97 protein-coding genes, 4 pseudogenes, 2 riboswitches and 2 other annotated features (2 of these 105 cut by a window edge) are annotated in these 115,343 nt (G+C 35.2%); of the genes and pseudogenes, 81 read left to right on the top strand and 20 right to left on the bottom strand.

Features of this window, described 5'->3' with window-relative positions:
* The 15 genes from THEXY_RS10305 to THEXY_RS10235 form a co-directional block, all read left to right on the top strand.
* Positions 1–339, top strand: the 3' portion of a protein-coding gene (locus THEXY_RS10305; RefSeq protein ID WP_013788778.1) for an ABC transporter substrate-binding protein. The gene continues 984 nt to the left of window position 1, outside the view; only the last 339 of its 1,323 coding nucleotides appear in the window; its start codon lies beyond the left edge, outside the window; it ends in the stop codon at positions 337–339.
* Between the two features lie 64 nt (positions 340–403).
* Complete coding sequence (locus tag THEXY_RS10300) at positions 404–1,339, top strand: carbohydrate ABC transporter permease (RefSeq protein WP_013788777.1); 936 nt, start codon at positions 404–406, stop codon at positions 1,337–1,339.
* The gene (locus THEXY_RS10295; RefSeq protein ID WP_013788776.1) at positions 1,336–2,154 is read left to right on the top strand and encodes a carbohydrate ABC transporter permease; all 819 of its coding nucleotides are present in this window, start codon (positions 1,336–1,338) and stop codon (positions 2,152–2,154) included. The genes THEXY_RS10300 and THEXY_RS10295 overlap by 4 nt, the downstream gene beginning before the upstream one ends.
* A 12-nt stretch (positions 2,155–2,166) precedes the next feature.
* The gene (locus tag THEXY_RS10290) at positions 2,167–4,416 is read left to right on the top strand and encodes a glycoside hydrolase family 2 protein (protein ID WP_013788775.1); all 2,250 of its coding nucleotides are present in this window, start codon (positions 2,167–2,169) and stop codon (positions 4,414–4,416) included.
* A gap of 13 nt (positions 4,417–4,429) precedes the next feature.
* Positions 4,430–6,661, top strand: coding sequence for an alpha-galactosidase (locus tag THEXY_RS10285; protein ID WP_013788774.1), 2,232 nt, complete (start codon positions 4,430–4,432; stop codon positions 6,659–6,661).
* 213 nt (positions 6,662–6,874) lie between these two features.
* Entirely contained in the window at positions 6,875–7,039 is a 165-nt protein-coding gene (locus THEXY_RS12660; protein WP_013788773.1) for a hypothetical protein, read from the top strand.
* A 133-nt stretch (positions 7,040–7,172) separates the two neighbouring features.
* Positions 7,173–7,404: a binding site (T-box leader), on the top strand.
* 56 nt (positions 7,405–7,460) lie between these two features.
* Complete coding sequence (locus THEXY_RS10275; protein ID WP_013788772.1) at positions 7,461–7,988, top strand: tryptophan transporter; 528 nt, start codon at positions 7,461–7,463, stop codon at positions 7,986–7,988.
* 144 nt (positions 7,989–8,132) lie between these two features.
* Positions 8,133–9,140: a substrate-binding domain-containing protein gene (locus THEXY_RS10270; RefSeq protein ID WP_013788771.1), complete on the top strand. Its 1,008-nt coding sequence runs from the start codon at positions 8,133–8,135 to the stop codon at positions 9,138–9,140.
* 11 nt (positions 9,141–9,151) lie between these two features.
* Entirely contained in the window at positions 9,152–10,657 is a 1,506-nt protein-coding gene (locus THEXY_RS10265; RefSeq protein ID WP_013788770.1) for a sensor histidine kinase, read from the top strand.
* Entirely contained in the window at positions 10,654–12,249 is a 1,596-nt protein-coding gene (locus THEXY_RS10260) for a response regulator (RefSeq protein ID WP_013788769.1), read from the top strand. Before THEXY_RS10265 ends, THEXY_RS10260 begins: the two co-directional genes overlap by 4 nt.
* The gene (locus tag THEXY_RS10255; RefSeq protein ID WP_013788768.1) at positions 12,239–13,306 is read left to right on the top strand and encodes a sugar ABC transporter substrate-binding protein; all 1,068 of its coding nucleotides are present in this window, start codon (positions 12,239–12,241) and stop codon (positions 13,304–13,306) included. The genes THEXY_RS10260 and THEXY_RS10255 overlap by 11 nt, the downstream gene beginning before the upstream one ends.
* A gap of 177 nt (positions 13,307–13,483) precedes the next feature.
* The gene (locus tag THEXY_RS10250) at positions 13,484–14,659 is read left to right on the top strand and encodes a substrate-binding domain-containing protein (RefSeq protein ID WP_013788767.1); all 1,176 of its coding nucleotides are present in this window, start codon (positions 13,484–13,486) and stop codon (positions 14,657–14,659) included.
* A gap of 123 nt (positions 14,660–14,782) precedes the next feature.
* Positions 14,783–16,282, top strand: a complete 1,500-nt coding sequence (locus THEXY_RS10245; protein WP_041592256.1) for a sugar ABC transporter ATP-binding protein — start codon at positions 14,783–14,785, stop codon at positions 16,280–16,282.
* A gap of 19 nt (positions 16,283–16,301) precedes the next feature.
* Entirely contained in the window at positions 16,302–17,474 is a 1,173-nt protein-coding gene (locus tag THEXY_RS10240) for a sugar ABC transporter permease (protein WP_013788765.1), read from the top strand.
* Positions 17,475–17,871: 397 nt separating this feature from the next.
* On the top strand, positions 17,872–19,038 hold the full coding sequence (locus THEXY_RS10235; protein WP_013788764.1) for a pyridoxal phosphate-dependent aminotransferase: 1,167 nt from the start codon (positions 17,872–17,874) through the stop codon (positions 19,036–19,038).
* 361 nt (positions 19,039–19,399) lie between these two features.
* Here THEXY_RS10235 and THEXY_RS10230 read toward each other — a convergent pair whose 3' ends face one another.
* Positions 19,400–19,960, bottom strand: coding sequence for a tyrosine-type recombinase/integrase (locus tag THEXY_RS10230; RefSeq protein WP_013788763.1), 561 nt, complete (start codon positions 19,958–19,960; stop codon positions 19,400–19,402).
* 210 nt (positions 19,961–20,170) lie between these two features.
* Positions 20,171–20,256: riboswitch (cyclic di-GMP riboswitch) on the top strand.
* A 260-nt stretch (positions 20,257–20,516) separates the two neighbouring features.
* Positions 20,517–21,750, bottom strand: a pseudogene (locus THEXY_RS10225) (IS110 family RNA-guided transposase).
* Between the two features lie 617 nt (positions 21,751–22,367).
* Between THEXY_RS10225 and THEXY_RS10220 the strand changes: the two are divergent.
* From THEXY_RS10220 to THEXY_RS10185, 8 genes are all read left to right on the top strand, one after another.
* Entirely contained in the window at positions 22,368–23,405 is a 1,038-nt protein-coding gene (locus THEXY_RS10220; protein WP_013788762.1) for an HD-GYP domain-containing protein, read from the top strand.
* A gap of 52 nt (positions 23,406–23,457) precedes the next feature.
* The gene (locus THEXY_RS10215) at positions 23,458–23,892 is read left to right on the top strand and encodes a chemotaxis protein CheW (RefSeq protein ID WP_013788761.1); all 435 of its coding nucleotides are present in this window, start codon (positions 23,458–23,460) and stop codon (positions 23,890–23,892) included.
* Entirely contained in the window at positions 23,879–25,936 is a 2,058-nt protein-coding gene (locus THEXY_RS10210; RefSeq protein ID WP_041592124.1) for a chemotaxis protein CheA, read from the top strand. Before THEXY_RS10215 ends, THEXY_RS10210 begins: the two co-directional genes overlap by 14 nt.
* Positions 25,937–25,985: 49 nt before the next feature.
* Complete coding sequence (locus tag THEXY_RS10205) at positions 25,986–28,397, top strand: methyl-accepting chemotaxis protein (RefSeq protein WP_013788759.1); 2,412 nt, start codon at positions 25,986–25,988, stop codon at positions 28,395–28,397.
* A 67-nt stretch (positions 28,398–28,464) separates the two neighbouring features.
* The gene (locus THEXY_RS10200; RefSeq protein WP_013788758.1) at positions 28,465–29,277 is read left to right on the top strand and encodes a CheR family methyltransferase; all 813 of its coding nucleotides are present in this window, start codon (positions 28,465–28,467) and stop codon (positions 29,275–29,277) included.
* Positions 29,278–29,281: 4 nt separating this feature from the next.
* Entirely contained in the window at positions 29,282–30,337 is a 1,056-nt protein-coding gene (locus THEXY_RS10195) for a protein-glutamate methylesterase/protein-glutamine glutaminase (protein WP_013788757.1), read from the top strand.
* A gap of 128 nt (positions 30,338–30,465) precedes the next feature.
* Entirely contained in the window at positions 30,466–33,039 is a 2,574-nt protein-coding gene (locus THEXY_RS10190) for a transglycosylase domain-containing protein (protein ID WP_013788756.1), read from the top strand.
* Positions 33,040–33,356: 317 nt separating this feature from the next.
* Positions 33,357–34,550 carry a M28 family peptidase gene (locus THEXY_RS10185; protein ID WP_013788755.1) on the top strand — a complete coding sequence of 398 codons (1,194 nt, stop codon included), beginning with the start codon at positions 33,357–33,359 and terminating at the stop codon, positions 34,548–34,550.
* 14 nt (positions 34,551–34,564) lie between these two features.
* On the opposite strand, the gene THEXY_RS10180 is transcribed toward THEXY_RS10185, so the two are convergent.
* Positions 34,565–35,077 (bottom strand): ECF transporter S component, encoded by a 513-nt coding sequence (locus THEXY_RS10180; protein ID WP_013788754.1) that lies wholly within the window; start codon positions 35,075–35,077, stop codon positions 34,565–34,567.
* Between the two features lie 188 nt (positions 35,078–35,265).
* On the opposite strand from THEXY_RS10180, the gene THEXY_RS12235 reads away from it, so the two are divergent.
* A complete protein-coding gene (locus tag THEXY_RS12235; RefSeq protein WP_013788753.1) occupies positions 35,266–35,970 on the top strand; it encodes a YjgB family protein in 705 nt (234 codons plus the stop codon).
* Between the two features lie 55 nt (positions 35,971–36,025).
* Positions 36,026–36,219 (top strand) — a binding site (T-box leader).
* Between the two features lie 47 nt (positions 36,220–36,266).
* A complete protein-coding gene (leuS, locus tag THEXY_RS10170) occupies positions 36,267–38,711 on the top strand; it encodes a leucine--tRNA ligase (RefSeq protein ID WP_013788752.1) in 2,445 nt (814 codons plus the stop codon).
* A 21-nt stretch (positions 38,712–38,732) separates the two neighbouring features.
* Here the strand turns inward: leuS and tlp are convergent, their stop codons facing one another.
* Positions 38,733–39,002, bottom strand: a complete 270-nt coding sequence (gene tlp / locus THEXY_RS10165) for a small acid-soluble spore protein Tlp (protein ID WP_013788751.1) — start codon at positions 39,000–39,002, stop codon at positions 38,733–38,735.
* A gap of 140 nt (positions 39,003–39,142) precedes the next feature.
* Here tlp and THEXY_RS10160 point away from each other — a divergent pair, with 140 nt between their 5' ends.
* From THEXY_RS10160 to THEXY_RS10150, 3 genes are all read left to right on the top strand, one after another.
* Positions 39,143–40,009 (top strand): aldose epimerase family protein, encoded by an 867-nt coding sequence (locus tag THEXY_RS10160; RefSeq protein ID WP_013788750.1) that lies wholly within the window; start codon positions 39,143–39,145, stop codon positions 40,007–40,009.
* A gap of 82 nt (positions 40,010–40,091) precedes the next feature.
* Entirely contained in the window at positions 40,092–41,090 is a 999-nt protein-coding gene (locus THEXY_RS10155) for an inorganic phosphate transporter (RefSeq protein ID WP_013788749.1), read from the top strand.
* A 14-nt stretch (positions 41,091–41,104) separates the two neighbouring features.
* Positions 41,105–41,719: a DUF47 domain-containing protein gene (locus THEXY_RS10150; RefSeq protein ID WP_013788748.1), complete on the top strand. Its 615-nt coding sequence runs from the start codon at positions 41,105–41,107 to the stop codon at positions 41,717–41,719.
* Positions 41,720–41,817: 98 nt separating this feature from the next.
* Here THEXY_RS10150 and THEXY_RS10145 read toward each other — a convergent pair whose 3' ends face one another.
* Complete coding sequence (locus THEXY_RS10145) at positions 41,818–43,206, bottom strand: APC family permease (protein WP_013788747.1); 1,389 nt, start codon at positions 43,204–43,206, stop codon at positions 41,818–41,820.
* 171 nt (positions 43,207–43,377) lie between these two features.
* Between THEXY_RS10145 and THEXY_RS10140 the strand changes: the two genes are divergently transcribed.
* The 12 genes and pseudogenes from THEXY_RS10140 to THEXY_RS10085 all read left to right on the top strand — a co-directional run bounded on the left by THEXY_RS10140 (position 43,378) and on the right by THEXY_RS10085 (position 60,087).
* Positions 43,378–46,080 (top strand): sigma-54-dependent transcriptional regulator, encoded by a 2,703-nt coding sequence (locus THEXY_RS10140; protein WP_013788746.1) that lies wholly within the window; start codon positions 43,378–43,380, stop codon positions 46,078–46,080.
* 166 nt (positions 46,081–46,246) lie between these two features.
* Positions 46,247–46,552 (top strand): PTS sugar transporter subunit IIB, encoded by a 306-nt coding sequence (locus THEXY_RS10135; protein WP_013788745.1) that lies wholly within the window; start codon positions 46,247–46,249, stop codon positions 46,550–46,552.
* Positions 46,553–46,590: 38 nt separating this feature from the next.
* On the top strand, positions 46,591–47,904 hold the full coding sequence (locus THEXY_RS10130) for a PTS sugar transporter subunit IIC (protein WP_013788744.1): 1,314 nt from the start codon (positions 46,591–46,593) through the stop codon (positions 47,902–47,904).
* A 129-nt stretch (positions 47,905–48,033) separates the two neighbouring features.
* Positions 48,034–49,122, top strand: coding sequence for a DUF871 domain-containing protein (locus THEXY_RS10125; RefSeq protein WP_013788743.1), 1,089 nt, complete (start codon positions 48,034–48,036; stop codon positions 49,120–49,122).
* A 25-nt stretch (positions 49,123–49,147) separates the two neighbouring features.
* Entirely contained in the window at positions 49,148–49,471 is a 324-nt protein-coding gene (locus tag THEXY_RS10120; protein WP_013788742.1) for a PTS sugar transporter subunit IIA, read from the top strand.
* 41 nt (positions 49,472–49,512) lie between these two features.
* Positions 49,513–50,823 (top strand): annotated as a pseudogene (locus THEXY_RS10115) (6-phospho-beta-glucosidase).
* 468 nt (positions 50,824–51,291) lie between these two features.
* Positions 51,292–54,918: a 5'-nucleotidase C-terminal domain-containing protein gene (locus THEXY_RS10110; RefSeq protein WP_013788741.1), complete on the top strand. Its 3,627-nt coding sequence runs from the start codon at positions 51,292–51,294 to the stop codon at positions 54,916–54,918.
* Positions 54,919–55,070: 152 nt separating this feature from the next.
* Positions 55,071–56,042: a tRNA dihydrouridine synthase DusB gene (dusB, locus tag THEXY_RS10105; RefSeq protein WP_013788740.1), complete on the top strand. Its 972-nt coding sequence runs from the start codon at positions 55,071–55,073 to the stop codon at positions 56,040–56,042.
* A 31-nt stretch (positions 56,043–56,073) separates the two neighbouring features.
* A complete protein-coding gene (locus THEXY_RS10100; RefSeq protein WP_013788739.1) occupies positions 56,074–56,832 on the top strand; it encodes a TSUP family transporter in 759 nt (252 codons plus the stop codon).
* Positions 56,833–56,933: 101 nt separating this feature from the next.
* Complete coding sequence (locus THEXY_RS10095) at positions 56,934–57,671, top strand: YiiX/YebB-like N1pC/P60 family cysteine hydrolase (RefSeq protein WP_041592251.1); 738 nt, start codon at positions 56,934–56,936, stop codon at positions 57,669–57,671.
* A 202-nt stretch (positions 57,672–57,873) separates the two neighbouring features.
* The gene (locus tag THEXY_RS10090; RefSeq protein ID WP_013788737.1) at positions 57,874–59,307 is read left to right on the top strand and encodes an ATP-binding protein; all 1,434 of its coding nucleotides are present in this window, start codon (positions 57,874–57,876) and stop codon (positions 59,305–59,307) included.
* A gap of 225 nt (positions 59,308–59,532) precedes the next feature.
* Entirely contained in the window at positions 59,533–60,087 is a 555-nt protein-coding gene (locus THEXY_RS10085) for a hypothetical protein (protein ID WP_013788736.1), read from the top strand.
* Between the two features lie 224 nt (positions 60,088–60,311).
* Here THEXY_RS10085 and THEXY_RS10080 read toward each other — a convergent pair whose 3' ends face one another.
* From THEXY_RS10080 to THEXY_RS10065, 4 genes are read right to left on the bottom strand one after another with little or no spacing between them, the layout of a single operon-like run.
* The gene (locus tag THEXY_RS10080) at positions 60,312–61,112 is read right to left on the bottom strand and encodes a metal ABC transporter permease (protein ID WP_013788735.1); all 801 of its coding nucleotides are present in this window, start codon (positions 61,110–61,112) and stop codon (positions 60,312–60,314) included.
* A 14-nt stretch (positions 61,113–61,126) separates the two neighbouring features.
* A complete protein-coding gene (locus tag THEXY_RS10075) occupies positions 61,127–61,900 on the bottom strand; it encodes a metal ABC transporter ATP-binding protein (protein ID WP_013788734.1) in 774 nt (257 codons plus the stop codon).
* A gap of 19 nt (positions 61,901–61,919) precedes the next feature.
* The gene (locus THEXY_RS10070; RefSeq protein ID WP_013788733.1) at positions 61,920–62,801 is read right to left on the bottom strand and encodes a metal ABC transporter substrate-binding protein; all 882 of its coding nucleotides are present in this window, start codon (positions 62,799–62,801) and stop codon (positions 61,920–61,922) included.
* Positions 62,801–63,223, bottom strand: a complete 423-nt coding sequence (locus THEXY_RS10065) for a Fur family transcriptional regulator (RefSeq protein ID WP_013788732.1) — start codon at positions 63,221–63,223, stop codon at positions 62,801–62,803. The genes THEXY_RS10070 and THEXY_RS10065 overlap by 1 nt, the downstream gene beginning before the upstream one ends.
* A gap of 151 nt (positions 63,224–63,374) precedes the next feature.
* Here THEXY_RS10065 and THEXY_RS10060 point away from each other — a divergent pair, with 151 nt between their 5' ends.
* The 4 genes from THEXY_RS10060 to THEXY_RS12420 all read left to right on the top strand — a co-directional run bounded on the left by THEXY_RS10060 (position 63,375) and on the right by THEXY_RS12420 (position 66,255).
* Positions 63,375–63,926 carry an undecaprenyl-diphosphatase gene (locus tag THEXY_RS10060; protein WP_013788731.1) on the top strand — a complete coding sequence of 184 codons (552 nt, stop codon included), beginning with the start codon at positions 63,375–63,377 and terminating at the stop codon, positions 63,924–63,926.
* A 96-nt stretch (positions 63,927–64,022) separates the two neighbouring features.
* The gene (locus THEXY_RS10055) at positions 64,023–64,250 is read left to right on the top strand and encodes a FeoA family protein (protein WP_041592123.1); all 228 of its coding nucleotides are present in this window, start codon (positions 64,023–64,025) and stop codon (positions 64,248–64,250) included.
* A gap of 21 nt (positions 64,251–64,271) precedes the next feature.
* Positions 64,272–66,086, top strand: coding sequence for a ferrous iron transport protein B (feoB, locus tag THEXY_RS10050; RefSeq protein ID WP_013788729.1), 1,815 nt, complete (start codon positions 64,272–64,274; stop codon positions 66,084–66,086).
* A 16-nt stretch (positions 66,087–66,102) separates the two neighbouring features.
* Positions 66,103–66,255 carry a FeoB-associated Cys-rich membrane protein gene (locus THEXY_RS12420; RefSeq protein WP_013788728.1) on the top strand — a complete coding sequence of 51 codons (153 nt, stop codon included), beginning with the start codon at positions 66,103–66,105 and terminating at the stop codon, positions 66,253–66,255.
* A gap of 14 nt (positions 66,256–66,269) precedes the next feature.
* Here the strand turns inward: THEXY_RS12420 and THEXY_RS10045 are convergent, their stop codons facing one another.
* The 3 genes from THEXY_RS10045 to THEXY_RS10035 form a co-directional block, all read right to left on the bottom strand.
* Positions 66,270–67,433, bottom strand: coding sequence for a pyridoxal phosphate-dependent aminotransferase (locus THEXY_RS10045; RefSeq protein ID WP_013788727.1), 1,164 nt, complete (start codon positions 67,431–67,433; stop codon positions 66,270–66,272).
* Entirely contained in the window at positions 67,430–67,918 is a 489-nt protein-coding gene (locus tag THEXY_RS10040) for an Lrp/AsnC family transcriptional regulator (protein WP_013788726.1), read from the bottom strand. Before THEXY_RS10040 ends, THEXY_RS10045 begins: the two co-directional genes overlap by 4 nt.
* A 73-nt stretch (positions 67,919–67,991) precedes the next feature.
* The gene (locus THEXY_RS10035; RefSeq protein ID WP_013788725.1) at positions 67,992–68,855 is read right to left on the bottom strand and encodes a DUF2156 domain-containing protein; all 864 of its coding nucleotides are present in this window, start codon (positions 68,853–68,855) and stop codon (positions 67,992–67,994) included.
* A gap of 155 nt (positions 68,856–69,010) precedes the next feature.
* On the opposite strand from THEXY_RS10035, the gene THEXY_RS10030 reads away from it, so the two are divergent.
* The 3 genes from THEXY_RS10030 to THEXY_RS10020 all read left to right on the top strand — a co-directional run bounded on the left by THEXY_RS10030 (position 69,011) and on the right by THEXY_RS10020 (position 72,546).
* A complete protein-coding gene (locus tag THEXY_RS10030) occupies positions 69,011–69,745 on the top strand; it encodes a class I SAM-dependent DNA methyltransferase (RefSeq protein WP_013788724.1) in 735 nt (244 codons plus the stop codon).
* Positions 69,746–69,801: 56 nt separating this feature from the next.
* A complete protein-coding gene (locus THEXY_RS10025) occupies positions 69,802–70,938 on the top strand; it encodes a THUMP domain-containing class I SAM-dependent RNA methyltransferase (protein ID WP_013788723.1) in 1,137 nt (378 codons plus the stop codon).
* Between the two features lie 159 nt (positions 70,939–71,097).
* Positions 71,098–72,546 carry an amino acid permease gene (locus tag THEXY_RS10020; protein ID WP_013788722.1) on the top strand — a complete coding sequence of 483 codons (1,449 nt, stop codon included), beginning with the start codon at positions 71,098–71,100 and terminating at the stop codon, positions 72,544–72,546.
* Between the two features lie 243 nt (positions 72,547–72,789).
* Here THEXY_RS10020 and THEXY_RS10015 read toward each other — a convergent pair whose 3' ends face one another.
* Both THEXY_RS10015 and THEXY_RS10010 read right to left on the bottom strand, forming a co-directional pair.
* On the bottom strand, positions 72,790–73,542 hold the full coding sequence (locus THEXY_RS10015; protein ID WP_013788721.1) for a DUF4367 domain-containing protein: 753 nt from the start codon (positions 73,540–73,542) through the stop codon (positions 72,790–72,792).
* Positions 73,539–74,096: an RNA polymerase sigma factor gene (locus tag THEXY_RS10010; RefSeq protein WP_041592122.1), complete on the bottom strand. Its 558-nt coding sequence runs from the start codon at positions 74,094–74,096 to the stop codon at positions 73,539–73,541. Before THEXY_RS10010 ends, THEXY_RS10015 begins: the two co-directional genes overlap by 4 nt.
* 198 nt (positions 74,097–74,294) lie before the next feature.
* Between THEXY_RS10010 and THEXY_RS10005 the strand changes: the two are divergent.
* Positions 74,295–75,066, top strand: a pseudogene (locus THEXY_RS10005) (Rpn family recombination-promoting nuclease/putative transposase).
* A 143-nt stretch (positions 75,067–75,209) separates the two neighbouring features.
* The gene (locus tag THEXY_RS12655; protein WP_195890936.1) at positions 75,210–75,356 is read left to right on the top strand and encodes a hypothetical protein; all 147 of its coding nucleotides are present in this window, start codon (positions 75,210–75,212) and stop codon (positions 75,354–75,356) included.
* A 376-nt stretch (positions 75,357–75,732) separates the two neighbouring features.
* Here the strand turns inward: THEXY_RS12655 and THEXY_RS10000 are convergent.
* Positions 75,733–77,087: pseudogene (locus THEXY_RS10000) on the bottom strand (IS1380-like element ISTps2 family transposase).
* Between the two features lie 146 nt (positions 77,088–77,233).
* Between THEXY_RS10000 and THEXY_RS09995 the strand changes: the two are divergent.
* The 19 genes from THEXY_RS09995 (at position 77,234) to THEXY_RS09905 (ending at position 92,758) form a co-directional block, all read left to right on the top strand.
* Entirely contained in the window at positions 77,234–77,731 is a 498-nt protein-coding gene (locus tag THEXY_RS09995) for a hypothetical protein (RefSeq protein WP_013788717.1), read from the top strand.
* A gap of 67 nt (positions 77,732–77,798) precedes the next feature.
* On the top strand, positions 77,799–78,461 hold the full coding sequence (locus THEXY_RS09990) for a hypothetical protein (protein WP_013788716.1): 663 nt from the start codon (positions 77,799–77,801) through the stop codon (positions 78,459–78,461).
* 398 nt (positions 78,462–78,859) lie between these two features.
* Positions 78,860–79,031, top strand: a riboswitch (cobalamin riboswitch).
* A gap of 145 nt (positions 79,032–79,176) precedes the next feature.
* Positions 79,177–80,127, top strand: a complete 951-nt coding sequence (locus THEXY_RS09985) for an ABC transporter substrate-binding protein (RefSeq protein ID WP_013788714.1) — start codon at positions 79,177–79,179, stop codon at positions 80,125–80,127.
* Between the two features lies 1 nt (position 80,128).
* Positions 80,129–81,118 carry a FecCD family ABC transporter permease gene (locus tag THEXY_RS09980; protein WP_013788713.1) on the top strand — a complete coding sequence of 330 codons (990 nt, stop codon included), beginning with the start codon at positions 80,129–80,131 and terminating at the stop codon, positions 81,116–81,118.
* 1 nt (position 81,119) lies between these two features.
* Positions 81,120–81,920 carry an ABC transporter ATP-binding protein gene (locus tag THEXY_RS09975; protein ID WP_013788712.1) on the top strand — a complete coding sequence of 267 codons (801 nt, stop codon included), beginning with the start codon at positions 81,120–81,122 and terminating at the stop codon, positions 81,918–81,920.
* Entirely contained in the window at positions 81,913–83,295 is a 1,383-nt protein-coding gene (locus THEXY_RS09970; protein WP_013788711.1) for a cobyrinic acid a,c-diamide synthase CobB, read from the top strand. Before THEXY_RS09975 ends, THEXY_RS09970 begins: the two co-directional genes overlap by 8 nt.
* The gene (locus THEXY_RS09965) at positions 83,285–84,799 is read left to right on the top strand and encodes a cobyric acid synthase (RefSeq protein WP_013788710.1); all 1,515 of its coding nucleotides are present in this window, start codon (positions 83,285–83,287) and stop codon (positions 84,797–84,799) included. The genes THEXY_RS09970 and THEXY_RS09965 overlap by 11 nt, the downstream gene beginning before the upstream one ends.
* A 1-nt stretch (position 84,800) precedes the next feature.
* Positions 84,801–85,751 carry an adenosylcobinamide-phosphate synthase CbiB gene (gene cbiB / locus THEXY_RS09960; protein ID WP_013788709.1) on the top strand — a complete coding sequence of 317 codons (951 nt, stop codon included), beginning with the start codon at positions 84,801–84,803 and terminating at the stop codon, positions 85,749–85,751.
* Entirely contained in the window at positions 85,752–86,237 is a 486-nt protein-coding gene (locus tag THEXY_RS09955) for an ECF transporter S component (protein WP_013788708.1), read from the top strand. It begins immediately after the preceding gene.
* A gap of 9 nt (positions 86,238–86,246) precedes the next feature.
* Positions 86,247–86,978: an AIR synthase related protein gene (locus tag THEXY_RS09950; protein ID WP_041592121.1), complete on the top strand. Its 732-nt coding sequence runs from the start codon at positions 86,247–86,249 to the stop codon at positions 86,976–86,978.
* A gap of 10 nt (positions 86,979–86,988) precedes the next feature.
* Complete coding sequence (gene cobD, locus THEXY_RS09945) at positions 86,989–88,038, top strand: threonine-phosphate decarboxylase CobD (RefSeq protein WP_013788706.1); 1,050 nt, start codon at positions 86,989–86,991, stop codon at positions 88,036–88,038.
* A 24-nt stretch (positions 88,039–88,062) separates the two neighbouring features.
* A complete protein-coding gene (cobU, locus tag THEXY_RS09940) occupies positions 88,063–88,629 on the top strand; it encodes a bifunctional adenosylcobinamide kinase/adenosylcobinamide-phosphate guanylyltransferase (protein ID WP_013788705.1) in 567 nt (188 codons plus the stop codon).
* Between the two features lie 15 nt (positions 88,630–88,644).
* The gene (cobS, locus tag THEXY_RS09935; protein ID WP_013788704.1) at positions 88,645–89,406 is read left to right on the top strand and encodes an adenosylcobinamide-GDP ribazoletransferase; all 762 of its coding nucleotides are present in this window, start codon (positions 88,645–88,647) and stop codon (positions 89,404–89,406) included.
* 105 nt (positions 89,407–89,511) lie between these two features.
* The gene (locus tag THEXY_RS09930) at positions 89,512–89,727 is read left to right on the top strand and encodes a type II toxin-antitoxin system VapB family antitoxin (RefSeq protein WP_013788703.1); all 216 of its coding nucleotides are present in this window, start codon (positions 89,512–89,514) and stop codon (positions 89,725–89,727) included.
* Positions 89,717–90,112: a type II toxin-antitoxin system VapC family toxin gene (vapC, locus tag THEXY_RS09925; RefSeq protein WP_013788702.1), complete on the top strand. Its 396-nt coding sequence runs from the start codon at positions 89,717–89,719 to the stop codon at positions 90,110–90,112. Before THEXY_RS09930 ends, vapC begins: the two co-directional genes overlap by 11 nt.
* 66 nt (positions 90,113–90,178) lie before the next feature.
* Positions 90,179–90,670: a QueT transporter family protein gene (locus THEXY_RS09920; protein WP_013788701.1), complete on the top strand. Its 492-nt coding sequence runs from the start codon at positions 90,179–90,181 to the stop codon at positions 90,668–90,670.
* A gap of 79 nt (positions 90,671–90,749) precedes the next feature.
* Positions 90,750–91,652, top strand: a complete 903-nt coding sequence (locus THEXY_RS09915) for a DUF5685 family protein (RefSeq protein WP_013788700.1) — start codon at positions 90,750–90,752, stop codon at positions 91,650–91,652.
* A complete protein-coding gene (locus THEXY_RS09910; RefSeq protein WP_013788699.1) occupies positions 91,628–92,239 on the top strand; it encodes a J domain-containing protein in 612 nt (203 codons plus the stop codon). Before THEXY_RS09915 ends, THEXY_RS09910 begins: the two co-directional genes overlap by 25 nt.
* A gap of 12 nt (positions 92,240–92,251) precedes the next feature.
* Positions 92,252–92,758, top strand: a complete 507-nt coding sequence (locus tag THEXY_RS09905) for a hypothetical protein (protein WP_013788698.1) — start codon at positions 92,252–92,254, stop codon at positions 92,756–92,758.
* A 3-nt stretch (positions 92,759–92,761) separates the two neighbouring features.
* Here THEXY_RS09905 and THEXY_RS09900 read toward each other — a convergent pair whose 3' ends face one another.
* Positions 92,762–93,847 carry a VIT1/CCC1 transporter family protein gene (locus tag THEXY_RS09900; protein WP_013788697.1) on the bottom strand — a complete coding sequence of 362 codons (1,086 nt, stop codon included), beginning with the start codon at positions 93,845–93,847 and terminating at the stop codon, positions 92,762–92,764.
* 129 nt (positions 93,848–93,976) lie between these two features.
* Entirely contained in the window at positions 93,977–94,435 is a 459-nt protein-coding gene (locus tag THEXY_RS09895; RefSeq protein WP_013788696.1) for an FMN-binding protein, read from the bottom strand.
* Between the two features lie 216 nt (positions 94,436–94,651).
* On the opposite strand from THEXY_RS09895, the gene THEXY_RS12230 reads away from it, so the two are divergent.
* Positions 94,652–95,209 (top strand): hypothetical protein, encoded by a 558-nt coding sequence (locus tag THEXY_RS12230; RefSeq protein ID WP_013788695.1) that lies wholly within the window; start codon positions 94,652–94,654, stop codon positions 95,207–95,209.
* Positions 95,210–95,232: 23 nt separating this feature from the next.
* Here the strand turns inward: THEXY_RS12230 and THEXY_RS09885 are convergent, their stop codons facing one another.
* The 3 genes from THEXY_RS09885 to nifJ all read right to left on the bottom strand — a co-directional run bounded on the left by THEXY_RS09885 (position 95,233) and on the right by nifJ (position 101,136).
* On the bottom strand, positions 95,233–96,180 hold the full coding sequence (locus tag THEXY_RS09885; RefSeq protein WP_013788694.1) for an AEC family transporter: 948 nt from the start codon (positions 96,178–96,180) through the stop codon (positions 95,233–95,235).
* 71 nt (positions 96,181–96,251) lie between these two features.
* The gene (locus THEXY_RS09880; protein ID WP_013788693.1) at positions 96,252–97,463 is read right to left on the bottom strand and encodes an NADP-dependent isocitrate dehydrogenase; all 1,212 of its coding nucleotides are present in this window, start codon (positions 97,461–97,463) and stop codon (positions 96,252–96,254) included.
* Between the two features lie 145 nt (positions 97,464–97,608).
* Complete coding sequence (gene nifJ / locus THEXY_RS09875) at positions 97,609–101,136, bottom strand: pyruvate:ferredoxin (flavodoxin) oxidoreductase (protein ID WP_013788692.1); 3,528 nt, start codon at positions 101,134–101,136, stop codon at positions 97,609–97,611.
* A 577-nt stretch (positions 101,137–101,713) separates the two neighbouring features.
* Between nifJ and THEXY_RS09870 the strand changes: the two genes are divergently transcribed.
* From THEXY_RS09870 to THEXY_RS09815, 12 genes are all read left to right on the top strand, one after another.
* Positions 101,714–103,582, top strand: a complete 1,869-nt coding sequence (locus THEXY_RS09870; protein ID WP_013788691.1) for a DUF4914 family protein — start codon at positions 101,714–101,716, stop codon at positions 103,580–103,582.
* A 111-nt stretch (positions 103,583–103,693) separates the two neighbouring features.
* Positions 103,694–104,590 carry a glutamate formimidoyltransferase gene (ftcD, locus tag THEXY_RS09865; RefSeq protein ID WP_013788690.1) on the top strand — a complete coding sequence of 299 codons (897 nt, stop codon included), beginning with the start codon at positions 103,694–103,696 and terminating at the stop codon, positions 104,588–104,590.
* Positions 104,591–104,649: 59 nt separating this feature from the next.
* Positions 104,650–105,285 carry a cyclodeaminase/cyclohydrolase family protein gene (locus THEXY_RS09860; RefSeq protein ID WP_013788689.1) on the top strand — a complete coding sequence of 212 codons (636 nt, stop codon included), beginning with the start codon at positions 104,650–104,652 and terminating at the stop codon, positions 105,283–105,285.
* A 206-nt stretch (positions 105,286–105,491) separates the two neighbouring features.
* Complete coding sequence (locus THEXY_RS09855; protein ID WP_013788688.1) at positions 105,492–106,550, top strand: BMP family lipoprotein; 1,059 nt, start codon at positions 105,492–105,494, stop codon at positions 106,548–106,550.
* Between the two features lie 51 nt (positions 106,551–106,601).
* A complete protein-coding gene (locus THEXY_RS09850) occupies positions 106,602–108,128 on the top strand; it encodes an ABC transporter ATP-binding protein (RefSeq protein WP_013788687.1) in 1,527 nt (508 codons plus the stop codon).
* Positions 108,129–108,130: 2 nt separating this feature from the next.
* Positions 108,131–109,186 carry an ABC transporter permease gene (locus tag THEXY_RS09845; RefSeq protein WP_013788686.1) on the top strand — a complete coding sequence of 352 codons (1,056 nt, stop codon included), beginning with the start codon at positions 108,131–108,133 and terminating at the stop codon, positions 109,184–109,186.
* The gene (locus THEXY_RS09840) at positions 109,183–110,106 is read left to right on the top strand and encodes an ABC transporter permease (protein WP_013788685.1); all 924 of its coding nucleotides are present in this window, start codon (positions 109,183–109,185) and stop codon (positions 110,104–110,106) included. Before THEXY_RS09845 ends, THEXY_RS09840 begins: the two co-directional genes overlap by 4 nt.
* Before the next feature lie 8 nt (positions 110,107–110,114).
* Positions 110,115–110,837 carry a GntR family transcriptional regulator gene (locus THEXY_RS09835; protein ID WP_013788684.1) on the top strand — a complete coding sequence of 241 codons (723 nt, stop codon included), beginning with the start codon at positions 110,115–110,117 and terminating at the stop codon, positions 110,835–110,837.
* Between the two features lie 13 nt (positions 110,838–110,850).
* Entirely contained in the window at positions 110,851–111,246 is a 396-nt protein-coding gene (locus tag THEXY_RS09830) for a cytidine deaminase (protein WP_013788683.1), read from the top strand.
* A 57-nt stretch (positions 111,247–111,303) separates the two neighbouring features.
* The gene (locus tag THEXY_RS09825; protein WP_013788682.1) at positions 111,304–112,473 is read left to right on the top strand and encodes a phosphopentomutase; all 1,170 of its coding nucleotides are present in this window, start codon (positions 111,304–111,306) and stop codon (positions 112,471–112,473) included.
* A gap of 15 nt (positions 112,474–112,488) precedes the next feature.
* Positions 112,489–113,784 (top strand): pyrimidine-nucleoside phosphorylase, encoded by a 1,296-nt coding sequence (locus THEXY_RS09820; protein ID WP_013788681.1) that lies wholly within the window; start codon positions 112,489–112,491, stop codon positions 113,782–113,784.
* 98 nt (positions 113,785–113,882) lie between these two features.
* Positions 113,883–115,343, top strand: the 5' portion of a protein-coding gene (locus THEXY_RS09815) for a methyl-accepting chemotaxis protein (RefSeq protein WP_013788680.1). The gene runs 186 nt beyond the window's last position; 1,461 of the gene's 1,647 nt are visible here — the first part of the coding sequence; its start codon is at positions 113,883–113,885; its stop codon lies beyond the right edge, outside the window.

Here is a 115,343-nt window from a genome sequence, read left to right as displayed (position 1 = left end):
AATAAAGATGTTGCAATAGACTTTTTAAAGACTATATATGATGGTAATGTTGATTTTTATCAACAAATATTAGTTAATCAGGGTGCAATGGGAACATATATACCTGCACAGAGTGGTAGTGCTTATTCAAATCCAGATCCATTCTTTGGAGGGCAAAAAGTATTTTCAGACTTGTCAGACTATATGAAAAAGATACCTTCTGTAAATTATGGTATGTATACTTATGAAGCTGATTCTGCAGTGATGGCTACAATGCCTGATGTCTATTCGGGTAAATTATCTGTTGATGAAGCGTTGAAAAAAGCCCAAGATCAATTAATTAATCAAATAGGTAAATAAATATTATAGAAATTATTTATGGAGAAGAGTTTCTACTCTTCTCCATAGAATAAGAGGTGAAATTATGGTTAACGTCAAAAATGTTTCAACAATGAAAAAAAGAAAAAGTTTATTAACAAGACAGCAAAATAAGTATGGATGGATATTTACATCTTTTTCGATAATACTTTTTGCTGCTTTTCTTTTCTATCCTATTGTATATTCGCTTTATTTATCTACAACATCGACAAAAGGTGTGGTTGGTAAATTTGTTGGATTGGGTAATTATTTAAGACTATTTCATGATGATATGTTTTTGATGGCATTAAAAAATACGTTTGAATTTCTTATCTTTCAAGTGCCTATAATGTTATTGTTAGCATTAATACTTGCAGCAATATTAAATGATAAAAAAGTGAAATTTAGAGGAATTTTTAGAACAGGAATATTTTTACCAAGTGTTACTTCGCTTGTTGCCTATGCGACATTATTTAAAATGATGTTCAATACGGATGGCTTTATAAACGATGGATTAATGCATTTAGGAATAATTTCTAAGCCAATACCTTGGCTTATGGATCCATTTTGGGCTAAGGTAATGATAATAATTGCTATGACTTGGCGATGGACTGGTTATAATATGGTATTTTATTTATCGGGGTTACAAAATATTTCAGATGATATTTATGAGGCAGCAGAAATTGATGGAGCAAGTAAGATTAGACAATTTTTTTCAATAACAATACCACTTCTTAAACCAATAATAGTTTTTACAACTATAATGTCGACAATTGGTACTTTACAATTATTTGATGAACCTATGAATTTGTCAGCAGGTGGTGTAACAGCTTCTTCAGTTGGTCCAGGAAATTCTTTGTTGACATTGTCTGTGTATATATATAATTTGGCATTTAAATATATGCCTAATTTTGGATATGCAGCCACTGTTTCATATTCAATTGTAATTATGGCTGGTATATTAACTGTAATTCAATTTAAATTGGCAGGTGATAAAGATTGAAAATTAGTAAATACTTAAGTAAAATTATTGTTTATGTTTTTTTGATAGTTGCATTTATAGCTTCAATATTTCCTTTTTATTGGATGATTGTGGGTATGACTAATACGGCTGCTGATGTAATAAAAGGTAGAATGTTATTTGGCAATCAATTAATTAATAATTTTAAGACACTTTTTACATCGTATAATTTAGGACATGTATTTCTAAATTCTGTAAAAGTATCTACATTAACAGTAATAGGTACATTGATTATATCATCAATGGCTGCATATGGGTTTGAAATATATTATTCTAAAAAACGGGAAATAATTTATAGTTTGATACTTATAACTATGATGATTCCATTTGCGGCACTCATGATACCGCTGTTTAGATTAATTGTTCAACTTGGTTTACTTGATACACATTTTGGTTTAATAATTACTTCAATAGCATCTGCTTTCATTATATTCTTTTTTAGGCAAAGTTTTAAAGCGATATCGAAAGAAACTATTGAAGCGGCAAGAGTCGATGGTGCAGGCGAGTTTACAATCTTCTTTAGAATAATTATTCCAACAATGAAATCTACATATGCAGCAGCTGCTATATATTCGTTTATGACAAGTTGGAATTCATATTTGTGGCCACTTATTATATTACAAACTGATAAACAAAAGACGATGACCTTATTAATATCTAATATGGCATCTGCATATTTTCCGGATTATGGAGCTGTAATGGCGGCTATTGTTGTAGCTACTTTACCCATGATAATTATATTCTTTGCACTTCAGAGATATTTTGTACAAGGTTTAACAGGTGCAGTAAAGCAGTAGAGGAGGATGTTTATGAGAGAAATTATTCACATTAATAATAATTGGTATTTTAAAGCAAAATATGAGGATGGTTACGAAAAAGTAGATGATTTGGAGAAATTTGAAATAGTAAATCTCCCTCATACAAATGTAGAACTGCCCTATAATTATTTTGATGAAAAGATGTATCAGGTTAAATCATGTTACAAGTATCCACTTAATATATCAGACGAGTATCGAGGCAAAGCTATTTATCTTCATTTTGAAGGAGTAATGGCATACGCTCAAGTTTATTTAAATGATTTATATATTGGTGAACACAAAGGTGGATATACACCGTTTGATGTTAGAATTGATGAAGCTTACGACTGGGGTAGGAAAGTAAATATAGTTACGGTCGTTGTTGATTCTACTGAGAGGAATGATATACCGCCCTTTGGAGGCCAGATAGATTATTTGACATATGGGGGGATTTATCGTGAAGTAAGCTTAGGAATATATGACGATGTATTTATTAAAAATACTAAAGTTGAAACACATGGGATATATGATGACGAAAAAAGCTTAAATTTGATTGTGCATTTAGAAAACTTAAATCAGCAAAGTGGAAATGTCAAATTTAAGGTAAAAATAAACGAGAAAAATGGCAAAGAGGTTTCTTATAGAGAATTTAATACATACGTGGATGCGGCAAAAAACGTTTATTCTTTTAATATTGAAAATTTGAGAGATATAAAGTTGTGGGATGTCGATAATCCAAATTTGTATGAGATTAAAGTGGGTATGGAAATAAATAATTTTTCCGATGAATATGTTGATACATTTGGTTTTCGAGAAGCTGTTTTTAAACCGGATGGTTTCTACTTAAATGGTAAAAAATTAAAATTAAGAGGATTAAATAGGCATCAATCTTATCCTTATGTAGGTTATGCTATGCCTAAACGTGTTCAGGAGAAAGACGCTGAAATTCTAAAAAATGATTTACATTTAAATATAGTTCGTACATCACATTATCCTCAATCTAAACATTTTTTAAACAAATGTGATGAGCTTGGATTGCTTGTATTTGAAGAAATTCCTGGTTGGCAGCATATAGGAAATGACGAGTGGAAAAAAGTCGCAGAGGAAAATTTAAGAGAAATGATTAAGAGAGATTGGAACCATCCTTCAATTATTCTTTGGGGTGTTAGGATAAATGAATCTCAGGATGATGATGCTTTTTACAAAAATATGAATAAGATAGCTCATGAGATGGATGCTACAAGACAAACTGGAGGAGTTAGATATATAACAAATAGCAGTTTTCTTGAGGATGTATATACATTTAATGATTTTATACATGATGGAATTAATAAACCATTGAGGAAGCAACAAGAAGTTACAGGTCTTGAATATAATGTACCCTATTTGGTGACAGAATATAATGGTCATATGTATCCAACTAAACGTTTTGATAACGAGGAAAGGCAGATGGAGCATTGTCTACGCCATTTAAGGGTTCAAAATGCTTCTTATTTAGATGATAATATTTCTGGGGCAATTGGTTGGTGTGCATTTGACTATAATACACATAAAGATTTTGGATCTGGAGATCGCATATGTTATCATGGAGTAATGGATATGTTTAGATTGCCCAAGTTTGCGTCATATGTATACAAATCTCAGGTGTCTCCAGATGTAGAACCTGTATTGGAACCTGTGACATTTTGGGCCAGAGGTGAAAGAAGTATCGGTGGTGTTATACCGCTTGTTATATTTACTAATTGTGATTATATAGAGTTACATTATGGCAGTAAGACAAAAATAGATAAGATATATCCTAATAGAGTTGAGTACAAAGGCATACCATATCCGCCAGTGATAGTAGACTATTCAATTATAAAGCCAGAAGAAGTAGGTTCTTGGGGCATGAAATGGGAAGACCTATATTTAAGAGGATTTTATAAAAACAATGTAGTTATTGAAAGAAAATTTTCTACTGAACCTATACCAACACAATTATATGTTATGCCTGATGATGTATTATTGGATGCTTCTCAAAAAGATGCCACGCGAATAGTTGTTAAAATACTTGATCAGTATGGAAATCTTTTGCCCTTTATTGATGAAGTAATTAAAATAGAAATAGAAGGTCCTGCGAAGCTTCAGGGGCCAAATGAAATAGCACTTATAGGTGGTGCAATAGCATTTTGGGTTGAAACTATTAATGAAGGTGGTGTAATTAATATCAAAGTAAAGTCCAAGTCTTTGGGACAAAAGAATGTAATGATAAAAGTCGAATGAGAAGGTGGGTTAAGTGAAAATTTACTATAATGAAACAGAAAAAGAATTTCATCTTCAGAACGATTATATAAGCTATATAATAAAGATAATGAAAAATAATCAGCTTGGACATTTATATTTTGGGAAGAGATTAAATCATAGAGAATCCTTTGGGCATCTTATGAATGTATTGCCAAGAGCATATACCGCGTATGTTTTTAAAGACGATTTTAAGTTTTCTTTAGATTTGTTAAGACAAGAATATCCATCTTATGGCACAACGGATTTTCGAGAGCCTGCATATCAAGTAAAGCAGGAAAATGGGAGTATAATAACAAATTTTGAGTATCAAAATCATAAAATATACAACGGAAAGCCAAAACTTGATGGGCTTCCCTCAACTTATACTGAAAATGATTCTGAAGCGCTAACATTGGAGATATGGCTAAAAGATAATCTAATTGATATGGATTTAGTATTAACATATACCATATTTGAAGAGTATGGAGTAATAACAAGAAGTGCCAGATTTATAAACAATGGTAAGCAGAAGTTAAAATTGATGAGGGCAATGAGCATGAGCATTGATTTACCAGATGCCGATTATGATATGATTCATTTATCAGGTGCATGGGCACGAGAGAGATATATTAAACTTCGCAGACTTCAACCAGGGATACAGTCTGTTTCGAGCATAAGAGGTGCAAGCAGCGCTCAGCAGAATCCTTTTATAGCTCTAAAACGTTCTTGGGCTACTGAAGATGAAGGAGAAGTATTTGGATTTAACTTAATATATAGTGGGAATTTCCTTGCACAGGTAGAAGTTGACTATGATAACGTGACACGCGTTATTATGGGAATACATCCTTTTAATTTTGGCTGGATTCTAGATTCTGGTGAGAGTTTCCAAACGCCTGAAGCTGTTATGGTTTATTCTGACAAAGGACTAAATGGCATGAGTCAAATTTTTCATAAGCTTTATAGGAATAGATTAGTAAGAGGAAAATTTAGAGACGAAATTCGACCAATACTTATTAATAATTGGGAAGCAACTTATTTTAATTTTGATGAAAAGAAAATATTAGAAATCGCAAGGACCGCAAAAGAATTAGGGATTGAACTTTTTGTGTTGGATGATGGATGGTTTGGAAATAGAAATGATGATTCCTCTTCATTAGGAGATTGGTTTGAAAATAGAGAGAAGTTACCTAATGGAATAAAAGGTTTAGCGGAAAAAATAACTGCAATGGGAATGAAATTTGGACTTTGGATTGAGCCGGAAATGGTTAATAAAGATAGTATTCTTTATTCTCAGCATCCTGATTGGATAATTCAAGTACCAGGAAGAAGAGTTTCTCATGGTAGAAATCAGTATGTACTTGATTTTTCTAGGAAAGAAGTTGTAAATCACATATATGAAATGATTTCAAAAATATTGAGGGAAGCACCTATTTCTTATGTAAAATGGGATATGAACAGAAATATTACAGAACCGTATTCTGTTGCACTTCCTCCAGAAAGGCAAGGAGAAGTATTTCATAGATATATATTAGGAGTATATTCTCTTTATGAAAAATTGACGTCTGAATTTCCTGATATATTATTTGAGTCATGTGCTGGTGGTGGAGGCAGATTTGATCCTGGAATGCTTTATTATGCTCCTCAGGCATGGGCAAGTGACAATACAGATGCAGTTGAGCGATTAAAAATACAATATGGCACTTCTATTTGCTATCCAATAAATGCAATTGGTTCACATGTTTCAGCAGTACCGAATCACCAAGTTGGTCGAATTACTCCTATTGAAACAAGAGCTAATGTAGCTTACTTTGGCACATTTGGTTTTGAGCTTGATTTAAGTCAGCTAACATATGAAGAAAAAGACAAAATAAAAGAGCAAATAAAATTTTTCAAAAAATACAGAGAACTAATTCATAAAGGAACTTTTTATCGAATAAATAGTCCTTTTGAAGGTGATGGAAATATAACATCATGGATGGTTGTTTCTGAAGATCTTAAAGAAGCAATTATAGGATATTATCAAGTATTAGCACAACCAAATCAAGGATTAAAAAAAATACGTCTTAAGGGACTTGATACGAAGTATTTATACAGAATTGTAGGTAGTTCAGAAAGTTATTATGGTGACGAATTGATGTATTCTGGATTACCTCTAGACGATTTCTATCTTGAAATATTTAACAGAGACAAGGAAGATAGTGCAGACTTTATGTCAAAGGTTTATGTGATAAAAGCAGAAGAATAACGTTATTAAAGGTTTGATAATTGTTTCAGCAGTTGCTGTAGACATAAGAAAATATTTAGCAAAAAAATAAAATCAAAGAATATGGGAAGCTCTCTTTTGATATTTTCAAAAGAGAGCTTTTTAAATGTATATTTTTGTAATTTTTATTTAAAAATAAACAAGGTTATATTTTTTCTTTTTTTACAAACAATATTGATTGGGGAGGCGCATATTATGAATGGAAGAACTACAAGTTGGGTTGTTACTGGTGTTGGAGCCGCTGTGACGGCTGCAGGACTTATGACAGGTGGAATGCTGGGTGCTGGAATTACTGGCTTTGGATTGGCTCACGTCGTATTAGGAGTTTTAGACATGTTTAGACCGACAGTACAAAGATAGCACAATATCTCCTCAGTTTTTTGCTGAGGAGATTGTTTTTATTGCAATAAAATTTCAAATGCGATTATTGTCCAAAAATTTAAAAAATGATTGACAAATCCATTTTATTGCTGTATAATGATAAAAAATAAAAGATTCTTCGATGATCAGGAATAGTAGCTTGAGCGACTAATACAAGCGAGTCAGGGATGGTGTGAGCCTGATTATTATAGCTTTAGCGAATGGGCCTGTGAGATGTGAGGTGAAGTGTAGTAGCCGAGCCGGTAAACACCGTTATATGTGATGCACATGTTGGTGTGCTTAGAGATAAGACATATTGTCTTAATAAGGGTGGCACCGTGGAAGCATAGCCTTTCGCCCCTACATTTGGGGTGGAAGGCTTTTTAATTTGCTTTTTTTTTTAAGAAGGGGGGTGAAGAGTTTGGATACAAGAAAGACGTTGAGAGAGTTTGTACTTTGTGCACTGCTTATGGCTATTGGTGTAGTGCTGCATTTTATCACACCTGCTTTCATGCTAAATATGAGGCCAGATTTTATGCTTTCAATGCTTTTTATATCACTGATGATCGTTGACGATCTAAAAATCAATTATGTAACAGCGATCATCGCAGGAATATTGACGGCATTGACAGGATCTATGCCTGGGGGACAGATTGCAAATCCAATTGATAAACTTGTCACATCTACAATCATAATTTTGATGCTTAAAGTGTTAAGAAATAGAATAAATGATGGAATTATCGCTGGAGTAGTTGGTATCATAGGGACAATCATTTCAGGTTCTGTTTTTTTAGGCGTTGTATCAATTGTAGCAGGACTGCCGGGTCCATTTTACCTATTGATGTTGACGGTTGTAATACCTACAGCAGTAGTAAATACTATAGTTACAGTCATTGGATACTACATCATAAAAAAAGTCTCCAGGTCCACACTTGCTATAAATAAATAGCACTTTGACATATATTAATCCTCGAAAGAGGATTTTTGTTTTTGTGTAGAATAAAAAATATTGTGTGACATTAACTTAATATGTGGCTATTGAAAAATTTCAATCCCTGTTGTAATATTTAGGGGTAGGGGGCAAGAGATAATTATGAAAACGTTGCATAGCATCTTTAAGTTCTTTAAGAAAAATATAATATTGATATTGTTAACGCTAATTGCAATATCAAGTATTTTTTTATATAAATTTCAGCAGATCGAAGAACCTGTTTTATCAGGTAAACCGTTATATCACTTTTATTTAGTAGCACAAAATTCAGTGGATCCGTTTTGGAAAGAAGTGCAAAAAGGTGCGGAAGATGCTGCAAAATACTACAACGTCGCTGTCGAATTTAATGCTCCAAAGTTTAATAATATTGACGAAGAATTAGAGTTTCTTGATATAGCAGTTTTATCAAAAGTAGATGGTATTATAACACATGTTTCATATGATGGGGACTTCAATACGTTGATAGATGAAGCGTATGCAAACAATATACCTGTTGTTACGATTGAAAATGATTTAAAAGACAGCAAAAGGAAATCTTTTGTAGGTGCCAACAGCTTTATTTTGGGAGAAGAAGCTGGAAAGCTTATGAAACAGTCTACAGGAGGCAAAGCCAATATAGCTGTTATCATGAGCAATGATGTAGGAAATGACACAACAAGCCAGAACTTAAAACTGAATGGATTCTTAAGCATTATAAACAGTGTACCGGGTATGAAAGTTTCAAAAGTATATACGTCACAGTTAGGTGCTTTAAGTGCAGAAGAAATAACTCAATCCATCATAAATAGCAACAATGGTATAAATGCTTTGTACATTACAGATTCTGTGGATACAATTGGTGCCGCACAAGTGGTGGTGGATTTCAGCAAGGTAGGTGAAATATCTATAGTTGGGTATGGTGATACACCTGATATATTAAGGTACGTTGACAAAGGCATAATTTACGGTACAGTTGTGAGCGATCCATATAAGATGGGTTATGAAAGCATTAAAGCCATGATTGAGATCAAAAAAAATAACAATGTTTCTACTTTTATAGACACAGGTGTAAATATAATAACTAAAAGCAATGTAAAAGAGTATGAGGATAAGATAAAACAAAAAGATTAGTAGGTGTTATGGTGAATAAGAGTTTATTTCAGTTTAAAGGAATAAGAAGAAAAATATTTGCACATCTTTTGATAACTACACTTATTATGGGGATTACAAGCATATACTCTTATTATAATGCGAAAATTGTAATAGACAGGTTAAAGTCTATTTTTACTGATTATGTGTACTTAAACAGTCTAAATAACGACATAAATTCTCTGGAGACAGAAGTTGAGAACTATCTTTCCACAAAATCTTCCGATTCGCTTCTAAATTATTATACCATTAGCAACAAGCTAAACAATAGTGCTGAAGACATGATGAGCATATCAGCATATGATAATGACAGCCTCATGCAAAAGGACATTGGCAATATGATAATAAGCCTTCTATCTGAGACAGATAAAGCTGTAAATGCCAAGAGAGGCAGAATAAGCAGCGAATATATAGAGTATTTCACAAGAGCTAATAAAATAAATGATTATATAAAATTGTACATCAATAATTTAATGTACAATAAACTTCAGGAAGGTACAATAAAATACAACAAAATATCTAAGAATATGGTTTTTATAAGCTTTTTAAATATTTTTCTGATAGCTATATCTGTGGTTTTAAATATCGTGTTGGGAATTATATACACTTATAGGATAACAAAGCCGATTTCAGAGTTATCTGACACAGCATTGAGGATTTCAAAAGGGGATTTTGACATAGATCCAATTAAAATAAAGACAGATGATGAAGTTAATATCTTGGCTGATGCTTTTAACAATATGGTTACTAACATTAAAAATTATATAGATGAGATAAAAATGCAGGCTAAAGTAGAAAAGCGTCTTAAAGAACAAGAGATGCAGAACCTTAAGATGAAAAATATCTTGAGAGAATCGGAATTAAAGGCACTTCAGTCCCAGATAAATCCACATTTTTTATTTAATACTTTAAACGCAGCATCACAAATTGCTATGATGGAAGGCGCAGAAAAATCATCTGAATTTATAGAAAAGGTGGCGGATCTTTTCAGGTACAATCTCAGAAAACTTGATAAACCAGTTACGCTGAAAGAAGAAATAGACAATGTGTTTAATTACATGTACATTCTAAAGACAAGATTTGGCGATAAGGTGGAATTTCAGGCGGACATAGATGAGAAACTTTTAGATGTAAAAGTGCCTTGTACAATTGTTCAGCCTGTTGTTGAAAATGCATTCATTCATGGTATAGAAGACATGGAGGGAGATGGCCATATAAAGATAGAGATTAAAAGAGTAGGAGATAGTATTCATATTGATGTCATAGACAACGGTATGGGAATGTCTAAGGAAAGTATTGATAAGATTTTGGCTGCGGATGATCCTGACAACGATGAGAATAAGCATGTCACAGGCATTGGAATGCACAATGTGATAAACCGCTTAAGGCTATACTACAATAAGCCCAATATAAGTGATGTCATAGAGATAGAAAGCCGCATAGGATATGGAACAAGGGTGACTTTAAAGATTCCTGATGGAAGGGGTAGTGCAGCATGATAAAAATACTTATAGCAGATGACGAGCAGATAGTGGTGGATTCTGTAAAATTTGTCATTGATAATAACTGTGATGATGTGGAAGTTGTAGATTTTGCAAAATCGGGAAGAGAAGCCATAGAAAAAGCTAATATGTTAAAACCTGATGTTGTATTCATGGACATAAGAATGCCTGGCATAGATGGCATAGAGGCAATTAAGAGAATTAAGGAAAGCCACAATGATATAGAGTTTGTCATAATCACAGCTTATGATTATTTCAACTATGCAAAAGAGGCAATAAACCTGGATGTAGTAGACTACCTTTTAAAACCGCTAAATAAAAACAAGGTCATAGATACAGTCAAAAAAGTCAAAAGATTGGTAGAAAAAAAGCGCGAAGATATGGCAAAAGAATTAGAAATGAAGGAAAAAATGACAGCGATACTGCCATATATTGAAAATGAAATGATATATTCCTTATCATCGTCTAATTTTAAACAGGAAGATATTGATTTTTATGGAAATATATTTAATATTAAATTGGATATGGGTTTTGCCGTGGTCGTTTTGATTGATAAAGACAGTACAGATTCGGATATCTTTATGGGAAATGTTAAAGTGCACGAAAAGCTGATGCACCTTAAAGAATATATAAAAAGTTTAAGAGATTGCCTTGCAACTATTTTGCTTGACAGGATAATAGTCTATGTTCCTACAGTAGCTTATGATGATCTATATATAATTAAAAATGATTCAATTAGCTTTTGCGAAATGATTTTAAAAGAGATGAGAAACATCGAGATAGGAGTCAGAATAGGCATAGGCAGACCGTATGAGACAGCTTATTTTTCGAAGTCATATGATGAAGCTTTATTTGCCATAAAGACAGGTTCTGACGCTATAACACATTTTGATGACATTAAGTTATCTGAAACAAAAGAACTTGATTTAAATTATGATACGGCTGAGCTTGTAGAAAATATCATATCCAATAGCATTGACGGAGCTTTAATTAATGTCAACAGTATTTTTAAAAAATTGCAACATAATTATGAAGATAGTATAGAAATGATTAAATCGAAGGTATTTAGCCTTCTTATTGAAGTTATGACTAAAATCAACACGTACTGTGATGTTACGTCAGTATTAGAAGAAAATTTGATTATTGATATTTTAAAGGCCGACGAAATAGATAGCCTAAAAGGCATGTTTTCAAAATTTGTATCAAACGTTATAACGAAATTGCACAAAAATAGGGAGAAATACTACACAGGACTTATTGCAAAGGCTATTGATTATATAAATGAAAATTACCATAAAGATATAAAACTTTACGATGTGGCCCAGATGCTAAGCATAAGCTATCACTATTTCAGCAAGATGTTTAAAGAAGAGACAAATTGCAATTTTGTTGATTACATCACTCGAGTAAGAATAGAAAAGGCGAAAGAGTTTTTGCAGGACGAAACCACAAGTGTAAAGGAGGTTTGCTTTAAGGTAGGATACAATGATCCTAACTATTTTAGCAGGATATTTAGAAAGGAGACAGGCATGACTCCTACAGATTACAAAAATAGAGTATCAAAAGGAGGTGTTGCGTTTGAAAGTTAAACTAAGAGATGTGATATTAGTGCTGCTTACGTTGATATTGATAGTTCTTCTGGTGTTATTAGGAAACAGGATATACAAATATTATGAAACTAACAAATATGTCGACGATACAAGTGATAAAAATGTGATAAAGATAGGATTTTCTCTTGGCACTTTAAAAGAAGAAAGATGGGTAAAGGATCGGGATATATTCATGGCAAAAGCGAAAGAGTTGGGAGCAGAAGTTTTTGTGCAAAATGCAAACAATGATGACGAGGATCAGATAAAGCAAGTGAAATATTTGCTGGACAAGAAGATTGATGTACTTGTTATTGTTCCAAACGATCTTAAGAAAGCTTCTGCAGCGGTGGAGATGGCTAAAAAGGCAGGTGTCAAGGTTATTTCCTACGATAGGCTTGTCTTAAATTCAAATGTAGATTTATATATTTCATTTGATAATGTAAAGGTCGGAAAGCTAATGGCAGAATACCTGATTAAAAGGTATCCAAAAGGCAATTATCTCATAATAAATGGTGCTACAAATGACAACAACACAAAGATGCTTAAAGAAGGGTATGACAGCGTATTGCTTCCAAAGGTTAAAAGCGGAGACATACACATATTAGGGGAGGAATGGTGTCCAAACTGGATGTCAGAATACGCATTTCAATCTACTGAAAAATATATACAGGAAAATTATAAGATAGATGCAATAATTGCTGGTGACGACGGATTGGCAAATGGCATAATTGAAGCATTGTCAGAACACAGGTTGGCAGGCAAGGTGGCTGTTGTGGCGCAAGATGCTGACCTTGCCGCATGTCAGAGAATAATAGAGGGTACTCAGCTTATGACTATATACAAGCCAATTGATAAACTTGCTGGAGATGCGGCGAAGTTGGCAGTGAAATTGGCAAAAGGGGAGAAATTAAACGTAGGCAATACGATTTACGATGGGAAGTACAATGTTCCATATTACAAGCTGGAGCCAATAGCGGTTGATAAGACTAACATAGACGATACTGTGATTAAAGATGGCTTCCATAGCCGCGACGATGTTTACAGATATACCAATTGATTTTTTTAAGGCTTAAAGCCTTTATTTTTTTGTCATAAAATAATCCAGATAAAATTTTAAATAAAATTATTTAAAGCAAAAAAATGAATAAAAACAAAAAATGTTTTAGAGGCGAAATAAAGATGTTTGTAGAATATATATAGCGAAAATACAAAAAACAGAAAGGGGATAGTATTTATGAAAACATTTAGGTTATGGCTTGTAGTTGCTTTGATGGTTTTTGCAACTTTCGCATTTGCAGGTTGTGGGAATAGTACAAGCTCAAGCAGCACAGGCTCAAGCAATACAAGTTCAAGTAATACAAGTTCAAGCAATACAAGCTCAAATGCTGCAGGTAAGTATTCAAATGTTGGTATAGTGCTACCAACAAAAGCTGAATCAAGATGGCCAATGGCACAGAAACAATTTGAACAAGCATTGCCAGGTGCGACAATTCTTTATAGTAATGGAGATACCGCTACTGAAAAAACAAACGTTGAAAGTCTTATATCTAAGGGCGCAAAGACGATTGTTATATGCCCACAGGATGCAACTGCAGCAGCGGCTGAAGTAAACGAGGCTCATGATAAAGGTGTTAAAGTTATTTCTTATGACAGACTTATAATGAATACACCAAATGTTGACTACTATGTAACATTTGACAGTGTAGCTGTTGGTGCAGCTCAAGCCCAATATTTGGTTGATAATGCTAAGGGTACAGGCAATCACTTGTATTTATATGCAGGTGCTCCTTCAGATAACAATGCATTCTTATTCTTCCAGGGTGCATGGAGTGTTCTTCAACCAAAGATTGCTGATGGTACATTCGTAATAGAAAATTCAAGTATTGCTGATTCACTGAAAAACACAGCAACACTTAATCACAGTCAATTAGCTCAAATTATAGGTCAGATTACAACAAACTGGGATCCAGCAACTGCTAAGACATTAGCACAAGCTAACTTGGCAAAAGCAAAAGCAGATCAGAAGGGTGTTGTTTATGTTCTTGCTCCAAATGATGATACATCACGTGCTATAACAGATACATTCAGAGCAGACAAAGATGTTACTCAGATTTACTCAACAGGTCAGGACTTTACACAGGCTTCATTGCAGTACATCTTAGATGGTAAGCAGAGCATGACAGTTTGGAAATCAGATGCAAAACTTGTTGCTGACGTTAAAGATATAGTTGATTCTATTAACAATAATGAAAAGCCATCATGTATCGTAACAACCTACAATAATGGTAGTAAAGACGTTCCTGCAACGAAAGCTCCTTTGACTATCGTTACAAAGGATAATGCTGAAAGTATTATTAATTCTTCAGGATTGTATAAAATAGACAACGGTAAAGTTGTTCCAATACAATAATAATAGACTGTTTATTATTACGTTATACAAGTTGGAAGGGTAGGATAAACGCTTGCTTATCATGCCCTTCGACTTTAATTTAGGAGGTGCAAACTCTTGAAAGATGCTGAATATATTCTTGAAATGGATAATATCGGGAAAACATTCCCTGGTGTTAAAGCACTGGATGGTGTAAACTTCAAGGTTAAACGAGGAGAAATTCATTGCTTGGTGGGTGAAAATGGTGCAGGAAAATCAACGTTGATGAAGATTCTATCTGGTGTTTACCCATCAGGTACATTTACCGGAAGAATTATTTTAAATTCTACTGAACAACATTTTAGAAGTATTGAAGATAGTGAAAAAGCAGGAATTGCCATAATACATCAGGAGCTTGCTTTAATACCGGAACTCACAATTTATGAAAACATATTTTTGGGACACGAAATCAAAAAAGGTTCGTTTATAGATTGGAATGAAACGATTATTAAAGCAAAAGAAGTGCTTAAAAGAATTCGCGTAAATATTAATCCTGAAACTAAAATTAAGGATGTCGGTGTTGGAGTTCAACAGCTTGTTGAAATAGGCAAAGCCTTAAGCAAAGATGTTAAACTCTTGATTTTAGATGAGCCGACAGCAGCGCTTAGTGAAGTAGATTGTGATAATTTGCTACAAATTTTAAGAGAATTAAAGCAACAAGGCATAACATGTATAATGATCTCACATAAATTAAAAGAAGTTATTTCTATTGCTGACACAATCACGGTTTTAAGAGATGGAAAGACAATTACGTCGATTGATGCCACTAAACGCAAAGTTGAGGAAAAAGAAATAATTAAGTATATGGTCGGTAGAGAGATAGAAGATATTTATCCAAAGAGGGAAGACGTTAAACATGGAGATGTATGTTTTGAATTGAAAAATTGGACAGCTTATGATCCAAGCAAAGGACGTGAAATTCTTCATAATATTAATTTTAAAGTCCATAAGGGTGAAATTGTTGGAATTGCAGGACTTATGGGTGCAGGGCGTACTGAAATGGCTCTAAGTATTTTTGGCAATACAAAGCATTATAATATAAAAGGTGAATTATATATTAATGGAGTCAAAAAGCATTTAAGTTCTCCAGAGAAAGCTATTAAAGAGAAAATTGTATATGTTACAGAAGATAGAAAAGGGAATGGCCTTGTATTGATTCAAGATATAAAATTTAATATAACCCTTTCCAATCTCAAGCAGTTATTGAGTGGGCTTTTTATTGACCAACATAAAGAAGTAAATGCTGCAAATAAATTCTTTAATGAGTTAAATATTAAAGCACCTTCTATCGAGCAAATTGTTGGGACTTTGTCTGGTGGTAATCAGCAAAAGGTTTCAGTAGCTAAAGGACTTTTTACTTTGCCAGACTTGTTGATATTGGATGAGCCAACGCGAGGAATTGATGTTGGAGCCAAGTTTGAAATATATACAATTATGAATGAACTTGTTAAGAGGGGTATGAGCATCATAATGATTTCCTCTGAGTTACCTGAAATATTAGGTATGAGCGATAGGATATATGTTATGTCTAATGGTACTATGACCGGTGTTATAGATGCTAAGGATGCAACAGAGGAGAAAATTATGGAAATGGCTACGGCCTGATATTTTGAGGAGGGATATTATGAAAGGACTAGGTGTAATTCTTAGAAAAAACATACGTGATTATGGTATGTTTATTGCATTAGCTGTAATTTTCGTTTTATTTACTATTTTAACTAAAGGTACGTTTATTTCTCCATATAATATATCAAGTTTAATAAATCAAACGGGTTATATAGCAGTGTTAGCTACTGGTATGACGCTTGTAATTATTGTTCGGCAAATTGACTTGTCAGTCGGTTTCCTTTCAGGTTTTTTAGGAGCTATAGCTGCAATATTAATGATGAATTATCATGTTCCAGCTATTCTTGCAATCCTTATTGTACTGGCTTTAGGTGCAGTTATTGGTTTGTTCTTTGGTACACTGATTGCAAAGGTTGGTATACCTGCATTTGTCGTAACTTTGGCAGGTATGATATCTTCCCATGGATTATTGTTACTTGCTACTCAGGCAGGCGGTACAATTAACATTACTGATAAATTCTTTAATGAAATAGGCAATGGGTTTATACCAAGTTTTGGAAAAATAGGTGAGTTTACAGTATCAACTCTTGTAATTGGTTTAATTGGTATAGTATTGTTTATTTACTTTCAAGTTAAGGCTCGTAACACAAAGAAAAAATACAATTTTGAAGTTTTACCTATGCCTTTCTTCATAGCTAAAATCGCTTTTGTTGTTGCATTGATTGCAGCATTAATGCTTATTTTAGCAATGAATAATGGTATTTCTTGGACATTTGTTATTGTCTTTGTAGTTGTTTCAATATTTACGGTGATATTAAACAAAACAACATTTGGACGTCATATTTATGCTGTTGGTGGTAATCCTGAAGCAGCTGAACTTTCAGGTATCAATGTGGCAAATGTTTTAATTTACACATTTGTTATTATGGAAACTTTGACTGCACTTTCAGGAATACTTTTTGCATCAAGAATGCAAAGTGCTTCACCAACAGCAGGTACAGGTTTTGAGCTCCTGGCAATTGCCGGTGCATTTATCGGTGGATGTTCTGCAAACGGCGGTGTTGGTAAAGTTACAGGCTCATTAATAGGTGCCTTGGTTATGGCATCATTAACCAATGGCATGGATTTAATGGGACTTGGAAGTTCTATTCAATACGTAATACAAGGTATAATACTTGTTTTAGCTGTTGTATTTGACATCCTTACACGTCGTTCTCAAGCTGTTGGCTGATTAAAGGTGCCTATAAAAGCGCATTCAATTGATCAGGAGCTGAATAAAATTATTTTGTCAGCGTCATCAAAGTGTTTTTTTATAAGGGTCGTATTGAGTATTTGGCTATTGGATATTCTCCAGTAGCCTTTTCTTATATTGCGTATGTCTATGCTTTTTATCTTTTTACTCTTAATTTCGTACTTTTTTAGTATTGATAGTTTGTATTGAAGCTTTTTTACCATTTGAAAGGTACGTTTATGCGATTGGTGGATTGCAGTGTACTTATTGTTCTTGTCATCGAAGTATTGGTAGATATTTCCACAAAAAAGAGAGGATAAAGATTATGATGCTTTAAATTGTTGAAATTGTGTATTATAATTGAATCAAGAGTTTTTATAGAAAGTGGGGGAGCATGGTGGATTTCGAAGATAGAGTTTCAAAGCGTGCAAAATCTATAGAGATATCTACAATAAGATATTTTTTTAATATGGCAAAAGAAGTGTCTGGTGCTATATCGCTGACGATCGGGGAGCCGGATTTTGTCACACCAAGGCACATAATCGATGCAGCGTATGCCTCATTATTAGAAGGTAAAACTGGATATACTGTAAATGCTGGGCTTATAGAATTACGGCAAGAGATATCAAAATATCTTAAAAGAAGTTGTGATGTAGAGTATAAGCCTGATGGTGAGATACTTGTCACAATCGGTGCGACGGAGGCTATTTACATAGCATTGAATACTCTTGTGGAAGATGGAGATGAAGTTTTGATACCTGAGCCGTCATTTGTGGCTTATGATCCGTGTACAAAGTTAGCTGGTGGCAAATCTGTCTTTGTTCCTACATATGAAAAAGATAACTTTGTCTTAAAAGCAGATGTGTTAGAAAAGTATGTTACGGAGAGATCGAAGGTTTTGATTTTGCCGTATCCGAATAATCCAACAGGAGCTGTCATGCCTTATGAGGAAATGGTGAAATTGGTTGAAGTAGTATTAAAGCACGATTTGCTGGTTGTGACGGATGAGATATACTCTGAACTGGTTTACGATGGCTTTAAGCATGTAAGTTTTGCGTCACTGCCTGGAATGTGGGAAAGGACTGTTTTGATAAATGGCTTTTCTAAGTCTTATGCCATGACTGGATGGAGGCTTGGCTATATAGCAGCACCGGAGTATTTTGTAAAGCACATGACAAAGATACATCAGTACGATGTCACATCAGCATCGACCCAATCGCAATATGCAGGATTGGAGGCTTTAAGAAATGGCGATGGCGATGTAAAATTTATGCGGGAGAAATACGATGAAAGAAGGAAATTTTTGTATTCAAGCTTAATTGATATGGGCTTTGAGTGCTTTGAACCTAAAGGAGCATTTTACATTTTCCCATCGATCAAAGAGACTGGACTAACATCGTTAGAATTTGCCAAAAAGCTTTTATATGAGGCGAAAGTTGCAGCAGTGCCAGGAAGCGCATTTGGTGAGCATGGCGAGGGATACATAAGAATGTCTTATGCCACATCGATGGAAAATCTAAAAGAGGCAGTAAAAAGGATAAGGGAGTTTATGAAGAAGTTTTAAGTTTAAAACCCATGGATATAAGTCCCATGGGTTTTAAACTTTTTTTGCGATAGAAAAGAAAACATTTAGATCGATTTAACAATTAATTTACTAAAAGTTGCCGAAATGATATATAGATTAACAAACAGATTGAATGTTTCGTACAGGAGGGATTGAAAGGATACAGGTAAAAAATAAACCATCTACAGATTACACAAATATCCAAGATACCATAGATTTGGTATCTTATTAAATGTAACAATATAATCATTTTGTTACTTATTACAACATATTCTCTTATTCGACAGAAAAATCTAAAATCCTGCATAATATAACAAAATTTTAAAGATTTTATTACAAAAATTTCTATGACATTTTTTGCTTAAAATTGAACCAATGTATATAATTCATCTTTCTGTTCTTGATTTACGCCGATATATCTTAAAGTGATTTTTTGGGAACTATGATTAAAAGTATCCATTATTAAGCCTATATTATAACGCGATGTTTTATAACTCCAATAACCCCAAGTTTTTCTCAAACTATGAGTACCAAAATTTTCGACACCAACAATTTCAGCGGCTTCTTTTAAAATTCTGTAACTTTGAATTCTTCCTATATGTCCGCCTTTATTGCTTGGAAATAAATAATCATCATATTTTAAGCATCTTAATTTTATGTATTTATCAATTTCCTTTTTTAATGATTCATTAATTTTAATTTTTTTCTCTTTTTCAGTTTTTTTCTCTTTAATAGTAAGATATTCACGAAAATTAAAATTGCTTGTATAAATGTCATTGACCTTTATAGGTAAAATATCACTAATCCTTAAGCCAGTATTTAAGCCAAATTTAAAAAGCAAACCGTATTTAGGATCTTTACCTTGTAAATAATAATACATTTGCTTTATTTTAACTTTATCTCGTATAGGTTCAACTGTCATAATTTTTCCTCCTAATTATTAATAATTTAACTATAATGTCAAAATGATTACATAGTTATTATAAAAAAGATACATTGATTTGTATATAGATATATATAAAAACACTAAATTAATTGTTTAAAATGCTTATGTATCAAATATATTATAATCTTATTAAATGTAACAAAATGATTATATTGTTACATTATACTATTTTGAATAACAATATGAACTTGAAAAGAGCAAACTTATCGAAAGATAAGGACGCAAAGCCACGGGTCTAAAGCAGATTCTGCTAAGATGGCCGGGTTGCCAGCTTACTAATTGAAATAGGGCAACCATGTGGTTATCCTATTTTTTTATTTATAAATCGATGAAATTAGAGTAGAAAAGATGATGCAATAAAATTAAATATTATTTATGAGACAAGCGGTGTAATGTCAAGTAGTATTTTTTGGAACCTTGAAAAATAAAGGTCTCAAAAGCTCTAAAAAAGGCAACACTTAATAAACCTACCATAAATTGGATAATAATGGAAGGAACTTAGAGTATATTCAGTTAAAAATACTTATTAAATCTATCCATTACCTCCTGGTTGGTAGATTTGGCCTTTACTCAGCATAGCAAAGACCAGTCTTACAAGCTTACGTGCCGTTAAGACGAGGGCTCTTTTATGCTGGTGTTTTGTAACCTCATTGTACTTCTTGCAGTAGAAATCAGCATATTCTTTTGCGTGTATCCTTACGCAATTAGCTGCTTCTACAAGATAGTACCTTAAATACTGGTTACCGCACTTAGCTAAAGAGGTATCTTCAGCACTAAAGTTGCCAGATTGATATTTATTCCACACGAGGCCTGCAAATTTAGCTACAGCGCATTCATTTTTAAACCGCTTAACATCGCCAATCTCAGCCACAAGGCCTGCGGCTAATACATTACCGAAACCTGGAATAGTAGTCAGAGTTTGGTGAAAGCCATTAAGCTGTTTAGAGATTTCTTTGTCAAGTTTTTTAAGTTGTGACTCAAGAAATCTTATATTTTCAAGAGTCATGGTCAAAGTCATGCTAACAGTATCGCACATGTAAGGATTAAGACGATATGCCCTATTAGCAGCAGACTTAAGTGTCTTAGCAATTTCTTCGGGATTTTTCAATCTATTGTTGCCATGACTCAAGACAAAATCTACAAGTTCCTCCACAGGCATAACAGCGATCTCATCAGGAGTAAAAGAATCAAAAACAGAAGTAGATGCTGAGCCAAAGACGTCGCTAAAAGGACAGTCTTCCTTGTATGAAGAGAACTTGAGATAAAGGAGGTTCAAAGCTCTGCTCTTTTCACTGGATATAGTTTGTACCAGATGGTATCTAAAACGAGTAAGGCGCTGTAGCGCAGCATACCTAAAGTCAGGCATAGGAGTAGGGTTTACCCTACCGAATCTGACACAATCAGCAATGATTCTGGCATCAAAATCGTCAGTTTTAGGCAAATAGGTATAAGCCTTTTTAAAACCCTTGACGACACCTGGATTCATAACAAAGAATTTAGGGTTAAAAGGTGCCAGGTCAGGAGAAGAAGCCAGGTGAAGATGGAGGTGCCATGCATAATGAGAAGTGGCTTCCATACCAATTTTGACACAGGAAGCATTAATAGCGTTAGCATGAGAAATCACCTCAGAGATGATACAAAGCACCTGGGATATCATTAGAAACCGAAAAAGGTTTCTTAATGAGGTTATTGCCATCTTGATCAATAAAGAAAACAGAATTAGATTGACTGCTTACGTCTATACCGACGAATAAAGTACTGGGCACGTAAATTCCTCCTTTCATTAAAAAAATTGAGAACCAGTACCAGGTTAATCCCTGACAGATTACCGAGAAACAGCCTCGCGATATCAGAACTATATCAATACTCATAGGATACACCGTATGGATGCTGAAACATACGGAAGAGTATGATATGGACAGCAAGCGAGTCAGAACTAAACGAGTAATCCCAGGGGTGCAGTCTTAGACGAGAAGTACCCTAAAGTAGGGTCTTCAGGAGGTTTTCAGAGCGACCCTGAAACCAAATTCTAAAAATAGTTTAACAGAGACAACCTGAAGAAGAAAGAGGGAATTCGTGTACCACAAATGCAAAATGCAGTGATCCAGCATACATCGTATAGAAGATTATATGTTTGGCCGATGTATAGTCAAGCCTAAAATAAACTCACTGCGTTCGGGCTTGACAATCCATCATTCCAAACATAGATAGTAGTTATGCGATGTATGCATAAGTATCAAGTGGCACTTGAGAGAGCTAATAATAACGAAATTAAAAAACAATATTCAATTATCAAGGTTCAATTAAATTTTGTAATCTTTTTAAAGATCGATCTTTTTAGTTGATTACAAATCATATTATACGAGGGAGGTGAAAGCATGAAATGGATTCAAAAAATATGGAAATAGATATATATGATCCATTAACGGGCCTTTACACCAGAAAATATGTTGAAGAAAAGCTAAGCGAATTAGATAATTTTAAAAACACTTCAATAGCAGTAGTTATGCTAGATATTAATGGCATTAAAATGATTAATGATACATTTGGGTATAGAGAAGGTGATAAGCTTTTAAGAAGTCTTGCAAATGAGTTGAAACATGGTTTGGGAAATAATGATATTATTGCAAGATGGGGAGAAGATGAATTTTTAGTACTCATGTATGACAGCAACATGGAAAATGCAGCAAAAAAAATTGAAACAATTGTTTCAACTAAAATAAAGTTAATCAAAAAAGATGAACAGTTGAGTGTAGCTGTTGGAATATCTTCAAAGCGTAGTTCTGAGAATTCAATTATTCAAGCAATAAAAGATGCAGAAGAAGAAATGAATAGACAAAAGTTTGTAATGAACACGAGTCATCGAAGTACTGTTGTCAATGCAATTCTTGCCACATTACATTTTAAAAGTTGGGAAACTGAGGAACACGCTAAGAGGCTAAAAGACCATTGTCTTATTATTGGAAAGGAAATGAACCTTTCAATGAAAGAACTTAATGAGTTAGCTCTTTTGGCAATATTACACGATATAGGCAAAATAGGCATAAGCGAAAGTGTTCTTAAAAAGCGTGAACCGTTGACAGATAGTGATTGGACCGAAATAAAGAAACATCCAGAAATAGGATATGAAATTATTTCAAATATACCAGAGTTAAAGACAATAGCAAAATACATATTGTACCATCATGAGAGATGGGATGGAAATGGATATCCTCATGGGTTGAAAGGAGAAAAGATCCCATTGTTTTGCCGTATTTTGTCAGTTGCAGATGCCTTTGATGCTATGACAAATGACCGCATATATAGAAAAGCACTAAAAATTGACCAGGCAATTTTAGAGATAAAAAAGAATGCAGGAACTCAATTTGATCCATACATAGCAGAACTTTTTAGCAAAATTTATAGAGATATTAAAAGTTAGTATGATTTGCTTTCTGAACTTTGCTTAAATATTTTGTTGGAGGGAATTTGGTTTGAATGAATTATTAGATTACCAATATGTTGTATGTGAATTGTGCGGAGAAAAATATGCAATAAAGATAAATGAAGTGTATGAAATTATCCGATTTAAAAAAATCACTTATTTGCATAATAGCAAAGCATATTTAGAAGGTATTATAAATTTGCGTGGAAAAATTGTACCAGTCATTAATGTACATCGAATATTGGGACTTGAAGATTATTCTGATACTAAATCAACACGTATCGTAATATTAAGATTTGATGACGAATTAGTTGGCACAATCGTTGATAGAGTAATTCAGGTCACAAAGTTTTCCGATATTCAACCGACTCCTGAAACAGTAGACGAAATAAGTGGAAATTATTTTGAAGGGTTAGGAATTACACAAGATGGCGAAGTTATAGCAATAATGAAAATCGATAAATTGTTAAATGCGGAGCATTGACAGGCAGGAGGTGTATAAATTGTATGATACTCCGGAATTCATCAGAGCTTTTCTTGACGAAGTTGATGAGCAACTGCAACTTTTTGAAGAAAATATTCTTAAGCTAGAACAAAATGCAAATGACGATGAAATAATAAAAACATTATTTAGGGTAGCACATACACTAAAAGGATCGTCTGCAGCAATGGGATTTGAAAAAATGAAAATTTTGACCCACGAAATGGAAGATGTGTTAGACAAGATACGAAGCGGTAACATTAAAGTAGCAAAGCCAGTGATAGATGTTCTTTTTAGATGTTTAGATGTGTTGAAAAGTCTAAAAGAAGAATTTTCTTCAAATGGAGAAATGAAAACTGATATAACTTTAATATTATCGGAGTTGCACAAATACATGTCAGACGATCAATTATTGAAGGAAAATATGAATTCAGAAACAAATAAAGAATTTAAACTCGATTTAGAACAACAAATTCAAGCACAACAAGCTGCAGCATCTGGTTTAAATGTGTTTGTATGTGAAGTGAAATTAAAAAAAGATTGCGCTATGAAAGCTATACGTGCTTTTTTGATTTTAAATTTTTTAAATCAATTGGGTACTGTTATTAAAAGTGAACCTGATATGACAGATGTGAATGATAATATTGATGTAGAAAATATTTCGTATTTGTTGATTACTGAATTTGATAAAGAAGAATTAAAAGTTAGAGTTTTAGATAGAATGTTGGAGATTGAAAGCTTTAATGTAGATTTGTTTGATTTAAGTTTAATAAATAGCCAATTAGATAATGTCAACAACGTGACAAAATCTAATGTTTATGAAGGACAAACCCCAGATGAGACAAAAAATAAGGCAAATCAAACAGTTAGAGTGGACATAGGCAGATTAGAAAAAATGATGGAGATGGTTGGCGAACTTGTAATTGAGAAATCAAGAATTACTCAAATTGTTAGTTCATTGCATGAACGATACAATTCAGATAATTCTTTTGAGGATTTAGAAGAAATTTCAAATCAGATATCAAGGATAACAAATGAGCTTCAAGAATTAGTATTAAAAGTTCGCATGCTGCCTATTAAACAATTATTTAGCAGAATACCACGTTTAGTAAGAGATTTATCAAATTCTCTTAATAAAGAAATTGAGTTAGTTATAGAAGGTGAAGATACAGAATTAGATAAAACTATAATTGAAGATTTAGCAGATCCATTAGTACATCTAATCAGAAATGCTGCTGATCACGGAATAGAAACACCTGATGAGCGCTTAAAAGCAGGTAAAAGTCCTAAGGGCACTATAAGAGTCAATGCATATCATCAAGAAAATCAGTTTATTCTAACAGTTCAAGATGATGGACGTGGAATTAATTTGAATAAGGTTAAAGAAGTCGCATTAAAAAAGGGAATAATTTCACGTCAGGATGCAGACTTATTAAATGAAAAAGAAATTTTAGAGCTAATTTTTAAACCTGGATTTTCTACATCTCAAAGTGTCAGTGACATTTCTGGGCGTGGAGTAGGGATGGATATTGTTCGCAATAATATTAATAAACTTAATGGAGTTATAGAAGTTGAAACAAAAGAATGGGAAGGTACAAAGTTTATAATAAAACTTCCATTGACGTTGGCTATTTTGAATGGACTTTTAATACGAATAAATAATGAAATATATGCTATTCCAGTAAGCAATGTAATAGAGATTGTACGGTTAAATGAAAAAGAAATAAAAAAAGTTAAAAAGCAAGATGTTGTAATTATTAGAGAAAGAACAATTTCACTAATTTGGCTGCATGATTATTTTAGAGTACCTAGAAAGAGAAAAAATAAAAATATTATCATCGTAATTTTAGGTATTGCCGAAAAAAGATTTGGACTTGTCGTTGATGAACTTATTGGCAATCAAGAAATTGTAGTTAAAAATTTTAGCTCATACATAGGAAAACTTGATATTTTTTCTGGAGCAACTATTTTAGGTGATGGAAATGTAGCATGTATTTTGGATGTTGCTGGAATTGTGAAAACAACTGCGTCCAAAAAAAATCTGTGACAAAGAATTTGTATAAAAATATTAAATAAAAATTTGAGGAGGTACAACAATGAGTTTTAAGGAAAATGTTGCAAAAAAATTGATAAAAGGTACGACATATCATGAAAATTTAAAGAGAGCAGTTTATGCTGTAGATGATATTGACAGCAAATTGGGAAAATTTGTAGATATAACCAATAAGATACTTAGTGGATTAAAAGAGCAGTCAACAACAATAGAATCAACTAAAATAGGTACTGAAGAGTTAGCTGGATTGATTAATGATGTAGAAGAAAGTGTAGGGCAATTAGTTAAGTTTGTCGATAAGGCTAATAATTCTTTGGAAAAGTTATACAGTCTTACTAATCAAGTAGCAGGCAATAGCGAAAGTACAGCAAGTTCAGTAGAGCAGATATCAGCATCGATAGAGCAGATAAGCAAGTCGATAAAAGGAGTAGCAGGGAATGCAGAAAGCTTGTCAGCATCAGCAGAAGAAACATCAGCGGCGATAGAAGAAATGGTAGCATCAATAAATCAAGTAGCAGGCAATAGCGAAAGCACAGCAAGTTCAGTAGAGCAGATATCAGCATCAATAGAGCAGATAAGCAAGTCGATAAAAGGAGTAGCAGGGAACGCAGAAAGTTTGTCAGCATCAGCAGAAGAAACATCGGCAGCGATAGAAGAAATGGTAGCATCAATAAATCAAGTAGCAGGCAATAGCGAAAGTACAGCAAGTTCAGTAGAGCAGATATCAGCATCGATAGAACAGATAAGCAAGTCGATAAAAGGAGTAGCAGGGAACGCAGAAAGTTTGTCAGCATCAGCAGAAGAAACATCGGCAGCGATAGAAGAAATGGTAGCATCAATAAATCAAGTAGCAGGCAATAGCGAAAGCACAGCAAGTTCAGTAGAGCAGATATCAGCATCGATAGAGCAGATAAGCAAGTCGATAAAAGGAGTAGCAGGAAACGCAGAAAGTTTGTCAGCATCAGCAGAAGAAACATCGGCGGCGATAGAAGAAATGGTAGCATCGATCAATCAAGTAGCTAACAGTACTGAAAATATTAAAAGATTAAGCGATTCGCTAAAGACTGAAGCACAAAATGGCAGGAAATCGGTAGAAGAAACATTATCTTCTATTAAAGATATTACTGATGCAATTTATCTTACAGGAAATGTAATAAATAATTTAGGAGAAAGTTCTGAAAAAATAGGAAGTATTACGGAAGTTATTGATGATATTGCAGAACAGACCAATTTGTTAGCTTTAAATGCAGCGATAGAAGCTGCAAGGGCTGGTGAACATGGCAAAGGGTTTGCGGTAGTAGCAGATGAAGTTAGAAAACTTGCTGAAAGAACAGCTACAGCTACAAAAGAGATAGCTGCTCTAATAAAGAATGTTCAAAAAGAGACGGAACAAGCAGTGAAAGCAATTGCAGTAGGGCAAGATAAGGCTAAGCGTGGAACTGAGTTAAGCAATGATATGAGTATAGTAATAGAAAAAATTGTTGAAGGAATAGAAGAAATAAATAATGAGATTAACGAAGTCACATTAGCCGCAGAAGAGCAGAGAAATCAAGGGCAAAACATAGTAATAGCAGTAGAAAATATAACAAACCAGGCAGCGCAGGTAAGGCAAGCGACAAAAGAACAAGCAAAAGGAGTAGAGGAAATAGTACAAGGAGTAAACAATGCAAGAGAGCAAGTAAGACAGATAGCGGTGGCCACAAAAGAGCAGAGAAATCAAGGGCAAAACATAGTAGAAGCAGTAGAAAATATAACAAACCAAGCAGCGCAGGTGAGTCAAGCGACAAAAGAACAAGCAAAAGGAGTAGAGGAAATAGTACAAGGAGTAAACAATGCAAGAGAACAAGTAAGACAGATAGCGACGGCTGCAAAAGAGCAGAGAAATCAAGGGCAAAACATAGTAATAGCAGTAGAAAATATAACAAACCAGGCAGCGCAGGTAAGTCAAGCAACAAAAGAACAAGCAAAAGGAGTAGAAGAAATAGTACAAGGAGTAAACAATGCGAGAGAACAAGTAAGACAGATAGCGGCTGCTACAAAAGAGCAGAGAAATCAAGGGCAAAACATAGTAATAGCAGTAGAAAATATAACAAATCAAGCAGCGCAGGTAAGTCAAGCGACAAAAGAACAAGCAAAAGGAGTAGAAGAAATAGTACAAGGAGTAAACAATGCAAGAGAGCAAGTAAGACAAATAGCGGCGGTTGCAAAAGAAATAAATGCAAATATCGGCGAAGAAATGAACAATTCAAATGTTATAAATAAACAAGCAGAACAAATTGAAGAGTTAATAAAAAAACAAACCTCAGAATTTAAGCAAGTTGCGGCATTTGTAAAAGAATTTAGCACTTTATTAAGTTTAAATGGCAAGGATGTTGAAAAATCTATCGATACTACTGAGGAACTTCTTAGTAATGTGGAACAAATAAAAAATACATTAAGAGGCTTTGAAATATGATATATTTTGTACTATTGAAGAAGTTATATTCTTCAATAGTACAAATTTTGTTTAGGGGTTGATAAATATGATAACAAATGAACAGAATTATTTAGGGGAATTGGCTAATTTTATATACGATTTTTGTGGCATTGATTATAAAAATAATTTAAACAATCTCAAGATAAAAATTGAAACAAGGATTAAAGAATTAGGGCTATCTGTTTGGGAATATTTTGGATATATCAAAATGGAACCAGAAGAATTGGATGTGTTAATAGAATTAATAACTGTGAACGAAACGTATTTTTTTAGAGAAGAAAATTTGTTAGAAGAATTTAAGAACTCAATTTTGCCTGAATATATTAATTCTGCAAACAATAATGTGCGCATATGGTCTGCCGCTTGTTCGACGGGTGAGGAGCCGTACACGATCGGTATGTTAATTGAAGACAGTGGTTTATTAAAAAACCATGAAGTTAAAATTATTGCTACAGACATTAATAAAAAGGTATTGGAAAAAGCTGAAAAAGGTTTTTATAAGAAAAATTCATTATCGTTTAGGAGAACTCCTAATTATGTATACGACAAATTTTTTATAGATCATGGAGAATATTATAGAGTTAAAGATGAAATTGCCAAAATGGTAGAATTTAAAAGAATAAATCTCTTGGATAAGGATCTTGAAGAGAAAATAGGAAAATGTGATATTATATTTTGTAGGAATGTTTTAATATATTTTGATGAACATGCAATTCGAAAAATAATCAACGATTTTTACAAAATTTTAAATCCTGGCGGTTACTTGTTATTAGGTCATGCTGAGTCAATAACTGGTATTCACAGTGGATTTGAAGTAATACATAAGCCTTCTGTTTTCTATTATAAAAGAAAGGGATGATATAGTGGAAAAGTTTGGTGTTTTAGTTGTAGATGATTCGTCTTTTATGAGAAAGTGTATTACTAAAATTATAGAAAAGAACCCTAAACTTTCTGTTGTAGGAATCGCCAGAGACGGATATGAAGCGATAGAAAAAGTTCAAAATCTTAATCCGGATATAATAACTATGGATATTGAAATGCCTAATATGGATGGTATTATGGCTCTTAAAAAGATTAAAGAATTGTATAATATACCTATTGTAATGTTGAGCAATTATACAGAGGAAGGTGCTGAACCTACTATAGAAGCGTTAGAAGCAGGTGCAGAAGATTTTTTTCTGAAAAGCGAGTTAATCAATCAAGATGTTGATGACAAGATTATTGATAATTTTATAAATAAGTTGATAAATGTAATAGAAAGCAAAAAAATACAAAAACAATGTTCAGAAATTAATAAAGACGAAATGGTTAATAAAAGAGAGCTTAGCAATGATAAACCAAAGGCAAAAGTAAATATAATTATCATAGGTACATCTACAGGAGGACCGGTCGCTTTGCAATCTATACTACCTAATTTTCCACCAGATTTGCCTGTTCCTGTACTTGTTCTCCAACACATGCCTCCCGGTTTTACTAAGTCTTTAGCTGAAAGATTTGATACATTCTGCCAACTTCATGTAAAAGAAGCAGAAGAAGGGGAAATTTTACAGGCTGGCAACATTTATATTGCTCCGTCAGGATTTCAAACTACTTTGCATATAAAAAATGATAATGAAGTTGTTTTTAAAATTATAGAAAGCTCAGATGATAATATTTTATACAAACCATCAGTTGATGTTACGCTAAATTCTGCAGCACCGATTTATAAAGAGCATTTATTAGCTGTTATACTTACTGGAATGGGCAATGATGGCCTTGTTGGATGTAAATCAGTAAAAAAATATGGAGGGCATGTCATTATCGAATCTGAAGAGACATGCGTTGTTTATGGAATGCCAAAAGCAGTTTTTGAAGCCAAGCTATATGATGTTCAAGTGCCGCTACAGGATGTTTTAAAGGAAATATTGGCATATGTGTGATAATGGTTTATGTCAGATGTGCTTTTTTAATTATTTTTTAATAATTTCGACATTTGTCTGAAAATAAAATATGATATAATATGATATGGTATAATATTAGTATTAAATATTTTTTGAGGGGATATGTTATGGAGAACAATACACAACTTAGGCGTAGTGATAGAAATAAAAAGAAAAAAAGCAAAAAAAGCGCCTTTAAGAAAGTATTCAATGTTGTGCTGTGGGGTGTCATTATACTGCTTTTAGCAGGCATTGGTGTTGTTGGCGGTAAAGTTTTAGCTATAATAAAAAACACGCCTCCACTGTCGCAGGATGCCTTGACGAAGATGAAACAGTCGTCCATAGTGTACGCTAAAAACAGCGATGGAAGCTGGAGCCAAGCTGCGATTTTACATGGTTCTGACAACAGACTTTGGGTTTCTATAGATAAAATTCCTGAAAATTTACAAAATGCCGTTGTGGCCATAGAAGACCAGAGGTTTTACAAGAATAATTTAGGCATTGATCCTAAGAGGATAATTGGTGCATTTTTGGTTGATATAAAGGCTGGTGGCAAACCTGTGGAAGGTGCCAGCACTATAACACAGCAGCTTGTTAAAAATACCATGCTTACAGATGAAAAGACATTGACGAGAAAGATTCAAGAGGCTGTACTGGCATGGCAATTAGAGCAAAAGTACACGAAAAAGCAGATACTTGAAGCGTATCTTAATACCATTTATTTAGGTGGTCCACATATAAATGCGTACGGTGTTCAAGCGGCAGCGCTACAGTATTTTGGCAAGGATGTAAGTCAGTTGGATCTTGCAGAATGTGCTATGCTGGCAGGTATTACTAATAATCCCTCTATGTACTCACCTGATTCCAATATACAGCAAGCGACGGAGAGGCAGCACCTTGTTTTGAGTGAAATGCTGAAACAGGGTTTTATCACTCAAGAACAGTACAATGCTGCAATAAATGAAAAGCTGCATTTTGTTTTCAAGAATCTCAATTTGTCTACGTACAGTCACGGTTATTTTATAGATCAAGTCATAAACGATGCTACAGATGCTCTTGTCAAAAAACTTGGCATGACTAAATCAGAAGCATTGAATGAAATATACAATGGTGGTCTTAGGATATATTCAACAATGGATCCAAACATACAGACGATAATGGAAAATGCGTTTAAAAATCCAAAGCTTTTCCCTGTAGATCCAACTACAAAAGAGGCTGTACAGGGTGCTATGGTAGTGATAGATTGGAAAACTGGAGAAATTAAGGGTATTGTAGGTGGTAGAAATACAAATGACTTTAAATATGTCACAAGAGGTATAAGCTTTGCTGATTCAAAAAGACAGCCAGGGTCATCAATAAAGCCTTTGACTGTGTATGGACCTGCACTGCAAAGCGGTCTTACCGCTGCTACAGTTGTAGACGACGTTCCTACCACATTTACACTTCCTGGTGCAAAGCCGTACACGCCTCATAACTATGAAAGCAATTATTACCATGGTTTAGTGACATTAAGGGAAGCTATAACAGATTCGTTGAATGTGCCTGCTGTTCAGGTTGTCAACAAAATAGGCATAAATGTCTCTGCAAGTTACGGGAAAAAATTTGGACTTGACATAACTAAAAACGATATGTACCTTCCAGCTCTGGCATTGGGCGGTTTAAGTCAAGGCATCACGCCTATACAAGAAGCGGCTGCTTACGGGGCAATTGCCAATAAAGGAATGTATATAAGTCCGATTACTTTTACAAAGATTACAGACTCTACAGGAAAAGTATTGGTAGACAATAAACCTGAAGAACATGTGGTGTTAAGTGAGCAAAATGCTTATATATTGAGAAGCATGATGATGGATGTTGTAGACCATGGTACAGGTACTGCTGCCAAGCTTTCTAATATGGATGTGGCAGGTAAGACAGGCACATCTGAGAATTCAGGCAACATTTGGTTCTCAGGTTTTACGCCATATTATGTTGGTACTGTATGGATGGGTTATCCGTCATCAAATAATCCTGTGAAAAATTACGGTGTGCCGCAGGTAGGAGGTACTTTCCCGGCTCAGATGTGGAGGACTGTCATGGCACAAATACATCAAAATCTTCCACCAACACATTTTACAGACAAACCATCGGGAATAGTATATGAGACTGTCTGCAAAGATTCCGGAGAATTGCCGACGGATTTGTGCAGAGAAGATCCGAGAGGGGACAGGACATATACTGAGATGTTTGCTGCAGGTACACAGCCTACGGAGTATTGCACTGTTCACGTATCAGCCCAGATAGATACATTGACAGGGAAACTGGCATCTTCCTGGACACCGCCTTTCCTCGTGAAACAAGAAGTGTTTATCAATCCTCCAGGTAGGACACCTGAGCAGAATGCATACGCCGCCGACGGCAAATACGTATTGCCTACACAGTCAGACAGTGGAAGCGATGTATTGCCGGGAAATAATCAGAATGACAACGGAGCACAAACTGGAAATCCATCGACAAATAGTGGCGATACTACTGCTCCGACAAATGGCACGGAACCGGGAAATACATCTGAAAACACTGGACAAAGTAACACATCCGGTAATGGCGGGCAAAGCAATAGTAGCAGTACAAATAGCAGTAATACTAATGGCAGTGGGCAAGGAAATTCTACCACAAATCAAAAGGGAATTGGAAATATAATAAACTCTATACTTGGGCACTAAATCATAACCACTGTACTTAGTAGTAAAAAAATGTGGTATTCGCACATCTATTTTGTGCATGCCGTTTCATCTCGTTTATTAGCCATTAAATCACCTTTCCTTTTGTTATATAGTAGCTTGAACAACTCTATAATAACGGAAAGGTGATTTTTTTGTACAACTTCTGTCTCGCACCTGTATAGTAGGTGTTTTTTATTTCGCTCGCTTTGGAGGCTAAAGTAATTTCCCTATTGTGAATAATGTATCAACTCATAGGAAAAAATTATTGAAGGAATATTGAGATGTCTGTAGAAATATATAGTTAGGGGGCGAATATTATGAAAAGTATGGATTACTTAAAAGAGCTTTCAAGGTTTGAACACCGTGGTTCAGCCACAAAGAATGAAAGAAAGGCAGCAGATTACATCGCAGAGAAGCTTAAAAGTTTAGGCTATGATGTTGGTGTACAGGAATTTAAAACAACACGAGACAATCTTTACATTTTGCCTCTCCAGTTTGGGATTCTTCTTTTCATCATGGGTGCTGCATCGTTTGTATACGATAAATTTTTAAATATTGTGGAGCTTTTAATTTCCATTGTTGCAGTATTTTTGTTGGTTTTAGAGCTAAGCGGCAGGTCTTTTGAAACCAGCATAATGCCCAAACACAGATCCAAAAACGTATTCACGAAATTTGAGAAAAACGACAAAAAGAAGGTAATCATATCTGCCCACATTGATACACAAAAAGGCAGTCTAATGTTCAGTCCTAAAATTGTTGGAAGATTAAAAATGATTTTTAACGTTGGCTATGTGGGATTTGCTTTGATACCACTGGGTATCGCATTTAAAATAATGGATATTTCTTTTGTATCAAATGTTTTATTGGGATTAGGCATACTAATAACATTTGCAATGGTTGTGTTTTTGCTTATATGTCAGTTAGGTGGAAAGTACACAAATGGTGCTAATGACAATGGTTCTGGTGTATCTTTGGCATTAGCGATTGCAGATCATTATGCAAATAATAAAGATAAGTTTCCTGATGATGTGCAACTGGTTTTCCTCTTTACAGGCAGCGAAGAGACTGGCGAAAGGGGAATGAAATATTTCTTGAAGAAGTATAAGAGGTTATTAGACAGGGATGCGCAGTTTGTAATACTTGATAACCTTGGAGCAGGCAAACTGACATACCTTGAAGGAGAAGGAATGATCATATACAGGAAAGCGGGCAAAATGCTTTTAGACGTTGCAGATCTTATGGCAAAAGAGTACCCCAAAAATACGGTTCAGAGGAGAAAAAATCTGCTTTTGCCCACAGATGCACTGCCTGTCTTAGCAAGTGGATTCGATGCTATAGCGTTTTTATCCATGGATGAAGACGGATCTATAAAAAATTATCATTGGTTTACAGATACTATAGAAAACGTGGATTCAAAGCTTTTAAGATATGAAGAAAGCTTTTTGATAGAATATATCTTAAGGGTTTCAAATAAGATGACCGATTTAAAAAACGTTGAAGCAATTGAGTAGGAGTAGGGATATACCTACTCCTTTGATTTATTGAAATAGCCTGTCAAGATGAATATTAAAAATATGGATAGTATTCCACCGATTATAGCGGTAGCTAATTGTGGAAATGTAAAGGCTGCTGCAATTTTTTGAGGTACTTTTACGCCAAACATTACGAGAATGTACTTTACAGAAGCTGCCAGCCATAAAAACTTTACAACTGAACCTGTTATCATGCCTATGATGTTGTTTTTAATAGCCGAGAAAAACATCACATAAAGTGCATTGCCAACCATTATAAATGGTATAAGCATTGGAAATCCCATAAGTCCTACTAAAAAAGCGATGATTGGCGTCAAAAGCCCTATTGTGATGCCAGACCAGACACCTACAAAGTAAGCCGATACAATAAGCATCGCATTTACGATTGAGCCTGTTACAAGCTGTGGCATCTTGATAAATTGTGCGATTATAGTCAATGCCAGCAAAATAGCGGTTCTTGTTATAAATTTTGCGTCAAATTTTTTGGGTGATGTGCCATTTACCATAATATCACCTCCAACATCAATCTATTAAACTATATTTTAACACTATAGTTTAATGCTGTTAAGCGATTATCAATAAAGTATTAAAAACATTAATTATGTATTAAATCTCCCTTAAAGTCATTGACGAAAGGCATTGCATAAGGTTATCATTTGTGTGGGGGAATAAATAAAAAATTGGAGGATTGATTATGAAAAAATACGGCTTATTGATAGCACTTGTTGTTGCTGTATCGATTTTTGCCGGATACCTGCTTTACAATAATTCTAATATAGCACAAAGAAGAAATCAAGAATCGCAAAGCCAAAAAACTGCAACAAATGATAATTCAACTTCTGATAATAATGCAAAAGATGAAAATAAGAGTAGCAATGATAGTAATAATGGCAATAGTGATAAACAAGATCACAATCCTGTTGTAGACAATCGCAACGTTGATTTGATAAATCAGATAGTAAGCCTTGCTAAACAAGGTAAAGTAATAAACTGCGATTTTGTAACAGGTAAAACTACTATAGATGATATAGAAAAGGTGTATGGAAACTCTGACAAGCAAGAGTATATTTCATCTGCAAAGGGAACTTATACGACTTTTACAAAGAAGTATCTTGTATTTGGATTTAATAAAGGAATGCAGGTTTTTGAGACAAGGTCATTTGATCCAAGATTACAAGCTATTTCAAGAAGTGATATTGAAAATGTATTGGGAAAAGCCCCATATAAAGCCTCTATAAGCGGCACTCCAAGCCAAACTGTTTTAGGCTATACGATGAATTCTGATTACAAGCTTGAATTTGTCATATCATATACGACAAATCTTGTTGACCATGTAAATGTGCTGTATCCTGCGGCAACAGCTAATTCTATGGCAGGTGATCCAGGCCGCCAATGGTGATTTATCATATTGCATTTTAAGAGCATTTGTAATAAAATATTGATAAATATATATTGTTAATGCAATGATGTGGAGTAGTAGGCTAAGACTTTTTCAGAGAGCCTTATGACGGTGGGAAAGGGCATTGTGTTAGCTGAACTCGCCATTGAGCATGCATATTAAAAGTATGCACGGCTGTACCGTTATATGAAATAAGTGGGCTTGCGTCAAAAAGAGTGGTACCACGGAAGCGTAGCTTTCGTCTCTTTGTGATGTGAAGCCTTTTTTATGCAAAAAATATTAATAGGAGTGAGAAGATGGCTTATTCAAGGGATATTGATAAAAAATGGCAAAAGAAGTGGGAAGATACAAAACTATACAAGTTTAATCCGGAAAACATTGATAAGAAGCTGTACTGTCTTGAGATGTTTTCGTATCCATCAGGTGCAAAGTTACATGCAGGACATTGGTATAATTATGGGCCTGCTGATTCATGGGCAAGGATGAAAAGGATGCAAGGCTATGAAGTTTTTCATCCAATGGGTTTTGATGCGTTTGGATTGCCGGCAGAAAACTATGCCATAAAGACAGGCATACATCCACAGGATTCTACCCTTCAAAACATAAAGACAATGGAAAGACAGCTAAGAGAGATGGGTGCCACATTTGATTGGGATTATGAGGTTATAACCTGCTTGCCTGACTACTATAAGTGGACACAATGGGTTTTCTTACAACTGTACAAGAAAGGTTTGGCTTATAGAAAAAAGGCTCCTGTCAATTGGTGTCCAAGCTGCAAGACAGTCCTTGCAAATGAGCAAGTTGTAGAAGGTACTTGTGAAAGATGTGGCTCTGAAGTCACTAAAAAAGATTTGACTCAGTGGTTTTTAAAGATAACCGATTATGCAGAAGAACTTTTAAATAAGCTCGATGAGCTGGACTGGCCTGAAAAAACGAAAATGATGCAGAGAAACTGGATAGGAAAATCAGACGGTGCCGAGATAGAGTTTAAAGTCGATGGCAAAGACATATCGTTTAAAGTTTTTACAACAAGAGCTGACACGCTATACGGTGTTACATACGTAGTCTTGGCTCCAGAAAATGAGATAGTAGATCTCATAACGACAGATGAGCATAGAAGAAATGTAGAAGATTATAAAGAATACGCCAGAAAGCAAAGCGAGATAGAGAGGCTTTCAACGGAAAAAGAGAAGACAGGCGTATTTACAGGAGCGTACGCTATTCATCCTATTACAAGTGAGAGAGTGCCTATATGGATATCTGATTACGTTCTTGCAACATACGGGACAGGCTGTGTAATGGCAGTACCTGCCCATGACGAGAGAGATTATTCATTTGCTAAGAAGTACGACTTGCCAATAAAGAGAGTTATCAAGGGGAAAGATGGAGTAGATGACTCACTGCCATTTGTTGAATACGGTATTCTTGTTGATAGCGGTGATTTCACAGGAAGCAAATCTGAAGATGCAAGGATAGAGATAGTGAAGATGCTTGAGAAAGAAGGCAAAGGAGCGCTTAAGGTAAACTACAGGCTTAGAGATTGGCTTGTATCAAGGCAAAGGTATTGGGGTGCTCCTATACCAATAATACACTGCGACAAGTGCGGATTAGTTCCTGTGCCTGAAGAAGATTTGCCAGTATTATTGCCTTACAATGTGGAGTTTTCTCCAGATGGAGAGTCGCCGCTTAAGAAATCTGAGGAATTTATGAATACCACTTGCCCTAAATGCGGTGGTAAAGCATTGAGAGATCCTGATACACTTGACACATTTGTGGATTCATCGTGGTACTTCTTAAGGTATCCTGACAACAAAAATGACAAAGAGCCTTTCAACAAAGAGCTAATTGACAAGATGCTTCCGGTTGACAAATATATAGGCGGTGCTGAACACGCATGTATGCACCTTTTGTATGCCAGATTTGTCACTAAGGCATTGAGGGACTTAGGGTATCTTGATTTTGATGAGCCTTTTAAATCTCTCATACATCAAGGAATAATATTGGGACCTGATGGAAACAAGATGAGCAAATCAAGGGGCAATACAATATCACCGGATGAGTACATCAATGAATATGGCTCAGATGTATTTAGGATGTACTTGATGTTTGGATTTGCCTTTACAGAAGGCGGTCCGTGGAATGATGATGGTATAAAGGCTATGTCCCGCTTCATACAGAGAATTGAAAGGCTTGTAGATAAATTCATAGAGGAAAAGGGTAAAGCTGGCAAAGATGAGATTTCAAAAGATGAGAAAGAACTTAACTATGTAAGAAATTATGCCATAAAGAGCGTTACAGAAGATGCTGAAAAGTTCCAGTTTAATACTGCTATAGCAAGGATAATGGAGCTTGTAAATGCCCTTTATAAATATGACGCTGAAATAGAAATCAAAAACACAAAATTGTACGAGGAAACTATTGCAGATCTTGTAAGGCTTTTGGCGCCTTTTGCACCGCACTTTGCAGAAGAAATGTGGGAGAGATTGGGATACAGCTATTCTGTTTTTAATCAAAAATGGCCAGAGTACGATGAAAAAGCTTTAGTCAAAGATGTTGTTGAGATAGCAATACAAGTCAACGGTAAGGTAAGAGGACGCCTTGAAGTTTCTCCAGATGCAAGTGAGAAGGAAATTCAAGATGCTGCGATTTCAGCAGAAAGTATAAAACAATACATAGACGGCAAAGAAATAGTTAAAGTTGTGGTTGTAAAGGGTAGGCTTGTGAATATAGTTGTAAAATAGGCAGTGAGGAACTGCCTATTTTTAATCTTTTTTGTCTACGCCGTTTCCGGCTTCAACTTCATCTACGATTTCATCTCTCATGCCATGGATGCTTTCAAGTCTATGGCGGTTTTTCTCTTTGATTCTTGCGATTTCTTCTGGAGAAAGTTCTTCAGCGTGCAATTTCAAGTAATCTTCAGCTTCTCTATAATTTTCTATCGTATCGTGAATCATATCCTGTAATTTTCCTACGTTATCAGAACGATCATCAGGCTTGGGAGGATTTTTGTAACGCTCTTTTTCCTCAGCCATTTCTATCACACTCCTAAAAAGTATTTTTTCAAAATTATTTTTAACTTTTATATTTAATATATGTATTGAAAAAATTAGAAAAGTTTAGGGCGATTATAGTATAATATGTTTTAGATAAAATAGTAAAAGAGGTGCTGAAAATGTATAAAGTGGAAAAGTATATGGATAAATTTGAGACGTACAGACTTTATGATTTAAAAAGCAATTCGTTTTTTGAAGTTGTGCCGGAACGTGGTGGTATAATAACAAGATATGTATGGGCTGGACAAGATATATTGTATCTTGATAAAGAAACACTGTACAATACCGAAAAGAATATACGAGGAGGAATACCGATACTTTTTCCAATCTGTGGATATCTAAAAGATGAGAAATATACGATAGATGGCAGAGAGTACAACATGAAACAGCATGGTATTGCAAGGCTTTATAAGTGGGATGTAGTTAAAACAAGTGCTGATGATTCTGCGTCGATAACATTGAAGTTTACAAGCAGCAGCGAGACAAGGGAAATATACCCTTTTGATTTTGAACTTATTTTTACATATATTCTCAAGAACGGAATGCTGACAATAGAGCAACAATATGTAAATAAGTCAGAGAAAAATATGATATTTTACTCTGGATTTCATCCGTATTTTTACATTGAAAATAAGGACAATGCTTCAATATCAGTTGATTCAGATGCATGCTACGATGCAATAGATAAAAAGCAGCTTATTTTCGATGGAGAGATTGACTTTAAAAAGACTGAGGTAAATCTTATTTTTGAGCCTAAATCAAATGAGTGCTCTATATTAGATAAAAAAAGAAGTATGAAAGTTATTCTTAAATACGATGAAGTTTTTAAATACGTAGTTGTATGGGCATTACATGATAAAGAATTTATATGTGTTGAGCCTTGGATGGCTAAGCCTAACTCCATGAACACAAAGGAAGATATTAAAAATTTAAAGCCTGGCGATGAGCTAAAAGCAGTGTTTAGTATAAGAGCGTCTATGGAATAATATTTATGATTGCGGTACATTAACGTTTTGATTCATTTGCACATAATATAATGTACCACAAGAAATATATTGAGGTGTCAAAATGAATTTGCACTATGCTTTAATAGCTTTTATTTTATTATACATCTTTATCACAGGATTTCATGACGAAGGAAATCTTATAGCTACGATTATTTCGTCAAGATCTATCGGTATAAGAAGTGCCTTTATAACAGCGTCATTAGCTCAATTTATTGGCACAGCAACATTAAGCACTACAGTTGCATCAACCATCAGTAAAGATGTGCTTAATCTTAAATACCTCACAATTGCTGGTAATGATCTGTATATCATGATATTTACAGGCTTACTTGGTGCTGTTGTTTGGAATCTCATCACGTGGTATATAGGCATGCCTTCCAGTTCTTCACACGCATTAGTTGGAGGCATGATAGGGCCTTTCATAATTAAATATGGAATTTATTCTATTAACATCTACGGAATATTACTAAAAGTCATAATTCCACTTTTTTTATCTCCTGTTTTTGGATTTTTGATAGGATATTTAGTGATGTATTTCACAAGCCGTATTTTGAGAAGTGCTGGAGTAAAGGTCAATACTGTTTTAAAAAAGCTTCAATATTTGACTCTCTTTATCTTAAATGCTGGCCAAGGCGCTAACGACGCTCAAAAAGGAATGGGACTTATATATATTTTGACGATAGGAAGTAGTCTCTCAAGAAGCAGTGAATTTCATAATATGATTAAGGTTTTGTCGGCTTTTATGATATCCTTTGGACTTCTTTTTGGAGGACTTAGAATGATTAAAAGCGTTGGAACAAGGATATACAGGGTTAAGCCATTTCATTCTTTTAATGCGCAGATATCGTCTCTATTCATAGTTATAACTGCTGCAGTTTTTGGACTGCCTACAAGTGGAACGCAGATAATCAATTCTTCTGTACTTGGTGTAGGAGCAAAAGAAAGGCCCACCGCTGTAAGGTGGCAGTTTGCAAGAAGTATGTTTGCATCTTGGATTATCACAATACCAGCATCTTTTGCGATATCTTCAATCTTATTTTTGATTTCTAAAACTATATGAAGGTGTGATACAAATTGGGATTGTTTAATTGGCTATTTTCAAAGGGCGTCGATTTTTACAAATTGTTGCAGGAACATTCTGATTTGGCTTTAAAAGGTGTTCAGGCATTGGCTCTATATATGACTACTGGTAAATATGACGACGGTGAGAAAGTTATAATCATAGAGAAAGAGGCTGATAAGAAAAGAAAAGAGTTAATCGATGAACTTGATAGCACATTTATAACACCTATTGAAAGAGAGGATATATACGAGCTATCAAGTGCCATTGACAACATACTTGATTACTGCGAGACGACGGTAAAAGAAATGGAGATATATGAGCTTAGTCCGACAGTGGAGCTTAGGGAAATGGTGGATGTCATATTGAGAGGTACAGAGCTTATAGATAAAAGTGTTTATAATCTCGATAAAGATAAAAAATCAGCAATGGATTACGCCCTAAAAGCTAAAAAACTTGAAAATGAGATGGAGTCATATTACAGAAAGTATTTAGCAGAGCTTTTAAAGAATGATGATATAAAATACATTTTAAAAATGCGGGAGATATACAGACATTTAAGCAATTGCGCCGATAAGATGGACTTGGCAGGAGAGATATTAGGCCATATCCTTGTGAAAGAAATATGAATTTTGGGTAAGGCATTCTGTTGGTGTTGATAGCGACTGGAAGTGGACGTATATAGAGAAGCACTGATAAAAAGGCATTCCACAATGTGGAATGCCTTTTACTTAAGTTTCTTTTCATAATTTCTGTATATTAAAAAGCCTATTATCAAGAAAAGAAGTGTTCCTCCGACTAATTTGACTTCATACCATAGAAGGCTTCCTAAATTCATGCCTGCAGGTGGAATGATAGAAAGGATTATTGAGAACAACACAACCAAGAAGCCTATTCCGCCAACAAGCCAAGCTCCAAAATTTCCAAATGGGACTTTGTACAGCCTTTTGACATCAGGCTTTTTATACCTTAAGACGATTAGTGCAGAAAACATCACAAGGTATGGTATAAAGTAGAGTATCGATGTCATGGCGGACAAAAGCCAATATGCTGACTCCACGGTAGGAGTCGAGAAAGCCATAAGTATCAGTAAACTTACGATAATTGCTTGTGTAATCATGGCATTTACAGGTGTCCCATATTTATCGTGGGACTTTGTGAAGAATTGTGGCATAATGCCTTTTGAGCTTGTAAAGATCATGTTTATAGGGCCTATTATCCATGCATTTATGCCGCCAATGCCTCCTATGAATATCAAAAATGCAGCGACGCCTATTAAATATTTTAAGCCGATTTTGTTGAATATGATTTGTATTGCTTGCATTATCCCCGTTGCCAAGCCTATTTCCTTCTGAGGAACTATGAAGGTTATAGAGATGGTGCCAAGGATGTACAATGCTGGTATGATGAAAGCAGATAAAACTATTGCTCTTGGAAAAGTCCTTTCAGGATTTTCTGTTCTTTCTGCCAGTGTCGGTGCTAATTCAAGCCCTGCGTAAGCAAATATCATGGATGAAAAGAAGACGATATTGCTTAAACTTGACAGATTAGGGAAAAGCGATGAAACCGTGTATGTGGCTTGAATTTTCTGGTGAATCCCAGTAACCCAGTATATAGAAAAACCGATAAGAAGTATTCCTGGTATTATTGTTCCAAAAAGGCCACCTGCATTTGAAAGCCATTTGCTTAAACTAAGACCATTGATATTTACAAGCGTTATTATCCAAAAAAGTACAAATATAAATATGGATACAAATCGGTCGTTATCAGCAAGCTTAGGATTCACCATGTAAGCAGCAGTGCTGGCGATGTATATAAGCATAGACGGGTAGTATACCACATTGGTAAGCCAATACGACCATGACGTTAAAAAGCCGTATTTGTCGCCAAATGCTTCCTTTGCCCATACGTACAAGCCACCTTCATAAGGCCATCCTGTAGATAGTTCAGCTACCGCAAGTCCTTGAGGTATGAAAAACAAAATAGAAGCTAAGATCCAAAGCATTACAGAAGATGCTCCATATTTTGCGGCAAGTGGAAGCCATCTTAAACCTATGATTGCAACTACATTCATAAGGACGATGTCACGCACTTTAAGAATCTTTTCTTTTTCCACAATTTTGCCTCCTTAAAATTTTTTAATTAGCAAAATAATTTTATCATAGAAATATATCTATGTATATATTCTACAGAAAAAAGAATCTTATAAATCCTGTTTAAAACTTCTAGAAAGTGTTTTGATGTGTATTATAATATGATATAATAACCTCGTAGGAGGTATTTTTTTATGAAGAGAATTGATAAAGTTTACGAGAAACTTAAAGAAATATGCCTAAGACAGCTAAAAAACGATGGTATGATAACAGGATGCTCTGCAATTGATTTATCTAACGAGCTTAATATTCATAGAGCAAATGTGTCAAGCGATCTAAATAAAATGTACAAGGACGGCAAGATAGATAAAATCGAAGGGAAGCCTGTTTTATTCAGCATAAGACAAGCTGAATTAGCTAAAAATCTTAATACAGTAGAAGAAGATGCTTTTAAAAAGATAATTGGTTCAAATCTAAGCCTTAAAAATGCGGTTCAACAAGCGAAAGCGGCTATCATGTATCCACCACATGGACTTCATACATTAATATTAGGTGAGACGGGCACTGGTAAGTCAATGTTTGCGGAGACAATGTACGAATATGCCAAAGAGATAGGAAGGATCAAGACGAATGCTCCGTTTGTAACCTTTAACTGTGCTGATTATGCCAACAATCCGCAGCTTCTCATGGCACAACTATTTGGAGTGAAAAAAGGAGCGTACACTGGTGCAGATAAAGATAAGATAGGGATAGTAGAAAAAGCGGACAAAGGAATACTATTCCTCGACGAAGTCCACAGACTGCCACCAGAAGGACAAGAGATGCTTTTTTATCTTATAGATAAAGGAATGTTTAGACACTTAGGCGAAACAGACGTACAGCATAAAGTAGATGTACTTATAATATGTGCCACTACAGAAAATGTGGAATCAATACTCCTTAAGACTTTTACACGACGAATTCCGATGGTGATAAATTTGCCATCGTTAAAAGAAAGGACTTATGAAGAGAGATTTGAAATAATAAAAAATTTTATGATTGATGAGGCATCTATAATCAAAAACGACATATCAATAACATCAAACGCATTGAAGGCATTTCTGCTTTATGATTGCCCAAACAACATAGGACAGTTAAAAAGCGACATAAAACTTTGTGCGGCAAAGGCATACCTTGGATTCATGATGAATAGAGACAGGGAAGTAGTAATACATACAGAGGATCTTCCACAATATATAAAGAGAGGGCTTTTCAAATACAAAGAGGAAAAAGATAAAATTGATAAATTTGTAAAAGACGACAAAATAATGTTTTCAATAGACAAAATGGACATTATCGCATCTGAAGATAGTAAATCATTTAACTTTTACGAAGCACTGGAAGAAAAGCGTAAATCTCTGGAGAAAAAAGGTATAAATGAAGATGACATAAAACTCATAATGAATCTTGATATAGAAACGTATCTGAAAAGATATATTGATGAAGCCAAAAGATATAATTTAGAAGAGCTTTATAAAGTTGTCGACAAGAGAATTGTTGATATTGTGGATAATTTTCTGAATCATGCAGGAAAAATGTTAAAAAGAGAGTTTAGTGAAAAGACACTGTACGGACTTTCTATGCACGTTGCCAGCTCAATCGAAAGGATATCAAGCGGCAAGAAAATAGAAAACCATCAATTAGACGACATAAAAAGGATATACAAGGATGAGTTTGAAGTTTCTAAAGAGCTTAAAAAATTGATAGAGAGAGAATTTGACATAGAGGTTCCAGAAGATGAAGTAGGCTTTATAACCATGTTTTTGTGCCTTGACATAAAACAAGAAAAAGACGAAGAAAAGGTTAGCGTCATAGTCGCGATGCATGGTGAGTCCACGGCTACATCAATAGCAGATGTGTCAAATAGATTGTTGGGGGACAATTTTGTCGTAGGATACAATATGCCACTTGACCAGAAACCTGAAATAGCCCTTAATAATCTTTGCGATTTAATCAAAAAGACAAATAAGGGAAAAGGTGTACTGCTATTAGTAGACATGGGATCATTGGTATTCTTTGGTGATATGGTATACGAAAAAACAGGCATTCCGGTTAAAACGGTTGAAATGGCATCAACACCTATGGTATTAGAAGCAGGAAGAAAAGCATTATTAAATGCATCACTTGATGAAGTTTACGATTCTGCAGTTAATTTGAGCCCTTATATAGGGAGAATATATAAGGACAACTTTGAGATGCAAAACGGATTTAAAAATGATGTCATAATAACTGCCTGCATTACAGGTGAAGGTACTGCATTGAAATTAAAATCAATCTTAGAGAAAAAGCTCAATCTAAAATCAGCAGGAATCGACATCATACCTTTAAATATAGAGGATAAAAGAGAGTTTAAGCGAAAGCTGCAGAATATAAAAAGAGAAAAGAATGTATTAGCCGTAGTAAGCGCATTTGACCCAGGCGATGATACACTTAAATACATTTCACCTACAGATGTGTTTGACAATCGTAAATTAAGTTCTTTAAAAGTTATGATTGATTCAAAAGATGCACTTGAAACCATAGACAATATGAAAGAGATAATCGCAGAAAACGTAAATATTGATGCGGGAAAATACATCAATGCGTTTAAAGAATTTTATCTAAATATAGCAGAAAACAATGTAACTCTCGACAACGACAAAATAATCGGTCTAATACTTCATCTTGCTTGTGCAATAGAACGTGTATTAAATAGCGGTGAATTAATACGGATCAAAAACTGTAAAACAATCATAGAAAATAATACATCAAAATACGAAATGATAAAAACTGCTGTAAAACCAGTAAATGAAGCCTTTAATGTGACTTTATCAGACGATGAATGCGTCAGCATAATGAAAATAATTTATTCGCTTTAATACACATATGTGTATTGATTACGGTTACAAATGATACAAATTAATACACGTATTTCAACGATATAAGAAGTCGTGAAATTCAGGCTTTTGTTATTCGAAATTACTTTGGCACGGTATTTGCATTATCTATAAGCAGAGAATTAAATTGGAGGTGAAACAAAATTAAATGAAAATAGTATTAGTCTGTTCAGCAGGGATGTCGACAAGTTTACTTGTAAAAAAGATGAGAGATGCAGCAGTCAAAAAAGGTGTAGAAGTTGAGATTGAAGCTTATGCCGAAGCTGATTTAAAACGAAACTTAGAAAATGTAGACGTTATATTGATTGGGCCACAAGTAAGATATTTGCTTGAAAAAATCAAGCAAATCGCTGAACCAAAAGGCATTGTTGCTGATGTAATTGACTCGAAGCTTTACGGCAAAGTTGACGGTGAAGGAGTTTTGGATAAAGCTTTAAGCATCTTAAAAAAGTAGAGGAATAATTTAATATTTATAAACAGGAGGAGTGTAATGTGAAAAAGATTATGGATTTTTTGGAGAAATATTTTGTTCCCGTTGCTGCGAGGTTTGGCTCAGAAAGACATTTAGTTGCCATTCGTGATGGATTTGCAATGATAATGCCTCTTATACTTGCCGGTGCATTTGCAGTTTTGATAAACAATTTGCCAATACAAGCATATCAGAATTTTATGGTTGGAATATTTGGTAAATCATGGACAACATTTGGCGGTAATTTGTGGAACGGTACTTTTGCGGTAATGTCGATTATAGTTGTTGTATCAATAAGTTATAATTTGGCGTTGTCGTACGAGTCAAATGGAATAGGTGCTGGATTAGTATCATTTGCATCTTTATTGATGCTGTATACATCATCAGCTAAAGATTGGGCAATACCATATGCATTTTTGGGAGCGCAAGGATTATTTGTATCGATAATTGTAGCTCTTATTTCTACAGAAATATTTGTACGCTTATTGGGAAATCCAAAATTAGTTATAAAAATGCCTGAAGGAGTGCCACCTGCTGTTGCAAAATCTTTTGCTGCGTTACTGCCATCCTTGATAGTATTATCTATTTGGGCGTTGTTTAAATCAATAACAGTGGCGTTAGGTTTAACAGACATTCATCAGGCTATATTTAATGCAATTCAAGCACCATTAGTTGGCTTGGCTGATACATTAGGTTCTGCGATTGTAGTTGCATTTCTAATACATTTTTTATGGTTCTTTGGATTACATGGTACAAATATATTAGCGCCAATATTAAATGCAGTTTATTTACCTGCTATAAATGATAATATAGCTGCATTCAAGGCAGGAAAAGCTATTCCACATATAGTAACAACGCCATTTTTTGACGCATTTGTTCATTTAGGTGGTGCTGGTACAACAATTGGATTAATTATAGCTATTTATATTGCATCAAGAAGAAAGAAAAAGAGAAGTGAGATGCAGAATGTAGCGAATTTAGCTATTGCACCTGGAATATTCAATATTAACGAACCGATGATTTTTGGCATGCCTTTAGTTTTAAATCCAATATTTTTTATACCATTTATTTTGACACCAGTTGTTCTAACAATTATTAGCTATTTTGCCATAGCAATTGGTTTAGTACCAAGGACTATTGCTATGATGCCTTGGACTACACCACCTATAATAGGAGGTTTTTTGGTAACAGGCTCGATTAGAGGTGCTCTACTTGCATTAGTGAATTTAATTATAAGCGTAGTAATATATTTACCTTTTGTATTAGTGGCAGAAAAAATTGAAGAAAAAAATGATAGAGTAAATAAAGAAGCATTAGCTGAAGAAAAAATTAGATAGACATTAATTGTGATTGTATAATGGCGTGATAGGCAACGAACACATGATTATCGGTCTTTTAAAAGTTTTTGCTTATCATGCCATGTCACTATTAACAATTTATTAAAATTAAAATTGAGGTGTATTATATTGAAAAGATTAGGTGTTTCAGTTTATTTAAATAGTAATAGTTTGGAAGAAAATATACAGTATATTAATTTAGCATCAAAATACGGATTTGAATTAGTATTTACGACTTTAATCTCTATAAATAATAATTTTGATAAGTATTACAATGATTTTATTAGCTTAGTAAAATATTCTAACGATATTGGGATGAAAGTAATAGCAGACGTAGAACCTGAAATATTAAAAAAATTAAACATTTCTTATACAGATCTAACAAAATTATCTGATATTGGTCTTTACGGAGTAAGACTCGATTTAGGATACAGTGGCTTGGAAGAATCAATAATGACATTTAATAATCATGGGCTAAAAATTGTTTTAAATATGAGCAATGGTACAGATTATATTGAGAATATTTTATCGTATAATTCAAATAAAGATAATATACTTGGATGTCATAATTTTTATCCTCATAAATACACGGGTTTAAGTTACGATCACTTTTATAAATGCAGCTACAAGTTTAAGAATTTGGGGATAAAGACTGCTGCCTTTATCAGTTCAAATGATGCGACTTTTGGACCATGGCCTATTTCAGAGGGGTTATGTACATTAGAAATGCACAGAGATATTCCCATAGATATTCAAGCAAAACATTTATTTGCTACAGGATTAATAGATGATGTTATTATTGCTAATGCATTTGCATCCGAAAGTGAATTAAAAAAGCTTAGTCAAATAAACAAAGATATATTAGAATTTAGAGTGAGCTTAGTTGATAACATAACGTCTATAGATAAAAAAATAGTATTGGAAGAATTTCATTTTGTTAGAGGTGATATTTCGGAATACTTATTGAGATCTACTCAAAGCAGAGTCAAATATAAAGATCATAAATTTTTACCATATAATGTAACGGATATTAAAAGAGGAGATATATTAATAGACACTTATTTATATCAAAATTATGCAGGAGAATTACAAATAGCGCTAAAAGACATTAAAAATACAGGCAAGACAAACGTTGTGGGTAGAATCGATGAAAAAGAAATATTTTTATTGGATTATTTAAAACCATGGTCAAAGTTTAGTTTTGTAGAAGACAAATAGTCATTATAGTTTAGGAGGCAAAATAATGGAATTAGAAGAGGTTGTATTTCAAATTATATTAAATGCAGGTAATGCTAAAAGCGATTGTTTTGAGGCGCTGAAAAGTGCTAAAGATGGTGATTTTAAATCGGCGGAAAATTATATTAATAAGGCCGAAGAAGAAATTATTAAAGCTCATAATATACAAACAAGTATGTTACAAAAAGAGGCCAATGGTGACCATCAAAATGTGACACTTCTATTGATGCACGCAGAAGATCATATGATGTCTGCGATTTTGGCGAAGGATCTGATTACTGAGATGATCGATTTGTATAAATTGATTTATTCTGGAAAAGGTGTAAAATAACCGTAGTATCAAAAATAACTACGGGAAGGAGAGTTCTTTAAATGTCTAAAAGAGGTTTGAAAATAGCTACCATAGGGGGTGGGTCTAGCTATACACCTGAATTGGTGGAGGGTTTTATAAAAAGGTATGATGAGCTGCCTGTGAAAGATTTATACCTTGTGGATATTGAGGAAGGAAAAGAAAAGTTAGAGATTGTAGGAAATCTTGCAAAGCGCATGGTGGAAAAGGCAGGCGTAGATATAAATATTCACCTGACTTTGAATAGGCGTGAGGCGATAAAAGATGCAGATTTTGTAACTACACAGTTTAGAGTGGGGCTTTTGGATGCTCGAATCAGAGACGAAAAAATACCTTTAAGATATGATGTGATAGGTCAGGAGACGACAGGGCCTGGAGGATTTGCGAAGGCTCAAAGGACGATACCAGTGATACTCGATATATGCAAAGACATAGAGGAATTATCTCCGAATGCGTGGCTTATAAACTTCACAAATCCTTCTGGAATCATAACAGAAACAGTTTTAAAGCATACAAATGTGAAAACAATTGGACTTTGCAATGTTCCAATAGGTATGGTATATGGTGTTGCAGAAATGCTTGATGTAGACGTAAAGCGTGTGTCAATAGATTTTGCAGGTCTTAATCATCTTGTTTGGGGAACACATGTGTATTTGGATGGAGATGACATCACAGAGAAATTGATAGATAGTTTTGCTGGTGGCAAGTCTATGTCAATGAAAAATGTGCCTGACTTACCATGGGAACCTGAGTTTATCAAATCACTTGGAATGTATCCGTGCCCATATCACAGGTATTATTATCTTGCAGATAAAATGTTAGAGGAAGAAAAGAAAGATGCGTCAACAATAGGGACAAGAGGTGAACAAGTCAAAAAACTCGAGAGAGAACTTTTTGAATTGTAGAAAGACCCAAATCTCGATGTAAAACCGTCACAACTGGAGAAAAGGGGTGGAGCCCATTATTCCGATGCTGCATGTTCATTGATAAACTCAATATACAACAATAAAAAGGACATTCATGTAGTTAATGTAAAAAACAATGGAACAATTTTAGATCTGCCTGATGATGTGGTAATAGAAACAAATGCCTTAGTAGATAGAAATGGTGCACATCCAATAAATATAGGTCATGTACCGAAAAAGATAAGAGGATTGATGCAGTCTGTAAAGGCGTATGAAGAATTGACAATAGAAGCGGGTGTGACAGGCGATTACTATACTGCACTTCAAGCTTTAACGATACATCCGCTGGTACCATCTGCGACAGTAGCTAAAAAAATCTTGGACGATATTATTAGAGAGAACATAGATTACTTGCCGCAATATAGATGAAATAAGTAAACTTTAAGCCGGGTTTTCCGGCTTTTTTTTGCAATGAAATTTTCTAGTAACCTTTTATAATTTATAGCAAATTGGAATAATTTTTTAATATTGAGAGGATTCTTAAGATAAATGTGTATAATTTTGGATAGAAGTAAATTTTGGGGTTTGTAATTGTTTTTATAAAGATATAAAATTATATTAAAAGTTGTCTGACATCTGATATATTACAATTAATATTGTGCACAAATTTAAGTTTTACATGATTTTAACACATACTTAATAATAGCTTTATAATTGTCTGTTATATTAATCTTGTAATAAGTTGTACCAATCGTCAAAGCAGCTAAGATTTTGTTGATTTTATGTTAATGCACATCTACGTTTCCAATGCATCTGTGTTTAAAGGATATGACATAAGGGGGGATTACGTTTATACTCAAAAATATTTCAAATAATAAAAGGAGTAGGAGGGTTTATATGTTAAAAGGTAGAGGCAAAGTTTTAAGTATCATTTTGACATTTGTGATGGTATTTGGCATGGTATTTTCAAGTATGCCTCAGATATCATACGCAGCTACATCAAAGACATTTGATTTTGTAGAAGTCACTGATTTCCACGGGTATCTGCAAGCATCAGGTAAATTAAGCGATGGAACACCTATCACCCAAGAGAGAGGATCTGTATTGGCAAAAAGAATAAAAGACATAAAGGCAGCAAATCCTGATACTGTCGTACTATCAGGAGGAGATATGTTTCAAGGTACGCCTCTTTCAAACGTTTTAAAAGGACAGCCTGTCATTGATATGATGAAAAGCATTGGCTTTGATGCAATGACATTAGGAAATCACGAGTACGACTGGGGCATTGATTCTGTTATAGACACTAATAATGCAGTTTTAAAAGGATCTACAATACCCGTTTTAGCAGCCAATGTATACGACAAAACTACAGGCAAACCTGTAAGTTACACGAAACCATACGTTGTAATTGAAAGAGATGGAGTAAAGATCGGCATCATTGGAATCGTTGATAACAAAGAATTCCCGTCTATAATTTTGCCATCTCTCATAAGTAATGTAGATTTTAAAGATCCTGTGCCAATTGTAAATAATCTTGCACAGCAGTTAAGAAATGATGGTGCGCAGATTGTAGTTGTTTTAGCGCATATGGGAGCTACGACTGATAAGAATACAGGTGAGACAACAGGTAATCTCATTGATTTTGCTAAGAACGTAAAAGGCGTAGATGCTATATTTGGTGGTCATACACATACGATTGTCACAACCAGAGTAAATGGAATACCTGTAGGTGTTGCCAACAATGCAGGCATGGGTTTTATAGATCTTAAGATAAAAGTAAATAGCGATGGTACTGTAAGCGCAGGAGATATGGTTTACAACGACGATTACAGCTATTACAATACGAAAACACCAGTAGTTGATGAAGATGTTCAAAGTATAGTAGATAAAGCTATACAAGACGCTGGACCGTTATTTAGCCAAGTCATTGGCACTGCAGATGTAGATTTGACGAGAACTCAAAGTGCAAATCCTTTTGGAGATTCGATTTTAGGAAATTGGACGTCAGAAGTCGTTAAGAATGCTGTAAATGCTGATTTTGCCTTTGGAAACAATGGTGGACTTAGAACTGACGTATTAAAAGGCGACATCACTGTTGGAACAATGTACACGTTGATGCCATTTGACAATACCATTGTCACAGTAAGCATGACTGGTGCAGAGATTAAGAAAGTATTGGAACAAGCGGTTCAGGATGGTGGCAAAGGCATTCAGGTTGCAGGTCTTTCATTTAAGTACGATCCAAGTAAACCGTCCATGAATAGAGTATTTGACATGAAGAAATCTGATGGTACACCAATAGACATGAATGCAAGATATCTTGTAGCAACGAATAATTTTATGGGAACTGGTGGAGATGGTTTTACAGAATTTACTGATCCCGATGTGCAAAAGTCTTACATAGATACGCAGAAATTAGTGAGAGATGCATTTATCGATGCAGTAAAGGCACAAGGTCATATAACGGCGAAAATAGACAATAGAATATCTCCTGCCACAATGATAGCTTCTAATGAAACGACTATAACAGTTTTAGCCACATCTGATGTACATGGGAATCTGGTGCCGTGGGATTACAGCAGTGCAAAAGAAGCTAATCAAGGCCTTGCAAAAGTAGCAGGCTATGTTGATCAAGTAAGATCCGAAAATCCTAATGTCGTATTAGTAGACAATGGTGATACAATTCAAGGTACGCCACTCTCATACTACTACGACAAAATTGACACAAAGTCTGAATACCCTATGGCGAAGGCTATGGGCGCCATGCACTACGATACGTGGACGTTAGGGAACCATGAATTCAATTATGGTTTGGATGTCTTAAATAGAGTAATTGCTGATATGGAAAAGGAGAACATCCATGTCTTATCTGCAAATACTTACAAAGATGATGGCACCAACTTTGTAGAGCCTTACTACATTAAAACGATAACTACACCTATGGGCGATGTGAAAGTAGGCATATTAGGACTTACTACAAAAGAAATTCCTTCATGGGAAGACAAATCTCATTACGCGGGGCTTAAATTTAATGACCTTGTAGAAGAAGCAAATAAATGGGTACCTAAAGTGAGAGCTGCTGGGGCAGACATAGTTGTTGTTGCTATGCACTCTGGCGAAGAAAGCCCATCAGATACTATACCAGAAAATCAGGTAAAAGCTGTAGCTCAAGGTGTAAATGGGATAGATGCGATAATAGCTGGACATACACATGCTGTAATACAAATGGATACATTTAAAAACCCAGAAGGTAAAGATGTAATAGTGACAGAGCCTGGCAAATGGGGACAATACGTTTCAAGGATAGACTTCAACTTATCTAAAGATGAAAATGGGAAATGGACAATTGACAGCAAAACAAGCAAAGCTGTCGCGATGGGCAGCTCAGTACAACCTGATGAAAACATAATGCAGCTTGCAGAGCCATACCAAGAAGCGACTCTCAAATACGTAGGAACCAAGATAGGCACAGCTTCTGGTGACTTCTTAGGAAAAGATCAGTTGACAAAGGAAACAGCCTTGATGGATCTTATCAACAAAGTTCAAAAATACTATGCAAAGACTGATCTTTCAATAGCCGCACCGTTAAGCAGCACTGCTCAGATATTAAAAGGCGATGTTACAATACAAGACATGATGAGCGTATATGTGTTTGAAAATTACTTGTACGGAATAAAGATGACTGGTAAACAGTTAAAGGATTGGATGGAATGGTCTGCACGATATTATCAGCAGGTCAAATCTCCAGATGATCCTATAACAAAGGATAAGACCCTTAATATACCAGATTACAACCTTGATCAGCTTTATGGAGCAAGTTATACCATAGATCTTACACAGCCTGTCGGAAACAGGATTAAGAATTTGACAGTAAATGGCAAACCAGTGAAAGATGACGATGTATTTACTGTTGCAATAAACAACTACAGATTTAATGGCGGCGGAGGTTTTATGAAGGCAGCAGGAATTACAAATCCTGTAATAGTCTTTGACTCAGCTAAAGCATATGGCGATGATGGTCAGGTAAGAAACTTAATGATAAGTTATATAAAAATGAAAGGTACTATAGATCCTGTTGTCGACAACTACTGGACAATATCTAAGACACCAGTTTTAGAAGGAAATGTTGGAAGTAAAGGCATTGTCACAGCATCAGCTTTAAATGTGCGTTCAGGTGCTGGTACAAATTATAAAGTGATAGGTGTAGTAAGAGCTGGTCAATCTATCAACATAATAGGCGAAAATGATGGTTGGTACCAGATTGAATACAATGGAAAAACAGGTTATGTATATGGCAAGTATGTAGCTTCGTCGCCAGATTTAACAAATGTAGCCGTATTAAAATCGGTGAAGGTGACTGCTAAAGACGGACTTAATATCAGAGTGAATAATTCCATAAATGCGCTAAAAATAGGAGCAGTACCGTACGGCTATGAATTAAAAGTAGTCGGCGAATACGACGGATGGTATAAAGTCCTGTATAACGGCGTATACGGATTTGTTTATGCAAAATACACAAAATAGAAAAATAAACTTAGTAAAAAGGGAAGGCTGTAAGATGGCAGCTTTCCCTTTTGCTATACATAAACAGCATAAGAAGGCAGTTGGATAGATACAAATATAATGATAGAATAATAGAAGAATAAATATGATAATGTGGACTTAGCAAGAAGGGAATGAAGAGGAAGTTGTACATAGGAGACGTAGAAATCAAAAACAATGTGTTTTTGGCGCCTATGGCAGGTGTCACAGATAAGCCTTATAGGTGTATATGCAGTGAGATGGGATGTGGATTTACATACACTGAAATGGTCAGTGCCAAAGGCCTTTACTATGAAAGTGAAAATACGGAATTTCTTACAGATATAGATGATGACGAAAATGTAGCGCTCCAGATATTTGGCTCTGATCCTTATATAATGGGTGAAATCGCAAAGAGATTAAATACATCAAATGCAAAGGTGATAGATATAAACATGGGATGCCCAACGCCTAAAATAGTAAAAAACGGCGATGGTTCGGCTTTGATGCTTAAACCTGAATTGGCAGAAAGTGTAATTAAAGCTGTGGTGAAAAATTCTTCAAAGCCTGTAACTATAAAGATAAGGAAAGGATGGGATGATGCTCATGTAAATGCTGTTGAGATTGCTAAGATGGCTGAAAATTGCGGCGTAAAAGCGGTTGCGGTTCATGGCAGGACGAGAGAGCAGTTTTATTCAGGTAATGCTGACTGGGATATAATAAAGAAAGTAAAGGATAATCTGAAAATACCTGTAATAGGCAATGGAGATGTGTTTTCACCGGAGGATGCAAAAAGAATGATAGACGAGACAGGATGTGATGCGGTGATGGTTGGCAGAGGGGCAGAAGGCAATCCATGGATTTTTAAAAGGATTCTTCACTATCTAAATACAGGTGAACTACTGCCAGAGCCGATTGTAAGTGAAAAGATTGATATGATTTTAAGGCACCTTGACGTGATGATAGAATACAAAGGTGAACATATAGGAATATTGGAGATGAGAAAGCATATAGCATGGTATCTAAAAGGAATCCGCGGTGCTTCAAAGATAAAGCAAATGGTATTTACCATGTCTAACTATAAAGAGATTAAAGACCTGTTACTTAGCATTAAAAGTTCTACATAAAATTACGCCATGTATTTTGGGGGAAGATATCTTGCCATTAAAATATGTATTGTCATTATGCGTAATAGGATTTATTGCTGCTTTTATTGATTCTATAGCAGGTGGAGGAGGCATAATAAGCCTTCCGGGGCTTATGGTTTTAGGGGTACCTCCTGCATATGCTCTTGGGACTAATAAATTTGCATCGACTTGTGCGTCTTTTACAAGCTCTATGACTTTCATAAAATACAAAGTATATGATATCAATTTATTGAAATATCTCGTTTTTGGGACATTAATAGGAGCAATTTTAGGCGTTAAAGCGGTTTTGTCATTGGACAGTTCAAAATTGAGAATCATCATAATAATATTGATGATATTTGTTGCAATATATACATTGCTATCGAAAAATGTTGGAAGTGTAAATAATTTTGAAGGTGTTAATAAAAAGACGATAGCAATTGGACTTATTATATCTATAGTTTTGGGTTTCTATGATGGCTTTTTTGGACCTGGTACAGGCTCTTTTTACATTTTTTTATTTATAATATTACTGGGATATGATTTTAGGATAAGTGCTGGAAATGGAAAGATACTCAATTTTGTAAGCAATGTTACATCATTGGTTCTATTTGCTATAAGCAGTAAGATAATTTATTCTGCAGCAATCCCTATGGCAATAGCTATGATAGTTGGTGCCAGATTTGGCACTAAAGTGGCAATAAAAAATGGCGCAAAATTGATTAGACCTATACTAATATGTGTTGCTATTGCATATGCAATAAAAATGGTATTTGATATTATTAAATGAGACATGCACAAAACCCTTCTATGACAGCATAGATTATTAAGAAGGGGGATGTAGGAATGCTCATACTGCCTAACAGTAAATATCTATCAAGTAGCAGTGAAATGCCGAAACAGATTGAAATATCTGGTGTGAATATTGAAGAGTTTAATTTTAAAGAAAACTTAAAAAGGAAAAGCTTCTTTAAAAAGGAGGATTTTTATAAAAGATTTCTCACTCTAAATGGAGCTATCATGATATCAAAACCATTGGATGCAGGAGAAGTAAATAAATTCTATGTAAGTTTATACGATTTAATTAAAAACATCAACTCTGAAGAAGTATTTGGTGTGAAGTTTCCTTCAAGAAGCAGTGAAAAGGTTGTTTATAAAAACAGCATATCATTCGACAAGTTTACAATTGGGGACATAATAGTTGCTACAAGTCCGGGTTTTCACGTGCAAGGTGCAATAAGACATGCTGCGATATTTGATAGCAGAAGATATCATGGAAGCATCGATGATAAATGCCTCTTGACGGCAGAGCCGGATCAAGGTGTGATTTATGAGACAATAAGGTTTTACAGAGAAAATTTCAGTGAGGCATGGGGGCTGACAGTTCCAAAGGCCACAATAGAAGAAAGAGTAAAAGCTATTGATGAAGTGTCAAAGTTTGTTGGAAAGCCCTACAATTGGAGGGCTGACAAAAACGATGATGAAAACTGGTATTGCTCAAAAGTCCCATGGTCCGCATACAAAAAATCATCAGGAATAGACATAGACGGAAATGGAGGCTTTTGGGTGTTGCCAATTGACATCTTTATATCAAAAGAAACAGAAGTGTTTGAGTATTCTACATCATAAATATAGTGCAAAATTAAATTAGATGAATAAAATAAACTGGTATGAAGATTTCAAACGCCAGTTTATTTTTTTATAGAAAGATACTGAATTAATAATTTAAAATGTAGTTTTAAAAATTACATATAAAATATAAAGTATACTTCATATTTTTTGTATAAAAATATGAAGTATGTGTTATAATATTATATTAGAGGTGATAAAAATGTCTATTACAAGCTCAGAAAATATATTAAGGATTTTGTACTCGTATAACCCATGGTGGAGAAAAGGATATTTCCCTCAAGATCTATCCAAACCCGTAAAGAGAGTAGTCTATCATCAGGCATTTGAATTACTAATGCATCCAACTATCAGAAGATATGTCATACTTTCAGGTGCACGTCGTGTAGGTAAAACTACAATTTTATATCAAATGATAGAAACTCTTTTAAAAAATCAAGTGCACCCAAAAAAGATATTATATGTATCTTTTGATCATCCTTTATTTAAATTAAGTTCTTTTGACCAAATTATTAATCTTTATGAAACTACCATAAATGAAGAAAAAGAGGCTTATATATTTTTAGATGAAATTCAATATGCAAGTGATTGGGACAGATGGTTAAAAGTCTATTATGACACCAAACCAAACTGGAGAATTATTGCTACAGGTTCAGCTTCTCCTGCACTTATTGAAGGTACAAAAGAAAGTGGTGTTGGCCGCTGGACTGTGATTTCTGTACCTACTCTTTCTTTTTATGAATTTTGCGAAATACTTGGTGTTCCAGAAAGACCAAGCAATCTGCCAAATTTAAACTTAAATGAAATTTCAAATTTAAATGACTCTCAGTTAAATGAGCTTATGTTTTTACTTATGCCATTGCAAAAGTACTTTAATAAGTATTTAACAATAGGAGGATTCCCCGAATTTGTATTCTCAGAAGACCAATTTTTGGTGCAAAGAATGTTAAGAGAAGATGTGGTTGATAAAGTTATTAAAAGAGATATACCTTCCTTGTTTAATGTGAGAAATTTAGCAGTGTTAGAGAAGGTTTTTTTGTACTTATGCTTCAATTCTGCAAATGTTATAAGTATTTCAACGATAAGTAAAGAAATTGGAGATGTTTCAACAGTAACATTAGAAAACTATATTCATCTTCTTGAAAATGCAAATTTGATTTATAAAAGTTTACCTATAGAATTAGGCGGTAAAAAAGTTCTAAAAGCAAAACCCAAAATTTACGTTTCCGACCCTGCCCTAAGAAATGCAGTTTTAATGATAGACAATATACTCTTAGACAGTAAAGAACTTGGAATAATGGTTGAAACAGCAGTTTTTAAACATATCTATAATTTTTACCTGCAAACAAATGCTAGAATAGGTTATTTTAGAAAAGCTAATGATAATCAAAAAGAGATTGATGTAGTGGTTGAATTCCCACATAGTAAATCCTTAATCGAAGTGAAATTCAGAGAAGATACGACACTTTCCGAGAATGATGCCATTGTTGAGATGAGCAAAAAAGAAAAAAATATTGATTCAGCAATATTAGTAACAAAAAGGCCAGAAGATTATGGGAAAGTTAAGGTCTCGACAAAGGTACCAATAGTAAAAATTCCTGCTTATGCATTTTTGTATTTGTTTGGAAGACGCTAACTTATTTTTCTCAAAAGAATATGAGAACCATTTAAAAAATTTTTATAAAAAACTGTAACAAATTCCTTAGAAATTTGTCTTATATTGAGAGAGAGCAAGTTGCAAGATAAATTTAGTCCAATTGATAAATATTGCAAACATGGAAAGGATGTGATTGCATTTTTCCATCTGTTTTAGATAGGAAAGAATGATATTGGATTTAAATATAAAAGATAGGTGATATTAGTGAATAATTTAATTCGAAATAACAAATATATTATCCATATAGTTCTATTGGCTATTTATGTTTTATGGATATTGAATTTAGATTATTTTTATCCTTTTATAAGATTTAAGTCTTTAAAATTAAACGATATTTTTTCTTTGTGTATTCAGATAATACCTTTGATATTGTTAATAAATGGCTTTAGATTTAAACATATTTCTGCAAAGATAGTGAATAGTGTGATTTCAATAATATTAATATTGATAAGTACAACAATTGCAGCCATTATTTTATTTGCTACTATTACTCTTAATGTAAATGAGGCGTTTATGCCAATTCACAATATTAGGTTTGAATCAAGCTCCGTTATAGTTTATAGATCAAATTACGGCGCTACTACTGATTATGGAATTGTTGTAAGACAGGAAAAAGAAATCATAAAAGGTGTTTTGCTTGTTAAAAATTTACTTCGTAAAGATCATGTTTATGATATTTCAGTAAAGAAATTAGGTGATAATGTGGTAGAATTAATGGGCAAAAAAATATATTTAAAGCGAAATGTGTACTTTCCATAAATTTTTGTTGGATATATTAATGGATTTTTTTAGTTAGGAGGTTTTAGGAGTTGGAATGCATAGAGCTTTTTGCAAATATATCTAATATAATAGATGTGATTGCTACTTTGTTGTTTTTGTATGTGGGATATATGTTTTTAAGATATAGCCAATAGAGAAAGACTTAAACGAAAATCTTAAAGTCAGTACATTTTATTATCCAAGTTAAAAACAAAAAAAGCAGGTTAGTTACCTGCCTTCTTTATGCTTGCTAAACCCATGATTATGAGAGAAACTATTACAATGCTGCCGCCTGGTGAAAGATTGAGGTAGAAGGAGAGTATTATTCCTGCAAATACAGATATGAAGGAAAACAGTATGGCGTAAGAAATAGTCTGTCTGAAGTTTTTGGCGATTTTGAGACTGGCTGCCGCTGGTATCACCATCAATGCTGATACCAGCAAAGCTCCAACTATTCTCATGGAAACTGCTACGGTTACGGCCACAATCATGGTAAATATTATATTTACCAAGTTTACAGGAATACCTGATATCAAAGCAGCTTCTTCGTCAAATGTAATGTATAGAAGCTCCTTGTAGAAGATATAAATTAAAGTTATTACTGCAATGCTAAGTATGAGTGATAGCAATACATCAGTGTTATTAATTGATATTATGCTCCCAAAAAGGTAATTCATTATGTTTGCAGGACTTCCGCTGGATAAACTTAGAAGTATTACTGCGATTGCCATTCCTGCAGACATGACAACGGCAATAGATATTTCCGAGTATCTAAAGTATGATTTTCTCAAGCGTTCAATACCAAAAGATGACAGTATTACGAAGATTATTGAGCCGATTGTAGGATTTATACCTATGAGAAATCCTGCTGCTACGCCTGCCAGTGCTACGTGAGATAGAGTATCCCCCATCTGCGATAGCCTTCTTAACACTAAGAAACTGCCTACCAATGGAGCTATTATCGATATAAATCCACCTGCAAGAAATGCCCTAATCATAAAGTCGTATGTAAAAATATTAAGCATTGTAACACCTCAATCTAAAGTCGATTATTGATATTTTCACTTTGGTGATGGTGCATATCAAGTTTGACAGGGTATCCATATATTTCTGCTAATTCTTTTTTTGAGAAGTCTAAAGTGTCGCATTTGTCATATAGTCTGCCATTTCCCATGCATACGATTCGAGATACCTTGTCGGATATGGCCCATACATCATGAGTGACCATGATAATCGTTATTTTGTTTTCCTTATTTAAAGTATCAAGTATTTTATAGAGAGTGTCTTCTGACTTTGCATCTATGCCTGTCGTCGGTTCATCTAAAAATAAAATCTTAGGATCGCTGACAAGAGCTCTTGCTATAAATACCCGTTGCTGCTGGCCTCCGGACAGATTTCCAATAAGCCTGTCTTTGTAATCAATCATGTCGACAGTCTTTAAAGCGTTATTCACGATTTCCCAGTCATCTTTGGAAAGTTTTTTAAACAACCCTAATTTTCCATAAAGCCCCATTGAGACGACTTCTTTTACACTTGCTGGAAAAGAAGCGTTGAATGAATAAGACTTTTGGGGGACATATCCGATTACAGATCTATTTTTCATGTCTTTTACGTTTATCCCATTTATGAGGACTTCGCCAGATGAAGGTGTAAGATCTCCTATCATGATCTTTACAAGTGTGCTTTTGCCTGAACCATTAGGCCCAATAAGGCCTACAAATTCGCCGTCATCGATAGTTAGATTGATATTGTTAAGTACCTTTTTATCATCATAAGAAAAACTAACATCTTTAAGCTCTACTATTTTACCCATAAAAATCCCTTTCGTTAATCTAATTTAATGCTTTTTGAAGATTGTCTAAGTTTTGCTGCAACAATTTTATATAATCGTATCCTTTCTTCATTTCATCTTTAGTAAGCCCTTCAATAGTATTTAGCGGTAATACCTTTGCACCTGTTTCGCTGGCAATTGATTGGATCGGCTTAGGTGATGTCAATGGCTCTGTAAAGATGTACTTTATATTTTCTTTTTTTATAAGTTGTATAACTTCAGCAACTTTAGCAGGACTTGCTTCAGCTTCCTCGCTCATACCGACAATAGATACTTGGTTTAAGCCGTAATCTCTCGCTACGTAGTCAAAGGCACTGTGATAGACTATAAATGTCTTTGTCTTGGTGTTTTTAAGTCTTTCAGTGTATTCACTGTCTAACTGCTTTAATGTATTTAACAAAGTATTATAATTATCTTCGTAGTATTTTGCGTTTTTATTGTCAGCATTTACTAAAGCATCTTTGATATTTTTTGCTAATATTTGTGCTTCTTTTGGAGAGAGCCATACATGAGGATTTACAGCATTTCCGACTTTTATAGCGTCAATACCGTTTGACACATTTACAAATTTAGGTCCTGATACAGACGATTCTACTTTGCTTATCCATGAATCCATCCCAAGTCCTAAATACACGACGAGAGAAGCTCCTTCTATGTCTGCTATCTGTTTTGTCGTAGGTTCCCAGTCGTGTGGCTCCACGCCTGGTGGTATTATGTTTTGAACTGTGGCTTTATCACCTGCAATCTTTTTTGTAAGATCGTATAAGGGATAAAAAGTTGCATATACAGCTAATTTGCTGGGCTTTTTTGAAATTTTCGTATTGCATGACGTCAAGCTAAACACTATCAAAATCGCCAAAAAAATTGAAATAAATTTTTTCATCAACAATCCTCCTCGTGATTTTTGCAATTTTTGCAGTATCCAGTGATCTCGATTTTGTGGTCTACAACTTCAAAACCATCCAGTTTGTTCCTACAAAGATCTATGGGACATATATCCAGTTCAAAGATCTTCCCGCATTTTAGACATTTCATTATGTGTTCATGCATGTCTTTGTGAATTTCATACATAATATTGTTGCCTATAGTTGCTTCACTTAATACATTTATATCTTTTAGAAGGCTTAAATTTCTGTATACAGTATCTAAACTTACTTGTGGAAATGAACTTTTTACTTTTTCGTAGATTTCCCTTACAGATAAGTAACCATTGGAATTTAGCATTATGTTTATGATAAGCTCTCTTTGAGGAGTTATCTTAAAGTTGTTGGATTTTATGGTTTTTAAAATATCTTCCTTTGTCATAATCCCTCATTCCTTCTAAATAAGAATAATTTACTATTTAGGATTATATAATTGTTTATCGTATTTGTCAAGAAATTTTAATTATTTTTTAATCTGTATCTAATTTTATTTTAAGAATTGAAGGTTAAAATCTTAATACGAGGTGATGAAAATGAATTACGCTATTTTTCAATTTATCAATGGATTTGCAGGTCATCATAGTATATTAGATAAAGTGATGATATTTATTGCTTTGTATTCTCCTATTATATATGGGCTGATAATGGTTATCCAATGGTTTATTGGAGAGGATGATGGGAAAAAGGTATCGATGGAAGAGTTCTTTGCTGCAGTCATAGCACTGAGCGCGAATTTTATCATTTCAAGATTTTACTTTGAACCAAGACCTTTTGTTACACATAAAGTGAATTTGCTTATTAAACATCCAAGTGATGCGTCTTTTCCAAGTGATCATCTATCAGGAGGTTCTGCTATTGCATTTACTCAGCTAAAAGGAAATAAGTTCCTTGGTGCTACTATGATGGTTTTGACGGTTTTACTGCTTATAGCGAGAGTATATGTTGGAGTTCACTATCCTGTAGATGTCGTGGCTGGATTTGTCATAGGATTTTTGAGCAGCAAGCTTGTGAAATATCTAAAAGGCATTTTGGATCCCCTTGAAAATCAAATTCTTAAGATATGGCATAGATTTATAAAGATATGATAAATATTATTTTTATATTTTATTGACACGAAGGGGAATATATAGTATCATAGAATCAGAAATTGAGAATGATTATCAATGAAGGGGGTGGTAGTGGTGAGCGTATACGACTTAAGACCAGGGCAAACGGCTTTAGTAAGTGGTATTTTAGGTGACGAAAAGTTAGCCAAAAGATTGCGTGCTCTTGGAGCAAATGAAGGCGTAAAAGTAAAAGTCAAAAGCTTTGCGCCCTTAGGAGATCCTATAATAATAAATTTTATGGGTTTTGATTTAGCAATTAGAAAAAGAGATGCAAAGAATATCGTCGTAAAAGACGTTATTTAAAAAAAATGAAGGAGGGGGCGTATGGCAGTTACTGATTCAAAACGAATGACAACCGCCGCTTTGATTGGTAATCCTAATGTTGGAAAGACAACTCTTTTTAATCTGCTTACTGGGTTAAACCAGCACGTAGGCAATTGGCCTGGTGTCACCGTTGAAAAAAAAGAAGGCTTTATAAATGACAATGTAAAAATCGTCGACTTACCTGGTATTTATGCAATGGATACTTACTCCAACGAAGAGAAAATTTCCAAGTCTTTTCTGGAAAGCGGAAATGTTGATTTTATATTAAATATAGTAGATGCTTCAAATCTTAAGAGAAATTTGTACTTAACTATGCAACTTAAAGAATTCAACATACCTATCATATTGATATTAAACATGGTTGATGTTGCCAAGAAAAAAGGAATAAAGATTGATTATGTAGAATTGTCTAAATTACTTGGTGTCATGGTTGTTCCTATTGTGGCTTCAAAAGGAAAGGGTGTAGACGAGATTAAGGAACTTTTATCGAATGACATTTTTTCAAAAGCAATAAATGATAATGAAAATCATTATCGTAATAATGTACGCTTTAAAAGTGAAGCTGAAACATATAAGTATATAGAAGGCATTTTATCACAGTGTGTTACGTACACATCTGAAAATACAGTTACAATTACGGAGAGATTAGATAAAATCCTAATAAATAAATTTTTGGCATATCCGATATTTATAGCCATCATATATTTAATTTTTCAGTTTACTTTTAGCTGGGTGGGCCAACCATTGGCAGATTTATTGGACAGTTTTGTCAATGCTTGGTTTGTACCGCATGTTAACATTTTGTTATCTGGTGCAAATGGCTGGTTTAAGTCACTTATCATTGACGGCATCATTGGCGGCGTAGGATCGGTAATAGTGTTTCTTCCCGTGATCTTAGCCTTGTTTTTGTGTATATCGTTTTTAGAAGACAGCGGATATATGGCAAGAGTAGCTTTTTTAATGGACAAGATAATCAGGAAAATGGGGTTATCCGGAAAGGCGTTTATTCCACTTATAATTGGCTTTGGATGCAATGTTCCTGGTGTGATGTCAACGAGAACTTTAGAGAGTGAAAAAGACAGAAAGATGACTGCTCTTCTTTTGCCGCTTATGTCTTGTAATGCAAGGTTGCCTATTTATCTGGTTATGGCTGGTGCTTTGTTTAAAGGTCACGAAGCTTTGGTTGTTGCATCTTTATACGCATTAGGCATCATTATGGCGTTTTTAGTAGGCATACTTTTCAAAAATACCATATTTAAGAAAGATGATGAGCCGTTTATAATAGAACTTCCTGAGTATAAGTTGCCTGAACTTAAGTCATTGGCAGTACACACGTGGGAAAAAGGCAAGGGATTCTTAAAAAAAGCAGGTACTATAATCTTTTCCGTGTCTATAATTGTTTGGATTTTATCAAACTTTAATTTCTCAGGCATGACGGAAATAGACAAAAGCTTTATCGCATATATAGGGAGATTCATAAGTCCTATCTTTATACCATTAGGTTTTGCTTCATGGCAAAATTCAGTATCGCTTCTTACAGGGATAATGGCAAAAGAAGTGGTAGTAGGAACTATGGGGGTTATATACGGCGGAAATTTGATAAAGATTTTGCCGACGGTTTTTACGCCGATTTCAGCTATTAGCTTTCTCGTCTTTGTGCTTTTGTACACACCGTGTATATCTCTGATTGCCACAATGAAAAAAGAATACGGTGGGAAGATGGCGGCATTTTCTGTAGCATATCAATTAGTCTTAGCTTGGATAGTTTCATTTATAGTTTACAATGGTGGAAATTTAATCTTGAGAATATTTTAATAAAAGGAGTGGGCCTATGATTATTGAAGTGATTGCAACTGTAGCAATAGTGGCTGCAGCGGTGTTTATTCTTTACAAAAACATAAAGAAAAGCACTTCTGGCCAATGCAATTGCGGCAGTTGTTCTTCCAGTTGTCCTAAATTTTCTGCAGTAAAGCAAAAAAAGTAGGGAAACCTACTTTTTTAAAACACTCTCTTAGCAAAGCTTTCTATTCTTTCAAGAGCTTTCATAATCTTATCGATAGAATACGCATAAGATACCCTTATAAATCCGTCTCCTCCGGGTCCAAAAGCATCTCCTGGTACGACGGCTATTTTTTCTTCTTTTAAAAGCCTTTCGCAAAATTCTTGAGATGAAAGGCCTGTTTTTTTAATTGAAGGGAATATATAAAAAGCTCCTTTTGGTTCAAAGCAATCAAATCCTATTTCTCTGAAGCCATTTACTATGAGGCGCCTTCTTTGATCGTAAGTTTTGCGCATCTTTTCTATATCATCTTCGCACTCGTATATCGCTTTTATGCCTGCGTATTGTGCCATTATGGGAGCGCATATTGTCGTATACTGGTGAATCTTATTCATAGCCTCTATGAAGCTATGTTCCGCTGCTATATATCCTAATCTCCAACCCGTCATGGCAAAAGCTTTTGAAAATCCGTTTAAAACGATAGTCCTTTCCTTCATATCAGGCAGTGAAGCTATGCTTACGTGTTTTCCGTCGTAAGTGAGTTCACTGTAGATTTCATCAGATATTACGATCAAATCATGTTCTATTATTATGTCTTTTATAGCTTCTAAGTCTTCTTTTTTCATGATAGCACCTGTAGGATTATTTGGATATGGAAGTATAAGTGCTTTTGTCTTACTGGTTATTTTTGATTTCAAATCATCAGGTGTTATTATAAAATTGTTTTCTTCATAGGTAGGTACGTATACTGGCACTCCTCTTGTAAGCTCTATGCAAGGTGAATAAGAGACATAACTTGGCACAGGCACTAAAACTTCATCACCATCATTAATAAGACATCTAAGCGCTAAGTCTATGGCTTCACTGGCGCCTACGGTTATCATTATTTCCTTTTCAGGATCGTAATTTAAGCCGTAATGATTTTTTAGAAAGAATGATACGGCTTTTCTTAATTCTAAGAGTCCAAGGTTTGACGTATACGTAGTGGCACCTCTGTCAAGCACATCTATGGCTTCTTTTCGCACAGTCCATGGCGTCACAAAATCTGGTTCGCCAACACCGAGAGAGATAATATCTCGTGAATTTGTAACAAGATCGAAGAATTTCCTTATTCCAGACGGTGGAATATTTTTTACTACATCTGAAATGTATTTATTATTCATGGTGTTACCACCAATCTTTTGTCTTCAGGACCGTCTGTAAAAAACACCCCATCTTGTTTGTATCTTTTAAGTATGAAGTGTGTAGTTGTACTTAATACGCCGTCAATAGGAGCCAGTCTTTCTGCTACGAAAATAGCTATCTCTTTCATGGTTTTACCTTCTACTTCTACTGATAGGTCATATCCGCCAGAGATTAAAGATACAGATTTTACTTCATCGTATTGTCCGATTCTTTCAGCAATAGCATTAAAGCCCTGTCCTTGCTGCGGTGTGACTCTTACATCAATAAGTGCTCGCACTACTTCCTTTTCGGTTTTTTCCCAATTGACCAATGTGCTGTACTTTAATATGACTTTTTCTTCTTCAAGGCTTTTTACTATATTCTTTACTTCATCTTCGCTGAGTCCAGTGATTATGGATATTTGCTTATCTGTCAGACGGCTGTTTTCATGAAGAAGCTCTACTATATCCATCTTTTTAGACATTCACGGCACCTCCCAAAAATAATGTTATGCACATTATAATACAAAAATTATAATAATTCAATCTATTAAAGTTTTAAATTTGCAACTTTCCTTTGAATTTCAATATCATCTTTGCAGGGTGGTATGACTTCTTTGCATACCTAAGGCCTGGGATTCCCAAATCTTGCTCCCTGTTTATATATTTGTATTCAGACATTAGCTTAGCAAAGCACATGTTTATAAATGCGTATGCGTCTTTAATCTCTGAATTTGCCTTTTCTATGTGAGTCACTGCTGTTTCTGGATTTAATTTTTCTCCGAATGAATATGCTTCTATTTTTCCGTTTATCTTTAATACAATTCCTTTTACATTAAAAAAATCGTAGTTTTCCAGAACTTTTTTTATCGCATCAAATTCCTTTAATATTCCGGGATTTTCCTCTATGTCTTTTAAGGAAATCCATTTTTCAGTAAATTTTAAGCATTCTAAAGCATTTACAGAAGATAATGCTTCTAATGTATAATCATAAGTTTTTAAAAATTTGTTTATATGATTTTTTTTATTGTGATATTTTCTACCAGAAAGATTGATGAGATCTTGTGTATTGTACACGTAGTCAAAATTGTCTTCATCTGGCTCCATCTCAACATTAAAGTTTTCTCTAATCTTAGAGGCAAAATCATTGTCAAAGCGAGTTAGATTGATTTCAGAGTAATCTTTTTTAAGCATTTCACAAAATTTTTCCAGTGCATTTAATGTATTTTCAGGTGGACCTACAGGAGGAAATACGTTATTGCCTGAAGCAATCAAAAGACACCCATCGATTATCTCATATCTAATGTCGTAAACGTGATTCCACATAAGGAGATTTGTAAATGTGTATTCCGATATTTCTGGTGGATATGCATAAAAGTATTCATCAAAAACATTTTTGTCGTCTATAGATAATGGTTTCAACTATTTTCACCTCTTGGATAATGATTATTTATTGAATATAGTTATTCACATGTGTTAATATTATAACACACAGCGGTTGAATAACAAAATTGACTTAAGCGTTGTGATAATATAATATAGAAGAATAATGGGAAAAATAATTAAGAGGTGTTTTTATGTACGACGAATTTGCTAAATTTTACGATAGATTAGGTTGGGATTCTTACGCGAAGGAGTTGTGGCCAGATTTTAAAAGATTTTTAGACAATGCTGGATTTAATGTTAAGACGATGTTAGATTTGGCGTGTGGAACTGGGGTCTTTTGTATAGGTGCTTTAAGAGATGGCATAAATGTGGAAGGTCTTGACTTATCTGAAGAAATGCTTAAGAAGGCAGTTGAAAATTGTAGAAAGTATGGTTACGATATAAAGTTTCATCTTGGCGATATGAGCGATTTTGATTTAGGCAAGAAATACGATCTCATTACATGTACATTTGATGCTATAAATCACATGACGGATTTTCAAAAGTGGAAATCTATGTTTAGCTGTGTTAAAAGGCATCTTAAAGAAAACGGAGTTTTCATGTTTGACATGAACACATTGAAAGATTTGAGAGATAATTGGAATAATATCCATATAAGGAAGTATTCAAACGGCGATTACTATATTTCCAAAAGCATATCTTTTGGAGATAATGCTTTTATAACATTTACTGCCTTTTTAAAGAAAGAAGGAAGGCTGTATGAAGAATATGAAGAAACAGTTCATGAAATGAGTTTTTCACTAGACGAAGTTGTAAATGAATTAAAAATGGTTGGATTTAAAAGTGTCAGAGTAATGAATAGAAAATTTGATATTGTTGAAGATGCAGATAGTTTAGATAGGGCTTTCATTTTCTGCAACATTTAATATGTTGTTGTGTAGTGAAAAATTAATTTTGGAATTAATAAATGGGAGATAGTGATATGTCAAAAATAGAATTGATAGCACCTACACTTTTTGGAATCGAATCAGTTACGGCTAATGAGATAAGATCTTTAGGCTATGATGATGTAAAAGTAGAAGATGGGAAAGTGACATTTAGTGGCGATATACCTGCTATATGTAAGTCAAATTTGTGGTTAAGGACTGCCGAGAGAATCTACATTAAAGTTGGTGAATTTACAGCTACCACGTTTGACCAGCTTTTTGAAGGTGTAAAGTCTTTGCCTTGGGAAGAGTGGATTCCTGAAAATGGACAGTTTCCTGTAGATGGATACTCTCTTAAATCGAAGCTTTTTAGTGTGCCTGATTGCCAGTCGATAGTGAAGAAAGCAGTTGTGGAAAGGCTCAAGAAGAAGTACAAAAGAGAGTGGTTTGAGGAAGATGGTCCAGTATACAAGATAAAATTTTCATTAATGAAGGACAAGGCTATACTGATGATAGATACAAGTGGAGAGGGGCTTCATAAAAGAGGATATAGAGCTGTGTCAAATGTGGCGCCTTTAAGGGAAACTTTGGCTTCTGCTATGATAATGTTAAGCTATTGGAGATATGATAGACCGCTTATCGATCCATTTTGTGGGTCAGGAACTATACCTATTGAAGCTGCTTTAATTGGTGCAAATATGGCTCCAGGGCTATATCGACAATTTTCATCGGAAAGATGGAGGCAGATTCCAAAAAAGCTGTGGACTGACGTGAGAAATGAAGCTTTTGATTTAATCAAAAAAGACGTAAAACTTAATATAAGTGGATATGACGCTGATGAAGATGCGGTAAAATTATCTATAGACAATGCCAAAAAGGCCGGTGTTAGTGATCGTGTGAAATTTTCAAAGAGATCTTTGAAAGATCTAAAAACCGATGATAAATATGGCATAATAATCTGCAATCCGCCTTATGGTGAAAGAATGGGAGAATTAAAAGAGGTGGAGAAATTGTATATGGAGATGGGGAAAGTATTTTCAAAGCTTGATACGTGGTCCTACTATATAATAACATCGCATGAAAATTTTGAAAAACTTTTTGGAAGAGATGCAAGCAAAAGAAGGAAGCTATACAATGGCATGATAAAAACCACATATTATCAGTATTTTGGACCAAGGCCGCCGAAAAAATGACGCGTAAGCGTCTTTTGTTTTTGCAAAAAAATTTTAATAGTTATGAAAAAGTTATTTGCGGCTCGTTATAATTTTAATTATAATAAAATAAAATATCCTATTTTAAATAAATAATTTAAAATAGTTAAATCTAATTAAAACTGGGGGGATTAATATAAAATGGCTCACAAGGAAAAAGCCGGAAGTTCAAATATATTAAGAAAAAAATCTCTTGAAATGATAATAGATGACACACAGGACAAAAAGCACGCATTGAAAAAATCGCTATCATGGTTTGACCTTATTTTATTTGGCATTGGCGCCATAATCGGCACAGGTATTTTCGTGTTGACTGGCGTTGCGGCTGCAAAATATGCAGGACCAGGTCTTATATTGTCATTTGTTCTTTCGGGTATTGCTTGCTCCTTTGCCGCACTAAGTTATGCAGAATTTGCGTCTACATTTCCCGCGGCAGGATCTACGTATAGCTATAGTTATGTGGCACTTGGTGAGATATTCGCATGGATCATAGGATGGGATTTGATATTGGAGTACGCATTCGCTATACCTGCCATTGCATTAGGTTGGTCAGGGTACTTTACAAGTTTGCTTCACAGCTTTGGCATTAACATACCTGTATGGGCTGCAAATTCGGCAAGCTCTGCACCTGGTGGAATAATAAATCTACCGGCTATCGGTATAGTATTGCTTTTGGGAATAATTCTACTTTTTGGAACAAAAGAAAGTTCGATACTAAATAATATCGCTGTTATATTTAAAGTGATGGTAATATTGTTTTTCATAGCCGTCGCTGTATGGCATGTACATCCATCAAACTGGAAGCCATTTTTGCCGTTTGGATGGAAAGGAGTATTTTCGGGTGCTGCAATAATATTTTTTGCTTACATTGGGTTTGATTCGGTATCAACTGCGGCTGAAGAGACAAAAAACCCTGAAAGGGATATGCCTATAGGAATTTTAGGGTCTTTAGGAATAAGCACAATTTTGTATATAATTGTCGTTGCAATTCTTACAGGTGTCGTATCATATACAAAACTTAATACACCTGAACCTGTGGCATTTGCATTAACAAGCCTCGGCATAAACTGGGCGTCGGGATTAGTTTCTTTTGGTGCGATAGCAGGGATAACGACGGTTCTTTTAGTGATGATGTATGGACAGACCAGGATATTCTTTGCTATGTCAAGAGATGGACTTTTACCGCCATTTCTTTCAAAACTTCATGAAAAGCATAAGACGCCTGTTGCAAGTACGATAATAGTTGCACTATTTGCAGCAGTTGTTGCAGGATTTTTCTCCATCGATGAACTTGCAAAACTTGTAAATATAGGAACCATGTTTGCATTTGTCCTTGTATCAGTAGCTGTTATTGTTTTGAGGTACACAAAGCCTGAACTTCCGCGAAAATTTAGATGTCCATTTGTTCCGTTAGTGCCTATCTTATCAATTGCATCAACTGTGTTTTTAATGGTTTCGCTTCCTCTTGAGACGTGGATAAGGTTTATAGTATGGTTTGTGTTGGGGATTGTCGTATATGTCTTTTACGGATATAGGCACAGCAAGCTTGCGCAAAGTGATTACAAAGGTGTTAAAACTGAAAGCTTTTAGAAACTTTAGAAATAAGTGTGATGAAGGAGCCTTGGAAGACCAAGACTCCTTTTTTGTTATGGGTGAATGGACATATACAGAGAAAATATGCCGTAAAATATTGCATAGTTTACTACTATGATAAAAAAGACTATTAAAAATGTTCTAATAAAATTCTTCTTCAACATTAAATCCCCTCTATGTTAGTTTTTTCTCCATATATATTAGACAAATAAGCATTAATTTTGTTACAGTTAAAATAAATTATTTTTTCAGTTTGATGCTATTGGCAGCTTTTATAAGTTCGTTCTTATCGATTTTCGACATTAAGGAGAATAAGTTGTTGTCTTTACGCCATACGATGGTGTTTAAACCGTTTTTTTGAATCAAGATGCCCTCATAGCCGTTTATATCAATCTTTTGCGTGATAGCATTTTCTGTGTCAACCATCATGTCAGTGTTTTCATTGGAACTTTGACTGAAAATTATGAAATCGCCTTTGCCATTTGTGTATTGAATGATTTTGGTTACCTCCTGTGACTCTACCTTACTTATCTTGAACCCATGTGGCACGTATGAAAGATAATATTCATTTTCCCAGTTGGATGGAACAAGCGATGTGGAAGAAGACGTACTGGGTTCATTGTTTTCTTTTAATTTTATGTCTGTATAATCTTTTTTGATTTCAATTATGAGGTTAAAGACGCGAGCTCTAAAAGCAGAAACAGTTGTCATCGCCACAGTGAAGCCAATAAAAACCACAAAGAAGAATATCGCGACTTTTGGGAAGATCATTTTTGCCGATGTGAAGAATTTTTTGACTGCTTCTTTTCTTTTGTGATGCCTTAACATCTGTCTAATTTTAATGCTTAATTCTTCAGGGTAAGGTATTTTTTCACCATTGGCTTCTTCCAAGTCATTAATTATGTTGTTTACATGGCAAGCCCCTGCATATTCCAGCAATGCCTCAAATATTTTGCTTTCAGATTTTAGCTTTTCATTGTAAAGGTCTTTCATATTTCCACATCTCCTTTATACTGGTATAAAGCATCTTTAAGGCTTTGCCGCGCGCGATACAGTCTTACTCTTACATTGTCTTCTGTGATGTTTAAAAGATTTGCGATGTCTTTATTAGAGTAGCCGTAGTAGTATTTTAGAGAAATAATGTCTGCGTACTCTGTTTTTAGCTCCTTTACTTTTTCAGATACTCTTCTAAAAATGTCATTATTTATTATCTTCTCGTCAAACGGCTCCGAGTCATCATGGAAAATTTCATCCGCATCTTCAATAAATAAATTTTTTTGCCGCTTTATTTTATTGTACATATTTATTGAGATGTTTCTAACTATAATAACAACTAATGCTCTTATTTTGTTACAGTCATAATCAGAAATTTTTTCGATATAATTGATAATATTTATAAAAGCAGATTGGACCGCATCTTGTGCCAATTGATAGTCGTTTAAAATGTTGTATGCTACTTTAAACATATCTTTGCTGTAATTTACATATATATCTTCGACTTTTTTTCTTTGGCATTCATCTATAATTGTGTCAAATAAGATAAACAATTTCCTACCTCCCTCGCCCATGCTAATCCACAAAATTTTAGCATGTCAAATAGATTATATCATAAAACTTTTTATGTGAGATATTTAACAAAAATTTTTGTAAGTAAAATCTGTTTTTGAGATATGGTTACAGTATTGTTACAAAACCTCATTATAAAATATTGCGGCAATAATCTGTATTTTTAATATTCGTATGATATAATAAAGGTAAGATGCTATTTTTTAGGTCTTCAATACACAAAAATCGATGAACTAAATATAGAATTTGCAAGAGTTGAAAGAAGGGACAGCGACATGATATTCAAATGTACTACTGACAAAGGAAATGTCGCTGTGCACATAGAATTTCAATCAGAAAATGACGGAAAAATGCCTTACAGGATGTTACGATATTCCATGGAGATAATGGAAAAGCATAATCTCTTACCATATCAGATAGTCAGTCCTATATATAGGAAAAGATAATGTAAAAATGGCAAATAGCTTAAGCTACGACTTTAGAGAACAAAACACATTAGATTATAAATACAGAATAATAAATGTTGGCGACATAAAATATACTGATGTTTTGAAGACAGACTATTATGATTTGTATTCACTGCTTCCGTTGATGGACAAAAATAGAAGGAAAGAAGAAGGAGAAAAATATCTGGAAAGATGTGTTGAGGCTATAAAAGATATTCCATTAGACATAAACAAAAAGAAAGACATTGTATTTAAGGCTGAATTATTGTCAGGTGTAATTTTTAAAAAAGAAATTATTGAGAAAGTTTTTTCGGAGGTGATGAGGATGTTTAGGATTGAAGAATCAGAAACATACAAAATGATAATAGAAAAAGGCATTGAGAAAGGCGAAAAAGGAAAAAGTATAAAAATAGCAAAGAAGTTGTTAAAAGAAGGTATGGACATTGACAGAATAGCAGAGGTTACAGAGTTGTCAAAAGAGGAGATAAAAAAATTGATGAATTAGGATCATAAACAGGCTTAATGCCTGTTTTTTTTAAAGTTTATTGATGACCGAAAAACGGTCACAATTCCGACAATATATTACATAGATTGACAAAGTGTTACAAAAAAGTTGACCTAATTTAGCACCTTCCCAAGTAAGGATAATTGGTTTATAATAACATTAACAGAAATTGGCGCATCATTCATATTGATGCTGCAGCACATTATTATGATGAAAATTGGATTACACAACAAGCTGAGTACAATTATCGTATGGGTGATAGGATAGCTGAAGAATATGGTTGGAGGTGATTTTATAAAAAATAAGCGCATAATAATCTTATGTTTAATAGCAGCAGTTGTATTGAGTCTTTTTATATATTATGATTACTACAGCTATAAGAAAAGTCATTTTCAGATTTATCTATATCAGACAAACGATGCACCTAATTTAACTTGAATTCGGCAAGTAGCAAGCAAATTAAAAATTCAATTTCCATAAATGTAAAAAAACGGTGTTTTATTATAAGTTTTGCACTTTGATAACTGCATATTTACATTGAAAGAATAAAAGCTATATCGTTTTTTACAGTTAATTTACTCTTTTAAGGTATAGCAAAGCTAACCGTCTACTTGATATGGCGGTTTCTATCATTTGGTATATTTTTTGGTATATCCTATGTGTTTACTATGTTAAGCAAAGTACCATTAGCGCTTTTCGTATATACGTTATCACAGTTTTAAGAAACGGATTATTAGGGTAACGTATATGCCTATAACGCCCTTTCCCAACAAGATTACCAGGTACACTATATAATATCCGCCTTATTGTGGTTATCTCATGATGCTTCATAAACTCTGGCAAGATAGTCCTCTTGAACCAATTGTGGAGATTGTAAGCAATCATTTTGATAAGCAAAAATATTTCGTTGCAAAATTTGTTTCTTTGACTGTTTTTTAAAAAGCAAATCCTTCTTTTAGTTCATCTATTTTGTTTTCAATGTCGCAGCGTTGGTTGTATTCATGAAATATCTCTTCAGGTGTCATGTACTCAATATTTGTTACTATAGCTTGATATTCATATTTGAATTCGTCTATATCCATACAAATCTGCCCTGTTTTGGGCTGTGGCAGTTTTTTGCGTATAATCACAATTCTGCGTGCTTTATCCCATTTAGGCATTTTTGCATATATTTCATTTACACTAAAGGTCTTATCTATTTCAGTCCAAGTATAAAGGTGTTCTCTTTGATTGACGTAGTCTATAAAGCATCTGATCCATGCCTGATTTTTAGCTTTCATTACATATTCATAACCTTTAGATTCAAAATACAGTATATTATCGTAATCAAATGCTCCACGGTCAACGCGTACTCGCTTAATTATCCAATTTTCAGGAAGCTGTTCTTCGCAAGATTTTACAAAATCTAAGAAACCATGATTTGTGTGATGTTTACCTTCTTCAAGAGTAACATTAACAAGTTCATCAGTATTAGCAATAATGCCGATTTTCTCTTTGAAAGATGGTCGACCATGGTACCTTGGATTATAACCTACTGAAGCACCTTCCTGCTCTCCAAATATAGTACAAACTGTATCATCAAAATTCATAATGACTTCACGTTTTGTTCCTTTAGATTGCAAGGAAAGCAAAGTCTTGTTAATAAGTCTTAATTCTTCAAGAGAACTTTCAGGCATGGCTTTAATTAAGTCTCTGCATACTTTTTCGCTGGGAACTTTATGTCCTTTAATTTCTGTGTATGCATTATCATATCTTAGTTGGTCCATGTGAAGAAAGCGAGTATTCCCTTGAATTACAGAATCAATCATAAAGTCAATAATCTCGGCTGGTTGGAAGACAGCATTTGGTGCTTTTTTAAAGGATAATATGCTTGAAAGAATTTTATTAAAGCCGATTTTTTCTTTAAATGCTTGGATATAGGTAAAAGTTACATTGTTTGATACTGTAAAATTGTCAAAAGTTGCTGGCAAAATATATTTTGAAAACCCCTTTTCTTTTGTAAGATTAAGTGTTAAACTCATACTATGGAGATTCTCCTTTCTGTTAATGTTTTTGTTTAACACTTAAATTTTATCAGAAAAAGGGGAATCTCCATATATTTTTTGTAAAAAATTTTTCACTTAATTTAGTCCTCAAATGGCTCTATTTGAGCATTTCATAAATTCACTTGCCGAATCCAAGTTTAAATTATACGACGAAAAGCAAATATTTTAAAATCAATACAACGATTGAGATTGGGAAAAATACTAATACAAAGACGAATGGTTTAGATTCTACTGGAAACATCCCAAAAACACAAGATTCAAATGAATTTACTCCACTAAATTATAATATAAGAATTGAGAACATTAGTAAGGAAAAATTAAATAACATTAAAATTGTTGTATTTCTTGACAAAGGGCTTGAGCCTTATATAATATCTGGACTTGTGTATTTTGGAACACCAATTCAACAGAGAATAGATTTAAATGCACCAAATACAAAGAAAAAAGATAATTGTATTGATGTTAGCAGATCTGCATGGCTACCCAATCTCTCTCAAATAGATGCAGATGAAAGGCAGAAAATATTAGATTCAATCAAAAAGCCTATAAAATTGATAATAAAATGGGACGGCGGGGAAGAAGACTTATTGCTGCAAAATTTTGATATAAAAATGTATTGATGTCCCTCAACGGGGCTATTTTTCTTGAACAGCTACTATATTCGCTATATGATGTGAGGTGATATCAATGAATCTATATAAGCAATTATACTTAGGGGATTTAGGCAATCGCATGGTTTACATATATGAAATATTTCTTATTAATGTAGCTGTATTGATGATTGTTTGGCTTGGCTTTTCGCTTTATAAATGGAGACGATCTGGAAATAGGAATTTCATAAAATGGTGTGGGATAATAGTTGGTATTCTTTTTACTTTGGGATTGTATATACTGATTTTTTCTAAGATATTTTCTGGACCACAATATTTTGTTGCCTCCCAAACTGGCATTTACATTCCAAGATCAGTTGATATACTGGAGAATAACTATACAGGCGATAGGGACCAAGAGCTACGTTACATCGTTATGAAGTTCAATAAGACCCAAATGGATGATTTCATAAAATCTGCAGAAGAAAAAGGATGGAAGTTTGGCACAGTGATACCGTACTCATTAGCAAAATCACTACCACAACCTAATTTAATGCTTGGGAGAAAATATCCATTTCCAAAAGTGAAACGAGATGGATACTATTATTTATATACAAATACAAAGTCCAAAGGTTCAACTTCTTTTAGAACTAACTATACGACTAATAAGCTATTCTTTTTGGATACTAAATCAGGTATATTGTACTTTTACTATGACAGTTTCGAACTTGCTTCGGATTTGCGTTTTGAACTTCATTAAAACAGTGTGCTTTTTGATACTACACATTTCATTTGATAATTGGCCCTTAGGGCTATTTTTTATATAAAAAAATTTTTAAAAGACTGTAACAAAATGAGGAAGAAATTTGTCTATATATTCAGAGAGGAAATTAATCTTGTGAAATTTTCGTTATATAGATAATTTGTTTTATAGAAATTGGAGGCAGAGTGTGGGATGAAAAAATACAGGGAGTTTATCTTAAAGGCATTTATTTTGATTTCAATTATTTTAGCGGTATTCATCATGTTTGTGATTTTGGATATTACAGTAGTGAAAATTTATACAGGATGAAATGAAAAAATTCATGACAAATTATTGCAAAAAAAGGCTGTTTATTTTCATTGACGCAATTTTGCATTAAAGATATAATATAGTTAAACTAAATATGGTCTTAAGGTCCGAAAGGTTAATAGGGAAAGCGGTGAGAAGCCGCTGCAGCCCCCGCTACTGTAAGCGATGATGAGGCTCAAAAAACCACTGGGGAAACCGGGAAGGTTGAGCTAAAGATGAATCGCAAGCCAGGAGACCTGCCTTAAGATGAGAAAAACACCTTCGGAGGGGAGGTTGGTAATGTGATACATATTTGCTTTAGAAAATATGGGGCATACCTTCTCGGTATGCCTTAGTTTTTTGGGTTAATGTTTATGTGTTTTGCATTTTTCAAATCTTTAAGAAATTGGAAGGAGAGATCTAAGTGAAAAAGTGGATTAAAAATATTGTAGTTTTCATCATAGTAGCAGTTCTTTCATTAAGTCTTGTTTCATGTTCTCAAACTACAAAGGAAAAAGCATCTACTAATGCTAATTCTGTGAAGACGGAAGTTAAGGATACATTCCCATTGAAAATTACTGATTTTATGGGTAGGCAAGTTACGATAAAAAAGGAGCCTAAGAGGATCGTATCCTTATCTCCATCAACGACCGAGCTGATTTACGCAATTGGCGCTGGCAAAAATGTTGTTGGTGTTACTAATTACGACGATTATCCGCCGGAGGTAAAAAGTGTTGCGAAAGTTGGAGGATATGAAGGGCCTAATATTGAAGCTATAATGGCTCAGAAACCTGATATAGTTTTTGCATCAAATCTTTCTGGGAAGGACCAGATGGAGACTATCGAGAAATCAGGCATACCAGTGGTGGTATTAGAAGCGCAAAACATAAACCAGATATATGATTCAATAAAGATATTAGGTGAGATAACAGGCAATGTAGAAAAGGGAAATGAAATAATAAGCAGCATGAAAGATAAAATTAAAGAGATCAATGATAAAGTGAAGGATTTGCCGAAAGTAAATGTGTTTTATGTTGTTGATACAAATGGGAACTGGACGGCTGGCAAGGGAACATTCATCGATGAGCTTATAACATTGGCTGGTGGAAACAATGTAGCCAGCGATGCAAACGGATGGGCACAGTACAGCATGGAGAAACTAGTACAGAAAAATCCTGATGTGATAATCACATCACCACATGCTGCAAACGCTAATGAAATAAAAAATATGGCAGGTTATAAGGATACAAAAGCGGCGAAAGATGGCAAAATATTTATAATCTCCAACGATGACATTGTCACTAAGCCATCTAATAGAATTGTCTTAGGATTAGAAGAAATTGCAAAAGATTTGCATCCGGAGGCATTTAAATAAATTGAAAGTGAGAAAAAGCTTTTATTTGATAATTTCTGCAATGGTTTTGATTGCATCCTTGATGTTTTCTGCATCAGTGGGTGCAGTCAAAATGCAATTAAAAAGCATTATTGATGTCATTTTTGGTGTTGGCAATGCTACAGACAAGATGATATTGTTGAATCTCAGATTCCCAAGAATAATTGAAGCTGCTTTTACAGGGATGGGACTTTCTGTGACAGGTACATTCTTTCAAGGTCTTCTAAAAAATCCCATGGCAGATCCTTATGTTTTAGGCATATCATCAGGAGCTGCATTTGGAGCATCTATTGCTATCGTTTTAGGGTTTGGGCTTCTTGGTCTTCAATTTTTTGCATTTGCGTTTGCTCTCATGACTATTTACGTAGTATACATCATATCCAAAAAAGGACATTACATTAAAATGCAGACGATGCTTCTTGCAGGCATTGCCATCAGTGCTTTTATGTCATCTATTATTTCTCTCATGATGCTTTTAAATCATGATGAAATGTCTCAAATAATCTTTTGGACCATGGGTGGATTTAGTCTTATTAGTTGGGGTCAGACTTTTTACACAGTGCCGATCATATTTATTGGATGTATAACGTTATACATGTTTTCAAGAGATCTCAATGTCATTATGACAGGTGAAGAAATAGCGGAGCATTTGGGAATAGATACTGAAAGAGTAAAGAAAATTATTTTGATTGTAGGGTCTTTAATAACGGCTTCTTCTGTTTCAGCAGGTGGTATAATTGGATTTGTAGGGCTTATAGTGCCACACATATCGAGGCTTATTGTAGGTTCTGACAACAGATTTTTAGTTCCTTTTAGCGGTATTGTAGGTGCAGCTTTTTTGGTGTTAGCTGACACACTGGCGAGGACTGTGATGGCTCCTGTAGAAATACCAGTTGGCATAATAACTGCTGCCTGCGGTGGTCCGTTTTTCTTATACCTTCTTGTCAAAAATAAAAATAAAGAGGTTAAGTGAAATGACAATAGTAAATGTTGAAGATCTCCATTATAGTTATGGCAATATTCAGGCTTTGAAAGGTGTAAATTTTAAGATAGATGGATATGAAATGGTTGGCATATTGGGAAGCAATGGTTCTGGCAAGACAACTCTTTTGAAGAACATTTCAGGTTATTTGAAGCCCAGCAGAGGCAATGTATTTATGATGGACAAAAGTGTCCACAAAATGCGTTCAAAAGATAGAGCAAGGATTATCGGCTATGTTCCACAGGATTTGTATTTTGACTTTGAATTTACATCTTACGATGTTGTGATGATGGGAAGGACACCTTATTTAAGGAGGTTTCAAAGAGAGACCGAAAAAGATGTAAGCATCGTAAAAGAAGCGATGATTCTTACAAACACATGGGATCTTAAGGATAGATATGTAAATGAATTAAGCGGTGGTCAAAGGCAAAGGGTTTACATTGCAAGAGCATTGGCTCAAGAGCCTAAGATTTTGTTATTGGATGAGCCGATTTCACATTTAGATGTAAAATATCAAGTAGAAGTGCTTTCAATACTTAAGCGATTGACCGCAAAGGGGATACTCGTGTTTTCTGTTCTTCATGACATCAATTTATCATCTCAATTTTGCGATTTTATTCTGCTTATGAAAGATGGAGAGATTATATCAATGGGGACGCCAAATGAAGTTATAACTGTAGAAAATATAAAGATGGTTTTTTCTGTGGATGCACATGTAATCAGAAATCCCATTACAGATACACCTCTTATTGTTATTTCAAAAAGACAAGGGGATGGTTTAAAAATTGTGTAAAGCATTTATGATAGCTGGAACTCATTCTGGTGTAGGTAAGACTACTATTACTATTGGTATAATAGGATATCTTTCCAAAAAGTACAAAGTCATTCCGTTTAAAATAGGACCTGATTACATAGACACAGCATATCACAGATTTGCATCTGGAAATTCCGCGTATAATTTGGATGTTTACATGCTTGGAGATGATTACGTAAAAAAGTCCTTTTTAAAGCACGCTTTATCTGGAGATGTAGCTTTAGTAGAAGGCGTCATGGGCATGTACGACGGAATCAATAATACAAGCTATGGCAGCAGTGCTTATGTGGCAAAACTTTTAAGCTTACCTGTCGTACTTGTCGTTGATGCATCTGGAATTGCCGCAAGTGTTTCTGCCTTAGTTAAGGGCTATATAGAATACGATAAAGATGTAAAGATTAAAGGAGTAATTTTCAATAAAGTCGGCAGCGAAAAACACTATAAGCTTTTAAAAGAATGTATCGAAAGAGATTTGGGTATAAAGGCATTTGGATATCTTCCACAAGATGATATGATAAGTCTACCCGAGAGACATCTTGGTCTTATGCCTATATACGAGACAAAGGGAGAGCACAATTTCAGCATTTTGTACGACAGAATAGGTGAGTTTATAGATGTAGATGGCATTCTCGATTCATGCGATGTGGAATTGAAAAAAGATGATTTAGACGATGGAAAAGCGGCAGCAAAGACAAAAGAAGATATCAAGATTGCATTTGCATACGATGAGGCGTTTAATTTTTACTATCAGGATAGCTTAGATTCATTGATTTATGCAGGAGTAGAGTTAATACCATTTAGTCCACTGCATGAGGATGTTATTCCTAAAGATGCAGTTGGAATTTACTTAGGTGGAGGATTTCCGGAAGTTTTTGCTGAAAGATTAAGCAAAAATCATTCTATGTTATTTTCAATTAAAGAAAGCATTGAAAAAGGAATGCCAGTCTACGCGGAATGTGGTGGTTTTATGTACCTTGCGAAAAAAATTGTTGATCTAAATGGAGATGGATACAACATGGTGGGAATATTCGATTTAGATGCCATCATGACGAAAAGGTTAGTCAATTTTGGCTACGCTGAGGCAGAAGTTGTAAAGGACAATGTGTTATTTAAAAAAGGAGATGTCATCTTTGGTCATGTTTTTCACAATTCGAAGATGTCAGGGATACACGATGATTTTGCATATGAAGTGCATAAACCACATTCTGAAGAAAAGTGGCCGTGCGGATATGTGTACAAAAATTGTTTAGGTACTTATGTTCACATCAACTTATTGAAATACCCAAATGCTGTAGAAAGATTTATAAGCCATTGCAAAGATTATGGTCGGGAGATGGGAAAGTATGGCATTTAAGATAATGCTTCAAGGTACGGCATCATCTGTTGGGAAAAGCTTGTTGGTGGCTGCTCTCTGCAGGATATTTAAGCAGGACGGATATTCGGTGGCACCATTTAAGTCACAAAATATGGCTCTTAATTCTTTTATAACAGATGAGGGTTTGGAGATGGGACGAGCACAAGCTGTACAAGCTGAAGCTGCAGGCATAAAACCGTCGGTGCTTATGAATCCCATACTTTTAAAGCCAAGCTCAGACAAAAATTGTCAAGTTATACTAAGAGGCAGAGTTTATGATAGCATGGATGCATCTTATTACCAGGAATTCAAGCCGAAACTTTTAAGCATGATAAAAGAGGATTTTGACAAGCTTAGCCAGTCGTACGACATAGTAGTGATTGAAGGTGCTGGAAGTCCTGCCGAGATAAATCTTAGAGAAAAAGACGTTGTAAATATGGGATTGGCGGAGTTGGTGGATTCACCGGTATTGATAGTAGGTGACATAGATAAAGGCGGTGTCTTCGCGTCTATTGCAGGCACACTATTGCTTTTAAATGATGATGAAAGAGAAAGGGTAAAAGGAGTCATAATAAACAAATTTAGAGGCGACTTAGAGATATTAAAGCCAGGCTTAAAGATGTTGGAGGACATAATTAAAAAAGATGTCATCGGTGTAGTTCCTTACACGGATGTATATGTTGATGAGGAGGACAGTGCGACAGATGCTTATTACGGGAGAAAAAGCGGTGGGGCTATTGATATTGCGATTTTAAATCTTCCACACATATCCAATTTTACTGATTTTGAACCATTGAAGAAGATTCAAGATGTAAATGTAAAGTACGTAAATAAAGGGGAGAAAATCGGCGACTGCGATGTATTGATAATACCAGGTACGAAAAATACGATAGGAGATCTTAAAGCACTTAAAGATGCCAGACTTCATCATGAGATTTTGAATTTGAGAAAAATGGGAAAGCTTATAATCGGCATATGTGGAGGATATCAGATGCTGGGAAAAAGGATATTGGATCCACAACACATAGAAGGGCCTGTTAGTGAGATGGAAGGTTTAGGATTATTGGATGTAGAGACAGTTATTTCACATGAAAAGATCACAACACAAGTTAAATCCCAAATTTCCGATGATTTGCCTGATTTTTTATCACCAATTAAGGGGCTATTTGTAAATGGATACGAGATACACATGGGCATAAGTTCTACAGGAGAAAAAAGTTTTTCCAATATCATTACAAGAAACGATGAAAAAATATCTGTCAGTGACGGATGTGTAAGCAGTGACGGGAAAGTGTTTGGTACGTATATGCATGGAATATTTGAAAACACGGAGTTCACAAGGAGACTTGTAAATATTTTAAGAAGTTCAAAGGGGTTAAAAGATATAGATTACATTGAAGACTACAGGAAATTTAAAGAAAGAGAGTACGACAGGTTGGCAGATGTAGTAAGAAAAAGCTTAGACATAAATAAAATTTACCAGATAATGAAAGGTAGTATCTGATATGGAAGTGATAGCTGCATATTTTTTAGATCTAATGATAGGCGATCCGCCAGGATATCCTCATCCAGTAAGACTCATGGGAAGACTAATCAGCTTTTTAGAGTGCAAATTTAGAAAGATTGCTAAAACTGAAAGGCAAGAAAGAATCGCCGGTTATTTCTTGTGTGCCATTGTTGTCTTTACAAGCTATATAAGCGGGTACTTTATCATTTACATTGTGAAAGAAATAAATGTTTATTTGGGCAAGATTTTAGATATGCTTCTCATCTATACTTGCCTTGCAACTAATGATTTAGCGAAATCAGCTATGAGAGTATACAATCCTCTTAAAAAAGACAACATTTTTGAAGCTCGGAAGATGTTGTCTTTCATTGTAAGCCGTGATACGGAAAATTTAGGCTACAGTGATATCATAAGAGGTGCTGTTGAGACAGTGGCGGAAAACATATCTGATGGTATAATTGGGCCTTTGTTTTACGCTTTTATAGGCGGTGCGCCGTTGGCATTGGCCTACAAGGCTTCCAGTACACTTGACTCGATGGTTGGCTATAAAAATGAAAGATATTTAAACATAGGATATGCTTCTGCAAAGCTTGACGATATTTTAAATTTCCTGCCAGCCAGGATAACAGGGCTTTTGATTGTAGCATCATCATTTTTGCTGAGATATGATTATAAAAATAGTTTCCGCATTTTAAAAAGGGATAGATTAAAGCACGAAAGTCCCAATAGTGCACATGGGGAAGCTGCTGTTGCAGGTGCGCTAAATGTGGAGTTAGGAGGGCTTAACTACTATTTTGGAAAGCCTGAACTGAAACCGAAGTTGGGAGATGGCAAAGAAGCACCTGAATTGAACCACATCAAAGATACTGTAAAGATAATGTATATGACATCTTTTCTGGGGCTTATTTTATTCTTTGCTTTTAAAACAATATTAACAGGAGGTATATAGATGAATACAAAAACAACAACGATTAAAAATGTTAAAACATTGACACTTGTGGCTATGCTTATTGCCATGAGTGCCGTTGGTGCCATGATTAAAGTTTACAATACGGTGGCGTTTGATTCACTGCCGGGTTATTTTGCATCTCTTTATTTCGGAAGCTACATAGGAGCAATCGTCATTTCTTTAGGCCACATTTTTACTGCACTTACATCTGGTTTTCCGCTTGGAATACCAAATCACATTATCATTGCTGTGTCGATGGCTGTATGTGCATATTTTTATTCACTGGTGTATAAGAAGTTTAACAGCTATGTAGCGGTCGCTGTTGGTACCATATTAAATGGGCCTGTTGCAACACTTATCTTTGTACCGCAGTACGGTTGGGGATTTTTCATTCAGATGGTGTTACCTCTTACTATTGCATCTTTTACAAATGTCCTTTTAGCGTCTATCATTTATAAGACAGTTTTAAAAATGACAAAAAGGTGATAGATGCATATGATAGAGAAGTACAGGGATGTTTTAATCATACACGAAGGTGATGTTGCATTCGCCGTATCATGTGACAGCACAGGTGCAATCGGGGAAAAGGAAAATGATGTTTTAAAGGTAGATGCTGAGATGGTAGGAAGAGCAGCCATTAAAGTCGCTTTGTCAGAGCTTCTATGTGTTGGTGTTTGGCCAATCGCAATATCAGATACGCTGTCAAATGAAATGAATCCTACTGGCATTAAGGTCATAGATGGAATGAAAAAAGAGCTTGTTGAAAATGAGATATATGACGTTGCTTTAACTGGCAGCACAGAGGAAAATTTTCCTTCAACGATGACAGGTGTTGGCGTCACAGCAATTGGAAGGGCAGCGAAAGAGGATTTAAAAGTGCGAAAGGCTATGGCAGGCATGGAAGTAGGACTTTTTGGTTACCCCCGAGTTGGACAAGAGGTTTTGCGTTTTAACGATATTCTTTCCCTTAAAGATTATGTGAAAATATTTAGATGCGGCGAAATAGCAGAAGCCATTCCTGTAGGATCAAAGGGAATAAAATATGAACTTGATGTGCTTAAATTTACTTCTGGACTAGATTTATTAAGAAAATACGATGACGAGATTGATGATGGAAAGTCAGGTGGACCTTCCACATGTTGCATTGTAGTTTACAAAGAAGATGATAGGCAGATAGTTAAAAATCTCTTAGACAAGCCATTTATTCGGTTAGGAAGACTATTTTGAGGTGAATTGAATGGATAAATACGAACATGGTGGCAATATATATGTTTACGATAAAGATGTGATAGATTTTAGTTCAAACATAAATCCTCTTGGCTTTCCGGAGTGTATAAAAGATTCCATTGATATTGTGGATTTGACAAAGTACCCTGATGTAAACTACACAAAATTGAAAAATTCTATTTCAAAATATACAGGGCTGAAAAGTGAAAATATAATAGTTGGCAATGGTGCTTCTGAACTTATTTACCTTTTTGTTAGAGCATTTTTTCTGAAAAAGCCCCTTATACCATCACCTGCTTTTTTGGAATACGAAAGAGCAGTCACTTTGTTAGGGGGAAATCCTTTCTACTACCAAATTCCTGAAAAAAATGGATACGTGATTGATGCAGATGAAATAGTAAATCGCCTCAAAGAAGTAGATTCTGTCATCATAGGAAATCCAAATAATCCTACAGGAAAGGCAATAAAGCGAAAAGATGTGGAATACATGGTGAAGGAAGCGAAAAAGCTTGATTTGCCAGTGATGATAGATGAGGCGTTTATGGAATTTATATACGATTATGAGGAATACCAGTCTTTAGATCTCATAAATGACTACGATAATCTTTTTATCATAAGAGCTGCCACCAAATTTTTTGGTCTGCCAGGATTGCGCTTAGGATACGGTTTTGGAAGTGAAAATTTGATAAAGAGATTGGAAGCTTATAAAGAGCCTTGGACGGTAAATGTTTTTGCTGATGCAGCAGGAAGAAAGATTTTTGCTGATGTCAAATTTATGGAAAATACAAGAAAATACATAAAAGAGGAAGTAGATTATTTGACGAATGAGCTTAAAAAGATAGATGGATTAGTCGTTTTTGATACGCAAGTCAATTTTATGCTTTTAAAGCTGAAGAACCGGAGAGTTAATGATTTAAAAGAAGAATTATTAAAAAGAGGGATACTAATAAGAGATGCTTCAAATTTCAGGTATTTGGACGATAGGTATTTTCGAGTGGCTGTAAAAAGCCATGATGACAATGTAAAATTGGTAGAAGCTATAAAAGAAATTTTAAAATGATTTTTCCGAAAGAAGGTGTTTTTATTGGCTTTGATTATGGTGACAGGTGGTGCAAGGTCTGGCAAAAGCCAGTTTGCAGAAAGTCTTGCTGTAAAATATGCTGGTTACAGCGTACTTTACATAGCTACATCTATACCGTTTGATGATGAGATGAAAGAAAGAGTTAGTAGGCACAGGGAAAGAAGGCCAAAGGAGTGGGAAACAGCAGAAGTTTACAAAGGCATTTCTGATATAATAAGAAGCACAGATAAGAAAGCTGTGCTTTTAGACTGTCTGACAGTGATGGTGTCCAATCTCCTGTTAGAAATTGATATGACGTGGGAAGAGAAAGATATAGAAGATGTAGTAAGAGCTGAAGAAAAAGTAACCGGGGAAGTTGATGGCTTGATAAAAGCCTCTAAAGAGAAGGATAAAGATGTAATAGTTGTGACAAATGAAGTTGGAATGGGACTTGTCCCGGAATATAAATTGGGAAGGATATTTAGGGACATATCAGGTAGAATGAACAAAAAAATTGCTGAGAATGCTGATTATGTCTACTTTATGGTTTCAGGCATACCCTTAGAAATAAAAAATAATAGCTTGCGGTGATGTGATGAGAAAATGATGGATGAGATAAAAGCTTTTATATTATCGTTTCAATTTATGACAAGGATACCTATTAATATCCAAATTGATGCAGATAGAAATGACTTTCACAGGATAGTCAAATATTTCCCGCTTGTAGGAGGATTTATTGGTGCTGTTGCAAGTTTCATGTTTTTTGTTTCTAAAAATATATTTCCCCGGGAAATAGCTGTCACAGTAGCTGTAGCATCATCGTACATTCTGACAGGTGCTATGCACATCGATGGGTTTGCAGATACATTCGATGGCCTTTTTAGCAACAGAAGTCGTGATAGAATGCTTGAGATAATGAGGGATTCAAGGCTTGGGACGAATGGAGTTCTCGCTTTGGTTTTTTTAATAATTTTGAAGATATTGTTTTTAACTGACATCAAGAGTAATCTCATATATTCTACATTGATATTGATGCCTCTCGTTGGACGTTTTTCCATAATTTTAGCAGCGTATGTATCGAAATCGGCAAGAGGTGGAGAAGGTCTGGGAGGACTTATCATAGGGAAAATATCTATGGTGGAGTTAATATTAAGCTTATTGTTTACATCAGTTATAGGCATATATTTTGTTCATTTCACAGCATTACTGAAGCTTTTAGCTGTATCATCAATTGTCACGTATATTATCACTAAGTACATATCCATGAGAATAGGTGGCATGACAGGTGATACATTAGGTGCTGTCAATGAATTTGCAGAGCTTGTGATTGCTGTTTCGATGTATCTAATGAGCGCCATAAAGTTGTAGGTGTTTAAAAAAGTTCAGATAAAGCATGAATAATTTTAAGATTAAATTTATCATCTTGATTATCATAACATATTGATGTATTATAGGTATGAAGGGGATGATGATATGCGTACGACAATAAATGTATCTGAGGATATTCTCAAAGAAGCTGAGATGTTGTATGAGACGAACAACAGGTCGAAAGCTGTTGAAGAGGCGTTGAAGGATGCCATAAGGATGAAAAAATTGCAGCATTTGATGAAACTTAAAGGAAGGATAAACTTTGCAGTAGATTCTTCAGATATTGAAAGATTAAGGAGCATGGAAATCGATGAAAGATAATATACTTGTTGATACATCTGTATGGATAGAATATTTTAGGGACAAACGAGAGATTGTTGAGATTATCGATGATATGCTTTTGCAGGGCAAAGTCTATATAACAGGCCTTATAATTGCTGAACTTTTTCAAGGAGTGAAGACAGAAAAAGAGAGAGGGATGCTTGAAAGGTATATTGATTCGATACCGACGGTATCATGTGATTATAAAGATTGGATTGAGATTGGAAAGCTTTCTTTTAAGTTAAGGAGAGATGGCAAAACCATACCACTATCAGATGTACTTATCGCTTATTTATCGATTAAAAATGATATGATGATATTCTCATTTGATGGACATTTTAAAATGATAGACGGCGTTAAACTGTTTGACCATATAGCCGTTTAACTGTATAATAGAGTAAAGACAGTTCGCAAAATCCTGTCTATAAACAAAACTACGGAGGAGATAAAATTGAACAGTAAAACTAAGAAGATAGTCTACGGAGCATTGATTGCTGCAGTGTACGCAGTCGTCACAGTGGCTCTTGCGCCTATAAGCTATGGTCAAGTACAAGTAAGGGTTGCTGAAGCACTTACAATTATGCCTTTCTTTTCGTCGTATTCCATTTTTGGGCTTTTTGTTGGGTGTATAATTGCAAATATGATAGGCGGGAATGGAATATTCGATGTGGTTTTTGGTTCTTTAGCGACGCTAATTAGTGCTGTAATAACGTACTATATTGGCAAATCGAATCTTAGGTATAAGCGATATTTAGCACCGTTGCCGCCAGTTGTAATAAATGGAATCATCATCGGAATAGAATTAAATTTCCTTTACAAACTTCCTCTTGTGGCTTCGATGCTATGGGTTGGATTGGGTGAGATGATAGCGTGCTATGTGCTGGGATTGCCACTGCTTTTGTACATAGATAAAAATGACAAGATAAAAAGCATGATCGGATAGACTTAATATACATTTAATTTGAAATAGCTTTTACATCCTGATAAAATAAAATCAGGATTATTTTTTTAAGGAAGATGCTATGTTTGGATATATAAAGCCATACAAACCTGAGATGAAGATAAAAGATTATGATGTTTTTAAGGCGTATTACTGTGGCCTTTGCAAGGAAATCGGAAGAAAATATGGCGAGATAAGCCGATTGACTTTAAACTATGAGCTTACGTATCTTGCAATTTTTTTATCGGCTTTGTCTGACGAGGAGATATGCATAAGAGAAGAAAGCTGTGTGGCGAATCCATTTAAGAAAAAGCCTATTATTAAAGAAAACCCGTATATTGCTTATGCGGCAGATATGAATGCCATACTTATGTACTATAAATTTTTGGATGACAAAGAAGATGATAAATCTTTAAACGCAACTTTATTAGAGCCTTTTTTTAAGACAAAATTTAGAAAGTCTTATAAGTCATATTCTAAAAAGGCGGAAAAAATAAAAGGGTATTTAGAAGTCTTAAAAAGCTTGGAAGAGACGAAGTGTTCATCTGTTGATGTAGCTTCTGAACCATTTGCCAATGTCATGAAAGAAATGTTTTTAATTGATGACCTAAAAATTGGCGATGAAGATTATGCCAAAGTCGGCCAAATTGCGTATCATTTAGGAAGATTTGTATATATTTTAGATGCCTACGACGATTTGAAGAATGATTTAGAAAATGGCAGTTACAATCCTTTTATATACCAGTACAATCTTTCTTATGACAAAATGCAGGAAGATGAGTTAGAACCTATGTTAGAGGAAATCAAAGAGTGGACAAAATTTAATTTGACTTTTACGCTTTCTACGATAGTTAAATTGTATGAACAGTTGAAGTTAAAAAAGAATGTTGGAATAATCGACAATATTTTTAGAATTGGACTTTACATGGAATTTATGAGAGTTATGGAAGGAGATAAATCATGCAAAATCCGTACGAAGTCTTAGGACTTAAAGAAGGAGCATCAATTGAAGAAGTTAAAAAAGCATACAGGGAACTGGTAAAAAAATATCATCCTGACCAGTATGCTGACAATCCACTTAAAGATTTGGCAGAGGAGAAACTGAGGGAGATTAACGATGCATATAAGGCTATAATGGAAGGAGAATCTTTTAGAAGAGATTACGCCAATGATAGAACTTATGACAGTGGTAATGGCTCGTACAGCGATAGTAGTTCCATGTATTATGAAGTAATAAATGCCCTTAACAGAAATGACTTGTACGCTGCAGAAGCTATCTTAAATCGAATGGCTGATAGAAGTGCGCAGTGGTATTATCTTTATGGCCATGTAAATTACAGGAGGGGAAGATTTGGGGAAGCGTATAACTGCTTTAGGACGGCAGTAAACATGGATCCTGGCAATATTGAGTACCGTGAAGCATTAAACAACATGGAGATGCAAAGAGGTGTTTACCAAGGTGATGTTTACCGAAGAACGATGAACGATGATTGCTGTCAGACTCTTTTTGCTATATGGGCTTGTGACACATGCTGCGAATGTATGGGCGGAGATATGTTTAGATGCTTTTAGGGAGTTGATTTTATGTCAAGAGAGAGGTCGCTTTCTTTAGGAGGTATGCTTGCTGCTGTAAATGTGATTTTGCTTTTCATCTCTGCGGCAATGCCTACAAGTAGATTTTTTCTGCTGGTTTTATCGTCATTTTCTACATCGATAATGGTCATAGAAGCAAATGCTAATATAGGATTAGTATTTTATATTGCTACATCATTGTTGTCATTTATATTGATACCAAACAAGTTGATAGCTTTTTATTATGCGTGCTTTTTTGGATTTTACGGCATTGTAAAGTCATACATAGAGAGGTTTTCGTTAAATAGATTTTTGGAATACGTCTTAAAGCTTATTGTATTTAACCTATCTTTATCCGTAATTTATTTCGTGTTTAAATTTGTGTTTGCTGTAAATATATTTATAGGCTCTTATCTTATTGTTATGGTCTTTGTTTTGCTACAGATATCGTTTGTCATTTACGATTACACATACACTGTTTTTGTGTCGTTTTATCTAAAAAAGATAAAAAGGCATTAATGACTACGCATTAATGCCGAATACAAACTGCACAAAAGTTCCGAATAGGTAAGACAGCGCTGCCGCTCCTAAACCTGACAATACCATCTCGAGTATTTTATTTTTTATGGATAGGCTTTCAGAGGCTATTGAGACTACCATACCTACGATAGAAAGTGCTATAGCGGCGAAAATCACAGAGAGAATCAATGCTAATACCGATGATGAAGTGATGAAGAAGTAGGGAATGACGGGAAAGAAAAGTCCTACCAAATACGCCAAGCCTGTGTACAAAGCTGATTTTATCTCATTTTCTTTTACTTCTTCCACCAGCAAATTTGCCATGGCATTTTCGTTGTCGCCTAATTTTTCTACGATTTCTTGACTTATATCGTCAGGTATGCCTGATTCACTTAACTTGTTTAGAAGTTCTTCTTTAGCTCTATTTTTTGATACGTTAAATAGAAGCTCCATCTTGCTTTTGATGCCTTCATTTACCTGTCTTTGAGATCTTACAGATGTATATGCGCCTATTGCCATAGACAATGCGCCTGCAATACCTACCACAAGGCCAGATGCACCGACGATAAGCGGTTTGCTCTGGTACACAGCCGAAAGGCCTGTGACAGTTCCTAATATTTCTACCAATCCGTCGTTCATGCCAAGTATAAAGTCTCGTATATTGGAGAAATTTGCTTCTTTGTTTTGGTTGCCTAAATTTTTTTCATGTTCTAGTTCATCTTCTATGATTAAAGCGAGACCTTGACGCTCTGATTCTGTTAGAATGGGGTCCTTGTAGTATTCATAGTATTCATCAGTGCTGTTTGATTCCTGCATCTCTAAAAGTATTATAAAAAGGCGGCTTCCAAGGAGTGTCCGTAGAATTTTATAAAACCACAGACTGTTAGCGCGCACTTTTGGTTTTAGCTTTACACCTCTATCGCTTAAAAAGTCATACCAAAACTTCGTATGATTTGCCTCAATCTTTGACAGTTCCTCAAATAACTCCTTTACTTCCTTTTTAGATTCTACTTTTGCAAGGTAAGAGTACAACTGTTTTGCATTTAATTCATCGTAGTAAAATTTTTTGGCCTTTTCGATTGCCTGCATTTCAACTCCTCCTCCCATATATTTCATTTTATATTATTTGTCGTAAACATACAAGGCATCATATAAAAAAGGCATTAAAATGCGATTTACTATCACATTTTAATGCCTTTTTATAATCATTTTTAAGTATTATTTTTTTGCCTTTTCTAAGGCGTTTTTGACAGCTATCTTCCAGTTTGTAGTCGTCACTGTGGCACCTGCTATTGTGTCAACATTGTAAGTTTGCTTTTTGATCATCTCATTGGTCATATCGACTCTGAACTTTTTTAAATTAGGATATACTTTGCCTGTCTTTGGATCTTTTTGACCTGTCCATTTGTCGTAATTTATTTCTTTTCCGCTTTTATCTAAGCGCCTTAATGTTATGCTTGTTATTTTTCCATTTTTTATTACGACTGTAGCATCTTCACTGCCTTCAGACCATTTTGGACCAGCACCTGTGTATGTACCATCTTTGTAAGATACCTTGGGTGTAGTTTGAGGCTTTGGCTTTTGAGTCGATGGCTTCGTCATAGTTTTGCATGAAACAAGGCTTAGGGCCAAAACTGCAATTATGGCTATAGATATGATTTTTCTTAATGTTTTCATCTTATTCCTCCTAAACTCGTTATTTACTATTTATTTTTCTTCAAGAAGATGATATTATTCAAAAATTCACTAAAATTTAACATAAAACTTTTACAAATTGTTAATCGATTTAACAAAAATCTGACACAACTTCAGGACATAATAGTAAATGAAAAAGGAGGTGCAGATTTTATTTAAACAATTTTACGCAATATCGCAGAAGGAGGTAAATGAACGATGATAAAATACAAGAGATTGTTGGCGGCTACAATGCTTGGTGTTATGCTTTTTTCAACGGTGGCGTTGGCAGATGAAACTGCACTACCACAGCAAAGTATCATTTCAACAGCCGCTCCAAATAAAGTAGATCCAATAAAAAAATTGGAGGATATAAAGGGGAAGGTTACTGAAAAGTACAACCAAGGCAAAATAAGCAAAGAAAAGTATGACAGCATGATTTCAAGGATAAATGAAAAAGAACAATATATAAAAGAGCTTAACAGTTTGACACTTTCTCAAAAGCGGCAGAAGCTTATAAATGATTTCACTGCTAATTTAAACAAGAAAGTACAAAGTGGGAAGATTTCACAGGATAAGGCAAATGAGATTATTAAAAAATACACTGACAAGGTAAACAAATGGGATGGAACAGGTTTTCCTCCAGGAATGAAAGGATTTAAAAGGGGAAGTGGGTACAAAAAATTCAGAAATGTCCTTGAAAAAGCTGTAAAAGACAAGAAGATAACAGAAAGCCAAAAGCAGGATATATTAAATTACTTAAATGAGGGCAAATAGTAAAAAAGGGCAGAAACTGCCCTTTAAAATATATTGCTTATTATGTACATATATATTGGCACCACGATTAAACTTAGAAGATTTGTTGCGGCTATCATTATAGATGGGTATTTCTGGTCGCTTTTGTAGGCATGGGCTACAATTGCTATTTGCGTCATCACAGGTAAAGCGCTTTGAATGACGAATACTTTTTCCATCAAAATGTTGAGTTTGAAAAGGTGAAGTACCAGTATCGTTATGATGGGTGCTATTATAATGCGGCCTATAAGCAAAAATAAGACGTTTTTGTCAAGCTTAAAATCTTTCAAGTCTGTCATGTAGATGGATATTCCTATAAAGATCATAGAGAGAGGTGTTGTAAGCTGCCCGATGTATTTTGCTGTGTCAACCAAAAATTGAGGCGTTTTTATTCCCAGCAATATGAAGATGATGCCTACAATGTATCCTAAAAGCGGTGCAGAAAATATCTTTTTTAATGCCTGATACATTGAAAAATCTCCATTTGGGTTTTCTACATCTTTTCTTATGTTGTAAAGCCCCATCGTCCAAAACAGCGTTGTATTTGCAACGTAATACAAAAGCACGTACGGGACGGCTTTATTGCCAAAAAGAGCTTGATTGACAGGAAGACCTACAAATATCGTATTTGAAAAGGCAAATATGGCAGAAAACAAGCCTGCCTTTTTTCTGTCGAATTTCAGCAAGATTACAAATATATTAGCGATTAAATATGTTATTAAAATGCTTAAAAAAGCGGCGATTAAGCCAAATATCATGTGAGACAACTGACTTCTTTCAAGATTTTCTATGACGGTGTAGAACATGAGACATGGAAGGGAGATCTTGACGACGATTCTTGAAAAAAGCTCAGATGCAGATTCATCCAGCCACTTTTTATACGAAAGAATATAACCTAAGGCGATGATGAAGACAATGGGTAAAATGCTTTCAATTCCATTTAATAATACCAATTTATATCCCTCGCAAAATTTATATTTGAAAAGGCAGAAATGCCCTTTAATGGCTAAAGAGCATTTCTTAATTAAAGCAACTTTTCGAGGTTGGTTTTGATTTCGTTTAAAAATTCTTTGGTGTTTACAGCCTTTTTATCAGGAAGTTCTGAGATTGCAGCTAAATCTTTAGTCATTATGCCATTTTCTATTGTCTTTAACGATGCTTCCTCTAATTTTTCAGCAAACTTCATTAAATGCTTGTTATTGTCTAATTCACCCCGCTTTTTCAATGCGCCAGTCCATGCAAATATAGTAGCGATAGGGTTTGTAGATGTTTCTTCACCTTGTAAATACTTGTAATAATGACGCGTCACCGTTCCATGGGCTGCTTCGTATTCAAAGTCGCCATCAGGCGATACTAATACGGATGTCATCATTGCCAAACTTCCAAAGGCAGTAGCAACCATGTCTGACATTACATCTCCGTCGTAATTTTTTAAAGCCCATATCATGCCGCCTTCTGATCTTATGACTCTTGCCACTGCGTCGTCTATCAATGTGTAAAAATATTCGATTCCGGCTTCTTTGAATTTATCTTTGTACTCACTTTCGTACATATCATTGAATATGTCTTTAAAAGTGTGGTCGTATACTTTTGAGATAGTGTCTTTTGTGGCAAACCATAAATCTTGCTTTTGACTTAATGCGTAGTTGAAACAAGCTTTTGCGAAGCTTTTTATAGACTTGTCTATGTTATGCATCCCTATCAAAATACCTGGACCGTCAAACTGGTGTATTATCTGTCTTTCAATTGAATTATCGTCGTACGTCACTACTAATTCTGCTTTAGCTACCTTTTCTACTCTGTATTCTACATCTTTGTACACATCTCCATAAGCGTGACGAGCAATCGTTATAGGTTTTGTCCAGTTTTTTACGAGAGGTTTTATTCCATTTACAAGTATAGGTGTTCTAAAAACAGTACCATCTAATATAGCCCTTATAGTACCATTGGGGCTTTTCCACATCTTTTTTAAATTGTACTCTTCGACTCTTTGAGCATTAGGTGTTATAGTAGCGCACTTGACGCCTACTTTGTGCTTTTTTATTGCATAAGCGGCATCAACAGTTACCTGATCATCTGTTAAATCTCTATTTTTAAGACCCAGATCGTAGTATTCTGTATTCAGTTCGACAAAAGGGTGTATAAGCATGTCTTTTATCATCTGCCAGATGATTCTGGTCATTTCATCGCCATCCAGCTCTACGATAGGATTTGCCATCTTTATCTTTTCTCTCATATCATCCGCTCCTTTTACGTAGTTTATAACATTAATTATATAAAACATTAAATAGATAAACAAGAGAAAAATTTAGAAGGAGGCAATTAAATCGATATATAAAAATTAATGAGCGAAAGTAATTCGCTCATTAATTGTAGTGAAGCTAATTTTGTTCAGCAAGCTTCTTGTATGTCTCGTATTTTTCTTTTGCAAGCTCTTCAGCTTTTTCAAACAAAGCTTCTGCTCTTTCTGGGAATGTCTTTGCCAGTGAAGAGTAGCGAACTTCTCCCATGATGAATTCTTTGTATGAAGCTGTTGGAGCCTTAGAGTCAAGGATGAATGGATTCTTGCCCTCAGCTTTAAGCATTGGGTTGTACCTGTATAGATGCCAGTAACCAGCTTCAACTGCTTTCTTTTCTTCTATCTGGCTGCAGCTCATTCCAAGCTTGATGCCGTGGTTGATACATGGAGCATATGCTATTATAAGCGATGGGCCAGGATAGCTTTCTGCCTCTTTCAAAGCTTTTATTGTCTGTGCTTGGTTAGCGCCCATAGCTATCTGTGCAACATAGACATATCCATAGCTCATTGCGATGCGGCCTAAATCCTTCTTGCCGATTCCTTTACCTGCCGCAGCAAATTGTGCTATAGCGCCTACTGGCGTTGCTTTTGATGATTGACCACCTGTATTTGAATATACTTCTGTATCAAATACAAGAACATTTACGTCTTCACCAGATGCTAACACGTGGTCAAGTCCGCCAAAGCCTATATCGTATGCCCAACCGTCACCGCCAAATATCCACTGTGACTTCTTGACAAGATATTCTTTCCTATCAAGTATTTCATTTAAAAGTTCCTTGACTTTTGCGTCATCTGTCTTGTAGTCCTGTATCAACGAAACTATGATATTGGCTGTCTTCTTTGTTATCTCTGAGCTGTTGAAGTTGTCAAGCCATAACTTTAAGGCATTCTTTAGATCTTGAGTAAGATCTAATTCTAATGCTTCTTTTACTATATCAGCTAATTTTTCTCTCTGTTGTTTTACAGCCAATGCCATACCGAAGCCAAACTCAGCGTTGTCTTCAAATAATGAGTTAGCCCAAGCTGGACCATGACCATCTTTATTTACTGTGTACGGTGTAGATGGTGCACTGCCACCCCAGATGGACGAGCAACCTGTAGCGTTTGCGATAAGCATTCTGTCGCCAAACAATTGTGTTACAAGCCTTGCGTATGGTGTTTCACCGCATCCTGCGCAAGCACCTGAGAATTCAAGCAAAGGCTTCTCAAATTGGCTGCCTTTTACCGTATCTGTTCCTAATGGATTTTCTTTGTGAGATAATGACATAGCGTATTCCCAATTCTTTGCCTGATCTAACTGCGTTTCTAAAGGCTTCATTATTAAAGACTTTTCTTTTGAAGGACATGTGTTTGCGCATACGCCGCAACCTGTACAATCAAGCACACTTACCTGAATTCTGAAGTTTAATCCTTCTAAGCCTTTACCGACAGCTTTTTTAGAAGTAAATCCTTCAGGAGCGTTCTTGACTTCTTCTTCATTTAGGAGGAATGGCCTAATTGCTGCATGTGGACATACATATGCACACTGGTTGCACTGTATGCAGTTGTCCATCTGCCATTCAGGCACATCTACAGCGATACCGCGTTTCTCATATGCTGCAGTGCCCATTGGGAATGTACCGTCTTCCATGCCTACAAAGGCACTTACAGGCAATTTGTCTCCTTCTTGTCTATTCATAACATCTGCTATATTTTTTATGAAATCAGGAACATTTCTTTCTACTTTAACTTCGTCTTCAGCATTTGCCCACGATGCAGGAACATCTACCTTAACAAGTGCATCTATTCCACGATCGACGGCTGCGTAGTTCATATTGACTATCTTTTCGCCTTTATGACCGTAAGACTTCACAATAGCGTCTTTTAAGTGCTTAACTGCTTCATCAATAGGAATGATGTTTGCAAGCTTAAAGAATGCTGATTGCATTATCATGTTTATTCTTGCACCAAGTCCTAATTCTTTTGCTATGTCAACTGCATTTATGATGTAGAAATTGATGTTGTTCTTAGCGATGTACCTCTTCATGGAAGCAGGTAACTTTTCATCAAGTTCTTCTGGTTTCCATGTGCAGTTTAACAAGAATGTACCGCCTTTTTTAAGGCCTGCAAGTACATCGTAGTTGTACACGTAAGCTTGTTTATGGCATGCTACAAAATCAGCATTGTTTATAAGGTATGTTGACCTTATAGGCTTTTTGCCAAAGCGCAAGTGGGATATTGTTACACCGCCAGATTTCTTAGAATCGTATGAGAAGTATGCTTGTGCGTACATATCAGTATTATCGCCGATAATCTGTATAGCACTCTTGTTTGCACCGACGGTACCGTCCGAACCAAAGCCCCAGAATTTGCAGCTTATAGTGCCTTCTGGCGTTGTTTCAATTTCTTCACCAACAGGGAGCGATGTGTATGTCACATCATCTACTATGCCAATTGTGAAGTTGTTTTTCGGGGTGTCTGATTTTAGATTATCAAATACTGCCACTATTTGAGCTGGTGTGGTGTCTTTAGAGCCTAAACCGTAACGGCCTCCTACGATAACAGGCTTCATTTCACTTTCATAGAATGCCGCCCTTACATCTTCGTAAAGTGGTTCGCCAAATGCGCCTGCTTCTTTTGTTCTATCAAGAACAGCGATTTTCTTTACTGTCTTTGGTATAGCATCCATGAAGTGTTTAAATGAGAAAGGTCTGTAGAGGTGTACTTTTACGACACCTACTTTTTCGCCTTTTTTCAGCAAGTAGTCGATTGTTTCCTCTATTGTCTCTGTAACTGAACCCATAGCAATTACAATGCGTTCAGCGTCAGGAGCACCATAGTAGTTGAATAGCTTGTACTCTCTGCCAGTAATCTTGCTTATTTCTTTCATGTATTCCTCTACTATTTCTGGTACAGCATTGTAGTACCTGTTGGATGCTTCTCTTTCTTGGAAGTATATGTCAGGGTTTTGAGCTGTACCTCTTGTGACAGGATGCTCTGGATTTAATGCTCTCTTTTTGAATTCCCTTACTGCATCCATGTCAATGAGCTTTCTCAAGTCTTCATAGTCCATTACTTCTATCTTTTGATACTCGTGGGATGTCCTAAATCCGTCAAAGAAATGTAAAAATGGCACTCTGCTTTTAATAGCTGACAAATGTGCGACAGCTGCTAAGTCCATGACTTCTTGAACACTGCCTGATGCAAGAAGTGCAAATCCTGTTTGTCTGCATGCCATTACGTCTTGATGATCACCAAATATTGATAGTGCATGTGATGCAAGCGCACGAGCACTAACGTGGAATACGCCTGGCAAAAGCTCACCAGCGATCTTGTACATATTAGGAATCATCAATAGTAATCCTTGTGATGCTGTGAATGTTGTAGTTAGTGCACCAGCAGCAAGAGAACCGTGTACTGCACCAGCAGCACCTGCTTCTGACTGCATCTCAATGACTTTTACTTCTTGCCCAAAGAGATTTTTTCTGCCGTGGGCACTCCATTCATCGACATGCTCTGCCATAGGTGATGATGGAGTTATAGGATAGATGGCAGCTACTTCTGTAAAGGCATATGCCACGTGTGCAGCGGCTGTATTGCCATCCATGGTTTTCATAACCTTCGACATTGTATTTCCCCTCTCTTTTTAAATTTATATTTAAATCTAAGGATATATAAGCAAACTATTATAATACAGCATAAACAAATATGTACTGTTATACAACAGCTATTAAGCAATTATATAACAGTTTTCTGAAAATGCTTATATATATACCTTTAGACTTTATATAACAGTTCCACGATAATTATATCACAGATGATTAAAATATAAAAATATTTTTTTGACAAAATTTTATTCATAAAATTATGAGCTGGTCATATTATGTGATATAATATTAATTAAAGTACCACAGCATCTACAATTTAATATTTCGGCTAATTGCGTATTTTGTTAAGCAGGGATTGACTTTAATGCTTGAAAATGATAAAATAAATTACATGAATTTTTTCTACATTGAAGGAAAGTAAATAGGGGGTTTCTATGAAAGGGTTGCTTTGCAAATTTGCCGCTTAGCCAGTATTTATCTAATTTATAGATAGATAGTGGCTTTTATAAAATATTTCAAATATTAAAATTCTGCATAATATCACGTCTATTATTTCAAAAATTTTCATATCGTGTGAAAGGAATGAGATAGAAAAAAATGGAAAATGGCATTTTAGATTACTTTATACTACCTGATGAAGTTTCTGATATTTTAAGAAGTGGAAGAGAAATAATTATTCCTGAAAGTAGAAGAGAACTATTAGATTTGACGATAGGCGGCAGCGGAAATGACACGTTTGAAGTTTCATACGAAGTACCAGGGAAAGGGAAAGTTGTGGAAGCCACTGTTGCAAAGTGTAAAAACGGCTTTGCAGTAAATTACCCTGAACCGTACATGAGGCGGCGAGAACCAAACTGCATGGTTATAGCTGATGATAAAGACACTGATAAGGTAAGGTACAAAGACAGGTTTGGTGAGGACTTTGAACCTTTAAGGCTTGAGACTTTTAATTGGTTAAAGAAGCAGGATTTGATTGTAATGCCATTTATGGCTGGTGATGAAAGATTAGGATATGCTTCGTTGGTGATCGCACCAAAAAATGCGGGCTTTTTTGTCCTTGCTCTCGCAGACATCCAAGGTTTTATACCAAAGGAAAAAATCAGTGAGAACTTTAAACCATGCTCTATCATATTTGTGGCACCTCCTTTCAGGCATACCCATTTCAATGGAAAGCAAGTAGTCGTTCATAACAGGCTTGAAGACATGCAAGAACTATTCTCTTATAACTTATATCCTGGTCCAAGTGCAAAAAAAGGTGTTTATAGTGTTCTTTTGGATGTAGGTGAAAAAGAAGGGTGGATAACAGCACATGCATCTACTGTAAGAGTTATAACGCCTTATGACAACATAATGACTATCATGCATGAAGGTGCCAGCGGTGGCGGAAAAAGTGAGATGACTGAGCAGCTTCCAAGGGAATTGGATGGAAGGATACATTTTGGCACTAACATCGTGACTAAGGAAAAATTCTACATGGAACTTAAAGAAAACAGCGAACTGCAGCCTGTTACAGATGATATGGCGTTGTGCCATCCATCATATCAAGATGCAAGCAAGAGGTTGGTTGTCAAAGACGCAGAGAATGGATGGTTTATAAGACTTGACCATGTTACAGAGTACGGTTCAAGTCCTGATCTTGAAAAATTGTGTATCCATCCCAAAGAGCCGCTTCTTTTCCTTAATATTGATGGGGTACCTAATTCTACATGCCTAATATGGGAGCACATAGAAGATAGCCCTGGTAAGCCTTGTACTAACCCAAGAGTCATAATGCCAAGGGGGTTCATTGCAAATACGGTAGATGATGCTGTAGAAGTTGATATAAGAAGCTTTGGAGTGAGAACCCCTCCGTGCACAAAAGAAAATCCTTCTTATGGTATATTAGGCGTGCTTCACGTGCTGCCACCATCTATTGCTTGGCTTTGGAGGTTAGTGGCTCCAAGAGGATACGCAAACCCCAGCATCATAGACACGGAAGGGTTAAGCAGTGAAGGTGTTGGCTCATACTGGCCATTTGCTACAGGAAAGATGGTACGACATGCAAATCTCATCTTGGAGCAAATACAGAATACTCCTGCCACAAGGTATGTATTGATACCAAATCAGCATATAGGCGCTTATAAAGTCGGATTCATGCCTCAATGGATTGCGAGAGAATATCTCTCAAGGCGCGGTGGCGCAAAATTCAGGCCTGATCAGTTGACAGAGTCAAAATGCCCTCTATTAGGGTATTCTCTGGAATCACTTAAAATAGATGGCGAATTTATGCCTAAGCATTTCTTACAAGTACACTTGCAGCCTGAAGTGGGTGAAGAAGCATTTATGAAGGGTGCAAAGATATTGACTGATTTCTTTAAACAAGAGCTTAAAAAATATTTGACGCCGGATTTGTCAAAACTGGGCAGAGATATTATAGAATGTTGCCTTGACGACGGTTCTTTTGATGACTACATTAATATTCTGTAAATGCGGATCTTCTGATCCGTATTTTTTTATCGCAATTGTTGAAAAAATATGTGCTTTATTATATTCTCAATTCGAGAAATAATTATTAAATTTGTGATAGTGGAGGTAAATATGGATAAAATCGTAGAGTGTATTCCGAATTTCAGCGAAGGTAGAGACCAAAAGAAGGTTGCAGCACTTGTGGCAGAAGTGGCATCTGTAAATGGCGTTAAATTGTTAGACTATACTATGGACAAAGACCACAATAGGTCTGTCATAACATTTTGTGGAGATGTGGATGGAGTAAAAGAAGCTGCCTTTAATGTGGCCAAAAAAGCTTCGGAATTAATCGACATGAGGTATCATAAAGGGCAGCATCCAAGAGTTGGGGCTTTAGATGTTTTGCCATTTGTGCCTCTTAAGAATGTCACTATGGATGAATGCGTAGCGATAGCAAAAGATGTAGGAAGGCGCATAGGGGAAGAGCTTAAGGTACCTGTATATCTTTATGAAGAAGCTCAGGGAAACCCATTAAGGAGAAACCTTGAGGACATAAGGAGAGGTGGATATGAAGGCTTTTTTGAAAAAATAAAAATGCCTGATTGGGTTCCTGACTACGGACCGCGTGTGATGAATGAAAAAAGCGGCGTCACTGTTGTAGGCGCAAGAAATTTTCTGATAGCTTTCAATGTAAATTTAGGTACAAGTAATGTAGACATTGCAAAGAAAATAGCGAAAGCAATAAGGCATTCTTCAGGAGGCTTCAGATACTTAAAGGCGATGGGAGTAGATTTGAAGGAGCGAAATGTTGTACAAGTTTCGATGAATTTTACAAACTTTGAGAAGACGCCACTGTATAGGGTTTTTGAAGTCATTAAAAACGAAGCGTCAAGGTATGGTGTAAATATTGTGGGCAGTGAACTTATCGGTCTTATACCTGCTAAAGCGTTGTTTGACACTGCTCAGCACTATCTGATGATGGAAAACTTTAGCTATGATAAAGTCATAGAAAATAGAATTTACGAGTAGGTATTCAAGATGAGGAAAGTAAGGTATAATTAAGAAAAAAGGACAAAGGAGGCATACTTATGTTGGTAAACGAAACTTTAGAAGAATATGTAAAAGATGTATCATCTTCAAAGCCTGCGCCTGGTGGTGGAAGTGTATCTGCTTTAGTGGCAAGTTTAGGTGTGGCTTTGTCATCAATGGTTTACAATCTCACAATCGGTAGGAAGTTCTATGAAGAGTACGACAGCGATATAAAAGACGAGATTGAAAGCGGGCTTAAAATATGCGAAAGGCTTATATCAGAGTTAATGCCTTTAGTAGATGAGGACAAAAATGCGTACGATGATGTTATAAAAGCAATCAAAATGCCTAAAAATAATGATGAAGAAAAGGCTTTAAGAAGTCAAAAATTGGATGAAGCTTATTTAAAAGCTATAAATGTCCCACTTAAATTAGCGAGGCTTTTAAGCGAAGGGTTTGCACCTACTTTGCTTATTGCTCAGTATGGCAATCCGAATGCAATATCAGATGCGGCAGTTGGTGCATTACTTCTATTTGCAGGGCTTCAAAGTGCTGCTATAAATGTCAGAGTAAACGCTAAATTTTTAAAAGACAAATCACTGGCAGACAGTGCCATTGAAGAATGTGAGAACTTGATAAAAAGGTATGAACCTGTAAAGGACGAAATACTGAGTATTTCCATTAAAAATTTGTGATGGATAACTTTAAGTGTAAAAGTGTCAAAAGACAAGAAAAAGTGAGAAAGATTGAGAAAAAGTGAGATAATTTTGTAATACAAGCTTAGAAATAATGTTGTGCATGAAAGGTTTTAGAATTATAATGTTGTTAGATGTCAGACAACAGACGTAGATTGAAAAGCTAAATATTAGAAAAACGATATCAAAAATAGGAGGATGAAGTAATGAAAAAATTACGTGCAGTTCTTTCATTAATGCTGGCATTTGTTTTGACGTTATCACTTTTATCAGGATGTTCTTCAGCGACAAAACAGCAATCATCTCAGTCAAACAATACGACTCAAAATGCGAAGAACAAAGACTTTAAAGTAGGTCTTGTAACAGACGTTGGCGGTATAAATGACCACAGCTTCAACCAGTTGGCATATCAAGGTCTTGAAAAAGCTAAAAGTGAGCTTGGTGTTACAGCTAACTTTATTCAATCTAAGCAACAGACAGACTACATTACAAACCTTACACAATTTGCTCAGCAAAAGTACAACTTAGTAATAGCTGTAGGCTTCCTTATGAAAGATGCAGTTGAACAAGTATCAAAAGAATTTCCTGATACGAAGTTCTTAATCATCGACTCAGACATTACTGATAGGCCGAATGTCGCATCTGCCACATTTAAGACGGAGCAGTGCGGATACTTAGTAGGTGTAATGGCGGGTTTGATGGAAAAAGAAAAGAATAATCCAAAGATTAATGATCAAAACGTTGTTGGTGTTGTAGGAGGAATGCAGATTCCACCTGTTGACAGCTACATTGCAGGTTTCCAACAAGGCGTAAAAGCTGTAAATCCTGATACAAAGGTACTTGTAAGCTACACAGGAAACTTCAATGATCCGGCATCAGGAAAGCAAATGGCTTTGACACAAATAAGCCAAGGAGCAGATATAGTATTCCATGTTGCAGGACAAACTGGTGATGGTGTAATAAATGCTGCTAAAGAAAAGAATGTATATGCAATAGGTGTTGACGCAGACCAAAATTATATGGCTCCTGATACAGTTATGACATCAGCACTTAAAAAAGTTGATGTTGCGACATTTGAGACTATAAAGAATGCTCTTAATAACAACTTCAAGAGTGGTCTCGTGTACTTCGACTTGGCAAATGATGGAGTTGGCTATGCTAAGCCGATAAAAGATGTTCCACAATCTATAATTGATAAAGTTAATGAATATGCTAATAAGATAAAAGACGGTACGATAAAAGTTTCAGATCAAGTACAGAAATAATGGCTAACTTAGGGGCTGACGGAGTTCAGCCCCTTTTTAGGAGGTATGTCAATGAGTGCATTATTAGAGGTTAAAAATATTACAAAAATATTTCCTAAGGTTAGGGCAAATGATGGTGTTAATCTCACAGTAGAAGAAGGAGAAATACACGCCATCTTAGGTGAAAATGGTGCAGGTAAATCTACTTTGATGAATATTATTTATGGATTATATAAACCTGACTCTGGAGAATTAAAGCTAAGCGGCGAAACTTTAAATCTAAGCGGCCCTCATGAAGCCATAGAAAAAGGTATCGGGATGGTTCACCAGCATTTCATGTTGATACCGGTTTTGACGGTTGCAGAAAATATAGTTCTTGGTGCTGAACCTGGTGGCATTCCTTACAACAAGAAAAAAGCCAATGAATTGATTCGAGAGATATCAAAAAATTACCATCTTGAAATAGATCCAGATGCAAAGGTGAAAGATTTATCTGTTGGACTTCAGCAAAGGGTAGAAATTCTAAAGGCGTTTTACAGACATGCTAAGCTTCTCATTTTAGATGAGCCTACAGCTATGCTTACTCCACAGGAGACGGAAGAACTGTTTGAAATAATGAGGAGATTAAAAGAGCAAGGCATTTCTATCATATTCATCAGCCACAAGCTTGATGAGGTTAAAGAGATTTCTGATAAAGTTACAGTAATGAGAAGAGGTAAGACGGTAGGTACTCTGAACACTAAAGATACAAATGAGCAAGAATTGGCTAATTTGATGGTAGGAAGGGAAGTTGTCTTAAGAGTAGAGAAGTCAGAGTACAAACCTGGCGATGTGGTGCTTTCAGTCAAGGATTTGACTGTTGTAGATGAGCAAAACATTGAAAAAGTGAAAAACGTAAGCTTTGAAATAAGAAGTGGAGAGATATTTGGACTGGCAGGTATTGATGGAAATGGGCAGACAGAGCTTATTGAAGCTTTGATGGGTCTTAGGCAGATTAAATCAGGTGTCATTAAATACCAAAATAGTAATATTGAAAGACTGCCTACGAGGGAGAGGTACAAGCTTGGCATATCTTACATTCCTCAAGACAGACAGCAGGAAGGGCTTATCATGAAGTTTAGCGTTGCAGACAATTTAATATTAAAAGAATACAAAGATAGCCGTTATTCGAAAAATGGCGTAATACAGTACAAGAAGGTATTTGAAAACGCATCGAAGAAGGTTGAAGAATACGACATAAGGCCTACTGATTATACTCTTTTAGCAGGCAATCTTTCAGGTGGCAACCAGCAGAAGATAATTCTTGCAAGAGAAGTAGGTTCTAATCCAAAGCTTTTGATAGCTGTTCAGCCTACAAGAGGAATGGATGTCGGTGCTATTGAGTACATTCATAAAAAGCTTTTAGAACTTAGAGATGGAGGTTCAGCGATACTTCTTGTTTCATTAGAATTAGAGGAGATAATGTCGTTGTCTGACAGAATCGGAGTAATTCATAATGGTGTAATAATGGATGTATTGGATGGTAAATCTGCTACAAGGGAAAAAATTGGGCTGCTTATGGCAGGTTCGCAAATTGACGCAAAGGAAGTTGAGGTGTGATCATGAGTAAAGTGTTAAAAAGTATTTATATGCCAATATTAGCAGTTGTAATTGCAATCATTATTGGTTCTATAATAATGTTGGCTACAGGTTTTAACCCAGTAGCTGCGTACACATCACTATTTATAGGTGCGTTTGGAACATTACCTAATATAGCAAATACACTGGCAAATGCTGTTCCGCTTATAATAACAGGTCTTGGGGTTGCGATAGCATTTAATGCAGGACTTTTCAATATAGGTGCTGAGGGACAGTATTGGATTGGCGCTATTGTAGGTACATGGATAGGCTATTCATTTAAAGGTCTTCCATGGTATATCCATATACCTCTTGCACTTATTGCTGCGATGATCGCTGGAGGATTGTGGGGAGGAATAATTCCTGGATTTGCTAAAGCATATACTGGTGCACATGAGGTCATTACAACCATGATGATGAGCTATGTAGCAATTTATTTTAGCCATTACCTATTGGAGTTTGGTCCAATGATGGAAAAAGGTTCTGTGCCTCAATCACCGCTTATCAGAAATTCTGCTGTGATACCTACCATCGTTCCAAACACGCAATTGTCTTATGGCATAGTTATAGCTTTGGTTGCTGCACTTTTCGTCTATTGGCTTATGTACAAGACTGTTTGGGGATACGAAATGAGAGCTGTTGGATTTAACCAAAGAGCATCAAAATATGCTGGTATGAATGTTCCATTTAATATCGTCTTGTCGTTAAGTTTAAGCGGTATATTTGCAGGTCTTGCAGGAGCAGTTCAGATTTTAGGTGTTCAGCATAGGTTATACGACAGTTTTACGTCAGGATACGGATATACGGCAATAGTTGTTGCTCTGTTGGCAAAAAACAACCCTATTGGTGTTGTGTTTTCAGCCCTTTTGTTTGCTGCACTTGGAACAGGGTCCCAATACATGCAGCTTAATGCACAAGTGCCTGGCCAGTTAACAGATGTCATAACAGGGCTTATCATATTCTTCGTTGCTGCAGACAAGATTATTGAATTGTTTAAAACCATGTTTAAGAAGCAGAAAAAGGAGGAGTTAGCATCATGAAAGAGATTTTATTAAATCCTCAGTTGTGGTCGGCAACCCTTGCCATGGCAACACCATTGGCATTGCCAGCCCTTGGAGGAACTTTTTCTGAGAGATCTGGTGTCGTAAATATTGCCATGGAAGGTATAATGCTTATTGCGGCTTTTTTTGCGGTACTATTTGCACATCTTACAGGCAGTGCATGGCTTGGTTTATTAGGTGCTGTAATAGTTGGCATGATAGTTGCTGTGATTTTTGCCTGGGCTGCTGTAACGCTTACTGCTGATCAGGTTATTCTCGGTATGGCAATAAACATATTTGCATCTGGATTTACAGCATACCTTTTGAATACAATTTTCGGTTTCAGCGGTACGCCTACAGATACGCCTATGCTTCCAAATATAAACATTCCTGTTATTAAGAATATACCATTTGTAGGACAGATATTAAGCGGTAACAGCGTAATAGTATATTTAATGATAATATTGATATTTGCTTCAGATTATTTCTTGTTTCACACCAACCTCGGTTTAAGGATAAGAGCGGTCGGAGAAAATCCGGAAGCAGCCGAGACTGCAGGAATCAATGTCATAAAGTTAAGATATTTAGGAGTTACTCTAAGTGGACTGTTTTCAGCAATAGGAGGTGCATATCTGTCAATAGGTCTTTTAAACAGCTTCAGCACAGATATGTCCAGCGGAAGAGGTTACATCGCTTTGGCGGCTATGATATTCGGCAAATGGACGCCTTTTGGTTCTTTTGGTGCGGCTTTGCTTTTTGGCTTTGCTACTGCTTTAAGCATGCAGCTTCAAAACAGTGCCTTGTCTAAAAATATAATCATGATGCTTCCATATATTCTCACAGTTTTGGCTCTCGTAGGTGTTGGTGGCAAGAGCGTATCACCTGCAGCAGATGGTGTCCCATATACTCCTAAGAAATGAGGATTAATATGTTAGTTCCTGATAAAAAGCCACTTTATGAATTGGCATTGAATAAGATGGAGGAGCTTATCAAGACTGGCGTATGGAAGGAAGGTATGAAACTTCCTTCTGAAGCTTCTCTATCAAAAGAATTTGGCATAAGCAGGGCTACACTCAGGGAAGCTATGAGAATAATGGAAGATGAAGGCCTTATTACGAAGCAGCAAGGCGTTGGGACATTTGTCCGGAAAAAGCCGATAATAAGAAGTGGGCTTGAGGAGCTTTTTAGCGTTACGTCCCTTATTAAGCGCCAGGGGATGAAGCCTGGCACGAAGGATTTTACTTTCTATAGATTGCCTGCTTTAGAAAGTGAGGCAGAAAAATTAAAGCTAAATCTTGGTGAAGAAATTTATAAAGTTGAAAGGGTAAGGACTGCAGATGGCATCCCTGTTGTCTACTGTGTTGATAGATTGCCGTATAAAATTGTAGGAGACAGTTTTAGCGGCTTTGAGGAATCTATGTTTACTTTTTTGGAAAAAGAGTACAGCATAAAAATAACATACGCTGTATCAAGCATTAAAGTTGTGAAGAATGATGTAATATTGGAGAAAAAGCTTAACATAGGGAAAAATGGTTCGGTTTTGCTTTTAGAGCAAATACACTACGATGAAAACAATAGGCCGATTCTTTTTTCATCAAATTATTTTAATGCAGATAAGTTTGATTTTTACATCATTAGGAAACGGGACTGAGGGAGGTATGATGATGGATTACGAAAAGCTGTTGGAGGTTGCGAAAGAGGCGAGAGAAAGTGCCTATGCACCGTATTCTAAATTTAAAGTTGGAGCCTGCGTCATAACAAACAATGGGAAAATCTACAAAGGGTGCAATATTGAAAATTCATCTTATGGACTTACTAATTGTGCTGAAAGGACTGCGCTTTTTAGCGCTTATGCAAATGGTGATAGAGATATAGAGGCGATTGCAGTTGTAGCGGATACAGATGGACCTGTATCACCTTGTGGTGCATGCAGACAAGTCATGTACGAATTAGGTGGGGAAGACATGACTGTTATTTTGGGAAATATGAAAGGGGATTTTGTAGTAAAAAAAGCAAAAGATCTCCTTCCGTATGCATTTTCTATGAAAGATGAAAAATAATATTTGAAGTATTTATTTAGCATTATTTGTTAATGGTATATTGATAGAGGTGATTAAATGGTAAACAGAGTTTTACTTATTGTATTAGATAGCGTTGGAGCTGGAGAAGCTCCAGATGCGGATAAATATGGCGATGTAGGTTCAAATACTCTTGGGCACGTATGCGATGTGACGGGAGTAAAGCTCCCTAATTTAGGGAAATTGGGACTTGGCAACATATTGCCGCTAAAAAGTGTAGAGGCTGATAAGTCTGCAGTAGGTGCCTATGGGAAGATGCAAGAACATTCGGCAGGTAAAGACACGACGACGGGACACTGGGAGATAGCAGGTCTTTGGATAGATAAGGCTTTTCCCACATTTCCAAATGGATTTCCTGATGAAGTGATAAATAAGTTTGAAGAAAGAATAGGAAGAAAAGTCATAGGAAATAAGCCTGCATCGGGGACTGAGATAATAGAAGAATTGGGAGAAGAGCATGTAAAGACAGGTTATCCGATAGTTTACACATCGGCAGACAGTGTTTTCCAAATCGCTGCCCATGAAGGTGTGATACCTTTAAATGAGCTTTATGAGATGTGTGAGATAGCGAGAGAAATACTGAAAGGCGATTATGCAGTAGGTAGGGTCATTGCGAGGCCTTTTGTTGGGGAAGCTGGGAATTTTGTGAGAACGGAAAACAGAAGGGACTTTTCCCTAAAACCATTTAGCCCGACTATATTGGATAAGTTAAAAGATGCAGGACATGAGGTTTTTGCTATAGGAAAGATTGAAGACATATTTGCAGGATGTGGCATAACAGGAAAAGACCACTCTACTAATAATAAAGATGGCATAATTGCGACTTTAAAGGCTTTGGATAAAGTTAAAAATGGCCTTATATTCACAAATTTAGTGGATTTCGATATGCTTTATGGACATAGAAACAACCCTCAAGGATATGCAGATGCACTTAGATATTTTGATGACCAACTTCCTGAAATAATGTCAAAGCTTAAGGATGATGATTTGCTCATTATTACAGCAGATCATGGTAATGATCCTACAACAGCCAGCACAGACCATTCGAGAGAGTACGTGCCACTTTTGGTATACAATCGCAGATTTACAAATGGTAAAGATTTAGGCGTAAGAAAGACATTTTCTGATATTGCCGCAACCATTGCAGAAATATTTAATGTTGAGGGAACTGGTCATGGAACGTCATTTCTTAGTGAATTGCCATTTTGATGAGGAGGATCTTTTATGAGAATGTACGACCTTATAATGAAAAAGAGAGATGGAGGCACTTTTACAAAAGACGAGATAGATTTTATCATATCTTCATATACAAAAGACTATATACCTGATTATCAAATGAGTGCTCTTTTGATGGCTATATACTTTAATGGCATGACAAATGAAGAAACAGCACACATGACAATGGCTATGGCCCATTCTGGTGATGTGCTTGATCTATCAGAAATAAGAGGTATTAAGGTTGATAAACATTCTACTGGTGGTGTCGCAGATACTACTACTTTAGTTTTAGCGCCTCTCGTCGCAGCGTGTGGTGCTCCTGTTGCAAAGATGTCAGGAAGAGGATTGGGTCATACTGGTGGTACGATAGATAAGCTTGAATCGATACCAGGCATGAGAGTTGAACTCAGTGAAAGAGAGTTTATAGACAATGTGAATAAGCATGGCATTGCTGTTGTAGGGCAGTCCAGCAATTTGACACCAGCCGATAAGAAACTTTACGCTCTACGAGATGTAACGGCAACAGTTGATTCGATACCACTTATAGCAAGCTCTATAATGAGCAAAAAGATTGCATCCGGTGCTGATGGGATTGTGCTGGATGTAAAAGTAGGCCGCGGTGCCTTTATGAAGGACATAGAAAGCGCCAAAAAGCTTGCAAATCTCATGGTTGAGATAGGCAATTCCGTTGGAAGAAAGACAGTTGCACATGTTACGAATATGGATGAGCCATTGGGACTTGCTATTGGCAATTCATTGGAAGTAGTAGAAGCCATTGATGTTTTAAAAGGAAATGGTTCAAAAGATCTTATTGATGTGTGCATGGTTTTAGGCGCTGATATGCTTACAATTGCTGGTGTTGCAAAAGATACCGATGAAGCAAAGAAGATGATGGAAGAAGCTTTGGCAAGCGGAAAAGCTCTGGAAAAGTTTAGAGAGTTTATAAAAGCTCAAGGTGGAGATGAAAGGATTGTAGATGATTTATCATTGCTACCACAGGCTAAATATGTTAAGGCATGGGTTGCTGATGAGGACTTGTATATAAAAGATTTATATGCATTAGATTTAGGGCTTATCGCCATGAGATTAGGTGCTGGAAGATCTACAAAAGAAGACGCAATAGATCTATCAGTCGGCATAATGTTAGGCGGAAAAATAGGCGACTTCATAAAGAAAGGCCAACCTATCGCTACAGTATATGCCAATGATAAAAACAAGCTGGATTGGGCATTGAATGAAATCAAAAAATATATATTAGTATCTGGTCAATATGTAGAGAGACCTCAATTGATTTACATGTAAAATTCCTCATTGAGGAATTTTTTTTTTTGCAATCATTTAACATTTTATAATTAGTGCCGATATAGTAGTCAAAAGGTTTTATCTATGGAGGGGTGTAAATGACAAAAACATTAAGGGGCGAACTCATAAGAGCGTTTGTAGTAATTGGTATTTTGCTTTTGGTATTATCCTTTACAGTAAATCTGGGAATGATAAACACAAAAAACAACATCAACAATTTAAAAAAGTTTGTCATTAACCAGGTGCTTTACATTTCAAATTCACAGGTGCAGTTGGCGCAGTACAGCAGTGTTCTTCTCAATGATGTAAATAATTACACGATGGGACAAAGCACAAAAAGTGCTTTAAGGACAGATTTAAGCAATATAACTCAAAATGTAACAAATCTTGGAAACGCTTTAGATGATTTTAAAGGCACAAGTATATACAATCAGCTAAAGTCAGACGTAGATGGGATTAATGATAGCATAAAAAATATCAGTTCGGCCATAGACAGCTTAAATGATAAATATATTCTCGATCAAGACAGTGACAAGACATTGAAGATAAGCTATTATGCGACGCAGATACAAAACAGCATGACGGACTTTAGCAATAAGTATTCACAAGGATTTTTGCCAATGTTTAACAATATGATATCGCAAAACGACAGGACATTTAAGATATCTATTGCAATCAGCGTAGTAATCCTAATTGTTATAATTATTTATTCGCTTATAACCGTAAGGAGATTGAGAAAGCTTTCAAGGCTTATAAACGGTGAAGTAAGTAAATCGATGGAGCATTCTGAAAAGGTTCTTGATTCTTCGATACATCTTAAAAAGATGGCAGAGGAGAATACCGGGAACATCAAAATGTCGAGAGATGGCATTGAGCAGCTTACTGAAAGTATCAACACTATTGCAGAAAATGCTAATGAAGTGGCTATGTCTATATCGAATGTATCTGAGGCAAACGAAGAATTGTCGAGATCTTCTGATACTTTGTTAAGTGATATGAATAGCGCTATATCAAAGATAAGAGAAATAGAAGAAAATGTAAGAAGTCAAGGCGATGTTGTAAGAAATCTGATAAACACCTTGAATCAAAGCCTTAAAAATTCAAAAGCTAATTCCAACGAGCTAAAAGAGTTGGACAAGAAGATGGGAGGAATAAAAGAGATACTGTCGGCCATATCAGAGATAGCCGATCAGACGAATCTATTGTCCTTAAATGCAGCTATAGAGGCTGCAAGAGCAGGAGAATACGGAAAAGGCTTTGCGGTAGTAGCAGATGAGATAAGAAAATTAGCCAAACAGTCTACAGACAGTGTCGTAAAGATAGGTGAAATAATAGAGAATATAACCAGCTATACCGGTGTGACAATTGACAGCGTAATAAACGACATAGACAATTCAACTAAAGCCGCAGCAGAAGTCAACAAAGTTATGGACATATTTAACGATGTAAAGAAGGCATTTGACGAGATCTCAATGGTTATTGGAAATATATCAAGTGTGACTTCTGAGACTGCAGCAAGCTCCGATAAGACTTTGAATGCTGTAAAGAGCGTAATGGGT

Origin of the sequence: Thermoanaerobacterium xylanolyticum LX-11, assembly GCF_000189775.2 — a bacterium.
In the GTDB taxonomy this organism is placed as follows: domain Bacteria; phylum Bacillota; class Thermoanaerobacteria; order Thermoanaerobacterales; family Thermoanaerobacteraceae; genus Thermoanaerobacterium; species Thermoanaerobacterium thermosulfurigenes.
Note: the sequence above shows the minus strand (reverse complement) of the source record. Positions and strands in the feature narration are given on the sequence as shown.

Excerpts from the sequence above, each read along its gene's own strand:
- THEXY_RS10185 (WP_013788755.1), top strand. The coding sequence starts at position 33,357 with ATGAAAAGTATGGATTACTTAAAAGAGCTTTCAAGGTTTGAACACCGT.
- THEXY_RS09855 (WP_013788688.1), top strand. The coding sequence starts at position 105,492 with ATGAAAAAATTACGTGCAGTTCTTTCATTAATGCTGGCATTTGTTTTG.
- THEXY_RS10180 (WP_013788754.1), bottom strand. The coding sequence starts at position 35,077 with ATGGTAAATGGCACATCACCCAAAAAATTTGACGCAAAATTTATAACA.
- THEXY_RS09840 (WP_013788685.1), top strand. The coding sequence starts at position 109,183 with ATGAAAGAGATTTTATTAAATCCTCAGTTGTGGTCGGCAACCCTTGCC.
- THEXY_RS09975 (WP_013788712.1), top strand. The coding sequence starts at position 81,120 with ATGACAATAGTAAATGTTGAAGATCTCCATTATAGTTATGGCAATATT.
- THEXY_RS10120 (WP_013788742.1), top strand. The coding sequence starts at position 49,148 with ATGGAATTAGAAGAGGTTGTATTTCAAATTATATTAAATGCAGGTAAT.
- dusB (WP_013788740.1), top strand. The coding sequence starts at position 55,071 with ATGAAGAGGAAGTTGTACATAGGAGACGTAGAAATCAAAAACAATGTG.
- THEXY_RS09825 (WP_013788682.1), top strand. The coding sequence starts at position 111,304 with ATGGTAAACAGAGTTTTACTTATTGTATTAGATAGCGTTGGAGCTGGA.
- THEXY_RS10155 (WP_013788749.1), top strand. The coding sequence starts at position 40,092 with ATGAATTTGCACTATGCTTTAATAGCTTTTATTTTATTATACATCTTT.
- THEXY_RS09830 (WP_013788683.1), top strand. The coding sequence starts at position 110,851 with ATGGATTACGAAAAGCTGTTGGAGGTTGCGAAAGAGGCGAGAGAAAGT.
- THEXY_RS10075 (WP_013788734.1), bottom strand. The coding sequence starts at position 61,900 with ATGGGTAAAATAGTAGAGCTTAAAGATGTTAGTTTTTCTTATGATGAT.
- ftcD (WP_013788690.1), top strand. The coding sequence starts at position 103,694 with ATGGATAAAATCGTAGAGTGTATTCCGAATTTCAGCGAAGGTAGAGAC.
- THEXY_RS09930 (WP_013788703.1), top strand. The coding sequence starts at position 89,512 with ATGCGTACGACAATAAATGTATCTGAGGATATTCTCAAAGAAGCTGAG.
- tlp (WP_013788751.1), bottom strand. The coding sequence starts at position 39,002 with ATGGCTGAGGAAAAAGAGCGTTACAAAAATCCTCCCAAGCCTGATGAT.
- THEXY_RS10230 (WP_013788763.1), bottom strand. The coding sequence starts at position 19,960 with ATGACAGTTGAACCTATACGAGATAAAGTTAAAATAAAGCAAATGTAT.
- THEXY_RS09850 (WP_013788687.1), top strand. The coding sequence starts at position 106,602 with ATGAGTGCATTATTAGAGGTTAAAAATATTACAAAAATATTTCCTAAG.
- THEXY_RS10020 (WP_013788722.1), top strand. The coding sequence starts at position 71,098 with ATGGCTCACAAGGAAAAAGCCGGAAGTTCAAATATATTAAGAAAAAAA.
- THEXY_RS10080 (WP_013788735.1), bottom strand. The coding sequence starts at position 61,112 with ATGCTTAATATTTTTACATACGACTTTATGATTAGGGCATTTCTTGCA.
- THEXY_RS10270 (WP_013788771.1), top strand. The coding sequence starts at position 8,133 with ATGAAAACGTTGCATAGCATCTTTAAGTTCTTTAAGAAAAATATAATA.
- cbiB (WP_013788709.1), top strand. The coding sequence starts at position 84,801 with ATGGAAGTGATAGCTGCATATTTTTTAGATCTAATGATAGGCGATCCG.
- THEXY_RS10190 (WP_013788756.1), top strand. The coding sequence starts at position 30,466 with ATGGAGAACAATACACAACTTAGGCGTAGTGATAGAAATAAAAAGAAA.
- THEXY_RS09955 (WP_013788708.1), top strand. The coding sequence starts at position 85,752 with ATGAATACAAAAACAACAACGATTAAAAATGTTAAAACATTGACACTT.
- nifJ (WP_013788692.1), bottom strand. The coding sequence starts at position 101,136 with ATGTCGAAGGTTATGAAAACCATGGATGGCAATACAGCCGCTGCACAC.
- THEXY_RS09880 (WP_013788693.1), bottom strand. The coding sequence starts at position 97,463 with ATGAGAGAAAAGATAAAGATGGCAAATCCTATCGTAGAGCTGGATGGC.
- THEXY_RS09905 (WP_013788698.1), top strand. The coding sequence starts at position 92,252 with ATGTCAAGAGAGAGGTCGCTTTCTTTAGGAGGTATGCTTGCTGCTGTA.
- leuS (WP_013788752.1), top strand. The coding sequence starts at position 36,267 with ATGGCTTATTCAAGGGATATTGATAAAAAATGGCAAAAGAAGTGGGAA.
- THEXY_RS10015 (WP_013788721.1), bottom strand. The coding sequence starts at position 73,542 with ATGAAAGACCTTTACAATGAAAAGCTAAAATCTGAAAGCAAAATATTT.
- THEXY_RS10260 (WP_013788769.1), top strand. The coding sequence starts at position 10,654 with ATGATAAAAATACTTATAGCAGATGACGAGCAGATAGTGGTGGATTCT.
- cobS (WP_013788704.1), top strand. The coding sequence starts at position 88,645 with ATGGATGAGATAAAAGCTTTTATATTATCGTTTCAATTTATGACAAGG.
- THEXY_RS10245 (WP_041592256.1), top strand. The coding sequence starts at position 14,783 with ATGGATAATATCGGGAAAACATTCCCTGGTGTTAAAGCACTGGATGGT.
- THEXY_RS12235 (WP_013788753.1), top strand. The coding sequence starts at position 35,266 with ATGAAAAAATACGGCTTATTGATAGCACTTGTTGTTGCTGTATCGATT.
- vapC (WP_013788702.1), top strand. The coding sequence starts at position 89,717 with ATGAAAGATAATATACTTGTTGATACATCTGTATGGATAGAATATTTT.
- THEXY_RS09845 (WP_013788686.1), top strand. The coding sequence starts at position 108,131 with ATGAGTAAAGTGTTAAAAAGTATTTATATGCCAATATTAGCAGTTGTA.
- THEXY_RS10090 (WP_013788737.1), top strand. The coding sequence starts at position 57,874 with ATGTCTATTACAAGCTCAGAAAATATATTAAGGATTTTGTACTCGTAT.
- THEXY_RS09895 (WP_013788696.1), bottom strand. The coding sequence starts at position 94,435 with ATGAAAACATTAAGAAAAATCATATCTATAGCCATAATTGCAGTTTTG.
- THEXY_RS09965 (WP_013788710.1), top strand. The coding sequence starts at position 83,285 with ATGGCATTTAAGATAATGCTTCAAGGTACGGCATCATCTGTTGGGAAA.
- feoB (WP_013788729.1), top strand. The coding sequence starts at position 64,272 with ATGGCAGTTACTGATTCAAAACGAATGACAACCGCCGCTTTGATTGGT.
- THEXY_RS12660 (WP_013788773.1), top strand. The coding sequence starts at position 6,875 with ATGAATGGAAGAACTACAAGTTGGGTTGTTACTGGTGTTGGAGCCGCT.
- THEXY_RS09990 (WP_013788716.1), top strand. The coding sequence starts at position 77,799 with ATGAATCTATATAAGCAATTATACTTAGGGGATTTAGGCAATCGCATG.
- THEXY_RS10030 (WP_013788724.1), top strand. The coding sequence starts at position 69,011 with ATGTACGACGAATTTGCTAAATTTTACGATAGATTAGGTTGGGATTCT.
- THEXY_RS10300 (WP_013788777.1), top strand. The coding sequence starts at position 404 with ATGGTTAACGTCAAAAATGTTTCAACAATGAAAAAAAGAAAAAGTTTA.
- THEXY_RS09900 (WP_013788697.1), bottom strand. The coding sequence starts at position 93,847 with ATGCAGGCAATCGAAAAGGCCAAAAAATTTTACTACGATGAATTAAAT.
- THEXY_RS09915 (WP_013788700.1), top strand. The coding sequence starts at position 90,750 with ATGTTTGGATATATAAAGCCATACAAACCTGAGATGAAGATAAAAGAT.
- THEXY_RS10070 (WP_013788733.1), bottom strand. The coding sequence starts at position 62,801 with ATGAAAAAATTTATTTCAATTTTTTTGGCGATTTTGATAGTGTTTAGC.
- THEXY_RS09820 (WP_013788681.1), top strand. The coding sequence starts at position 112,489 with ATGAGAATGTACGACCTTATAATGAAAAAGAGAGATGGAGGCACTTTT.
- THEXY_RS10205 (WP_013788759.1), top strand. The coding sequence starts at position 25,986 with ATGAGTTTTAAGGAAAATGTTGCAAAAAAATTGATAAAAGGTACGACA.
- THEXY_RS12420 (WP_013788728.1), top strand. The coding sequence starts at position 66,103 with ATGATTATTGAAGTGATTGCAACTGTAGCAATAGTGGCTGCAGCGGTG.
- THEXY_RS10135 (WP_013788745.1), top strand. The coding sequence starts at position 46,247 with ATGAAAATAGTATTAGTCTGTTCAGCAGGGATGTCGACAAGTTTACTT.
- THEXY_RS09860 (WP_013788689.1), top strand. The coding sequence starts at position 104,650 with ATGTTGGTAAACGAAACTTTAGAAGAATATGTAAAAGATGTATCATCT.
- THEXY_RS10160 (WP_013788750.1), top strand. The coding sequence starts at position 39,143 with ATGTATAAAGTGGAAAAGTATATGGATAAATTTGAGACGTACAGACTT.
- THEXY_RS09870 (WP_013788691.1), top strand. The coding sequence starts at position 101,714 with ATGGAAAATGGCATTTTAGATTACTTTATACTACCTGATGAAGTTTCT.
- THEXY_RS10110 (WP_013788741.1), top strand. The coding sequence starts at position 51,292 with ATGTTAAAAGGTAGAGGCAAAGTTTTAAGTATCATTTTGACATTTGTG.
- cobD (WP_013788706.1), top strand. The coding sequence starts at position 86,989 with ATGGATAAATACGAACATGGTGGCAATATATATGTTTACGATAAAGAT.
- THEXY_RS09910 (WP_013788699.1), top strand. The coding sequence starts at position 91,628 with ATGCAAAATCCGTACGAAGTCTTAGGACTTAAAGAAGGAGCATCAATT.
- THEXY_RS10040 (WP_013788726.1), bottom strand. The coding sequence starts at position 67,918 with ATGTCTAAAAAGATGGATATAGTAGAGCTTCTTCATGAAAACAGCCGT.
- THEXY_RS10045 (WP_013788727.1), bottom strand. The coding sequence starts at position 67,433 with ATGAATAATAAATACATTTCAGATGTAGTAAAAAATATTCCACCGTCT.
- THEXY_RS10140 (WP_013788746.1), top strand. The coding sequence starts at position 43,378 with ATGAAGAGAATTGATAAAGTTTACGAGAAACTTAAAGAAATATGCCTA.
- THEXY_RS10200 (WP_013788758.1), top strand. The coding sequence starts at position 28,465 with ATGATAACAAATGAACAGAATTATTTAGGGGAATTGGCTAATTTTATA.
- THEXY_RS10095 (WP_041592251.1), top strand. The coding sequence starts at position 56,934 with ATGCCGAAACAGATTGAAATATCTGGTGTGAATATTGAAGAGTTTAAT.
- THEXY_RS10240 (WP_013788765.1), top strand. The coding sequence starts at position 16,302 with ATGAAAGGACTAGGTGTAATTCTTAGAAAAAACATACGTGATTATGGT.
- THEXY_RS12230 (WP_013788695.1), top strand. The coding sequence starts at position 94,652 with ATGATAAAATACAAGAGATTGTTGGCGGCTACAATGCTTGGTGTTATG.
- THEXY_RS10220 (WP_013788762.1), top strand. The coding sequence starts at position 22,368 with ATGGATTCAAAAAATATGGAAATAGATATATATGATCCATTAACGGGC.
- THEXY_RS10250 (WP_013788767.1), top strand. The coding sequence starts at position 13,484 with ATGAAAACATTTAGGTTATGGCTTGTAGTTGCTTTGATGGTTTTTGCA.
- THEXY_RS09835 (WP_013788684.1), top strand. The coding sequence starts at position 110,115 with ATGTTAGTTCCTGATAAAAAGCCACTTTATGAATTGGCATTGAATAAG.
- THEXY_RS10290 (WP_013788775.1), top strand. The coding sequence starts at position 2,167 with ATGAGAGAAATTATTCACATTAATAATAATTGGTATTTTAAAGCAAAA.
- THEXY_RS09950 (WP_041592121.1), top strand. The coding sequence starts at position 86,247 with ATGATAGAGAAGTACAGGGATGTTTTAATCATACACGAAGGTGATGTT.
- THEXY_RS10025 (WP_013788723.1), top strand. The coding sequence starts at position 69,802 with ATGTCAAAAATAGAATTGATAGCACCTACACTTTTTGGAATCGAATCA.
- THEXY_RS10060 (WP_013788731.1), top strand. The coding sequence starts at position 63,375 with ATGAATTACGCTATTTTTCAATTTATCAATGGATTTGCAGGTCATCAT.
- THEXY_RS10210 (WP_041592124.1), top strand. The coding sequence starts at position 23,879 with ATGCGGAGCATTGACAGGCAGGAGGTGTATAAATTGTATGATACTCCG.
- THEXY_RS10065 (WP_013788732.1), bottom strand. The coding sequence starts at position 63,223 with ATGACAAAGGAAGATATTTTAAAAACCATAAAATCCAACAACTTTAAG.